General features: G+C 40.4%; 89 protein-coding genes and 2 tRNA genes (1 of these 91 running past the window's edge). 60 read left to right on the top strand and 31 right to left on the bottom strand.

Annotated features, from left to right (window positions below; all coding sequences use genetic code 11):
• Both xseA and xseB read left to right on the top strand, forming a co-directional pair.
• On the top strand, nucleotides 1–287 hold the end of the coding sequence (gene xseA / locus F565_RS0116640; protein WP_020214375.1) for an exodeoxyribonuclease VII large subunit. It extends 1,153 nt beyond the left edge of the window; the window shows 287 of its 1,440 coding nt (coding positions 1,154–1,440); the start codon falls outside the window, past its left edge; it ends in the stop codon at nucleotides 285–287.
• On the top strand, nucleotides 265–477 hold the full coding sequence (gene xseB / locus F565_RS0116635; RefSeq protein ID WP_020214374.1) for an exodeoxyribonuclease VII small subunit: 213 nt from the start codon (nucleotides 265–267) through the stop codon (nucleotides 475–477). The genes xseA and xseB overlap by 23 nt, the downstream gene beginning before the upstream one ends.
• 50 nt (nucleotides 478–527) lie before the next feature.
• Here the strand turns inward: xseB and F565_RS0116630 are convergent, their stop codons facing one another.
• Nucleotides 528–1,286, bottom strand: coding sequence for an XRE family transcriptional regulator (locus F565_RS0116630; protein ID WP_020214373.1), 759 nt, complete (start codon nucleotides 1,284–1,286; stop codon nucleotides 528–530).
• Nucleotides 1,287–1,376: 90 nt separating this feature from the next.
• Here F565_RS0116630 and dinB point away from each other — a divergent pair, with 90 nt between their 5' ends.
• Genes dinB through F565_RS0116610 form a run of 4 tightly spaced genes read left to right on the top strand, consistent with a single transcriptional unit; the run spans nucleotide 1,377 to nucleotide 6,724 of the window.
• Nucleotides 1,377–2,534, top strand: a complete 1,158-nt coding sequence (gene dinB / locus F565_RS0116625; protein WP_035642651.1) for a DNA polymerase IV — start codon at nucleotides 1,377–1,379, stop codon at nucleotides 2,532–2,534.
• Nucleotide 2,535: 1 nt separating this feature from the next.
• Nucleotides 2,536–5,598, top strand: coding sequence for a DNA polymerase III subunit alpha (locus tag F565_RS0116620; RefSeq protein ID WP_020214371.1), 3,063 nt, complete (start codon nucleotides 2,536–2,538; stop codon nucleotides 5,596–5,598).
• A 20-nt stretch (nucleotides 5,599–5,618) separates the two neighbouring features.
• The gene (locus F565_RS0116615; RefSeq protein WP_316931049.1) at nucleotides 5,619–6,233 is read left to right on the top strand and encodes an alpha-ketoglutarate-dependent dioxygenase AlkB family protein; all 615 of its coding nucleotides are present in this window, start codon (nucleotides 5,619–5,621) and stop codon (nucleotides 6,231–6,233) included.
• A 5-nt stretch (nucleotides 6,234–6,238) separates the two neighbouring features.
• The gene (locus F565_RS0116610) at nucleotides 6,239–6,724 is read left to right on the top strand and encodes a DUF1810 domain-containing protein (protein ID WP_020214369.1); all 486 of its coding nucleotides are present in this window, start codon (nucleotides 6,239–6,241) and stop codon (nucleotides 6,722–6,724) included.
• 36 nt (nucleotides 6,725–6,760) lie between these two features.
• Here F565_RS0116610 and F565_RS0116605 read toward each other — a convergent pair whose 3' ends face one another.
• Nucleotides 6,761–6,943 (bottom strand): DUF3606 domain-containing protein, encoded by a 183-nt coding sequence (locus tag F565_RS0116605; RefSeq protein WP_020214368.1) that lies wholly within the window; start codon nucleotides 6,941–6,943, stop codon nucleotides 6,761–6,763.
• A 299-nt stretch (nucleotides 6,944–7,242) separates the two neighbouring features.
• On the opposite strand from F565_RS0116605, the gene F565_RS0116600 reads away from it, so the two are divergent.
• The 4 genes from F565_RS0116600 to F565_RS0116585 all read left to right on the top strand — a co-directional run bounded on the left by F565_RS0116600 (nucleotide 7,243) and on the right by F565_RS0116585 (nucleotide 13,342).
• The gene (locus F565_RS0116600; RefSeq protein WP_020214367.1) at nucleotides 7,243–8,247 is read left to right on the top strand and encodes an SDR family NAD(P)-dependent oxidoreductase; all 1,005 of its coding nucleotides are present in this window, start codon (nucleotides 7,243–7,245) and stop codon (nucleotides 8,245–8,247) included.
• 70 nt (nucleotides 8,248–8,317) lie between these two features.
• Nucleotides 8,318–9,112 carry an alpha/beta fold hydrolase gene (locus F565_RS0116595; RefSeq protein WP_020214366.1) on the top strand — a complete coding sequence of 265 codons (795 nt, stop codon included), beginning with the start codon at nucleotides 8,318–8,320 and terminating at the stop codon, nucleotides 9,110–9,112.
• A gap of 124 nt (nucleotides 9,113–9,236) precedes the next feature.
• Nucleotides 9,237–10,337, top strand: coding sequence for a sensor histidine kinase (locus F565_RS0116590; protein WP_154652646.1), 1,101 nt, complete (start codon nucleotides 9,237–9,239; stop codon nucleotides 10,335–10,337).
• A 155-nt stretch (nucleotides 10,338–10,492) separates the two neighbouring features.
• On the top strand, nucleotides 10,493–13,342 hold the full coding sequence (locus F565_RS0116585) for a PAS domain-containing protein (RefSeq protein ID WP_020214364.1): 2,850 nt from the start codon (nucleotides 10,493–10,495) through the stop codon (nucleotides 13,340–13,342).
• Between the two features lie 186 nt (nucleotides 13,343–13,528).
• Here the strand turns inward: F565_RS0116585 and F565_RS0116580 are convergent, their stop codons facing one another.
• The gene (locus F565_RS0116580) at nucleotides 13,529–14,008 is read right to left on the bottom strand and encodes a DUF4385 domain-containing protein (protein ID WP_020214363.1); all 480 of its coding nucleotides are present in this window, start codon (nucleotides 14,006–14,008) and stop codon (nucleotides 13,529–13,531) included.
• A 119-nt stretch (nucleotides 14,009–14,127) separates the two neighbouring features.
• Here F565_RS0116580 and ligD point away from each other — a divergent pair, with 119 nt between their 5' ends.
• Complete coding sequence (ligD, locus tag F565_RS0116575) at nucleotides 14,128–16,824, top strand: DNA ligase D (protein ID WP_020214362.1); 2,697 nt, start codon at nucleotides 14,128–14,130, stop codon at nucleotides 16,822–16,824.
• 92 nt (nucleotides 16,825–16,916) lie between these two features.
• Here ligD and F565_RS0116570 read toward each other — a convergent pair whose 3' ends face one another.
• Nucleotides 16,917–17,213, bottom strand: coding sequence for a hypothetical protein (locus F565_RS0116570; RefSeq protein WP_020214361.1), 297 nt, complete (start codon nucleotides 17,211–17,213; stop codon nucleotides 16,917–16,919).
• Nucleotides 17,214–17,465: 252 nt separating this feature from the next.
• On the opposite strand from F565_RS0116570, the gene F565_RS0116565 reads away from it, so the two are divergent.
• The 10 genes from F565_RS0116565 (at nucleotide 17,466) to F565_RS0116505 (ending at nucleotide 24,977) form a co-directional block, all read left to right on the top strand.
• Nucleotides 17,466–17,846 (top strand): hypothetical protein, encoded by a 381-nt coding sequence (locus tag F565_RS0116565; protein ID WP_154652645.1) that lies wholly within the window; start codon nucleotides 17,466–17,468, stop codon nucleotides 17,844–17,846.
• A gap of 1,550 nt (nucleotides 17,847–19,396) precedes the next feature.
• Complete coding sequence (locus tag F565_RS0116545; protein WP_020214357.1) at nucleotides 19,397–19,807, top strand: single-stranded DNA-binding protein; 411 nt, start codon at nucleotides 19,397–19,399, stop codon at nucleotides 19,805–19,807.
• Nucleotides 19,808–19,832: 25 nt separating this feature from the next.
• The gene (locus F565_RS0116540; protein ID WP_020214356.1) at nucleotides 19,833–20,873 is read left to right on the top strand and encodes a DUF932 domain-containing protein; all 1,041 of its coding nucleotides are present in this window, start codon (nucleotides 19,833–19,835) and stop codon (nucleotides 20,871–20,873) included.
• Between the two features lie 46 nt (nucleotides 20,874–20,919).
• Nucleotides 20,920–21,297: a hypothetical protein gene (locus F565_RS0116535; RefSeq protein WP_020214355.1), complete on the top strand. Its 378-nt coding sequence runs from the start codon at nucleotides 20,920–20,922 to the stop codon at nucleotides 21,295–21,297.
• 11 nt (nucleotides 21,298–21,308) lie between these two features.
• The gene (locus tag F565_RS21855; protein WP_020214354.1) at nucleotides 21,309–21,545 is read left to right on the top strand and encodes a hypothetical protein; all 237 of its coding nucleotides are present in this window, start codon (nucleotides 21,309–21,311) and stop codon (nucleotides 21,543–21,545) included.
• Nucleotides 21,546–21,562: 17 nt separating this feature from the next.
• Nucleotides 21,563–22,090 carry a hypothetical protein gene (locus F565_RS21850; RefSeq protein WP_020214353.1) on the top strand — a complete coding sequence of 176 codons (528 nt, stop codon included), beginning with the start codon at nucleotides 21,563–21,565 and terminating at the stop codon, nucleotides 22,088–22,090.
• 12 nt (nucleotides 22,091–22,102) lie between these two features.
• Nucleotides 22,103–22,321, top strand: a complete 219-nt coding sequence (locus tag F565_RS0116520; RefSeq protein ID WP_020214352.1) for a PRTRC system protein C — start codon at nucleotides 22,103–22,105, stop codon at nucleotides 22,319–22,321.
• 54 nt (nucleotides 22,322–22,375) lie between these two features.
• On the top strand, nucleotides 22,376–23,464 hold the full coding sequence (locus F565_RS0116515; RefSeq protein ID WP_020214351.1) for a hypothetical protein: 1,089 nt from the start codon (nucleotides 22,376–22,378) through the stop codon (nucleotides 23,462–23,464).
• Nucleotides 23,461–24,177: a hypothetical protein gene (locus tag F565_RS0116510; RefSeq protein WP_020214350.1), complete on the top strand. Its 717-nt coding sequence runs from the start codon at nucleotides 23,461–23,463 to the stop codon at nucleotides 24,175–24,177. Before F565_RS0116515 ends, F565_RS0116510 begins: the two co-directional genes overlap by 4 nt.
• Entirely contained in the window at nucleotides 24,174–24,977 is an 804-nt protein-coding gene (locus F565_RS0116505; RefSeq protein WP_020214349.1) for a PRTRC system ThiF family protein, read from the top strand. The genes F565_RS0116510 and F565_RS0116505 overlap by 4 nt, the downstream gene beginning before the upstream one ends.
• A 349-nt stretch (nucleotides 24,978–25,326) precedes the next feature.
• On the opposite strand, the gene F565_RS21845 is transcribed toward F565_RS0116505, so the two are convergent.
• The 6 genes from F565_RS21845 to F565_RS0116475 all read right to left on the bottom strand — a co-directional run bounded on the left by F565_RS21845 (nucleotide 25,327) and on the right by F565_RS0116475 (nucleotide 40,087).
• Nucleotides 25,327–27,594, bottom strand: coding sequence for a cellulase family glycosylhydrolase (locus F565_RS21845; protein WP_154652644.1), 2,268 nt, complete (start codon nucleotides 27,592–27,594; stop codon nucleotides 25,327–25,329).
• A gap of 60 nt (nucleotides 27,595–27,654) precedes the next feature.
• Nucleotides 27,655–31,662: a glycosyl hydrolase gene (locus F565_RS0116495; protein WP_026300121.1), complete on the bottom strand. Its 4,008-nt coding sequence runs from the start codon at nucleotides 31,660–31,662 to the stop codon at nucleotides 27,655–27,657.
• 98 nt (nucleotides 31,663–31,760) lie between these two features.
• A complete protein-coding gene (locus F565_RS0116490) occupies nucleotides 31,761–33,257 on the bottom strand; it encodes a RagB/SusD family nutrient uptake outer membrane protein (protein ID WP_020214346.1) in 1,497 nt (498 codons plus the stop codon).
• A gap of 11 nt (nucleotides 33,258–33,268) precedes the next feature.
• Nucleotides 33,269–36,310 carry a SusC/RagA family TonB-linked outer membrane protein gene (locus tag F565_RS0116485; RefSeq protein ID WP_154652643.1) on the bottom strand — a complete coding sequence of 1,014 codons (3,042 nt, stop codon included), beginning with the start codon at nucleotides 36,308–36,310 and terminating at the stop codon, nucleotides 33,269–33,271.
• Nucleotides 36,311–36,566: 256 nt separating this feature from the next.
• Nucleotides 36,567–38,903 carry a glycoside hydrolase family 3 N-terminal domain-containing protein gene (locus F565_RS0116480; RefSeq protein WP_020214344.1) on the bottom strand — a complete coding sequence of 779 codons (2,337 nt, stop codon included), beginning with the start codon at nucleotides 38,901–38,903 and terminating at the stop codon, nucleotides 36,567–36,569.
• Between the two features lie 134 nt (nucleotides 38,904–39,037).
• Entirely contained in the window at nucleotides 39,038–40,087 is a 1,050-nt protein-coding gene (locus F565_RS0116475; RefSeq protein WP_020214343.1) for a GntR family transcriptional regulator, read from the bottom strand.
• Nucleotides 40,088–40,707: 620 nt separating this feature from the next.
• Between F565_RS0116475 and F565_RS0116465 the strand changes: the two genes are divergently transcribed.
• The 4 genes from F565_RS0116465 (at nucleotide 40,708) to F565_RS0116450 (ending at nucleotide 46,781) form a co-directional block, all read left to right on the top strand.
• Nucleotides 40,708–42,804 (top strand): bifunctional rhamnulose-1-phosphate aldolase/short-chain dehydrogenase, encoded by a 2,097-nt coding sequence (locus tag F565_RS0116465; protein WP_026300118.1) that lies wholly within the window; start codon nucleotides 40,708–40,710, stop codon nucleotides 42,802–42,804.
• A 95-nt stretch (nucleotides 42,805–42,899) separates the two neighbouring features.
• Entirely contained in the window at nucleotides 42,900–44,180 is a 1,281-nt protein-coding gene (locus F565_RS0116460) for a sugar isomerase (RefSeq protein ID WP_020214340.1), read from the top strand.
• A gap of 11 nt (nucleotides 44,181–44,191) precedes the next feature.
• On the top strand, nucleotides 44,192–45,568 hold the full coding sequence (locus F565_RS0116455; protein ID WP_020214339.1) for an FGGY-family carbohydrate kinase: 1,377 nt from the start codon (nucleotides 44,192–44,194) through the stop codon (nucleotides 45,566–45,568).
• A gap of 64 nt (nucleotides 45,569–45,632) precedes the next feature.
• On the top strand, nucleotides 45,633–46,781 hold the full coding sequence (locus F565_RS0116450; RefSeq protein WP_026300117.1) for an alpha-hydroxy acid oxidase: 1,149 nt from the start codon (nucleotides 45,633–45,635) through the stop codon (nucleotides 46,779–46,781).
• A 167-nt stretch (nucleotides 46,782–46,948) separates the two neighbouring features.
• On the opposite strand, the gene F565_RS0116445 is transcribed toward F565_RS0116450, so the two are convergent.
• Nucleotides 46,949–48,616: an alpha-L-rhamnosidase-related protein gene (locus F565_RS0116445; RefSeq protein ID WP_020214337.1), complete on the bottom strand. Its 1,668-nt coding sequence runs from the start codon at nucleotides 48,614–48,616 to the stop codon at nucleotides 46,949–46,951.
• A 202-nt stretch (nucleotides 48,617–48,818) separates the two neighbouring features.
• Here F565_RS0116445 and F565_RS0116440 point away from each other — a divergent pair, with 202 nt between their 5' ends.
• Nucleotides 48,819–49,571, top strand: coding sequence for an NUDIX hydrolase (locus F565_RS0116440; protein WP_020214336.1), 753 nt, complete (start codon nucleotides 48,819–48,821; stop codon nucleotides 49,569–49,571).
• 44 nt (nucleotides 49,572–49,615) lie between these two features.
• Here the strand turns inward: F565_RS0116440 and rhaT are convergent, their stop codons facing one another.
• The 4 genes from rhaT to F565_RS0116420 form a co-directional block, all read right to left on the bottom strand.
• Nucleotides 49,616–50,653, bottom strand: a complete 1,038-nt coding sequence (gene rhaT, locus F565_RS0116435; RefSeq protein WP_020214335.1) for an L-rhamnose/proton symporter RhaT — start codon at nucleotides 50,651–50,653, stop codon at nucleotides 49,616–49,618.
• A 198-nt stretch (nucleotides 50,654–50,851) separates the two neighbouring features.
• A complete protein-coding gene (locus tag F565_RS0116430; protein WP_020214334.1) occupies nucleotides 50,852–51,037 on the bottom strand; it encodes a hypothetical protein in 186 nt (61 codons plus the stop codon).
• Nucleotides 51,038–51,190: 153 nt separating this feature from the next.
• Nucleotides 51,191–52,492, bottom strand: a complete 1,302-nt coding sequence (locus F565_RS0116425) for a site-specific integrase (RefSeq protein WP_020214333.1) — start codon at nucleotides 52,490–52,492, stop codon at nucleotides 51,191–51,193.
• 291 nt (nucleotides 52,493–52,783) lie between these two features.
• A tRNA-Tyr gene (locus tag F565_RS0116420) sits at nucleotides 52,784–52,864 on the bottom strand.
• Between the two features lie 618 nt (nucleotides 52,865–53,482).
• Between F565_RS0116420 and F565_RS0116410 the strand changes: the two genes are divergently transcribed.
• From F565_RS0116410 to F565_RS0116400, 3 genes are read left to right on the top strand one after another with little or no spacing between them, the layout of a single operon-like run.
• Nucleotides 53,483–53,866 carry an ankyrin repeat domain-containing protein gene (locus F565_RS0116410; protein ID WP_020214331.1) on the top strand — a complete coding sequence of 128 codons (384 nt, stop codon included), beginning with the start codon at nucleotides 53,483–53,485 and terminating at the stop codon, nucleotides 53,864–53,866.
• Nucleotides 53,808–54,410: an ankyrin repeat domain-containing protein gene (locus F565_RS21840; protein WP_231559643.1), complete on the top strand. Its 603-nt coding sequence runs from the start codon at nucleotides 53,808–53,810 to the stop codon at nucleotides 54,408–54,410. Before F565_RS0116410 ends, F565_RS21840 begins: the two co-directional genes overlap by 59 nt.
• A gap of 48 nt (nucleotides 54,411–54,458) precedes the next feature.
• Complete coding sequence (locus F565_RS0116400; protein ID WP_020214329.1) at nucleotides 54,459–54,851, top strand: ankyrin repeat domain-containing protein; 393 nt, start codon at nucleotides 54,459–54,461, stop codon at nucleotides 54,849–54,851.
• A gap of 73 nt (nucleotides 54,852–54,924) precedes the next feature.
• Here the strand turns inward: F565_RS0116400 and F565_RS23045 are convergent, their stop codons facing one another.
• On the bottom strand, nucleotides 54,925–55,092 hold the full coding sequence (locus F565_RS23045) for a hypothetical protein (protein ID WP_020214328.1): 168 nt from the start codon (nucleotides 55,090–55,092) through the stop codon (nucleotides 54,925–54,927).
• A gap of 93 nt (nucleotides 55,093–55,185) precedes the next feature.
• A complete protein-coding gene (locus tag F565_RS0116390) occupies nucleotides 55,186–58,968 on the bottom strand; it encodes a T9SS type B sorting domain-containing protein (protein WP_020214327.1) in 3,783 nt (1,260 codons plus the stop codon).
• Nucleotides 58,969–59,139: 171 nt separating this feature from the next.
• On the opposite strand from F565_RS0116390, the gene pyrR reads away from it, so the two are divergent.
• The 4 genes from pyrR (at nucleotide 59,140) to F565_RS0116370 (ending at nucleotide 62,055) form a co-directional block, all read left to right on the top strand.
• Nucleotides 59,140–59,667, top strand: coding sequence for a bifunctional pyr operon transcriptional regulator/uracil phosphoribosyltransferase PyrR (gene pyrR, locus F565_RS0116385; protein WP_020214326.1), 528 nt, complete (start codon nucleotides 59,140–59,142; stop codon nucleotides 59,665–59,667).
• A gap of 26 nt (nucleotides 59,668–59,693) precedes the next feature.
• Nucleotides 59,694–60,623, top strand: a complete 930-nt coding sequence (locus F565_RS0116380) for an aspartate carbamoyltransferase catalytic subunit (protein WP_020214325.1) — start codon at nucleotides 59,694–59,696, stop codon at nucleotides 60,621–60,623.
• Nucleotides 60,624–60,758: 135 nt separating this feature from the next.
• A complete protein-coding gene (locus F565_RS0116375; protein WP_020214324.1) occupies nucleotides 60,759–61,091 on the top strand; it encodes a hypothetical protein in 333 nt (110 codons plus the stop codon).
• Nucleotides 61,092–61,149: 58 nt separating this feature from the next.
• Complete coding sequence (locus F565_RS0116370; RefSeq protein ID WP_026300116.1) at nucleotides 61,150–62,055, top strand: ribonuclease Z; 906 nt, start codon at nucleotides 61,150–61,152, stop codon at nucleotides 62,053–62,055.
• Between the two features lie 67 nt (nucleotides 62,056–62,122).
• Here the strand turns inward: F565_RS0116370 and F565_RS0116365 are convergent, their stop codons facing one another.
• Nucleotides 62,123–62,761, bottom strand: a complete 639-nt coding sequence (locus F565_RS0116365) for a DUF4159 domain-containing protein (protein ID WP_020214322.1) — start codon at nucleotides 62,759–62,761, stop codon at nucleotides 62,123–62,125.
• A 269-nt stretch (nucleotides 62,762–63,030) separates the two neighbouring features.
• Between F565_RS0116365 and F565_RS22925 the strand changes: the two genes are divergently transcribed.
• The 4 genes from F565_RS22925 to F565_RS0116345 are packed head-to-tail and all read left to right on the top strand — an operon-like array spanning nucleotide 63,031 to nucleotide 67,969.
• The gene (locus F565_RS22925) at nucleotides 63,031–63,183 is read left to right on the top strand and encodes a hypothetical protein (protein ID WP_020214321.1); all 153 of its coding nucleotides are present in this window, start codon (nucleotides 63,031–63,033) and stop codon (nucleotides 63,181–63,183) included.
• A gap of 58 nt (nucleotides 63,184–63,241) precedes the next feature.
• Nucleotides 63,242–64,534, top strand: a complete 1,293-nt coding sequence (locus F565_RS0116355) for an anthranilate synthase component I family protein (RefSeq protein WP_020214320.1) — start codon at nucleotides 63,242–63,244, stop codon at nucleotides 64,532–64,534.
• Nucleotides 64,535–64,569: 35 nt separating this feature from the next.
• A complete protein-coding gene (tilS, locus tag F565_RS0116350; protein WP_020214319.1) occupies nucleotides 64,570–65,880 on the top strand; it encodes a tRNA lysidine(34) synthetase TilS in 1,311 nt (436 codons plus the stop codon).
• Between the two features lies 1 nt (nucleotide 65,881).
• Nucleotides 65,882–67,969 carry a protein-disulfide reductase DsbD family protein gene (locus tag F565_RS0116345; RefSeq protein WP_020214318.1) on the top strand — a complete coding sequence of 696 codons (2,088 nt, stop codon included), beginning with the start codon at nucleotides 65,882–65,884 and terminating at the stop codon, nucleotides 67,967–67,969.
• A gap of 81 nt (nucleotides 67,970–68,050) precedes the next feature.
• Here F565_RS0116345 and F565_RS0116340 read toward each other — a convergent pair whose 3' ends face one another.
• The 4 genes from F565_RS0116340 to F565_RS0116320 all read right to left on the bottom strand — a co-directional run bounded on the left by F565_RS0116340 (nucleotide 68,051) and on the right by F565_RS0116320 (nucleotide 72,736).
• Nucleotides 68,051–69,622 carry an ABC transporter permease/substrate-binding protein gene (locus F565_RS0116340; RefSeq protein ID WP_020214317.1) on the bottom strand — a complete coding sequence of 524 codons (1,572 nt, stop codon included), beginning with the start codon at nucleotides 69,620–69,622 and terminating at the stop codon, nucleotides 68,051–68,053.
• Nucleotides 69,615–70,577, bottom strand: a complete 963-nt coding sequence (locus F565_RS0116335) for an ABC transporter ATP-binding protein (RefSeq protein WP_020214316.1) — start codon at nucleotides 70,575–70,577, stop codon at nucleotides 69,615–69,617. The genes F565_RS0116340 and F565_RS0116335 overlap by 8 nt, the downstream gene beginning before the upstream one ends.
• A gap of 89 nt (nucleotides 70,578–70,666) precedes the next feature.
• Nucleotides 70,667–72,202: a YifB family Mg chelatase-like AAA ATPase gene (locus F565_RS0116330; RefSeq protein ID WP_020214315.1), complete on the bottom strand. Its 1,536-nt coding sequence runs from the start codon at nucleotides 72,200–72,202 to the stop codon at nucleotides 70,667–70,669.
• Nucleotides 72,203–72,355: 153 nt separating this feature from the next.
• A complete protein-coding gene (locus F565_RS0116320) occupies nucleotides 72,356–72,736 on the bottom strand; it encodes a hypothetical protein (RefSeq protein WP_154652642.1) in 381 nt (126 codons plus the stop codon).
• A gap of 185 nt (nucleotides 72,737–72,921) precedes the next feature.
• Between F565_RS0116320 and F565_RS0116315 the strand changes: the two genes are divergently transcribed.
• The 3 genes from F565_RS0116315 (at nucleotide 72,922) to F565_RS0116305 (ending at nucleotide 75,983) form a co-directional block, all read left to right on the top strand.
• Nucleotides 72,922–73,299: a PH domain-containing protein gene (locus F565_RS0116315; protein ID WP_020214313.1), complete on the top strand. Its 378-nt coding sequence runs from the start codon at nucleotides 72,922–72,924 to the stop codon at nucleotides 73,297–73,299.
• Between the two features lie 66 nt (nucleotides 73,300–73,365).
• Nucleotides 73,366–74,619, top strand: coding sequence for a cation:proton antiporter (locus F565_RS0116310; protein WP_020214312.1), 1,254 nt, complete (start codon nucleotides 73,366–73,368; stop codon nucleotides 74,617–74,619).
• 5 nt (nucleotides 74,620–74,624) lie between these two features.
• Entirely contained in the window at nucleotides 74,625–75,983 is a 1,359-nt protein-coding gene (locus F565_RS0116305; protein WP_020214311.1) for an FAD-dependent oxidoreductase, read from the top strand.
• A gap of 189 nt (nucleotides 75,984–76,172) precedes the next feature.
• Here the strand turns inward: F565_RS0116305 and F565_RS0116300 are convergent, their stop codons facing one another.
• Nucleotides 76,173–76,679, bottom strand: a complete 507-nt coding sequence (locus F565_RS0116300) for a hypothetical protein (RefSeq protein WP_154652641.1) — start codon at nucleotides 76,677–76,679, stop codon at nucleotides 76,173–76,175.
• Between the two features lie 100 nt (nucleotides 76,680–76,779).
• Between F565_RS0116300 and F565_RS0116295 the strand changes: the two genes are divergently transcribed.
• The 4 genes from F565_RS0116295 (at nucleotide 76,780) to ettA (ending at nucleotide 80,029) form a co-directional block, all read left to right on the top strand.
• Nucleotides 76,780–77,613 (top strand): CvfB family protein, encoded by an 834-nt coding sequence (locus F565_RS0116295; RefSeq protein ID WP_020214309.1) that lies wholly within the window; start codon nucleotides 76,780–76,782, stop codon nucleotides 77,611–77,613.
• Nucleotides 77,614–77,699: 86 nt separating this feature from the next.
• Nucleotides 77,700–77,876, top strand: a complete 177-nt coding sequence (locus F565_RS22920) for a CAL67264 family membrane protein (protein WP_020214308.1) — start codon at nucleotides 77,700–77,702, stop codon at nucleotides 77,874–77,876.
• 30 nt (nucleotides 77,877–77,906) lie between these two features.
• On the top strand, nucleotides 77,907–78,299 hold the full coding sequence (locus F565_RS0116285; protein WP_020214307.1) for a four helix bundle protein: 393 nt from the start codon (nucleotides 77,907–77,909) through the stop codon (nucleotides 78,297–78,299).
• Nucleotides 78,300–78,334: 35 nt separating this feature from the next.
• On the top strand, nucleotides 78,335–80,029 hold the full coding sequence (gene ettA / locus F565_RS0116280; protein ID WP_026300115.1) for an energy-dependent translational throttle protein EttA: 1,695 nt from the start codon (nucleotides 78,335–78,337) through the stop codon (nucleotides 80,027–80,029).
• An 88-nt stretch (nucleotides 80,030–80,117) separates the two neighbouring features.
• Here the strand turns inward: ettA and F565_RS0116275 are convergent, their stop codons facing one another.
• The 3 genes from F565_RS0116275 to F565_RS0116265 are packed head-to-tail and all read right to left on the bottom strand — an operon-like array spanning nucleotide 80,118 to nucleotide 81,865.
• On the bottom strand, nucleotides 80,118–80,897 hold the full coding sequence (locus F565_RS0116275; RefSeq protein WP_020214305.1) for a TerC family protein: 780 nt from the start codon (nucleotides 80,895–80,897) through the stop codon (nucleotides 80,118–80,120).
• Between the two features lie 9 nt (nucleotides 80,898–80,906).
• Nucleotides 80,907–81,281 (bottom strand): hypothetical protein, encoded by a 375-nt coding sequence (locus tag F565_RS0116270; protein WP_026300114.1) that lies wholly within the window; start codon nucleotides 81,279–81,281, stop codon nucleotides 80,907–80,909.
• A complete protein-coding gene (locus tag F565_RS0116265; RefSeq protein WP_026300113.1) occupies nucleotides 81,281–81,865 on the bottom strand; it encodes a DUF1572 family protein in 585 nt (194 codons plus the stop codon). The genes F565_RS0116270 and F565_RS0116265 overlap by 1 nt, the downstream gene beginning before the upstream one ends.
• Nucleotides 81,866–82,215: 350 nt before the next feature.
• On the opposite strand from F565_RS0116265, the gene F565_RS0116260 reads away from it, so the two are divergent.
• Nucleotides 82,216–82,303, top strand: a tRNA-Ser gene (locus F565_RS0116260).
• 263 nt (nucleotides 82,304–82,566) lie between these two features.
• Nucleotides 82,567–83,151: a hypothetical protein gene (locus F565_RS0116255; protein WP_020214302.1), complete on the top strand. Its 585-nt coding sequence runs from the start codon at nucleotides 82,567–82,569 to the stop codon at nucleotides 83,149–83,151.
• A gap of 3 nt (nucleotides 83,152–83,154) precedes the next feature.
• On the opposite strand, the gene F565_RS0116250 is transcribed toward F565_RS0116255, so the two are convergent.
• On the bottom strand, nucleotides 83,155–84,096 hold the full coding sequence (locus F565_RS0116250) for a mechanosensitive ion channel family protein (RefSeq protein WP_051087101.1): 942 nt from the start codon (nucleotides 84,094–84,096) through the stop codon (nucleotides 83,155–83,157).
• Between the two features lie 590 nt (nucleotides 84,097–84,686).
• Here F565_RS0116250 and F565_RS0116240 point away from each other — a divergent pair.
• The 11 genes from F565_RS0116240 (at nucleotide 84,687) to F565_RS0116190 (ending at nucleotide 109,065) form a co-directional block, all read left to right on the top strand.
• The gene (locus F565_RS0116240; RefSeq protein ID WP_035642856.1) at nucleotides 84,687–86,744 is read left to right on the top strand and encodes an alpha-amylase family protein; all 2,058 of its coding nucleotides are present in this window, start codon (nucleotides 84,687–84,689) and stop codon (nucleotides 86,742–86,744) included.
• 10 nt (nucleotides 86,745–86,754) lie between these two features.
• Complete coding sequence (locus tag F565_RS0116235) at nucleotides 86,755–88,731, top strand: sialate O-acetylesterase (RefSeq protein ID WP_020214299.1); 1,977 nt, start codon at nucleotides 86,755–86,757, stop codon at nucleotides 88,729–88,731.
• 3 nt (nucleotides 88,732–88,734) lie between these two features.
• Complete coding sequence (locus tag F565_RS0116230; protein WP_020214298.1) at nucleotides 88,735–90,936, top strand: alpha-galactosidase; 2,202 nt, start codon at nucleotides 88,735–88,737, stop codon at nucleotides 90,934–90,936.
• A gap of 75 nt (nucleotides 90,937–91,011) precedes the next feature.
• Nucleotides 91,012–92,028 (top strand): GntR family transcriptional regulator, encoded by a 1,017-nt coding sequence (locus F565_RS0116225; RefSeq protein WP_020214297.1) that lies wholly within the window; start codon nucleotides 91,012–91,014, stop codon nucleotides 92,026–92,028.
• Between the two features lie 3 nt (nucleotides 92,029–92,031).
• Nucleotides 92,032–93,624, top strand: coding sequence for a solute:sodium symporter family transporter (locus tag F565_RS0116220; protein WP_026300112.1), 1,593 nt, complete (start codon nucleotides 92,032–92,034; stop codon nucleotides 93,622–93,624).
• Nucleotides 93,625–93,891: 267 nt separating this feature from the next.
• The gene (locus tag F565_RS0116215; RefSeq protein ID WP_035642853.1) at nucleotides 93,892–96,945 is read left to right on the top strand and encodes a SusC/RagA family TonB-linked outer membrane protein; all 3,054 of its coding nucleotides are present in this window, start codon (nucleotides 93,892–93,894) and stop codon (nucleotides 96,943–96,945) included.
• A gap of 26 nt (nucleotides 96,946–96,971) precedes the next feature.
• A complete protein-coding gene (locus tag F565_RS0116210) occupies nucleotides 96,972–98,501 on the top strand; it encodes a RagB/SusD family nutrient uptake outer membrane protein (RefSeq protein WP_020214293.1) in 1,530 nt (509 codons plus the stop codon).
• A gap of 247 nt (nucleotides 98,502–98,748) precedes the next feature.
• The gene (locus tag F565_RS0116205) at nucleotides 98,749–101,685 is read left to right on the top strand and encodes a glycosyl hydrolase 2 galactose-binding domain-containing protein (protein WP_020214292.1); all 2,937 of its coding nucleotides are present in this window, start codon (nucleotides 98,749–98,751) and stop codon (nucleotides 101,683–101,685) included.
• Between the two features lie 109 nt (nucleotides 101,686–101,794).
• Nucleotides 101,795–104,068 carry a GH92 family glycosyl hydrolase gene (locus F565_RS0116200; RefSeq protein WP_020214291.1) on the top strand — a complete coding sequence of 758 codons (2,274 nt, stop codon included), beginning with the start codon at nucleotides 101,795–101,797 and terminating at the stop codon, nucleotides 104,066–104,068.
• Nucleotides 104,069–104,077: 9 nt separating this feature from the next.
• Nucleotides 104,078–106,426: a glycoside hydrolase family 95 protein gene (locus F565_RS0116195; protein ID WP_020214290.1), complete on the top strand. Its 2,349-nt coding sequence runs from the start codon at nucleotides 104,078–104,080 to the stop codon at nucleotides 106,424–106,426.
• Complete coding sequence (locus F565_RS0116190; RefSeq protein WP_020214289.1) at nucleotides 106,426–109,065, top strand: glycoside hydrolase family 2; 2,640 nt, start codon at nucleotides 106,426–106,428, stop codon at nucleotides 109,063–109,065. The genes F565_RS0116195 and F565_RS0116190 overlap by 1 nt, the downstream gene beginning before the upstream one ends.
• 178 nt (nucleotides 109,066–109,243) lie before the next feature.
• Here the strand turns inward: F565_RS0116190 and F565_RS0116185 are convergent, their stop codons facing one another.
• The 3 genes from F565_RS0116185 to F565_RS0116175 form a co-directional block, all read right to left on the bottom strand.
• Nucleotides 109,244–110,206, bottom strand: a complete 963-nt coding sequence (locus tag F565_RS0116185) for a D-2-hydroxyacid dehydrogenase (RefSeq protein ID WP_020214288.1) — start codon at nucleotides 110,204–110,206, stop codon at nucleotides 109,244–109,246.
• Between the two features lie 140 nt (nucleotides 110,207–110,346).
• Entirely contained in the window at nucleotides 110,347–111,417 is a 1,071-nt protein-coding gene (gene serC / locus F565_RS0116180; RefSeq protein WP_020214287.1) for a 3-phosphoserine/phosphohydroxythreonine transaminase, read from the bottom strand.
• An 83-nt stretch (nucleotides 111,418–111,500) separates the two neighbouring features.
• Complete coding sequence (locus F565_RS0116175) at nucleotides 111,501–112,559, bottom strand: acyl-CoA reductase (protein WP_020214286.1); 1,059 nt, start codon at nucleotides 112,557–112,559, stop codon at nucleotides 111,501–111,503.
• Nucleotides 112,560–112,630: 71 nt separating this feature from the next.
• On the opposite strand from F565_RS0116175, the gene F565_RS0116170 reads away from it, so the two are divergent.
• Complete coding sequence (locus F565_RS0116170; protein WP_020214285.1) at nucleotides 112,631–112,984, top strand: 4Fe-4S dicluster domain-containing protein; 354 nt, start codon at nucleotides 112,631–112,633, stop codon at nucleotides 112,982–112,984.
• Between the two features lie 155 nt (nucleotides 112,985–113,139).
• On the opposite strand, the gene F565_RS0116165 is transcribed toward F565_RS0116170, so the two are convergent.
• Nucleotides 113,140–113,676 (bottom strand): hypothetical protein, encoded by a 537-nt coding sequence (locus F565_RS0116165; protein WP_020214284.1) that lies wholly within the window; start codon nucleotides 113,674–113,676, stop codon nucleotides 113,140–113,142.
• A gap of 258 nt (nucleotides 113,677–113,934) precedes the next feature.
• On the opposite strand from F565_RS0116165, the gene ychF reads away from it, so the two are divergent.
• Both ychF and F565_RS23120 read left to right on the top strand, forming a co-directional pair.
• On the top strand, nucleotides 113,935–115,029 hold the full coding sequence (gene ychF / locus F565_RS0116160) for a redox-regulated ATPase YchF (protein WP_020214283.1): 1,095 nt from the start codon (nucleotides 113,935–113,937) through the stop codon (nucleotides 115,027–115,029).
• Nucleotides 115,030–115,153: 124 nt separating this feature from the next.
• Nucleotides 115,154–115,343: transposase (locus F565_RS23120; protein ID WP_020213684.1), on the top strand; the 190-nt coding region annotated here is incomplete at its 3' end.

The following is a 115,343-nucleotide window of genomic DNA, read 5'->3' as shown; positions in this document are numbered from 1 at the left end:
AGAAGAATGAAATTAGGAGCCAACAGGAAAACGTTAGAATGTTTGCGACGGCCTATCTTAAAAAACAGAATGATACCATTACAAATTTTGAAGGAGCAATCCGGATAATGTCCCCGGAAAGCACATTGAAAAGAGGATATGCCATCATCAGGAAAAATGATATAATAGCCTTTAATGGAGCTGGCCTGGAACAAGGTGATGATATAGAAATTATATTTGCAGAGAGCATACTACATGCAACAATAAAAGAAAAAAAAGAACATAATGGAAGAAGGAATGACTTATGAAAAAGCTTATAAGGAGCTGGAGCAAATAACAACGGAAATTGAAAATGAATCCATAACGGTAGACGTGCTCGCAGACAAAGTGAGGCGGGCTTCTGAATTGGTTGAGTTCTGTCGTGAAAAACTTAGGTCCGCTGAGTTGGAAATTAATAAGATTACCTCACAAAGCGATTCTCAGATTTCTGCAAAATAATGCATCACAGGTTTTCGTTGAATAACAAAAATCCAATATAATAAGAGGGATTAATGCTCCCCTTTTGTCAGGAATCCTTTTATTTCCATGAACATCCCCTTCACACTTTCAGCGCTCAGGTCATCGGCTTCAAACTCTTTAGTCTCGATACTGCAGGCATACTCCCAAATCTCAAGCACTTCGGAGACCCGTATTTCATAGGGTGCGTAAAACGTATTATTTGACTGGAGCATCAGCCGGTTGTTGCCATTGCGGTTCAGCCGCTTGTAAACAATGCCCTCACTTTTAGTCAGTAGTACATACGTCCGCCCATCCATTACATCTCCAAGTTGTTCCACATAGCGCCCTACAATAAAAGAACCGTCTTTATGCGGCGGCATTGAATCTCCAGAGACCGGGAACGCACGGTATTTTCCGTTGCGTAAAAAGGGCAGCGAGATCTGCTGCAGCTTTTCAATAAACTCGGGGTCACTATAGCCACTGGTGTAACCCGCCTTCGCCTTATGGGGGACGACCTCAATTACGTTTTCGCCATCTTTATCTACTGTGATTGGCAATAGTATCCTATTACCTGCCAGCTGCAAAAGGTCATCCACGGGGACCTTGCGTACATCCACAGAAAGCAAAAGGTCAATGCTGATATGGTAATAATGGGCAAGGCGTTGCAGCAGCGCATACGGGGCTTCTGAGCGCCCGGACTCATATTTTACATAGGCGCCACGCGAAATTAAGAGCTCGTCAGCAAGTTTTTCCTGAGAAATGTTCTTTTGCGTCCTGAGGTACCTGATGTTGTCGGAAAATAAAGACATAGCGTTAATTGTTACAAATTGGAACAGCAAATATAATTTAATTTGTTACAATCTGGTCTAATTTTGCAAAGTATTATTAATGCAATGGTTATGGAAAGGGCAATCGTACATATGGATTTGGATACATTCTTCGTATCCTGTGTGAGGCTTCAACATCCTGAATTGGAAGGGGTTCCGCTAATTGTTGGGGGTGGCGACCGAGGTGTAGTGGCCTCCTGCTCCTATGAGGCGCGCAGGTTCGGTGTGCATGCTGCCATGGCTACTAAAATGGCATTAAGGCTCTGCCCTGAAGCGAGGATTGTTAAAGGGGATATGGAATTATTTTCCCGCTATTCCAACACCGTGACACAGATTATTGAGGATAAAGCGCCCGTGGTGGAAAAAGCATCTATTGACGAGCACTACCTGGACATCACCGGGATGGACCGGTTCCATGGGGCGTACAAATGGACCAACGAGCTCGCTGCAAAAGTGACCCATGAAACGGGGCTACCGATAAGTTTCGCCTTATCAGTAAATAAAACCGTTTCCAAGATAGCCACCGGCGAGGGCAAGCCCAAAGGCAACCTTGAGATCGCTGCTCCGCAGGTACGACAATTCCTCAACCCGCTTTCCATCCGTAAGATCCCGATGGTGGGCAATGCGACATTTACATTGTTATCCCGTATTGGCATCCGCAACATACAGACCCTTGCGGAAATGCCGGCACCCGTGCTGCAGGAAATGATTGGGGTCAATGGGTTGGAACTATGGAAGAAAGCCAATGGTATCGATAACAGGCCTGTAGAGCCGCACCGCAACCGTAAGTCCCTGTCTACCGAGGACACCTTTCATCAGGATACCACCGATATACAGTTCCTGCGCGCTGTATTATGCGGGATGGTAGAATCCCTGGCCTACCAGCTTCGTCAGGAAAACTGGCTTACATCTACGGTAACCGTTAAGATCCGGTATTCCAATTTTGATACAGAATTCAAGCAATGTACCGTGCCGTATACTTCTGCCGACCATACCCTTACAAATACTGTACTGGAACTTTTTAAAAAGCTCTACCATCGCCGCATGAGCCTTCGTATGGTCGGCGTGAGTTTTAGCGGGCTGGTACGCGGTACCTACCAGATCAATATGTTCGAAGATACGGTAGAAATGATGTCCCTCTACCAGGCGATGGACAAGATTAAGAATCGTTTTGGTGCCAATGCCGTCATGCGCTGCAATGGTGCATTCCTAAAACCCAAAGCCCTTTAATATGTATCTCAACTGCCATTCCTTTCACAGCCTGCGTTACGGCACCATCCCGGTAGCAGAACTTATACCGCTTGCGAAAAGCTGCGGGGTTACGGCTATGGCACTCACCGATATTAATACGGTAACCGGTATTTATGAATTTTATAAGGCGTGCAGCGAAGCAGGGATCAAGGCAATTGTAGGGATGGAATTGCATCAGGAGAACAGGCTGCATTATATCGCACTGGCAAAAAACCGTGCAGGCCTTGGAGAGATTAACCGGCTGCGCACCCAGCACAACCTTGCCGGGACTGTATTGCCGCTTGCCGCCCCGGATTTTATAAACGTTGCTGTAATTTATCCCATTGAGAACATCCCTGAAGTGCTTCGCGATTTTGAATATATTGGCATCCGCCCTGAAGAACTTTCCTTGCTCATACGCCCTGAGTGGCAGTCAAAGCTGGATAAGATGGTCGTCCTGCGTCCTGTTACCTTTCGGGATAGGACGGAATATAACCTGCACCGCATATTGAGGGCTATCGACCTGAATACCCTTGGGAGCAAGCTGGACCCTTCGGATTATTGTGCCCCGGGCGAGGTTATGATTCCGGAAAGTGAACTAATTGCCACTTATGCTATGTACCCTGTTATTATTGAAAACACAAGGAAACTCATGGACGGATGCCATTTTGAATATGAATTTAAAGTGCCGCGCAATAAAAAGCACTATACCGCCGGCAGGGATACTGACCTGCAGCTCCTGAGCCGCCTGGCACAACAAGGTATGGTAAAAAGATACGGCGCAGTCAACAGCGCTGCGCAGCAGCGTGTGGAGAAAGAGCTTAAAGTAATCCACGAATTGGAGTTCAGCGGCTACTTCCTCATTACTTGGGACATTATCCGTTACAGCAACTCCATGGGGTTCCTGCATATTGGGCGCGGCAGCGGTGCCAACAGCATTATTGCCTACTGCCTGGGCATTACCGATATCTGCCCCTTGGAACTTGACCTGTATTTTGAGCGGTTTCTTAACCTTAACCGTAAAAGCCCTCCGGACTTTGATATTGACTGGTCCTGGAAAGAGCGCGATACCATATTGGAATACATCTTCACCCGCTACGGGCGGGAGCATGTTGCCTTCTGCGGTACCAACGTGGAATTCAAATACAAATCCATATTCCGGGAACTCGGCAAGGTCTTCGGCCGCCCCAAGGAAGAGTTGGATAAGTTATCAGGCACTTCAATGGACCAGCACGATAAAAACGAGATCGTCAGGCAGATACATAAATACGGGATGATGATGGAAAAATACCCCAACCAGCGCTCGATGCACTCCTGTGGGATCATCATTTCTGAAGACCCCATTACGGATTTTACGGCGCTTGAAATGCCGCCCAAAGGGTTTCCGATCGTGCAGTTCGATATGCATGTTGCCGAAGAGATAGGCTTCGAGAAATTCGATATCCTCTCCCAAAGAGGGATTGGCCATATCGACGATGCCGCCAAACTGGTTAAAAAGAACCGTGGTATTGACGTAAATATCCGTGATACATCCATTTCAAAAGATGAAGCTACCTGTAATGAATATTTAGGGCGTGGCAACACCATCGGCTGCTTTTATATCGAAAGTCCTGCCATGCGGGGATTACTGCGCCGCCTGAAATGCAACAATTACAAAGTATTGGTAGCTGCCTCTTCCATCATACGCCCCGGTGTAGCCCAGTCAGGGATGATGAAAGAATACATTTTCCGACATAACTACCCGGATAAGTTCGAGTATTTCCACCCGGTATTTGAAGAGCAGCTGGGCGAGACCTATGGCATTATGGTGTATCAGGAAGACGTGATCAAGATCGCACTGCATTATGGGGGCTTGCCTGCAGCGGATGGGGATATACTGCGCCGTGCCATGAGCGGCAAGGGGCGCTCAAAAGAAGCGCTTCAAAGAGTAAAAGATCATTTCTTCGAATGTTGCGCCCTTCAGGGCCATCCCGAACAATTAAGCACTGAGATCTACCGCCAGATCGAATCCTTTGCCGGTTATTCCTTCTGCAAAGCACACTCCGCATCCTACGCCGTGGAAAGCTACCAAAGCCTCTACCTTAAAGTGCATTACCCTATCGAGTTCATGGTCGCAGTCATCAACAACCAGGGCGGGTTCTACCGCACGGAGGTCTATGTACACGAGGCGCGGATGTCCGGGGCAATCATCTACAACCCGTGCATTAATAAAAGCGGTATTGAAACGACCCTGTACGGAAAAGAAGTGTATCTGGGATTTATGCACCTGCAAGGGCTGAATGCTGAGGTTGCCCGTAAAATCGTAGAGGAGCGTGAGGCCATGGGAGACTATACGTCGCTTGAAGATTTCATTAACCGCATCACTATAGGTATAGAGGGGCTGCAACTGCTGATCTACATTGGTGCGCTGCGCTGCACCGGGAAAAACAAAAATGAGCTGCTTGTTACCGCCCGGCGCATCATGCTGCGCTTCCGCCCGGAAAACCGGCACCCTCAATTACTGCCTGAACCTGTCAAGCAGTACCGCCTGCCCGAACTCAGACGCTCGCCTTTTGAAGATGCCTTCGACGAGATCGAATTATTGGGTTTTCCTGTTTCGGTAACGCCTTTTAACCTTTTAAAGACCGCCTACCGCGGGGACGTCATGGCGCGCGACCTGGTACAGCACCATAAAAAGCAGGTCAGGATGCTGGCCTACCTGGTATCGCGCAAGCATGTACCCACCAAAATGGGTGCCATGTACTTTGGTACCTGGATCGATGCCAATGGGGAATTCTTTGACACGGCACATTTTACGGGAAGCCTGAAAGAATACCCTTTTAAAGGCGGGGGCTGTTACCTGCTGCTCGGTACCGTAGAGGTGGACTATCATTTCCCAACCATCACAATATCTAAGATGGAAAAGATGCCCTTCATACCCGACCCGCGGTACAGGGAAGGCGAGGTGGAAAGCGGCAGGACGCAGGAGAAGCTGCGCGAAGATGTATCAATGACCAATCGTGAACCTTATCCGCAGGAACAAGAGATCAACCTGCCCAGGTTTAAGATGGGCACTGCAAAATAATTTATAGGTAGAGAAGCTTTATGATGACACTTTTTAATGACACCGACTTGTTTATAGTTGGCACTACGCCCAAAAAATATATTGACCTTCCGGATATGGAATTAATGCATTATGATGGCTTCATCGATAGGGAGCAGGCTGATGAATACTATATTGCACTGCTAAATAATACGCCATGGTGTGAATACCAGATGCCGATGTATGATAAAATAGTCACGGCACCGCGTATGGTTGCCTGGTACGGTACGCAGGACGAAGCTGGCGAAAAAGCTTTGCCATGGACACCGGAGCTTTCAGAACTGCGGTTAAAGGTTGAAAAAGAAACGGGACTGCTGTTTAATGCCGTACTCCTTAACCTGTACCGAAATGGTAACGATAGCGTTGCGTGGCATTCCGACAAGGAACACCGAATTGGAAGTAACCCTAATATTGCCTCGATAACTTTTGGGCAAACAAGGCCGTTTAAGTTCCGCCATAAGACCAACAAGGAAATTGCTCAGGTTGAAATACCGTTGCATCATGGTTCTTTGCTGCTTATGTCGGGTACTACGAATACCTTCTGGGAGCACCATATACCTAAATCCGCCAAGGAAATGTTGCCAAGGATCAACCTTACCTTCAGGCAGGTAAAATAACGCTGATGAGTTTAACAAATTTTAACAAATTTCTTTATTCAAAAAAATTAATTTCGCAGGCTATTATGGAAGACAACTATAAATTAATACGTTTTTTAGAAGCCCAAAACCAGGTATATCTGAAGGCTTTGTCCGAAATTAAAAAAGGGCAGAAACAAGGCCACTGGATGTGGTACATATTTCCGCAACTTTTGGGTTTGGGTTCCAGCGAAAATGCACGCTACTTCGGTATCACGGGTTTGCCGGAAGCAACAGCGTATCTGCAACATCCTACACTTGGCAAACACCTTATCGAAATCACAAAAGCCGTTTTAGCCATAAATGGCAAATCGGCTTCAGATATTTTCGGGTATCCGGACGACCTAAAATTGCAATCCTCCATGACGCTATTCAGTTTGGCAGAAAATACTGATCCCATATTTAGCGAAGTAATCAACAAATATTTTGGTGGCCTATTGGACAGGCGTACACTTAAATTGTTAGAAAAATAAAGGGGGATTGCCTTGTGAGCAATCCCCCTTTATTTACTATTGTTGCTTAAGATAAGCTTCAACGGTTTCGGGCTTATTGCTTCCCGATGCTTGTACTGCATTGATAAGTTCCTCTTTACTTACCCCAAACTTTTCAGACCAGTAACGCACTTCATAGTCTTCCGATGTGCTGATACGGTCACGGTCCGGGCTTCCTGTTTTTGATGTATTATCGCTCATAGCTAATGTATTTGGTTTATACTAAATTAAAACTAATATTATATGGCGGGACCTTATTTAACCTTTCAATAGGAAAATTGATTTAGCTACCACACCTATAGCTATTGAATTATATGAATAACCCGTTTGTAACAGCCAACTCCTTACGAACTAAAGTTTTCTTAAACACAACCTTGGGCAAGCAAATTCGTGGTAACTTAATCTACAATAAGCCTTGGGGTAATTTACCATAGGCAGTGTATTGGGCATTTTTATAAGAATAATAAAGCATTGATCTTTCTCATAATAAACAGAATGATATGGAAAATTCAAAACAAGTTCAGGGCAGCCTGCAAGGCAGGACAGTTGTAATCACAGGGTCGAGCAGTGGCGTGGGGCGTGCAGCAGCCGAAGCTTTTGCAAAAGAGGGTTCTAATGTGGTGATTGTTGCCAGGGGCCAAAATGGTATTGATGAAGTGGTGGAGATATGCAGAAACTTCGGCGTTAAAGCGATTGGGGTATCTGCAGATATGGCATCGGAGCAGGATGTAGAAAAAGTAGCTGCTGCCGCACTCAAAATAAATGGGCGGATTGACATATGGATAAATAATGCCGGTGTGATGGCAAGTGGTAAGTTCGAAGAGATCCCTATGGAGATCCACGAGCAGGTTATCAAGACCAACTTATTCGGGTATTTGCACGGTGCCTACAACGCCATCAGGATTTTCAAAAAACAAAACGAAGGCATCTTGATAAATAATGTATCCATTGGTGGGTTTATGCCAGCGCCCTATAGTGCAGTATATTCCGCTACAAAATTTGGCATCAGGGGCATGATGGAATGCCTGCAAGGAGAAATATCAAATAGAAGGCATATTCATGTTTGTAACCTCTATCCGCAGCTGCAAAATTCTACCGGCAACCTGCATTCCGCTAAATATTCCGGGTTTGAAATGAAAATCCCACCCATTGCATCGGATCCGCGTGATACTGCTGCTAAAATGGTGCAACTGGCAAAACATCCAAAGAAGGATTTGTTCCCGGATCTTCGGTCGGCTACCATTACCAATCTTTATAAACTATTCCCAAAACTCATAATAAATATGGCTTCCGCGGCTGTGCGCATCAAAATGAAATCGAATGAAAACAAAAAAGGCGACGCAGGCAACATACTAACAAATTCAAAGCAACCATTAAGGGTTTACGGACAGCCTCCGGTTCCTTCATCTGCCAAAAAACTTAGTGTAGCGGTATTAGCCGGGGCAGCCCTGGGAGCTGCTATAGTGCTACTGGCGAAAAATCACAATAAAGCAATTAAACATTAGATTTGCTGCATGCAAAAAAATGATTATTTAAAATCTGATTAACGTTATATTTGTAGTACAAATAAATGCTATGGATGTATTGCAGCGCAATAATGTGAGGTCTTTTGGAAAGGGTAGCCAGACACTTTTATTCGCACACGGTTTCGGGTGCGACCAAAATATGTGGCGTTTTATTACTCCGGCTTTTGAAGCGCAGTTTAAAATTGTGACATTCGATTATGTAGGCTGCGGAAATTCTGATATGGAGGCATATAACCCGAATCGTTATAGCAGCCTTCATGGTTATGCTCAGGATATTATAGAACTATGCGACGCTCTTGAACTTAATCAGATTATATTCATAGGTCATTCTGTAAGTTGTATGATTGGTGCGCTAGCGTCTATTCAAAGAATGTATTTGTTCAAATCCCTGATAATGATCGGGCCTTCAGCAAAATATGTTAATGATGATGAATATTATGGCGGATTTTCTAATGGCGATCTCGAAGGGCTTTTTGAAGTCATGGATTATAATTATATTGGGTGGGCAAGCTTCCTTGCACCCGTTGTTATGAAAAACAGTGACCAGCCTGAACTGGCTCAAGAACTTGAAGAGAGTTTTTGCGCTACGGATCCTGACATCAACCGTAAGTTTGCAAGGGTCACTTTTTTCTCAGATAACAGGGATGATCTCAAAAAGCTAAAGGTACCAAGTCTGATCATGCAGTGTTCTGAAGATGCAATAGCGCCTGATGAAGTAGGCCATTATGTTGCACATAACATTCCGTTTAGCACTTTTGTTAAAATGGAAGCTACAGGCCACTGCCCGCATCTTAGCCACCCGGCCGAAACAATATCAATAATCCATAATTATATCTCAGCATAGTATCGAAGCGAAAAAGAATCATATAGATTTCCCTGATAGCGATTATGACGCTTATCCTTGCTATTTATTCTCCTTTTCCGAGAGTGGGTTCATTACGAAGATAAATTCGGCATTATTAAAAGATTTGGAATACCAACGGGAGGATGTTGTTGCATTAATGAAATTTGAAGACCTGCTCACCGTGGGCAGCCGGATTTTTTTCCAGACGCATTTTTTTCCAATGATAAAGATGCAGGGCTTTGCAGAGGAAGTTTTCCTTTCTTTTAAAACCAGCAATGGGAACGATTTTCCGGTACTCTTAAATGTAAACCTTGCAAATAAAGGAGAATCATTCGAAATGAATTTTGGGGGCATGAAAATATCCAACCGAAATAAATTTGAAAAAGAAATATTAGAGGCAAAAAACGCCGCTGAGAGTGCCTTACTGGAGAATGCTGAACTTAGTGAAATGCGTAATACGTTACTGGATAACCAAAGGCAATTATCGAGACAGGTAGAGGAGCTTGCCGACCGAAATCAGCAGATTACACAGATCAATAAAATATTATCGCACGACCTTCAGGAACCCCTGAGAAAAATTAGTTTTTTCAGCCACAAGATTATGGCAGATTATGAGGATACGATTGATACTGCCGCAAAAAATAATTTAGAAAAAATTACCGGCCTTATTGATAAATCCCGATCATTGCTCGAAGGCTTAGAACGCTATAATAGCCTTGAGACAAAAAAGCTTACTTATTCCGAAATAAACCTATTTGACGTAGTTAAGTCCGCTGAAAAACAAATTGATGTAACTGATCAACAGAGGGGGTATGACATAATAATAAATAAGCACCTGAACTTTAAAGCCGACAGTACACTTATACGGCATCTGTTTTTGGAACTATTATCGAATTCAATAAAATTTGCGAAGCCTAAACAACAACTTCTAATTAAAATTGATGCCGAAATAATCGCTCAAAATACTTTGAAGGCATCTGGACAGTATTTATATGAGGACTTTGCGAGAATCACATTTGAGGATAATGGCTCTGGCTTTCGGCAAGAGGGCACTAAAGTGTTTGAGATTTTCAGGAAAGCACATGTTCAGGAAAAGGCTATCGGTATTGGATTAGCGTATTGCAAAAAGATAATGCAACGCCACAACGGCAGCATTACAGTTGATTCAGAAGAAGGGGTTGGTACAATCTTTACGATCCTGCTACCCGTAATTTCGAAGCAATAGTAAGCAGTATGTAATTTTAGGTTTTAGATAACTTAAGTTACCCTAAAAAAGGTGAAAATCAGTCACATGATATCATTCATTTATAAATATGACATTGCCCAATTGTAAGCTAAAACAAATTATCTTAAATTTGAGGCTTATAATCAGCGCCTATTGTGATCGACGGAAGTAATACAACAGAGGAATACCCTTTTTTTAAAGGTGGGGGAACGATGGGCAAAATTACCCGTGAACATGATTGGTCAAAAACGTTGCTGGGCATCCCTTCTGCCTGGCCGCAAAGCCTGCAAACATCCCTAAGCATTGTCTTAAATTCTATCCAACCTATGGTAGTACTATGGGGAGAAGAAAACACCTGCATATTTAATGATGCCTATAGATCAATATCTTCAATATCAAGTAACGCTGAAGCGGTTATGGGTAAATCCGCCGAGGCACTGTGGGGAAGTGACTGGGACTTGATCAAACCACTAATACAACAGATAAAAACGTACGGCGAAGTAATTGACGAGAATCGTCACTTTCAGGAAATTTATACATTAAATGGCCCGGATGCTGCATGGAGCGCTAATTACAGCCCCATCTACGGAGAAAACCAGGCTATAAGTGGAGTATTGGTAAGTTGGTTTGAAAAATTTTCAAAAAACCATCAGGATAATGAAATAAAAAGCCGGACCCAATATGAACTGGATGAGAGTGAGATGCACCTTCAGCTTTTAAGGGATACAGTTCCTGCCATGATATTTTATATCGATAATGAGCAGCGGTACCTGTCTTATAACCAGGTTTTCCGTTCGTGGTTTGGAGTGGGGCCAACTGATGCCATTGGAAAAACGGTCTGTGAGTTTTTAGGTGAAGCCGCTTATGAAAAAGTGGGGCCGCGCCTGGATGTTGCCTATAGTGGCGTGCAGGAGCGATACGAACTTTTTGCACCCTCACGCATAGGTGTGCCGCGTTGGCTGGATATTGTATATACACCACATAAAAATACCGAAGGTCAGGTGGTGGGTGTTATTGTACATGCGACAGATGTGACAAAAAGTAAACAAACGGAAATTTCACTGCGGCAGAGCGAAGCACGTTTCAGGGCGCTGATAGAAGAGGCTCCGGTGGCAACCTGCCTTTTTACCGGAAGGGAATTAACCATCGAAATCGCTAACGAGCTAATGCTTGGCGTTTGGGGTAAGGATCGCTCGGTAATTGGCCAAACACTTGAGAATGGTGTGCCGGAACTAAGAGGGCAGCCATTTTTAGATATTCTTGACAAGGTCTTTACAACCGGTATTGAATACTCGGATACCGCCGCCCCGGCCGAACTTGAAGTAAATGGAATCCTTAGTACCTATTATTTTAATTTTACATATAAACCGCTGTTTAACGAAAATGGAGAAGTTTATGGTATTATGGATATGGCGGTAGACGTGACAGAACAGGTACTGATACGAAAACGGGTCGAAGAAAATGAGGGGAAACTACGTACCTTAATCCAGTCGGCACCACCCGCGATAGGCATGTTTGTCGGGCGCGAACTGATTATAGAAAGCCCGAACCGGGCCTTTAGAGATACTATAGGCCGTGGAAATGATATCGAGGGTAAATCCCTTAAAGCCCTGATGCCCGAACTGGAGCAGCAACCATTTTTAGATCTGCTTGATAATGTTTTTACAACCGGAGAAATGTTCCAGGCGGACAGCGCAAAATTACAGGTGCTGAAAGATGGAAAACTGGAAGAGAAATATTTCAATGTTACATTTTCGCCTTTATTTAATGAGGAAGGCAATGTCTACGCTATTATTGATGTAAGTGTTGACGTGACGGATTATGTGATTGCAAAAGAGGGCATTGAAGCCAAAGAAAAAGAATTACGCGATTTAATTAATGCCGCGCCGGTAGGTATTTGCGTTGTGAGTAATGCACCGGTTAAAATTGAGGAAGTAAACGACCGTTTTTTACAAATATTAGGGATAAAGGGTGAACAACTTATTGGTAAGCCGGACTGGATGCTATTCGGTGACATGGCGCAAATTTTTGAACGGGAACTCGATATTTTATTGAAATCCGGCGTAAAACATATAACTGAAGAACAGCAAATAAAAATCTTGAGGAATGACGCCGAAGAAAGTATTTTCATAACTTTTGAATATGTACCGCTTCTGGACAGTAACAGTGACATCAGCAAAGTAATGATCATAGCTATTGAGATGACACATCAGGTCCAGATGCGTAAAGAAATAGAAAAGGCGGTTACAGAAAGAACAAAAGAACTTGCCGCTTCCAATATCAGCCTTCAGCGTTCTAATAACGAGCTGGAACAGTTTGCCTACATAGCTTCACACGATCTCCAGGAACCGGTCCGTAAAATCAATACCTTTGTCGGTAAGCTTGAAGATAACCTCAGCACAATTAATGGAAAATCCAGGATATATATTGATAAAATAAAAAGCTCTACGGGGCGGATGGAGATACTTATTCGCGATGTGCTGGCACTGTCCATTGTTTCCAGAAATGCAGGGCTTCTTACCAGCGTAGATTTGCAGGCCGTGCTGCGCGAAGTGGAAAATGAGAACGAATTACAGATCAGTCAAAAGCAAGCGGTAATTGAGTATTCGGACTTACCTGTGATCAAGGCCATACCATCGCAGATGCTACAGCTCTTCAGCAACTTGGTATCGAACGCTCTAAAATATTCCCACAAACACATACGCCCTGTTATAAAGATTTCATCTTCAAAACTAAAAAATGCGGACTTAAATAACTACACACAATTATCACTTCAAAAAAAATATTACAAAATAGAGGTTTCAGATAATGGAATTGGTTTTGACAAACAGCATGCTGAGCGAATCTTTAAAATTTTCCAGCGCCTGCATGCTAAAAATGAATTCGAAGGTACAGGGATAGGATTGTCTATTTGTCAAAAAATAGTACATAACCATGGAGGTGAAATAATGGCGGCTTCAGAACCGGGAGCGGGTGCAGTTTTCATAATAATTTTACCATATTAAATATAGCTATAAATACTTCCACCAACATTTTTACTAATGCTTTAGATCGTTCATATGGGAATAATTTCTAAGTTGAGTTAAGCACTCCAATGCAATAAGATTGTCAATCCATTATAAAAACGCTGAAAGCTTCTGAGTTTGCTTCAGCGTATTTTAAGTTTGCGAAAGCAGCCTTGGGCTATTGTATCAGCCATACTTTTGTTTCCACGCTTGTTTTAAATCGGTATAGGCAACATTTGCCTCAGCATCTTTCCATTTCTTAAAGAATATAGCGGCGGCGAGTGCTTTCTCTTGTCCGCCGGTTCCCTTTTCCAACTGTTCGTAGTTATTTTCTTTATCATATTTTTTGCCACCCTTATAATTGGCATAGCGCCTTGCGCGCGTAAATCCCATCTGTAAATATTTCCTGGCCATATCAGCACCTACAAAATCACCCTGGCTTACATATTCTAAGAAAAGATGATATATCTTTTCACTACTCACCTTTGCAATCTCTTCATTTTTAAAGCGCCAGTACATACCAATCTCCTTTTTGTAAGGCTGGCAGATCAGTACCCCCTGTTCACCCTTACCGACACGGTATAGTTCCGGGTGTTGCCTGTAATCAATATCAGGCTTCCATGCATAGGCATCATTGTCGAAATTGAGGTAAGTAGGCTTATCCATATATAGTAAGTCGCGTTGATTCTATAGCTAAAGTTATGATAATTGGTTCAATACCTAATCGTTAATAACCTAACTTTAAGTACTGTATGTTTTGATATTCTATAAAAATAGTAAAAATCATGGCTTTAGATAAATACAAAGATAAACGTGACGCTTCCAAAACGCCGGAACCCTTCGGTGGCAAGAGTACAGAAAGCAACCTCCGCTTTGTCATCCAAAAACACGCAGCGTCCCACCTGCATTACGATTTCCGCCTGGAGATGGAAGGCGTACTAAAAAGCTGGGCGGTACCCAAAGGACCTTCCTTAGATCCCGATGTTAAACGCCTTGCCATGATGGTAGAAGACCACCCTTATGACTACCGCACCTTCGAAGGTATTATCCCACAAGGAGAATACGGCGGGGGAACCGTGATCGTATGGGATGAGGGTACGTATGAGCCACTGGAATCGGATGCTAAAGATAAACAGGCACAGGAAAAGGCACTACTTCACGGGCTGCACAGCGGCAAGATTAAGTTCACCATGAAAGGTAAAAAGCTGAAAGGGGAATTTGCCCTTATTAAAGCACACGGCCGTGGTGATAATGGCTGGCTGCTCATGAAGCTTGACGACAAGTATGCCACTACCGATGACGTCACTAAAAAGGACAAGTCCGTTATTTCAAATAAAACCCTGGAACAGGTGGCTGCGACAAGCACTACTATATACGGGCAAAAGCTTGTTGAGCCCGAGCAGGAAAAGCTTAAAAAGAAAGTTGTAAAAAAGGAAATGGCTATACAGGAAGATAAAATTGCAGATGCCGATACGCTGTTGAAAAACGCAAAACGCAGCAAGGTACCCGAAAAAATAAAACCCATGCTGGCTACTTTGGTAAACGAACCTTTTGATGACCCGGAATGGACCTTTGAAGTGAAATGGGATGGCTACAGATCGATTGCCTACGTCAATAAAGGAACGGTGGAACTCTCTTCACGAAACAATAAATCATTTACTGAAAAATACTACCCGTTGGTTAATACCATGAGCGACTGGACCATCAATGCAGTACTGGATGGGGAGATCCTGGTGATAGGGAAAGACGGTAAGGCCAACTTCGGCGCTTTACAGAACTGGCGCAGTGAAGCCGATGGTGACCTCGTGTATTATGCATTTGACCTGCTTTGGTATGAAGGGAAAGATACTACTGGGCTGCCGCTGTCGGAAAGACAAGCAATTCTTAAGGAAATACTACCTACCAATGACGACCATGTGCGCCTGAGCCAGGTTTTTACCGCAAGCGGGCTGGAATTCTTTGAAGCAGCAAAGAAAATGCAGCTTGAAGGTATTATGGCTAAAAAATCATCGAGCACCTACCATCCGGATGCGCGTTCCAAAGAATGGCTGAAAGTAAAGGTGAACCAACGGCAGGAAGTGGTTATTGGTGGCTTTACTAAAAATGAAGGCTCTTCGAAGACCTTCAGCTCACTACTCCTTGGCGTGTATGAAAAAGGGAAACTGGAATACGTAGGAAAAGTAGGTACAGGTTTCAATGCAAAAAAGCAGAAGGAAATGATGGAGCAGTTCAAACCACTCATCATAGATACCATTCCCTTTTCATCAGAGCCCGATGTGAATAAGCCTTCCCGATTCCGTCCAAACCCTCCTAAAGCGAAAGCAACGTGGCTAAAGCCGGAACTGGTTTGCGAGGTTAGTTTTGCCGAAGTAACTTCCGATGGTGTCTTCAGGCATCCTTCTTTTGAAGGGATGCGGTCCGACAAAAAAGCCGGCGATGTAGTACGGGAAACTGCAACTGATAGTAAGGAGGTGGCCCAGGCAGCACCAAAGGATGCGGAAGTTGCCAAATCTAAATTAGTTTCCGCACCAAAACGCGCAGGTAATCAAACCCTTTTAAATCCAAGCGAAGAAACCCAGGTTAAGAAAGTTAACGGGCATGAACTAAAGTTCAGTAACCTTAGCAAACTATACTGGCCGGAAGACGGCTATACCAAGCGCGATATGTTTAATTACTACTATCAGGTGGCTGAATTTATATTGCCTTACTTAAAAGACCGCCCGTTGTCATTGAACCGCTTTCCGGGTGGCATCCACGCCAAAAGTTTTTACCAGAAGGATGTAAAAGGCAAGGCCCCTGAATGGACGAAGACTTTTCCCTACCACACCAGTGATGGGGAGGATAAGGAATTTCTGGTAGGTAACGATGAGGCCACGTTACTATGGATGGCATCCTTGGGCTGCATTGAAATGAACCCCTGGTTCAGCCGTACAGAGCATCCTGATAATCCGGATTATTGCGTGCTTGACCTTGACCCGTCAGACACCACTACATTTGAACAGGTAATACAGGCGGCACAGGAGGTAAAGAAGGTGTTGGATGCCATTGACGTTATAAGCTATGTGAAAACATCAGGGTCTACGGGTATACACATTTATATACCCCTTGGGGCTAAGTACAGCTATGACCAGTCGCAAATGTTTGCAAAGCTATTGGTAACTATCGTACATGATACGCTACCGGATTTTACATCGCTGGAGAGAAAAATAAAAGACAGGGATGGGAAAATGTATCTTGACTTTTTACAGAACAGGCCCGGTGCGACTATAGCCTGTGCGTACTCGCTGCGCCCTAAGGTAGGTGCAACCGTTTCGATGCCATTGCATTGGGATGAGGTAAAGAAAGGATTAAAAATGAAGGATTTTACTATTGAAAATGCCATGGCAAGGATTAAAAGTGAGGGCGACCTTTTTAAAGGCACACTTGCAGCAGGTATAGATATGGAAGAGGCACTCACTAAAGCGCAGCGCGTTTTTTATTAAAGGCTATTGATTGATGGCAGTTTCTGTGAACTCTTGTATATATAATTATCATGATAAGCTGGAAATTGTTCTCGTTGCCGGCCCTGCTGCTTCTAATAGTGCAGGGAGCACTGACGCACATTTATTTTATCCACTTCTTTTTTGAGCCCTAATACTTTTACTGAGATCCGGTGATCTATTTTTTTAAGCTCTTTTTTATCAATGTCAGAAAGTTGAGTTGTATCAAAAATTTCGTTTTTTAATACATCGAGATCTTTTCGTAACTGAATTTTCATAGTGTTAAATTCACTTGGATCTGCCTTATCCTTAAATGTTTGATAAAGGGTAATAATTATGTGTCTTTTAATTTTAAAAAGTTCCATCGCAAGCATGGTATAGTCTTTCATCATTTAAGATTTAAATATTCATAGTAATTTACGCAAGTAACAGGAAGCAGGATTTCATAACAAGAGTTAATTTTTTGCTAATAGTTAAGCTATCCAGTGTAGTAAGGTATATACGCGTTCATTAAAATCTATCAGGTCAGACTGTACTGAAAGGCGGATAATGGCTGTCATCAGGACGCAATATTTGTGAAATGATTATGAACTGCTATCCATCTGATGGTATATAAATTACGTAAATTGTTTAAAATAAATGATATGGATGCCTACATGGTGACGTTTGTAGATGAAAAGGAATTAGGTTTAACTCCAGCTCAGATTGATGAAAATAATTGTATTAGAAAAACAGTTGTTGAGAAAATGACAGGACGTGAGTTTATTCTTGCCGATTTTAATTGGGAGGGCAACTATAAGCCGCTCAATAGTTTGTCGTACCTCAAAGGGCCTTACCATTGCAGTTCCGTTGTGGAAATACGGCTTAACCTGGATATCTTGGCATTCGCAGACCGCGATGCCATTTATGAGCGTTGCCTGGCTGCAGTAACATTGGGAGAAGTAGTACTAAAGCGATTGGAACAGCACCTGGATGCTACGTCAAATACATATCAAAACATTATCAGTTTCGATATGGTGGCATAGAGAGATTTCGTTGGTAGATTAAGACCCGGAAATTGCATTGAAATAAAAAAAAGTTATGTTTAAATATAATCCATCTGATATCCATTCCAAAGTCAAAAGAAATCAAGAGATTAAAAACGTGTTTTATGCTATCGCCGCTGCGTGTCTGTTAGCTTTTATTTGCTTAATTATCAGATATAGCGATGCGCTTTGATAAGGATTTTAAGTGGCTGCATTTTTTAATACGCTATAATGAAGCTATCTATTAAGGAAAAAAAAATCACCGGTTTTCAAAAATACCATATCTATGGTATGGCTTTCGATTCATTTAGGGGATACAGTGCTCCGGACGCGGCAGATCCCCACAAGCATCCTTTTGATTCATAACCCATTTCTAAATAGGGGATTGGTTGTAAGAACCTACTTCATAAATGACAGGGGCTAAGTGGCTATCACTAATTGTGAACGAAGACCTGGGACATTCATTACGTCAAAGCTACTGATATCCACCAAATTATTCTACTACCGACAGTTCATTCTCTAATGGTAACGACTCCACAGTCCGGGCCTATAATAGCGACGTACTCCTACCGTTTTAGCTAAGGAAAAGCGTATCACAGGTTATGCAAGAGTCGCAAGATCATGCCGGCGGGATGTGATTCCCTTACACACTAACGTCACTTCGTTGATTAACTATTTGAGAATCGGTCGTGATTGGGTGAAACACATTAATTTCGTTATACAATCTTTAGCATTTACCAAACAGATTTTATGCAGGGCGCATAGCGCTTTCTGGTCGTCATTTAATCCGAATTTCAATATAAATTCTTCCTTAAAGGCCTGAAATTCTTCTTCAATCCGACGAAGGCCCACATCTAATTTATACAGTTGATATTCTTTTATACGCGTCCTCTCCTGTAAAATCCGTGTTACTTTTAAGCTACATTCATACTGAGCAATATTTAGCAATTCCCGATCCAACGTAGTACTTTTTTAAGCCTAAAAATTCTAAAAAAAGTTGAAATGATAAAATATTTTGACATTTTTTTAAGAAATATAATAGCGATCGTAATTGGGTGTACAGGTGCCGGTCTTAAAAATATTTAAGATAACGGCAGTAGTATAGCAGAAAGAGATCATCATGATCTTAGAAGGTGTAAATGGGGCGACTTTCCGGAGCAGCGGCCGGGCTTTCCACGCCAATCTTTTCTTTTGGAAAAGGATTTCATTTGCAATCCCTGATGCGTTAATGCCTTTCCTGAACGACACGTAATAGTGTTGAGTGTGAAGTTTTGCTATGAATTTTTTTCAAGGCGAAACGATCAAAAAGGCAGCTAAGTTATGGCAAGGGCACCCTCGGTTGAATCCAAAAGACTACGGCATAAACGGCTGCCTCCCCAAAGGGTCCCCTCCAATTATTCCGTTTCCTTTTGGCTTCCGGCTGCCCCCGCCGTTTTAGCTGGCTTTCTTTTTTTTCGTTTTTTCTTTTGAAAAACTTTTGTGTTTTTTAAGGGTGTCAGACGATGATAAAGAAAATTTAAAAGGTAATAACACTTAAAATTTTTTTAGTCATGGAAATCACAGGACGTGTAACAGAAGATGCAGCAGTTAATGTACTTAACTCAGGCAGCGAGGTGGTCAATTTCAGCATTGCCATAAACGACAGCTACAAGCCAAAAGGCAGCAGCGAAGTAAAACAGCTAACAACCTATATCAATTGTGCCTACTGGCTCAATACCAACACGGCAAAGGTGCTGCGTAAAGGGGCAGTGGTGCAGGTATCGGGGCGTATCGGGGTCAATGTGTACAATAATGCACAGGGTGAGGCTAAAGGCAGCCTCACATTCCACACCAACAACCTTAACGTGATTGCGTATGCCAAAAGCGGGGAGCAGCACAGCGAGGCGCAACAGGCGCAAAGCCCTGAAAGGGGACAGGAGGAGGGGAATAACAACGGGGAGCACGACGACCTGCCATTTTAATTAACAATCATAAAATATAGAAATCATGGCACACAATATCAATTATAACGAGCAGACAGGCCTCCACAGTTTTTTCAGCGTAAAGGAAAAACCGTGGCACAACTTAGGGCAAATAATACAGGAGTACCCGACAAGCAACGAGGCTATTAAATTCGCAGGGCTTGACTTTACCGTCGATAAACGCCCTAACATACATAACCTGCCAAGCGGGTTGAGCATTACCTCAAAAAGCAGCTTCTACACCTACCGCACCGATAACGAGGCCATATTAGGCGATAAGGTGGGCAGCGACTACCACATTGTACAGAACAGGGATGCGTTTTCCTTTTTCGATAGTATCGTAGGTGGTGGCGAGGGCATCCTATACGAAACCGCAGGGGCATTGGGTAAAGGGGAGCGCCTATTCATAACCGCCAAACTGCCCGACTACATCCGTGTGGGCAAAGAGGACATGGTTGAGAAATACCTGTTCCTGACCACCGCACACGATGGTACGGGAAGCATAACCGCAGCCTTTACGCCTATACGGATTGTCTGCACCAACACCCTTAATGCTGCCCTGAACAATAAAACGGGTACGGTGCGCATACGCCATACCGCGAACGCCAAAGAACGTTTGGAACTGGCGCATAAGGTAATGGGGATAACCGACACCTTATCGGTACAGATGGAAGCCATCTTTAACGGGTGGGCGAAAACGCGGATTTCGGACAAAGAGGTTAGAAGGCTCATTGAACTTGCCCTTGCACCTAATGCTACAGCATTGAAAAACCTGCAACAGGGTAATGACGGGGAACTTTCCACCTGCTTTACCAATATGGTGGATAGTGCCTTTGAATATGCGATGGCTGACCCCACCCAACAAATGGAAACCACAAAAGGGACGTTGTTCGGGGCATACAACAGCGTGACAGGCTACTTTCAAAATGTACGCAGCTACAAAGACGATGAGGCAAAACTTACCTCCCTGCTTTTAGGGGGCACAGGGCAACAGCGTGCGCAAACTGCCTTTAACCTTTGCAGCGGCTTTGCGAAGAATGGGGCGGACATACTTTGGCACAATTAAATAACAGGGGTGGGTACAACCTCCCCATCCCTAAATACTACACGTTATGGCAGCTTTAGAATATACAAGCCTTATCGGCAAAGCAAGGATACTGCACAGGTGGTTTCCCGAGGAGATACCCGCCCTCCTGGATACGATGGACGGCATGCTAACCGCAATACAGCAGGAAGTCCCGCAACGGCTGAAAGGTTGGGAATTTAATATCATCAACGATGCCTTGCAGGAAATGCTGCTTAAAGAGGCGCAACAGCTAATCAGGGAGCACGGCGCTGCAATGCATAACAGTGACAAACTCTTTGCCGAGCAGCTATTCACAGGGCTGAAAAGGGTGTACACAGGGTACTGCCTTATAACCTATGCCCCCACAAGGAAACTTCAAAACCGAAAATTTGCACTCGCCGTAGAACTGCTCTTCGGCATCTAAAACCTGAAATCATGGAAACGTTAAGCATTAAAATACCACCCTTTTTTTGGGGTTACCTGTTCCTCTTTTTAGGGATAGCTATTCAATATTGCATCGGCAAAAGGCGGTTCAACCGCAGGGGTATCGGTGGGTTGCCGCAATTCAGCAGCTACGCAAAAGCAGTGGTTGTACTTTTTATGGAATGGCTTTTTAAAGGAATAGGGTTCGCCCTTATAGGCATAGGCCTGTTCCTGCTCATCAATTTGTAATACTAAAACATACGATTATGGAAACTAATTTTTTTAAATACCTGACCGCTATCAATCTTGCCCCCGATGTGGAGTGGGTACTGGCGGTAAAACAAACAGCATCGGGAAGCATTGTGGTTTCTGTGCTGTATAAAGACGCGGCATGCGGGGATAAGGCAGCCAAAGTGATTCCGCCACTGGTATTTACTGCGCCCCCTGAAAAAATAGATGCCTGCTTTTTTGCAGATATTACTACCGCAATGGGAACCACTGTTGATATAATAAACAGCATGGGGCAGTACCAAAAACAGCAGGAAAAAGCCAAACAGGTAGCGCAGGGCGAGAAAAGCAAAAGCAGTAAGGCCGATAAGCCCAAAGCGGAGGTACTGGATAAATATGCAGCAGCCATGCAGAAAGCCGATGAACTGGAAGCACAGGGGAAATTCAGGGACGCATGGATGAAAGTACCCTCCGCACAGGAATTCCCTGAACATGCCGAGGACATCCGCGCCCGCAAGGCAGCACTATCCGCGCAATTTGATAACGGCCTGTTTAGTACCATTTAAAACCGTATAACAATGTTAGTAGCCACACAACTCCAAAGAGTCTTTTCCTTTAAGGAAAAAGAGCACGTAATACAGCTTGCCGACCCATCGCCATCGTTCAGCCCCGAGGCGGTGCTGAACTTTTACGCACAGACTTACCCCATCCTGACCACCGCCAACATACAGGGGCCAGTGATTAGCAATGATGCCGTGCAGTACACCTTTGTTACCCAAATCGGTACAAAAGGATAACACCATGAAAACAAAAGAGAACCGCAGTACATTACTGCCAAATGATAAAAAGCTATGCAGACTATACCAAAAAATAGGGGACTTCGCAAAGGGGATGGACAGGCTGCCCGATGCGCAGGAAGTGAAAAAGCAGCGGGCAACATCGGTGCCGGTGCAACTCCTGCCGATGGTTTTTTAAGGCAGCAATTCCTGCCTCTATATGAAAGCGTGGGCAAAGTGCCCAAAAGGGGACAAGCAGAAACAGCGTTCTTTGAGTCCCTTGAACTCCTGACAGGGCTGTACGGTTTTGAGGTTACAGGGATTAAAGATAAGCCATACCCTGCAAATATCCTGTATGCGCACCATCAGGTGGAGAAACAGCTTACCGCATCAGGTCAGGAAACCGAAGTGTCCATTGTAAAAGACAGTGGTAAAGTGAAACTTATGACCTCTGGCCAGTACCCCACAGGGACAACCCTGTACTATATTCCCATGTTGCCGCTTTATGAATTGGTACAGGAAAGGAAACACAGGCAGGCCGCAGATTTATTACTGTCGGTTTGCTGCTACCTGTACCGTAGCGTTGGTGTACCCTTTTACAGGGATGAATATTGCTTTATCTATTACAATTATGAATGTATGGAGGGTTGGTTTGATGAAGATATGGAAGGATATGAAGATAGGCACACCGATACCGTATTTAAGGAACTACGGGAGGCAAAACATTATGGGGACATCATGCACCGCAAAATATACAACCCTTACCATCTCACGGATTTTCAAAGGCGCATAGCAGCCTATACCCCCGCAACGGCTACGGAATACGAATGCCTCAGCCTTGCGAAAAGAACCTTTGCCCTGATGGAGGAATACCCTGAGCGCAGTATTTTTAAAAATATAGGAAATCAGGAATTTGAAGAAGGCGAGGACAGTATTGCAGCAGAACAGTACATCTCCTTTGTGGCGCGTACGAACGGCGTCCTTTACGACCAGATTGCACAGATGGTCAATGACGAGTTTAACGAATGCGGGGAAATGCAAATCCCGACCCTTACCCAACTATTTGACAAAGAAAGCGCACCCGACCCGCAAGGCTTGGATTTTGAATACAGGCTGTTTCCCCTGATAAATGATTTATGTACCATCTTAAATAATCTGCCATGAAAAATATAACCCAAAACTTTGGTTCTATATACACCCCTGTAAAAGCACTTGTTGTATTCCAAAAAAATGACCCGCAGGGGAGTACCTATGTAGAAAGCTATGATATGGACGCTAACGGCTATGCTGTTAATGCCCACCCGCTAAGCCTGTCAGAAAGTTCAGCCCTGGCAAATGCACTGGATACCTCCGATGAACTCAGGCGCAATTTCCTCAAATCCTCAGGGTTGCTCCCTAAAAATATGTTGTATATCAACCCTGACCATGACGGTTATGCAATCTGGTATACCCCTGCCATGGAAGTTCCATTGTTTTTTATAGACAAACTGGGCATACCCAATGGTAAGGCCGCAATACCGCCATTGCTGTGGAAAGGCTCAAAGAAAGACCTGTATATTTTTGCTTTGCAGAGCGTGGAAGCCATAGAGGAGCAAACACCACTATACCGTGCGCCTTTTTTCAATATATACGATGATGGCAGGGTATGCATGGGGACGGTATCCGTTGATATACAGCCCGACTGCCTCTTACAGGAGTTCATGCAGCTTTGGGAAAGCTACTTTTTTAACAGCTATTTCAGCCACCTGCTCGGTGGGAAAAGCCCTGTGCAGGGGAATGTTATACAGTTATGGCAAAGCCTTGTCGGGTTAGGAGAAGAATTTCCTATTTCCGCTCTTGTAAAAAATGGAATAACCCTAAAAAAACTTTTATCATGAAACCGCAAACCGCTATGCATTACGCAGACAACTACCTGATAAACCCCACCAACCCGATAACAGTTAACCTTATCGGTGCAGGGGGTACAGGCAGCCATGTGCTGACCGCACTTTCTAAAATGAACTACAGCCTTGTTTCCTTAGGGCATGCAGGCTTGCAGGTTACCCTATATGATGCCGACACCGTGACCCCCGCCAATAAAGGGAGGCAGCTTTTTGCCGACAGCGAGGTGGGCTTGCATAAGTCGGTGGCACTGGTTAACCGTGTCAACCGTTTTTTTGGCACAAACTGGAAAGCGGTTGCAAAGCCATTCAACAGGGAATTGCTCAGGCAATTTCCTAACAGGGGCAGGGCAAATATCTATATTACCTGTGTTGACACGGTTGCCGCGCGGCTCGATATTGCCGCAGCATTGCACGACAATAGCGGAAGTTTTTTTGCAGAGCGTGACAGGGGAATGTATTGGATGGATATGGGGAATGCCAAAAAAACAGGGCAGGTCATCCTATCTACCATCGCGGCAATACAGCAGCCAGAATCGAAAATCTACAGGACAGTAAACTACCTGCCTGCCGTTACGGAGGAATTCAGGGAGCAACTGGAGATGCAGTTCGATAGTAACGAGCCGAGCTGCTCATTGGCGGAGGCACTGGAAAAGCAGGATTTATTCATCAATCCTGCCTTAGCTGATTTAGGCGGTTCCCTGCTGTGGAACCTGTTCCGTAATGGCATGACCTCCTATAGGGGGTTCTTCCTGAACCTTGCGGACTTCAGGTCAATGCCTATAACGGTCGGCTAAACGCCCGCCGCCCCGCAACAAGCTTCCTGCGTCAGGATTTGCGGGGCGTTCTAAGCGGTACCGCCTCTACGCTGCACATAGCTGTCACCGTAGGGGCGGCCTTTTTTGTCTTTACCTTACAGGCAAAGCCTATTTTTTAGGACACACAATCTTTGCAGAATATCAAGTGACAGCCGGATTCGGTAAGCTTTGTAAAGGACAACAGGGAGCAGCGCTATTTATAGAGGCAAATTGCCTCAGGCATAATCTCAAAAAGCGGCTCTGTAAAAACATCGCCGCTTTTTTCATCTAAACAAATTAGACTCAACCCAATTTAACTAACTAATCTTTTGTACTACTAATGGACATGTCAATTTACAATCAGTTTTTTGTGAACTTCTTTACCTGATCCCGTAACTTTCATAAAGTAGGTGCCTTTTTGGAGGTCTTTTATATTGAATGCGGTGCCGTCTTGTGCGTTTTCTATTGTTGCAACTTGCCGGCCTCTGGAATCGTAAATTTCTACACGGAAATTATTCAATCCGGTTTTAAGGGTAATACTATCCGAGGAGGGATTAGGAAAGATTACAATTTCAGCATCAGCTTGATTAGTAAATGGATTTGCTTTCCTGGCCCCCATGCCGGGACCATCTCCCCATGCAAACGATTCCCATACAGCTATTTCATCCTTGTTGCACATCATAGGATTGCTTCCATTCTCCGAACTCACATATTTTCCATTATAACCCCGCAATGCGACTTTCCAATCGCCAATATTTATAAATGAGAACTTTTCATAATTCCCAATTGTGGCTTTGTTGCACATCATGGGACTTGTACCATTTTCCGAACTTACAAAAAGGTTATTAGATCCTCTAAGCGCGATTTTGCCATCGCCCGCATCGACAATTAAAAAAAGTTCCCATCCTCCATATGAAGTTCGGGTGCATGTCATAGGGTTGTTGTTTCCTTCTGAACTTACATAGCGGTCGTTGTTACCTTTAAGCCAGATGATCCTGCCCACAGGTGGCTGTGAAGTTGCAACTGTAGTGAACGCCGAAACCAGGTTAATCAGTGTTGTATTTGCCTGAAAATTTGATGTGGTGAACAAATTCCACTTTGATTGCATTGCAGCCTGCGAATCATAATGAATGTCCGGAGCGGGGTTGGCATTGTTTTGGTAATAGCCCCAATTCTCTACAGGGCTGTCTGCACGTTTTGTTTTGTATGCCCAGTTTGACCAGGATGCATTCAGTGCATTTAAACCCCTTAGGTATTTTTGCCAAAGGTCAGGGAAATTCCAAAAGTTGAACTCTCCGGCTAATACGGGAACGTTCCAATTGTGCTGATGATTGGCCACATCCAACAATACAGCATCAATAAAACCATTTTGAGAAGCGTAGTTCAATTTATCTTCATTATAATTATGTATTTGGTATAGCACATTGGTCCATCCATAAGTAGTTGGGGGTACAACAAAAGAGAAAGCTGGAAAAGCACCGATAGATATGGTGTGATCCGGATCAATGGCACGTACTTCCTGATAAAGGGAGTTATAAAACTGGTGTATAGGATATAGTGACTGGTTGCTGCTAAGGGGCTCGTTAAGTAAATCGTAGGCCGCCACGGCAGGGTTAGTTTTGTATCTGTTGGCAACTGCCTTCCAAAGAGTGACGGTGCGCTGTTGTGATGTACTGTCCGTCCAGTAATTATTTACCACTGCCTGTCCACTGGTTATAAAACCATTTATACCCCCGGGTGCCCCATGCAGGTCTAATATTACATACATCCCCCGTGATGCGCATTGTGCTACAACCCAGTCCAGTTGTGTAAATCCATTACTCTTTATGGTACCGTCGTTGTTCATTATTTCCATCCAATAGAATGGGACACGAACCATGTTCATTCCCATATTTTTTATATTGTCAAGGTCAGTAGTTGTAATCCATTTATTCTGGTAATAATCCAATACGGTATCCGCACCGGCAACCCCGAAACGGTCAATCAGCGAATTCCTGACCGAAAAGTCATCTTCCATGTAAAGATTAAATTCTGCGATTGACCAATAGTTAGATGGTGTACTACCCGTTTGCGTTATCTTTATATATCGCTTGAAATAGATATTTGGCAACTGTATATAGATATTACCCGTTGTGCCTGTTCCCGTTGCAGCGGTCTCCCATGTCGTACCGTTCTCAGACACTTCAACAGTATATCCCCTGGGATAGTCGCCGGTAAAGCTGCCCGCTTCAAACGATATGCGATTGAAGATGACATTCTTAGATAAATCAACTTTGAAATACTGTGATCCATTATTAACCTGAGCTGAACCATTACTCCAACGCGTTGTAAGGTCACGGTCAAATACTGCCTGTACATTCGTGCCGGAATAAGTCGACGATGCAGTAGCTACCCACTGGCTCCTGTTTAACGAACCCGTACCCATAGGGCTCATCCAATATTCCATACTTAACCATGACCCAAGGTTCGTGCCCCGTAGATTGACAATAGCACCGGTTCCGGAATTTTTTCGAAGTACGGTCCCGTTAGCTTTTAAGAAATCAGCGGAGGTAATTGCCTGCGCATTCAGTCCATTGCAGTATGCAAGGAAAGTAAGGACTAATAAAATAAATTTCATCTTCATAATTGTTTAAGTTTCTAATAATTAAAAATTAGGGCCTGTACTATGATAAATGGCTTATAGGGTTATGGTATGTAGAAAAACAGAACGTAATGTAACCGGACCAATGAGCCCCGACTCAAGTAATGGTGAATCATGATCGTAATGCTTCCACGTTGTAAAGGCAACACGCCCGCCTTTAGGTTTAGGCTTACCTTCAACGTACCATTTTGGTAAGGCAGTAATTGCCCCGTCACCCAGCACTTTAAATTTGCCCGGCCACGCCGACAGCTCATACTCATTTTCAGGTGGTAGCTGCTCATCACCAATGAGCCGGTTCGGCCAAAGGTTTGTTACACTAATGGAGAGCTTGTTTTTTCCTTCCAACAGATAATCGGTGATATCAAGGCTGTAGGGTGGTTTCCATAAGACACCCAGATCCTTGTTGTTTAGCGTTACTCTGGCTATGACTTCTACTTTTCCCAGGTCAAGAATAATGCGATTTGATGCCCTACCACCTTCAAATGTATTCGTGAATTGTCTGGTATATGTAGCAGTACCTGAAAAGTATTTAATACCATCTAATCCATTATGGTGGAGCGATTCCAATTTTTCTAACCTAATGCTATCTGGTGCTCCAAGCCCCGGTGGAAAGCTGACAACCCAATGGTTTGTCAAATCAAGTGTATTTCCCGTGCCTGTAACTTTCAGCAGGTTTTTATACCCTTTTATATTTTCGATACTGTAATTGCCATCGCTGTTGAATTGCAGGGTATTATTTTTTGGATAGAAATTGCATTGCATGGGTACAATTGCAGTGCTATCCTTTTTTGACTTTAAAATTTTTTCATCACTTAGACTAAAAGGAAAATCCAGAAGTTGGGGCGTAGCCATGTCACCATTGTAATAGCTGGCTCCATCATCCTGAAAAGCTTCGCCAAATCCCGGGTGTACAATCCTGCCAGAGGCAGGAGCCTTCATAACCAGTTTGCCATTTACATATAACGAAGGGCTCCCATCCTGATAATTAATCCCAATATGTGCCCAACCAGCTATGGCAATCTTAGCCGAGAGTACATCAATTAACTCTTCATCTTCCCTTTCATATAGCACTATCCCGTTTCTCCCTACGGTGAGGCCTGAAGCCGCATGGCCTGGCCCGTATATCGTTTTGCCTGAAGGTGGGTAAATTGCATAGTGGTCTGTCTTCTTAGCACCAAAATACTGTTCTTTGTCCAGGGGAATGTCCGTTTCCGGTTTTAACCAAACTCCTACACAAAAGTTATTGCTTACATCGCCAAACTTTCCAACGGCTATCATTGGGAACTGCTTTGCAGCCCATATTTCTTTGCCAAGTAGCGACACGGCAGAAACAGGGCTGCCGCTGTATGCTTTCCTGAAGATAATAAAAGCAGAACCTGATGGGGGTAGGGTAAGGGGCATTACAATGTTTTTACCCTGGACAGTAAATGACGGCAGGGTATAATGCTTACCTGTGTCAGGATCCCAGAGTTCGGGCTGCATATTTTGCACGCGGAAGTTACAAACAAGTTTTTCCGTCGTCCTCCTGCGGTTAGCAATAAAGTAAATCTCATTTTTTCCATCAAACCGGTGTATATAATTAATTGGGGCATCACCAGATTCAGAAGAGAATGAAAAATCCTCGGTCAACCCAATTTCTCGGAGAACATTTTTCAGTATTTTACCTTTGTCGGTGCTGTTGCTGACAGGGTCTTTGATTTTTGAGTGTTCCGTTGCACTCCACAAGTCAGCAACTGTTGACTCAAATAATTCGTGCTCTGATTTGTCTACTGCCAGCCCCGGAATTTGTATTGGCCTGTTGCCAACCACTGTCAATCCTTTTTGAACAAATGACGAAATAATTGATAGCGTCCTTACGCTCATACTTTTTTCCTTTGGAAGTATTAAAACCCTATATTTCATCCCTCCCGGAGTACTTAAAATGCCATTCTCTACAACACTTTTTTCCAGTGTTTCCGCAGCGACAAGGTCATAGCCATAGCCATACGGCGGGTAATAGCTTAATTGACCGGGTAATGTAGGAATGCTATAGCCGGGTGCCTCTGATGTAAGGTATGCAAGGTCTGCAACAAAATTCCCCTGTTGTAGCAGGAACTGGGAGCGGGCTGTATAGTCCAGCCAGGCCTTTGCCATGTTCCACCACGTGTTGGTCCTGTCAAAATGGATGCCCCATGGTCCCATAGTCATACCTGGGGCAGCTGTAGGGTGTGGCTGATGTGCAAAACGGTGAAATATAAAGCGTGTCAGTCCCTGGGTGTACATCCAATCTCCTAAAGCTTTCATGGAATATGGATGTTGCTGCCATTTGCCGGATCCGGGTTCTGCCGTAAATGCTTCGGCACCGATAACAGGCTGGCCGGTTGCATGGGCAATAGACGACGCCAGTTTAAGAGTCCTTACCATCCCGCTATTTTCCCATAAAACGGTATGGCCTGCCCAAAATTCGCCCATATTATAATTTACACGCAGGCCGGTCTGCATTTCTTCGAATGGCCCCCCTCCGTAAGGTTCAGTATAGGATTGAAAATCGTTGTCTTTACAGAGTTTAGCAAATTCTCCGTGGTAATTATCTGCCATCATATCTGCGCAGGTGCGCCTAAAATCGTATAGGAATTTATCTGTATTTTCGGTGCTGCCAACGATCCGGCCTGTTAGCGCCGGGAGGTACGCCGTAATATCATACCTGCGGCGCATTTTAAATTCTTCAGGCATGCGTGCTGTCCAGTTCTGCTGGCCCATTTCATAACTATCGATCAGTAAACCAACTTTTCCATTAGCGGCCATCTTTTTAAGCGATGGCAACAATCCTTCAAACATCTGGTTAAAATGAAAGTTGTAGGCCTCTTTACTGTATTTGTCACATTCCAGTCCTGTACCTGTAGTTGGAGCGGAGTGATTTAATTTTCCTATTGAGGTATGACCGATCCTTAAAATAGTCCATTTCCCCTTAGGAGCGTCCCAAAGTAAGTTTCCTTCGGCATCTGCAAATGCTGTAATATCTATTACGGTATCTGGATTTATGGAATCTACATTGGGCCTTACTAAAGTACTTGTCCGTTTCCACCCTGCATTCCTGTAATTTCCTTTATAAAGCCAGTCAGGATTCCTGTCTGCGCCGGTTAGGGTTATGGAGGTAATCACTCGTTTTGCGGAAGAATTTAAGCGAATGTAGCGCGCTTTGGAGGCGACAAAGTTTGCAGTAGCAGGCATATTCCCCTCTATTTCATGGTTAGAGCTCCCGCCAGTAAAATTAGAAGTATTGGTAAAGTTTATTCCATCATTAGACAACTCTGCGGTAAAATTTCCATTACCGTTAAGGATGCCGGTAAAGAGGGTTACATTAGTTACCGGGATAGTTTTCTTGAGCTCCAATACGATGGATCCCATTGCCTCTCCGGTTCCCGGTTCAAGAATAAAAGGCCCATTATCAAGTGCAATTTTTCCTGAAGCACTGTGGGTTGATTTTAAAATGTCGGCAAAATCTGTTTCTTCGTTTTTAAGTGAAGGGAACGCTATGATTTTAGCATCACGGTAATACCCCAGGTTATTTGTCGGCTCGACCAGTTTAATCTTGATCTTTTTATCCCCATTGATTATTTTTTCTGTCCATGTAAGTTGTTGCATGGACATTTCGGGCGTAATCCAGGGACCTCCGCTGGAAGACCATCCGGGACAATTATGCATGGCAAATTCAAGTTCCAATCGCTGTGCTTCTGAAATAGCATGCTGCGTGAGGTCCAGCCACTCCTGGCTTAAGTATTCCACCGGTCCTTTGGTTATCCCTGTACCGGCATTAAAAAGTTGGAATCCGCCAAGCCCCACCGCTTTCATGGCTTCCAGATCTAACGTTATTCCTGCTTTTGTAATGTTTCCGTTCATCCAGTGCCACCATGTCTGTGATCGGGCTGATGATGGGGGATTAAAAAAGTGCGATTCAAGGCTGGAATCTATATGTAGGGGAAGTGCATGTAATACAGACCGTGGGGTTATTAGGGTCAATAAACCTGCTGAGGCCGTTGCTTTAATAAAAGATCTGCGTTTCATACGATAGTTAATTAAATAGTTGCCTAAAAGAATAGCCATTACAGCCAAATTGCCTTCGCAGTCCAGCCATAATGGCTAATATTTATTTACATTATAGTTTAGTAGCCCGTATTTTGTACTAATAACGGGTTGATACGTATTTCTCTTTGCGGTATAGGAAATAAAAGATGTTTGGCAGTTACGACATAACCGGGAGGTGTTACACCTGCAGGATAATAATATGCTTGTGGATTTGCCCTGATACTGTTACCCTGCGCGTTCATCACTTCGATAGCCTTACCGGTACGGACAAGGTCCAGCCATCGCTTATTTTCGAAAGCCAGCTCTATCTGACGCTCTTTTTGTATTAAGACCCTTAGTTCAGCCTGCCCTGCAGCAGGCAGTGGAAGTAGACCTGTGCGAGGGTTAGCGTGTACCATATTCAGATAGGTTAAAGCTTCCGATTTGCCCTGCTCATTGGCAGCTTCCGCCAGAAACAGCAATACTTCCGCATATCGGTATACAGGCCAGTCATCATTTGTATTAGGGGCAATTTCAGCTCCATGTACATATTTTTTAATGTAGGGTATGTTAGTATAACCTTCACCGGTATAAAATCCTACCGATGCGTCTTTTCTAAGATCGCCAGGCTCATACACTGCCAGAAAATCCGGAGTAGGTATGTTCCAACCGGCATAAGCATTACTATTACCGTCTGGAAATCCAGCAATTACCCCAGGGTTTTGTAGTATGGGAAGAAAGTTATACGCAAAGTTACTGGCAGAATTAGCAGTTGCAAGATCGTAGTACTGCACTTCAAAAATTGACTCTGCATGATTTTTATTGGCTGGGTTATAAATTGCTGCGTAATTACCTAACAGCGAATATCCCTGTACGTTTAGAAGAGCTTCCTCTGCGTCTGCCCATCGTTCTAAAACTATATTTACATTACCTAATAAGGTATAAGCAGCACCATTAGCAACAAAGCCAACATCCTGTGTAGCCTTATTGGGAAGCAAGACCGCTGCCGCAGCGGCATCTGCGAGAATTTGCTCGTATACCTGCGCCTTAGGCGTTTGGCCTACATTGGTCTCTGCATAAGTGGTTGGAGGGGTTAGTACTAACGGTACATCACCAAAGTACTGCACCAGGTCGAAGTATGCAAATGCCCTTAAAAATAATGCCTGCCCCTTATAATTGTCTTTCTTTACCTGGTCAAAATCTGCAGCGTCAATCGTTTTAAGTATTTGGTTAGCCCTGCCAATTATAATATAGTCGTTCTGATATTTATTACTTACACCCCCACCATTAGCATCGTCTATAAACTGGTCAATATATTCCCTGTCTGCATAGCCCCGGTTTGCAGCGTTATAAATAAATGCAGTATTATCGGCTCTCATTTCGCCCATTGCCCAGGCTCCGTAGTCGGCAAGGCCCGTCCCATATATGTTGCGTAAAGGTACATACGCACCAATCACTGCCTGTTTAAAGTCGGCCTCAGTTTTGTAAAATGTTTCTGCTGATACAACCGTTTCCGGATATTTGGTTAAAAAATCTTCTGAGCACGAACTTAGTATAAGGGCTGCTATAAATGCACTGATTATCTTTGTTTTCATAGTAGTAATTTTTAAAAATTATAGTTTAATCCAAACGTCCAGGTCCTTGGAACCGGGTATGTGGTATTATCCACACCCGAAAATAGACCTGCACCTGCAGATACTTCAGGATTTCCACCCGGATATTTTGTGAACACAGCTGCTTGCTGTACACTTGCATATATACGCAGGCCTTTAAGGTAGGCTACATTTATAGAAGAGAAGCTGTAACCCAGTGTAATGTTCTTTATGGTTAAATAACTGCCATCATACATCCATTTAGAACTTGCCCAGTCACGCTCCGGTCCGGTATTGCCGGAAGCTTTACCCCATTTACCATTGCCTGGATTTTCTTCAGAGCGCCATCTGTTAGCCAGATCTTTCTGAACGTTAAAAGTTCCGTCAAGGTTACCCGTAAAGCGGTCTGCCGAATTTATTATTTTATTTCCGTATGCTCCCTGACAGACAATCGCTAAGTCAAAGTTTTTGTAGCTGATGGTATTGGTAAAACCGAAATTGTATTTCGGTGCCGTATTGCCTAAAACTGCCTGGTCGCGAGTATCATTTGTAACCACACCATCACCATTAATATCCTTATATTTAACACTCCCTACTTCTGCACCCTGGTGCTTTGGTGAGGCATCAAATTCTGCCTGCGTTTCGTAGATGCCATCCCAAACAAGCCCATAAAGTTGGCCTAATGGCTGGCCCACCTGTGTAATTGTCATATCGCCATAAATTGCAGAATTTGCAGTGCCTAACTGTAAGGCCTTATTTCTGTTAAAAGAAATATTAAAATCAGTACTCCATTTAAATTCGCCGGTTAGATTAAGCGTACTAACCTGGAATTCATGTCCCCAAAATTCAATTTTCCCGATGTTTGTGGTGTAATTAAAGAAACCGGAGGAGATCGGTATATCTACTGAATATAGCAGGTTATCAGTTGTTTTTTTATAATATCCATAACTGAATTTTATCCTGTCATTAAAGAAATTAATGTCGGCACCGGCATCAAACAGATCCGACGTTTCCCAGCCTAATTCAGTATTGTTAAGCCCGGCTATGCTGCTTCCGTTAAGAAGTACATTGTTAAATGGATTATTGGTAGGTACTACATTTGCATATTGAAGATAGTTTCCGATATTATTGTTGCCCGTTGTACCAAAGCTGGTACGGAACTTCAGGAACGAAAGAACCTTATTTTCAGGTATAAAAGACTCGTCCGTTACTACCCAACCGGCTGATACCGACGGGAAATTACCCCATTTATTATCCGAACCGAAACGCGATGATCCATCCCTTCTAATGGATGCGGAGAATAAATATTTGTTTTTATAATTATAGTTGACCCTGGCTACCAGGGATGCAAGGCTCCAGTCCTGAACATCTGTAGAACCCGTAATAATAGTCGCTGCGTTTAAAGTTTGTACCCTGTTGTCAGGAAATCCCCTTCCGCTAAGTGACCCGCTTTCAGAATGTGCCGCCTGGGTGGTGTAGCCACCCAATATATCAAAATTATGGTCTCCAATCGATTTTGCATACGTTAAAGTATTTTCAAATAGCCATGTATAGGCGTACTGGTTACTGTGTGATGCATTGATGCGCGAAGGATCATTTTCATTTGGCGGGTTAAAAATATTTCCTGCTGTTGATGGGTAAAAATAATCGGACACAGCGTTTCCTGCATCTATTCCTATCATAGACTTAAAGGTTAAGTCTTTTATGGGCTTAATCTCAACAAAGCCATTCGATAACAAACCTATATTTTTAGAAGTGTTTTTAACGATCTTGACCTGGTTGTACCAGTTTGGAGCGTCAGGTGTACCATATTGCCCACTAACACTTAAAGGTATTGAGCCGTCGGGATTAATATAGGGCGCCAAAGGCGAGGTAAGCATGGCCGATTGTACAATACTTGGAGAGTTGTACCATATACCATCACTCTGAGGTGTTTTGCTTGAAGAATACGTGGGAGCCAGATTGAAGCCAAATTTAATATTATCATTTAGTTTGTAATCAGTATTTATTCGTAATGATATCCTGTCATACGAAGAGTTTAGTAACACACCTTCATTTTTCAGGTAACCTGCTACCACAGAAGTGCTAAATTTTTCACCGGATGCAGAATAGGTCAGCGAGTAGTTTTTAATGATCGCATCGCGGGTAACAGCGTCAAACCAGTTGGTGCCTTCGCCATATTGTTCAGGATTTGCAAACTGCTCGGGAACGGTTTGACCGCGCTCAATAGCAATTTCTTTTTTAAACTGTGCAAATTCTCTGGCGTTCATCATGTCAGGCCTTCCTTTTTCCGGGATAGCCTGTAAACCTGAGAAGTAGTTGAAGGAAAAGCGACTGTTGCCTGCTTTCGCTCTCTTTGTCGTAATAAGTACAACCCCATTTGCCGCACGTGATCCGTACAATGCTGTTGAAGAGGCGTCTTTTAGAACCGTAATTGTTTCAATTTCATCGGGATTGATGTTTGATATACTTCCCTGTAACGGAAAACCATCAACAACATACAGCGGGTCACTACCGGCGGATATCGAGGCCGATCCTCTAACGCGAACAGACATTCCCTGTCCGGGTATCCCCGTATTCTGGGTAATTTGTACACCTGCCAGTTTTCCCTGAAGTTTTTGGGTTATCTGGCCTACGGGCTGGTCTTTAAGTTCTGAACTGTTTATAGTCTGTACAGCACCTGTTACATTGCGTTTGCTTTGTGTTCCATACGCCACGATAACTACTTCGTCCAGGGACTTTACATCGGTGCCCATAACTACATTTATTAACTTTTGTGTGCCCACGGTAACTTCCTGTGATTTGTAACCGACCGAGGAGAAGATTAGTACAGCATCACTACCCGGAACAGTAATTGTAAACGTACCGGACACATCGGTTGCGGTGCCGTTGGTGGTTCCTTTAACAACCACATTGACCCCGGGAATACTTTCTCCGGTATTGTCTTTTATTGTACCGTTGATGGTAATATTTTGTGCAATTGCACCAGAAATTGCGCAGAAGAACAGGAGTACAATCAGTATGTACTTCTTTGGCAAGGGTAAAATTTTCATCATAAATAAATGGGTTAGTTATTATTTTAACTATATCGAAATAGTTTTCAATATTAAGGTATATATAAAATATATTCGTCCTGTACCGTTATGCTTTTATTGAAAAAAATATAAAAAAATAATATAAAAAAAATCTAATTCGTTTTTATTACGGCACTATTCTGAATAATCAAAAAATAAGCTGTTAATGTCAGTTTTAAGGTAGTTTAAGATATAAGCATGAAGGGCAGCTAAGTGCCGCCCTTCAGCCTACAGATACTTAATTGGAGCGTAATACTTTTAAATCAGTATCTGCTTTAAAGGTGTTTTGCACTTTTTCTATGATCCTTTCAGATGTTAATTCAAAGGTTTCAGTTGCCCTAACATCCAATGAAGATGATCCGATCTTAATGGTATAGGTTCCTGCTTCAGCAACCCAGGCATCCTGGCCCTCCACAAATGAGCTTAAATCTTTTGGCAGCAGTGTTACATTTAGAACCTGTGACTCGCCAGGTTGAAGCAATTTTGTCTTTGCAAAGCCTTTCAATTCAGATTCCGGCTTGTCTGTTTTTACTGCAGGGGCTCCAAGGTAGAGTTGCACAACTTCCTTACCGGCAACTTTTCCAGTGTTTGTTATAGTAACATTCACGGTTATCTCTTTATCAAAAGTTTTACTGCTTAAAGAAACCTTTAAAAATTTAAAATCCGTATACGATTTTCCGTATCCAAATTCATAGGAAGGCTTTATCCCGAATGTATTAAAATAGCGATACCCTACATAAATGCCTTCTTCGTAAGAAACATCTTTTGGATTTTCTACAGGTGTACCCAGCCAATTAGCGGCTGACGGATGGTTATTGTAGTCTATTGGAAAGGTCATGGTAAGTTTACCTGATGGATTGACACTACCCGAAAAAACATCTGCAACGGAATTGCCACCTTCCTGGCCCGGCTGCCATGCCAATAATATCCCATCAACTTTATCTTTCCAGCTGTTTGTCTCAATTGCCCCGCCAATATTCAATATGACCACCACTTTCTTGCCCTCTTTATGAAACGCTTTAGCTACATCATGAATTAATTTGACTTCATCCTGGGCAAGGTAAAAGTCGTCATAGATTTTTCTATCCGTGTTTTCCCCTGAATTTCTGCCTATGGTTATAATAGCAAGGCTATTTGATTTCGCAGCCTTATTTAAAAGGTCTTTGTTAAATTCCAGCTCAACCATTCTTTTTGGAAACGCGAGTATACCACCTTCCTTTTCCCTGCGTGCAATTTCTTTCCTGGCTGCATCATCAACATAGGGTACATATATGTTTTTAAGGTCAACATCAATTTGGTATCCTGCATTTTTTAGCCCATCCATTAAGGAGACAGTATATGCTTCATTTACATCACCGCTACCTGTACCGCCTGAAATAAAATTGTATGAGGTGGTGCCGAAAACGGCAATAGGCGATGTTTTTTTTGTATACGGCAATATGCTACCTTCATTCTTTAATAATATCATTCCTTCTGTGGCTGCCTGTCTGGTTATTTCAGCATGTTTTTTTAGGTCAGGGTTGTTGGAAAATTTATATTTTTTAAAGGCAGGTGATTTCACTACCATTTCCAATATAAATCTGATATTCCGATCTACAATTTCTTTAGGTAACGCACCACTTTTAATGGCTGCCACAATTTTTTCATACTGTAATTTGGTGCCTGGCATAAGTAAATCATTGCCCGCTGTTAATTGTTTTACAACATCACTTGAAGTGGTTCCCAAACTTTCAAAGCTTTCATAACCTCCGAACCAGTCGCTCATCACAAATCCTTTAAAGCCCCATTCGTCCCTTAAGATTGTTGTCAGTAAATCGGTACTTGCAGAAGTATAAACACCATTTATTTTATTATATGATGACATTACAGTCCAGGGTTGGGATTTTTTTACAACAATTTCAAACGCACGCAGGTAAATCTCCCGCATTGCTCTTTCACTTATGTGCTCGTTTATGGATAGGCGGTTGGTCTCCTGGCTATTTGCGGCAAAGTGTTTAATAGATGTCCCCACTCCATTAGATTGCACTCCATTTATGTATGCTGCTGCGATTTCTCCTGATATTACGGGGTCTTCAGAGTAATACTCAAAATTTCTCCCATTTAACGGATTACGGTGAATATTGATAGCCGGGGCCAGCAGCACATCTGCACCATATTCCTTAACCTCGTTACCAATTGCTTTACCAACTTCTTCAATGAGTACTGTATTCCATGTTGAGGCCAGTGCGGTACCGACAGGGAATGCGGTTGCATAATAGGTCTTCTTGTCATTTTCACGGGTTGGCTGAATGCGAAGACCTGCAGGTCCATCGGCCAATACTGTTGGAGGAATTCCCAAGCGTTTAATTGGAAATGTTGCTCCTGCAGCTCCGGGTACACTTAGTCGTGGATTACCTTCCAAAGTCGGCCCGAACATTTCTGAGCCTATTAGCATACTTGCCTTTTCTTCAACAGTCATTGCATTAATAATATCCTGCATAGGGCTTTTTCCTAATTGCGGTAGTTTTTGAGCGTTTGCTCCTACACAGCTGAGGGCGGTCAGTAAAATAACTGCTTTAATCTTTTTGTTTGTCATACTTTCTATTTAAATGGTTTTGCGTTTAGGTTACTATCATTTTTTATCACTACACTTAATAACAATAGTTGCGACTATTATAGAATGCCTGTTTGGCCACGTTTATGTTGTGTAGGTGTAACCAAAGACAGGTATTACAATGAGTTTCGTTCTATATATCGGAAAGGATTTTTTACATGTTCCTTTTTTTTGTTGATAAACATATCTGCTGCTGCCTCGCCCATAGCTTTGAAGTCCGTGCTGATTACAGTTATTCCCAAAAGCTCTTTTAGAGGTGTTTCATTGTAGGATATTATTCCAATGTCTTTCCCTAAGCGTAGGTTTTCTTTATTAACCTGCCTAACTAAATTTACAAGGTCCCGCTCCTGTATTGTTACATATACATCTTTTTGATTCTGTAATTCCATGTCATCATAAATCTCATCTAAAATCTCATAGTCCAGATTATGGTCCGTACAAAATTCTTTGAAACCCTGAAGGATACCAGCAGGGTAGGGGTTGATGATTTTTCTGGGATAGACTAGTATTATTTTATCATATTGTTTTATTTTTTCTAAACCTTTTACTAATGAATTGTATAGGTCGTTTTTAAAGTCCTGTGATATAGCGCCATATTTCCCCCGGATTCCGGGATTTACATTGTCGAGAAGGATAAGTTTGTCCCGAGGGATGGAATCTAACATCCGGACGACCTTATCAGTAAAGGAGGTATGGTTCATTTGCTTATTCCTAAAATGTGACTGAATCACAAAGTAGTCATACGTGTGCAAGCCCTGCTCTAAGGTGTTCAGGAACAAGGTTTCATCATTATGGTATACAGACATCGTTACATTAGCTTCCAATCCAACTAAGTTTGCGAAGGAATTATACACCATCATTTTATAAGAACTTGGCTTGTTTACCATTAGCAATATATTGGTCCTGATAATATTTTCGGACTGGGCGATATAGAATCCCTTTCCTGGCGATGAAACGATTATTTTTCGCTCTTTAAGTAATTTATATGCTTTTTCAACCGTATCGCGGGAAAAATAGCAAAGTTCACTTAACTCATTTATCGAAGGTATTTTCTCACCAATTGCCAGAATACCGTTAGAGATATCCTGCACTATAGAATCTACTATTTGCTTGTACTTTGGCACTCGGGACTTATCGTTAATTCTTATATGAAATTTTTTAATCATTGTTTAAATTGTATTACAGTGTTTCCTATGAAAGCAGTGAAATTTTGAAAATAGTTTACCTAGTGTTTCTTCTAAAAGCAGTGAAATTTAAAAATTAGTTTACTTAGTGTTTCTTTTGAAAGCAGTAAAAAAAATAGATAATAATAGTTGTTGTTATTTAAGGCATGGTCTAGGGGTCAATAATGTTTTATTTAAAAATGGAAGTTACTATCTAAAGCGAATTCTCTTATAATATTGAAGTGTACTTAATATTTGCTTTAGGCTTATAAGGTTCAATAATTCATGCAACCTAAGTAGAACGTAAATTATTTGGCGAATAGATATATCGATATAGTTGGCAGCAATATTAGAAAAAAAATATAGATTACGTATCCTGTGCTATCATGTTATTTTTTAAAGTTTTGTTGTGCTTTTTCAGTTTATTATATCATGCATGCAGTGAAAATATTACTGCTAATTATGGTTTGGCGCTTTCAAAAGGCTATACAGTGTGTAATGGATGGTAAAGCAGGCAATGCAATTTTTTGGGTATTTCCCATAACGCTACAGGATGCTTGAACAATTCAATACTATTACTTTTGAGATCTAAATTAGGTGTGTAATTGAAATCAAAAATAAAAATGGAAAAAACATTTCAATATGTAAATTATTTATGGGATGAGCAAAAAGCAGCAGAGCTTGGCGATGACCAGGTAGCTTTATTCCTGTACCGCTCTAATATATTAGGGGCCGATTTAAGGATAACCAACTACGGCGGCGGTAATACCAGCTGCAAAACCATCGAGAAAGATCCGCTTACCAATGAAGAAGTAGAGGTAATGTGGGTAAAAGGATCGGGTGGCGATATAGGTACCCTTACACGCAGCGGTATAGCCGGTTTGTATACCAAAAGGCTTCGCGACCTTAAAAACGTTTACGGCGGCCTTGCAGATGAAGACCGTATGGTTGGGCTTTTTAACCATTGTATTTACGACCTTGACAGTAAAGCACCATCAATAGATACACCGTTACACGGATTGCTTCCGTTTAAGCATATAGACCACCTTCACCCCGATGCGCTTATTGCAGTTGCGGCGGCGGCGGACAGTGAGCAGGTAACCAAAGACATTTGGGGAGATACTATGGGCTGGGTGCCTTGGCAGCGTCCGGGGTTTGACTTGGGCCTTCAGCTTGAAAAATGCCTTGCCGATAACCCGGGCATCAGGGGTATCATCCTTGGCAGCCACGGCTTGTTTACATGGGGCGATACATCTTACGAGTGTTACATTAACAGCCTTGAAGTAATTGAAGCTGCAAGTGCTTACATAGAGAAAAAAGTAAAAGAAAAAGGCAGCGTTTTTGGTGGGCAAAAAGTAGAAAGCCTTCCAAAAGAAGAGCGCCTTGATAAAGCGGCAACACTTATGCCATTGCTTCGCGGGCTTGCTTCATCTGAAAAGAAAATGGTAGGCCATTTTACCGATAGCGATACGGTACTGGAATATATAAACAGTAACGACCTGGAGCGCCTTGCGCCAATGGGTACCAGCTGTCCTGACCACTTTTTACGTACAAAGATCCAGCCGTTAGTACTTACATTGAGTGCTGATGAAGATTTATACAATAGCGAAGAAGTGCTTAAAAAACTGGAGCCTGCTTTTGAGCAGTACCGCCAGGAGTACAAAGACTATTACGAAACATGCAAACATGATAACAGCCCGGCAATGCGTGACCCTAACCCGGTTATCATTATTTATCCTGGGGTGGGTATGTTCAGTTTCTCTAAAGACAAGCAGACTACACGTGTAGCCAGCGAGTTCTATGTGAATGCAATTAACGTAATGCGCGGTGCAGAAGCTATCACATCATACACTTCGTTGCCAAGGCAGGAAGCTTTTGATATTGAGTACTGGCTGCTTGAAGAAGCAAAGCTTAGCCGCATGCCTGCCGAAAAACCATTAAGCCGCAGGGTTGCTATTGTAACCGGTGCAGCAGGTGGTATTGGTAAGGCTATTGCTGATAAACTAATAAAAGAAGGCGCTAACGTAGTGCTTACCGACCTGAGTTCTGAAAACCTTCAGATAGCTTTGGCTACCTATAAAAGGGATTTAGCCGATGGCGCAGTATGCGACGTTACCGATGAAGATTCTATTGCAAAAGCCTACAAAGAGGCATGCCTTGCCTTTGGCGGGGTAGATATCGTGGTGCATTCAGCCGGCCTAGCTATTTCTAAACCATTGGAAGATACTACGCTGAAAGACTGGAACATCCTTCAGGATGTATTGGTAAAAGGCCAGTTCCTTATGGCTAAAGAAGGTGTGTCGATTATGAGGAAACAGGGCTTTGGCGGCGATATTGTGAACATTGCCAGTAAGAACGGCCTTGTTGCAGGCCCTAACAATGTGGCGTACGGTACTGCAAAAGCAGGCCAGCAACACATGACGAGGCTACTTGCCGCAGAGGTTGCCGCAGATAAAATTCGTGTAAACACAGTAAACCCTGACGGTGTTATTGTGGGCAGTAAAATATGGGAAGGCGCATGGGCCGAAGGCCGTGCCAAAGCATACGGAATTACTGTAGAAGAACTGCCTGCTCACTACGCAAAACGTAGCCTGCTTAACGAGATCATCCTTCCGGAAGATATTGCAAACGGCGTTTTTGCCTGCGTAGGTATCCTTGATAAGAGTACCGGCGGAATTATAAATGTAGATGGCGGAATGGCCAATGCCTTTGTTCGCTAATAATAAAATAAGCCATGAACTACACTAATTATCACGAATAATGAGATTTAAAATTCGTCTAATTAGTGTAATTCGTGGCTAAAAAATAAATACAAATGAAGATTACAGCACAGCATATAGCTGATTTAAATAAAATACAGGATACTGTTTTTAATGCCGAACTTGATATTATTAAAAACAAATTCGCTAAAAAAGGAGTGTCGGTAGATGAAGTAGTACAAAAAGTTGCCGATTTCCAAATAGCCATACCAAGCTGGGCGTTAGGCGCAGGGGGAACCCGTTTTGGGCGTTTTTCGTATGGTGGCGAACCATCATCGTTAGAGCAAAAACTTGACGATATTGGCTTACTTCATGCCTTAACCAAGTCGGCCGGAGCGGTATCGCTGCACATTCCGTGGGATGTGCCGGAAGATTACAAAGCTATAAAAGAAGTGGCTTCGGGGCATGGGATCATTTTCGATGCCATGAACTCTAACACGTTCCAGGACCAGGCAGGCGCTAAAGAAAGCTACAAGCATGGTTCATTAAGCAGCACTGTAGATGCATCGCGCGATTATGCTATACAGCATAACCTTGATGTTATTAAAATAGGGGAGCAGCTGGGTTCTAAAAGCCTTACCGTATGGCTTGCCGACGGTTCAAACTTTCCGGGCCAGCGCAATTTCCAGACGGTTTTAAAACATGCAGAAGACAGCCTTAAAGCCATCTACGCGGGCCTTCCGGAAGAATGGAAGCTGTTTATAGAATACAAACCTTACGAGCCTGCTTTTTACAGCACCGTTATACAGGACTGGGGTACATCGTTTATGCTGGCTAATGCCTGCGGCGATAAAGCATATACGCTTGTAGACCTTGGCCACCACCTGCCTAATACAAACATCGAACAAATTGTGGCTACCCTAATGCTGAAAGGTAAACTGGGCGGTTTCCACTTTAACGATAGCAAATATGGCGATGATGATGTTACCGTAGGTTCAATAAAACCTTACCCGTTATTCCTTATCTTTAATGAGCTGGTTTACGGTATGGAAAACAACCCGCAAAACCCGGACCTTGCCTGGATGATCGATGCCAGCCACAATACTAAAGACCCTCTTGAAGATTTAATACAGTCGCTTGAAGCTATTAAGATCGCTTACACACAGGCACTGCTTGTAAACCAGGACGAGCTTAGGGCAGCACAACAGGAAAACGACGTGGTAAAATGCCAGGAAATTTTACAGGATGCCTACCGTACCGATGTTAGGCCAATACTAAAAGCAGCACGCCAGAAATCAGGCGGGGCTATAGACCCGTTAGCGGCTTACCGCAGCCTGTCTGTACGTGGCGAACTTATTAAAGAAAGGGGTACTAACTCTAAAGGTACAGGTTTATAAAAAAGTGAATGATGGTAAAAGTTAACGCGGTATTTGATATAGGTAAAACCAACAAAAAATTCTTCCTCTTTGATGATGATTACAATGAGGTACACAGGCAGTATGTAAACCTTCCCTTAACCGTTGATGAAGACGGCTACGAAACTGAAGACCTCGAAGCGCTTAAGAAATGGATGAAGGATACGTTTGATACAGTGCTTGAAAACCCTGGATTTGATGTTAAGACATTAAATTTCTCATCATACGGGGCAAGCCTCGTGCATCTGGATTATAAAGGTAAGGCGCTAACACCGCTGTACAATTATACTAAAGATATGCCGGAAGATGTTATGGAAGGGTTCTATAAAAAATACGGTGAAGCACTTACCATAGCAGCCAAAACAGCATCGCCTCCCGCAGGCATGCTTAATTCGGGATTGCAACTGTACTGGATAAAACAGACAAAGCCTGAGATATTCAGCCAAATAAAATACAGCCTGCACCTGCCGCAGTACCTTTCGTATTTGTTTACGGGCATACCAGTAAGCGAGTACACCAGTATTGGTTGCCATACATCCCTTTGGGATTATGATGCAGAAGATTACCACGAGTGGGTGCATGCCGAAGGTATCGATAAAATATTGCCGCCTATAGTGCCTACATCGGCCAGTATAAATACTACCTATAAAGACAAGAAGATAAAAATAGGGGTAGGTATACACGACAGCTCGTCGGCATTGCTGCCGTATATTTTAAGCAAGAAAAAACCGTTCCTGTTACTCTCTACCGGAACGTGGAGTATTGCCCTTAACCCCTATAATTCTGAAAGCCTTACCGAAGCAGATATAGAGAACAACAGCCTTAACTACCTTCGTATAGATGGCAAGCGAGTAAAAGCATCCCGTTTTTTTATGGGTAACGAATACCGCCTGCAGGTAGAAAAGCTTACCGAATACTACAAAAAAGAATACGGCTACCACCGCGAAGTACAGTTTGACCAGGATATGTACCTGAAGCTGATGGAAAAACCGGCTATGTACTTTAAGTTTGAAGGCATTGCCCTGCAAAGGCTGCCTCAGGAAACCGAACTGGAGCCTTTTGATACGTTTGAAGAAGCCTACCACCAGCTGATGATAGAGCTTATGGAACTACAGATAGACACCATAAACAATGCCATAGGCAACAGCGAAATAAAAACCATTTATATAGATGGCGGCTTTACCGATAATGATGTGTTCATGAAACTTATGTCGCACCATTTTAGCAGTTTTAAGGTACTTTCTACGCAGTCGCCATTAGGTTCGGCTTTAGGGGCTGCCATGGTGATATCAGACAAGCAGGTAACCTCAAAATTCCTAAAGGAAAATTACCGCATGAAAAAACTTGTGCCGCTGTTTTTTGATGTATAACTATAGTTAAAAACAGTGCTGGACATTGAGCCGAAAGGCTTAATAAATGACTAAAAAAATTACAATGCAGTTAAAATATAACAGTGCCTATCCGTCGGTAGACGACCTTATAAAAAAAGCCAAGAGCAAGATACCGCGCTTTGCTTTTGAATACCTGGATGGTGGGTGTAATGAAGATGTAAACCTTATTAAAAATACTGCCGAAATTCGTGATATCGAACTAAAGCCGTATTACCTGACCAAGCATACCAGGTCGGAAATGAAGACGGAGCTGTTTGGCCATACCTATGATGCGCCTTTTGGTATATCGCCGGTAGGGTTGCAGGGGCTTATGTGGCCAAACGCGCCCGAGATCCTTGCAAAAGCAGCGTATGAGCATAACATACCGTTCATATTGAGCACCGTTACTACGGCGAGTATAGAGCGTATTGCCGAAATTACCCACGGGCGTGCCTGGTACCAGTTGTACCATCCGGCAGAGGCACAGGTAAGGGACAGTATTATACAACGTGCAGCCGATGCCGAATATCCTGTACTGGTTGCGCTTAGCGACGTGCCTACGTTTGGCTTCCGCCCGCGCGATGTGCGTAATGGCCTTGCTATGCCGCCAAGTATGTCGGTACGAAACATACTCCAGATACTGGGCAGGCCCGAGTGGGCGCTAAAAACACTTATACACGGGCAGCCTGCGTTTGAAACCCTTAAGCCTTACATGGAAAAGGGGATGAACATGAAGCAGCTGGGGCAGTTTATGAACCGTACATTTTCGGGCAGGCTTAACGAAGAGCGCATAGCACCTATACGCGATAAGTGGAAAGGCAAACTGGTACTTAAAGGCGTAGCAAGCGAGGAAGATGTAGAAATGGCAATACGCCTTGGTTTTGATGGTGTTATAGTTTCTAACCATGGTGGCCGCCAGCTCGATGCCGGCCAAAGTGCTATTGCATCGCTTCACCCTATAGTTGAAAAATACAAAGGCCAGATACAAGTAATGATGGACAGCGGTATACGTTCCGGGGTTGATGTAGCCCGTACCCTTGCCAGTGGTGCCGACTTTACCTTCCTGGGGCGTACCTTTATGTACAGCGTTGCGGCGTTGGGTAATGAGGGGGGCAACCATGCTATTTCGTTACTAAAGATACAGCTACAGCAGGTTATGGAACAGGTGTGCTGCGAGAGGGTAGAGGATATGCCTAACCACCTTATAAAATAATAGGAGCAGGTTTATAATAGCCAGTGTACTAAAGATATTGGGCTTTTACTTTGTCTTTGCCAAATTCAAATTAATTGTTTTTTTTAAAAAGAAGAGGCTGCCTAAAACGGGCAGCCTTTCTTAATTGTATTTTTTGATAAGTTAAACCGCTAGGAATTCGGATATCCTTATTTACTATTTGCCTGAAAAATTTCCGGGTACTTCCGTATGAAATATATCGGAGTACAACTCCAGGCATGGCAATAGCTGTTAACAGGATAAAAATTATAAGGTGATAATTGCTCATTTGAGGGGTCATAAACCTCCCAAAAAGTGTCCGCACCTTTATTGACCATCCCTCCCCAATACTCTGCTACGATCTTTTTTGCATCTTCTTTCAAACCGCTGTCAATTAAGGCCTGAACATAATAGTGATAAAGGTAAGGCCCACCTGGTTTTATTGCATTTTTGCTGGCTTGTAAAGATTTAAGAATTGTTTGTGCCTCTTTTTTCTTAACTACACAAGCAATAATCAGCCATGATTGTGAAGCGTAAGAGACTTGTTTAGTTGGACCACTTACAAATAGTTTTTGATCTTTACTATATAATGTATTAAGCGCTGCTGAACTCATTTTGTCAATTAGCCCCGGTAGTTGGCTAACCTCCTTTTCTTTATTCAATCTTTTAGCAAGAGCTAATGTTTGTTTCATGCTAAAAATCATAATTCCTTGTAAAGCGGCTTGGCGATCCAGTTTATCATTCCAGTCCACAAATAACCACCACCCGTTCTTAGCAGCTTTTTCAGCATCAAATATGTTATTACTATTCAGATACGTAGTTATATTATCCATCTGCCTTTTTGCAACGGGCCAAAGATCAATTGCGGTTTGTTTGTCACCTGTTGCTTCCAGATAGTCTTTTAATAGAACATTATATAATAATGCATAGTCAAATAGAAAGGGTGACCCAATCTGGGCGTGAGGTTGGGGCGACTCAAATACATTACAATATAGAAAGCCATCTTTCTGTGCCAATCCAGCTAATAAATAAAGGCATCGCTTAGTAAGATCATGTTGTTTGTAAGAATATGTATTTGCTTGTGCCTGAAGGTACAAGTCGCCTATCCAAAGTCTTCGATCGCGCTTGGGTCCATCTTCAAATACAGTCTGCATACATTCTTTTAACGTTGTTAATCCTACTGCATCAATTTGTGCCATTAATGCAGAAGTCGAACTTGCCAACGCATCCGGAGTATTCACCGCAGACGTAGTTCCTACACATGTAAGGTCGTTGATAGTAAAATCAAAATAGGGTGAGCTGCCTAAGACATCAATTTTCACATATCTGAAAGCCAGCCTCCGTGGAATTGTAATTGTAGCCGGTAGTTCCATTACTGTTATTATCTCGTCCTGTAGCCAGGCCCTGCTTAAACCACCTGTATATGGATCAAAGGGAACAGCAACTTCTGCAGGTACTTCACCAAAAGTAAGTTTAAATCTTAATGGTGCATCTTGTACACTGTTTAATGTATTTATTGTAATTGTAACGTGCCCTGTAAGGTGTTGACCAAAATCAAGAACAGTTCCGGATTGCTGTTTGAACGATTTTTTATATACCTCAGATACACTCTGTGAGGAAATTGCTTTGTAACCCTGAAATGCATTTGCATCTGCTATAATTTTTACAGCACCAACTGGTTTTTTTATAGTTTCAACTAAGGCTGGCGTATTATCTTTAGCAATTTTTAACCACTTTTCTCTTTGAGTATTATCGTAAAAGTCCTGAGAATAAATTGCGGATGGTAATACGAATAGTAATAGTAAAATAAAGTTTGTCAATGGTCTTGTAGATATCATGATTAAAATGGTAATTAAGTGTTTCAAATGTAATAACAGTTCATCTAAAATCCATCCTGTAGCGTACTGTTATTTCATCGATCTTTATTGCGTAATTGTAAATCAGCGAGAGATTTAATAGTGATGTTGCAGAATTATGATACAGGAATAGCTTTATATGCAATTGCTTTGAAATTTATTGCTAGGCACTTATCTTTGAAGTATGAAAGAAGAATTGAAAAAGAAATTATTGGCTTCCTCGAAAGAATATGTGGATTTGTATTTGCCCCATATATCGATAGACTGTGTCATATTTGGTTTTCATAACGATTGCCTGAAAGTATTACTGGTACGTCTTGACGGCGAAAAAAATTGGCTACTGCCTGGAGGGTTTGTAGAAAAAGGCGAGGATATTTTTAACGCAGCACATCGAATATTGATGCACAGGACTGGTGCGAGTAATATATTTCTTACTCAATTCAAAACATACGGCGCAATCCGGAGGTCCGAAGATTTCTTTTCCGAGATGCCAGATGATCTCTTTCATAAAAAACGTTTCGTAACCATTGGTTACTACGCCCTTATTGATTTTACTTCTCTAGACCCAACAATTGATACATTTTCAGATGCATGTTTGTGGCATAATATTGAGAAATTTCCAAAACTCGGAATGGATCATCAAGACATCTATAAAGGTGCCATAATGCAATTAAGACGTGACCTTAATTATGTACCTATAGGATATAATCTTTTGCCGGAAAAATTCACAATGCCTCAGCTCCAACGGCTCTACGAGGTTATTTTAGATAAAAAATTAAACAGGGGAAATTTTTACAGAAGGATGATGCGATATAATATATTAATTAAACTCAACGAAAAGGTAACAGGTTTTGCCCATACGTCGCCAAACCTGTACAAATTTGATCCACAACAATATCAAAAAGCTCTAGAGAATGGCTTTCAGGATAGTTGGTAAATGTCGCGCATGCCTGAGTACGGATAATTTTATATTACAGTACATCAAATGGCACTTCCATAGCCAACTATTATAACTGATAAAAGTAAAATGAACACACCCCCTGCCATAGTGTATTTGGCTTTAACACTCGATCCTTTCCATTCATTCAGGTATAAGCCCCAAAGATTACCAACGACAATAATGGTTGACATGTGCAAAATCCAGCTGCCTGCACCATTACCCAGCCGGCTTTCCCCCATACCATAGAAAAAAAATTGTAAAAACCAGGTTGCCCCAGCAATTGCCGAGAAAACGTAATTCTTGACTAAGGGGCGGTTCGTATCCGAATACTCCCCAAATGATTTATTCCGCATAAAGAGATAGATGCAATATAAGGCATTGGTAATAAAACCTCCCCATAGCACAACTAAGAAAGTTATGTTGTTTTGAAAAAGCTCTAAACTTCCATTTTTAAAGGCCAATGCTGCTAAAGGCCTTCCTGCCTCAATACCGTAATTAAAGCAGGAGCTCAATGTACCTGACAGGATGGCTAACAGCAGCCCTTTTTTAAGCTGAAATTCTTCAGAACCTTTAACCGTTTTTATCGCCCGCTCTTTAAGCACTCCGGCACGGCCTGAAACTGCAATTCCCAAAACACAAACGCCAATACCTAACAGTATCATCTTGCCTCCAGGGGTCGCAAGCATGTGACTAAATGAATGCGTATGGTCTCCCTTAAAATCGTAATAAATTGCCGGTAGCAGCGCACCTAATACTGAACTAAACCCTAATATTACAGAATTCCCTAAAGAGATCCCCAAATAGCGCATTGCCAAACCATATGTTAAACCGCCAATCCCCCACAATAACCCAAATATGATAGGCCAAATGAGGTAATTAGGATTGTCGTAAATAATCTCTAAGAAATTGGGGATAGTAATTGCCGCCGCCAAAAACGGAATAATTATCCAAGAGAATAAACCTCCTGCCATCCAGTAATTTTCCCAACTCCACTCTTTGACTTTCTTGTAAGGGAGATAAAAGCTTCCAGCAGCCACTCCACCAACCATATGAAATAAAACGCCCAAAAAATAAAACATACCTTAAGTTTTAGCAAGATTGAGATAAACGCAATCGATTTTTAAGTCACAATATTAATTATATTTTAAGATTAATTTATCCTGTACCGTCATGCGAAAGTTGGTGAAAAAATTTAATTAATCATTGCTTTTGACTTGGAATTTGAGTCGCCTGTTGCCCTAGTCAGGCAATCGTCTTTTGCCTGTGTGTTAAAATGCCTATTTCTCATTTTCTATAGCCTCGTGGAACATAACAAGGTCAAGAAGGCTGTCAATCATCTTTTCATACCTGCCAGAGCCTAATATTTTTTTATACTGTTGCGCAAGTTCGGCTCCATCTATTTTAATAGCATCAAACAAAAGCTTACCATTTTCAGTAAGGTATACCATCCAGTTACGAGCCATATTTTTAAGTGCGATAATTTTTAATATAGCGGTAATACAGAAAAGTAGCAGACCAGTTAAGGGATTTATTTTCCATTACTAATGACATTTCAAAATCAGTTTCAGTCACAAGATGGATAAACCGAACTTGAAAGATTACCGTTATTATATTACCTAGATATTATATTTTTCTTTTATCGCTTTTATTTCCCTTTCCAGCCTGCAAAGCACTGCAATATCTCCCGGTGACATTTCAGGTTTATCCTCATTTATCCTTTTGTTTAACAATGACATTTCGCGGCCAATAGTCATCTGTTCGGTAATTGCATAGGCTTCGGTCTGCTTTACCGATTGGTGGCCCAGCATTTCTTTTACAATATGGATGGGCACATTATTTTTAAGGGTTACTGTGCTGCCGAAAGTCCGGCGGGCCATATGTGTATTGAGTGTAAAGGGAAACCCGCACAGATTGGCTATTTCTTTTAGGTACTCATTCATCTTTTGGTTGGATGTGACAGGCAATACTGTTCCACGTTCCATGCATAATGAGTGGTCTTTATACTTTTCGATAATGGCGAGCGCCTGCGGGAGTAGGGGTATATTAGTCGTAGAGCCTGTTTTCTGCCTTGCGGACATAATCCAGAATTCGTCATCAATACCTTTTTTGATATCGGTCTTTTTAAGCTGGTAGGCGTCAATATAAGCGAGGCCGGTATAACATTGGAATACGAACACATCCCTTACTACATTAAGCCTGTCAGTGGTGAAATAATGCCTTTCCAGCTCGTAGAGCTCCTGAGAGGTAAGAGGCTTTTTAATTACTTTGGTTTTCCTGCTTTTAAAATTTTTAAAAGGGTCTTTGATGATAATTTCTTTGTCTATGGCCCTTAGGACAATTTTCTTAAAATTGGCAATGTATTTTAAGGTGGTATTATTGCTACAGTTCCTAACGGTCCTTAAGAAAAACTCGAAGTCTTTTATGAATTCAAAATTCAGGTCTGAAAATTCCAAGTCGTCACAATTGTATTTCATCCGGATAAAAGCGCCCACATGGTTGATAGTGATGGAAAAACGATCCAGGGTACCTTTGGCATATCCTTTTCCGATTAAGGCTTCCATCTCCTGGTTATGACGCTTGAACTCTTCCAGTACTTTAACCCTGGGGGCTATCCTTCCCAAAACATAGTCCATGATTTTCTGTGCAGTCACAAATTTACCGCTGTACAGAAGTTCGGTTTTGCATTCGTTTATTTTCATCAACAGCGAATCCAGAAAGAAATTCAGGGCCTTTGCATCTTCTTTACTGCCAATTGCCCGTTCGGTCTTCTGGTCCCAGCGTGAAGGATCCCATCTACGTTTGGTAGAGGTTTCTTTAGCTAACCCATCTACTATTACCCTGAGATAAATGAATCTCAATTTTGTTGATTTCTGCGGAGCCTTCAAAAAGAAGGAGAGTCCAAAACTGCTTTCTAACATAACTCAATATTTTAAATTAATAAATATAGAATTATACCGTTCTAAAATCAAGATGTAAAGCTGTTTTACATGTTAATTATCAGCTAATTAAACTAAAATTTATGGCAGTTTTTTTCGGGCTTAAAACTGCCACGAATCTGCCACAAAACTTTTGGCCTTCTTTATAAACTTTGATTGCAGGGGTAAAAATAAAAAAACCTGCAAATCCTTGAATTTGCAGGTTTTACACGATTTTTGTGGGTTTTTGAAAAATTTGGAAAAGTATTAATTTCCCTTATTTTACCCATTTCGTGGGGAGAGAAGGATTCGAACCTTCGAAGATTTCTCAACGGATTTACAGTCCGTCCTCGTTGGCCGCTTGAGTATCTCCCCATGGCCATGCAGTAAAGTATTACCCTCATTGCGGTTGCAAATATAAGCCTGTTTTTTAAATATACAAATATATTTGCGAGTGTTTTTTAATCTATTTTTTAAGTTGCTGAAAGTAAGGTTTGTGTAAATTGATTTTTTTTAAAAAAAATAATTACTAAGCTCTCTTATTGGTTTTTTCTGCCACTAATCATTAAGTATAAATAATTATAGCAATTAAGATTATGAACAATTATTGCTCAATGCATAAGTTTTTGAATATGTATATATGAATCTATTTTGTATACTCACTACTAATTATTAAGCATTGTTATCATTTTTTTAAAATAATTGAGCACAATATATACGATATCTTTTTTACTTCATTTGTATTGTTAACAGTACGTTTAAGTGTTTATAGTATGCGGGCATAACAAGATAAATATTGTTAAATAAATGTTAAAACTAAATTTTACTGTAACCATTTCGTGGTCATCGTCGTCTATTACTTTAAACGGATCAATCATCAATAACAATCAAATCATCAATCAATAAGCTTTGTAACAAAGCACCCAATCAATCGTCAATCAAAAAACTATTATTTCAAATTGCTTAATCAGCAAATATCATCAATCAATCATCATGAAAAAATCAATCATCTTTTTAGGCCTTGCAGTAACTTTATTCAGTAACGTAGCAATGGCATCTGTATCGGCAGCGTCATCAACTGTCCCTGTTAAAAAAGAATACACTAACGCAACACCCCTTGCAATTGCAATTGCTAAAGGCGACGTAACATCTGTAAAAGCCTTTATAAGTTATGGAGCGGACATTAATGAGAAATCTAACGACATGACACCTTTAATGCTCGCCGCCCGTTACAACCAGGTAGAAATAATCAATCTGCTGCTTCAAAATGGGGCAAGTGTAAAAGTAACTAACAGTAAAGGTTTTAATGCGCTAAAATATGCAAAGCTTAGCAATGCTGCCCAGGCAGCAGATGCTCTTACTAAAGCAAAAGCATAACTATAATTTCTATTTAAATTTTATAATTTTTCCAGCCCATCCGGCAGGTGGGGCCGTGCATTCCAACACCAATCAATCATTAATTATCAAACAATCATCAAATCAATCAGTTATCATGAAAAAATCAATCATCTTTTTAGGTCTTGCATTAATGTTATTTAGTAATGTGGCGATAGCATCATCAGTATCAGCACCTTTAGCCGTTAGTACTTCACCGCAAGAAATTACCGCAACACCGCTTGCAGCTGCTATTGCTAAAGGCGACATAAAATCTGTAAAAGCATTTATTGCTTATGGTACAGATATTAACGAACGATCTAACGATATGACACCGCTAATGCTTGCTGCTCGTTATAACCAGGTAGAAATAATGAATTTGCTGATAGCAAATGGTGCAAGCTTAAAAGAAACAAATGCAAAAGGTTTTAATGCCTTAAAATATGCGCAGCTCAGCAACGCCCACGATGCTGTTGCCGTGATAGCAAAAGAAAATACCGCAATCGCGTTAAACAAAAAACAATCAACAAAACGCTCTGCTATATAACCAGGACTGTATAATATCATCAACAAATCAATCATCAAAATAATCATCATGAAAAAGTCAATCATTTATTTAAGCTTTGCTCTAATAGCATTATTCAGTAATGTAGCCACAGCCACAGCAAGCGGGAGCCATGTTTCAAAATTTGGGTTAGTCACTAAATACAAAAACACTACACCGCTTGCCGCTGCGGTTGCAAAAGGAGATCTTGACGCTGTTAAGAAATTTATAAAATATGGTGCAGACGTTAACGAAAAATCTAACGGTATGACCCCTCTTATGGTAGCTGCACGTTATAACCAGGTAGAGATTATAAGCCTATTACTGGAAAATGGCGCTAACGCTAAAACTATTAACGAGAGCGGGCTTACGGCTCTTAAGTATGCAAAACTTTCTAATGCTCAGGAAGCTGCTATAGTTATAGAGAAAGCACTTAATGCGTAAATATTGTGTAGTAGATTAACAAAGCACCTTTAAAAGGTGCTTTTTTTATACGTATAAGTTGGTCATGACTTATTTACTTTCTGAATTTACTTAACAGCCAAATAATTAGTACCACAACGGCTATTACTATAAAAATACCAAAGCCCATACCGGCTTTAAATATGTCGCCTATTGCTTCGCATCCTGTTAATAAGGTTAGCAACATGGCAAACGCTCCTAATTTTATGATCCTGTTTTGCATAGTGTTTTGTTTTTAGGTTAATTATACATTAAAGGTAAAACTATGCCGTGAGGATTTTCTTAAAAATAAATTAATTGGGTTAATATTAAGTAATTATCGTATCAAACTAAAATGCGATTTATATTCTTTGCCCACGCCATATTCTGTATAAAACACACTAAACCAGTAATCTGTTGCAGGAAGCATGCTCCCGTTTGATGTTCCGTCCCAGCCCTTGCCCGGAGCAGTAAGCTGTGCTATAAATTTACCATAACGGTCGTAAATAAACACAGTAGCCGTTATGTTAAATGGTGGTGTGTAAATATTCCATGTTTCATTTATGCCATCGCCGTTAGGTGAAAAATATAGCGGATAAGCAATGGTAATGTAATTTGGTATAATGGTAACAACAATTTTTACAGGCTTTCCCTCACAATCATCAATAGTCTGTTTAACGTAATATACTTTAGAACCAATATTTTCAGATGAAGGCGTAGGTGCAGTATAAAGTTCTTCCATGCTGCTGTTGTACCAGGTTAACTTATCACCCCGAGCTGTTAGCTGCACTGTTGGGTTATGGTGTTTGTAAACAACATTTGTCTCTGTTTCGGGCCCTTCAGGTGTAGGTTTTATAATGACTGTAATTTTAGCCCTGTTGCTTTCGCACCGTTCGCCGGACTGGCTTACAAAATAATTAAATGTACCCGCAACATTGCTGGCAGGTAAAGGAGCAACCGGGTTGCCCGTACCACCATCTTCTGTTGTATACCATAGCAGGTTTATACCTTCGGCATACAGGCTAACTGTAGGTTCATCCTGGCAATACATAAATGTATCCGGTACAACGGGTGGCGGTAAGTTATCTAAAACCGTAACAGACATTGCTGCACGTTCGCTCTCGCAGCCATTAATTGTCTGGGTTAAATACCATATAGTTATACCCGTAGCAGCCGTAGATGGTGTAGGGGCAATGCTGATGCCAGTGCCGCCTACATCTGTACTGTACCATAATAAATCAGTCCCTGTAGCGGTAAGTGGTACTGCCCTGAGGTCTTTACAATAAGTAAGGTTGCGCACGCGCGGTAATGGTACAATATCCGGCGTGATAACGATCCTTACACTATCAGATTCGCATCCTGTCGCATTTTTAATTTTTATAAAATATACTCCGGGCAGTAATGGCGACGATATGTTTGATATTCCCCATGTAGCACCGTTATCAAAGCTGTAAGCTTCTGCAATTGTAGTTGTTGTAATTGTGCCGCCAATAGAAAAACAATTAGGCTGCACTACAGAATAATTGGGCAGGCCTGGTGCTCCTGTGTCCTGTATTGTGGCTGTTGTGGCGGGCGATTCACATCCTGCTGCGTTTTTTGTTTTTACCAGGTAAGTTCCCGGCAGTAAAGATGCACTGTTGTTTGTTTCCCAGTTACGGCCATTATCATAACTATAAAAAGGGGTAACATCTGTAATAGAGATAGTACCGGTCGCAACTGTACACGTAGGATTTACAATAACTGTTGCAGGCGCCACAGGCGGTGCAAGCGGAATGTTAATTGTAACGAGCGTTACAGGCGATTCGCAATCTGAAAAACCTTTTGCCTTAAGTTTATACTCTCCCGGTGCCAGTTGTGTAGCTATATTATTGCTTGTCCAGGTTACCCCGTTATCAAAACTATACAAAGAGGCAGATGAAGTTATTGTTATTGTGCCCAGGGGTGCCGTACACGACCCCGGCTGTATAACATCTGCATAAGGTGCCTGCGGAGTATCATAAGATGGATAAATGCCTGCATAATTGCCATACGACAGGCATCCATTGTTATTTTTTATTTTTACCTCATAGTACTGGTAGTCATTTAAATTGCTTAATACAGCATTTGTTGTCCAGGTATAGCCGCCATCAAAACTATACTCTGCAGCCGGTGTAGTTACAGTTATGCTGCCGGCAGTACCACATGAGGGTTGTACGGTTGTTATTTCGGGTGCGGCAACAAGATCTTCATATATATAAAACCCGTATGGGTAAGACCTGCACCCCACAGAATTTTTTATAATAACCTCATAATACCCCTCTGTAGTAATACTTTTTACAGGATTAGTACCCCAGGTAATGCCGCCATCAAAACTATATTCTGCAGCTGGGGTAGTTATACTAATACTTCCGGGTGTGGCACAGGTTATCTGGGCTATATCTACCTGTGGGCCATCTATATATTGCTCATACAGATATTCATAATAAGATGAGGATGTGCAGCCTTGTGCATTTTTTATTTTAATAAGGTAAACACCAGGGGTTAAATTATTTAAGGTTGGCGTGTTTACCCATGTAGCACCATCGTCAAAACTATAGCTTTCTGCAGGGGTATTTACGGTAATACTGCCTGGTGTAGCGCAGGTGGGCTGCACAGATGTTACTGATGGATAATCAAGGTAAAATTCCTGCAGGTAGGCATAATTTTCACCAGTTACACATCCCGTAGCATCTTTTAATTTAATGTTGTAGTTACCAAAAGGCAAACTGGCAGTATTGTTTGAACTCCAGGTTAAACCACCATCAAAACTAAATTGCGAACCGAGACTGGTAATAGTTATGCTGCCATTTGTGGCACATCCGGGATTATCGTAAGTATAATCTATATAGTTAACTATGCTCGAATCGGTAAGATTTACAGCATTGGCAATAGATACACAACCCGTTGTTGTTTTTGTTTTTATGTAGTAACGTCCCGGTACCAGTGGCTCAGATACAGGATTTGTGCCCCAGGTAACGCCATTATCAAAACTATAAAAATCAGATAGCGTTGTAACTGTTATAGTTCCTGTTTGTGTAAAACAATTAGGCTGCAGTGCTGTAAGCTGTGGTGCAGGGGTAGATGCATTTATAGTATATCTTGGAGCTACAAAGCAATTTTCGCCATCTATTATTTTTACTGAAAATTGTGCGAGGTTGCCCGGGGTAGAAGCCACAGGATAAGTAGATAATGTAGCGCCGGGAATTGCAATACCTCCTTTATACCATTGATAGGTAGCTGCCGAGCTAACAGGTATAGATGGATTAGCCCTTAAAATAAGGTCATTACCACAAAAAGTACCTGTCTGGCTAATGTTTAAACCAAAAAGTGATGACTCGTTTAAAACAAGATCATCAAATAAAAAGTAAGGGAGGCAATCACTGCCGTAGTATAATGGGGGTAAATTTTCGGGAGCACCCATCATAATGGCATTTATGTTTGTAGCAGGAGTAAAAGATATGGTAAGCTGCCCCCAGTTAGACTGCGGTGTATATAATGCACTGCCCAGTACCACCCACTCGTTACTTACTAAAGTAGGAGCAATTGTTGTAGCCAAAGGGAGGTTAACACAATCTTGGGTGCCATAAATAGTTATATTTACGGGCTCGTAATATATATTACCGCCATTGCAGCTCCCCCCATAATCTTCTATGGGCAGCGATGCTATAGAAAATGTAAGCTGGTAATTGGTATTTGCCAGCATGGGCGATGTAAGGCAGCTGCCCAGGTATTCATTCCAATTGGGCGAAAAGATGGCACCTACAATACCGTTTCCTGATGGGAAGGGCATTAATATATTACTCATGTCGTTTACTCCATTAAGTATAAGGCCGCAGGTATTCAAATAATCTGTAGTTGCCTCTGTAGCCTGTACCCAGTTAGTAGCATAATTTAACTGCGAAAATTGCGACGGGCATTCTGTATAATTTTCAAAAGACGCATTGGGTATTATAGAAGGAACAGGTGTACTGTTGCAAAGGCAGTCAGGGTCATTTAGGTCTATTTTGCCGTCCCCGTCATCATCAATGCCATTATTGCAAATTTCCTGGCTAAAACAGGCCGAACTTAAAAGTAGCAATAAGAGGAGTAATCTTATTTTCATGCTGGTATGGTGTAATATAGGTTGGTGGTGGTGTATTATAGCACAAATATAGCAATCTTAATATCCTGTTAAAATTTATAAGCTATATTGTTATAGTAATTTTCAAAAAAACAATATTTTTAATTTTAAATATTATGCCTTACTTTTACAAACCAAACACAACACCGCATTATGAGCCATAAAATATTGCTTACATCTCGCGAAGTCAATATCATTCTTCATCGTTTGGCCTGCCAGTTAATAGAAAAACACCTCGATTTTTCCGATACCGTGCTTATTGGCGTTCAGCCGCGCGGGGGCTTTGTAGCCAAACGTATTAAAGATATACTCGAAAAAGAATATAATGTACCCGCTATAAAGCTTGGTTTTTTAGACATTGCTTTTTTTAGGGACGATTTTAGGCGTACTGATATACAGGCAAACATTACCGAAATTGACTTTGTAGTAGAAAATAAAAAGGTAGTTTTTGTAGATGATGTATTGTATACCGGCCGTAGTATTCGAGCCGCACTTACTGCCATACAATCGTTTGGGCGTCCGGCAGAGATTGAGCTTATGGTGCTCATAGACCGCCGCTTTAGCCGCCATTTACCCATTCAGCCGGATTATAGGGGCAGGCAGGTAGATGCTATAAACGGCGAAAAGGTAAAGGTATCGTGGGTAGAGAATGATGGAGAAGATACCGTATATTTAATTTAAGGCTTAACTGCAACAACACGACAACAATGAAAGATTTAAGCGTTAATCATTTATTAGGCATAAAATATATCAATAAAAATGATATCGACCTTATTTTTGAAACGGCAGACCAGTTTAAGGAAGTTATAAACCGGCCTATTAAAAAAGTCCCATCGCTTAGGGATATTACCATAGCCAACATTTTTTTTGAAAATAGTACGCGTACAAGGCTATCGTTCGAGCTGGCACAAAAAAGGCTTAGTGCAGATGTTATCAGTTTCTCGGCAGCGCAGTCATCCGTTAAAAAAGGGGAAACCCTAATAGATACTGTAAATAACATACTTGCGATGAAGGTAGATATGGTTGTTATGAGGCACGAAAGGCCTGGTGCAGCCCACTTTTTATCTAAAAATGTTAAAGCAAGTATTGTTAATGCCGGCGATGGCGCGCACGAACACCCTACACAGGGTTTACTGGATTCCTTCACTATCCGCGAAAAGCTGGGTGAGGTAGGCGGTAAAAAAGTGGTTATTGTGGGCGATATTTTACATTCCCGCGTAGCACTATCTAATATTTTTGCTTTACAAATGCAGGGTGCAGAAGTAAGGGTATGCGGGCCAAAAACACTTATACCAAGATATATAGATTCGCTTGGTGTAAAGGTAGAACCTAACCTTCGTAAAGCCTTAGAGTGGGCAGATGTTGCCAATATGCTAAGGGTACAAAACGAAAGGCTGGATGTTAATTATTTTCCTTCTACCCGTGAGTATGCACAGCAGTACGGCCTTGATAAAGAATTACTTGACTCGCTTAATAAAGAAATTATTGTAATGCACCCGGGGCCTATAAACCGCGGGGTAGAAATAAGCAGCGATGTAGCCGACTCCCAGCAATCGGTTATTTTAGACCAGGTAGAGAATGGCGTGGCAATACGAATGGCAGTTATTTACCTGCTTGCAAGTAAGATTAAGCAATAATTTAATTAAGGTAGATTTCAATCATAAATAATTGTAAACTGACAGTTTACGCAATACATAACTTTGTAACTTAGCTACTTTACAGCTTTAATTTCTAAGTACCTAAGACACTCAGAACCTCAGTACCTCAAAAAAATGAAAGTAGAAGAAAAAGGACATACTATTACCATAAAAGATACTCAGGGAAGCAGTAGTGCCTTTCTTGAAAAGGTTACAGAGCAGTACAACAGCTACAAAGGTAAAAACCTTATTTTAGACCTCAGCCTGGATGGTGAATTATCGCTTAATGGCATGCTTGCTTTTTTACCGCTGAGTAACAAACACCGTAAAGGTAAAAAATCGCTGGTGCTTGTGGCTCCTAATTTTGATTATGATGAAGCCCCCGATGAAATGGTAATTGTACCTACACTCCTTGAAGCCCATGATATTATAGAAATGGAAGAAATTGAGCGCGATTTAGGTTTTTAAGTTAAGTCTTTTGTTTACCATCTATTATCTGATATCTTCCATCTAACATCTTCTCAAAATGACTTTAACCATACTTGGTTGCTATGCTGCCACGCCCAGAACAATGACTAACCCTACAGCGCAATTGCTGGAAATGAAGGGCAGAATGTTTTTAATAGATTGTGGCGAGGGTACACAGGTGCAGTTAAGAAAGCATAAACTTAAATTTAGCCGTATAAACCACATTTTTATATCGCACCTGCATGGCGACCATTTTTATGGGCTTATAGGTTTAATATCCACGTTTGCCCTTCTTGGCCGTAAAACCGATTTGCATGTATATGGCCCTAAAGGAATTAAGGAAATTACGTTACTGCAATTAAAACTTTCCAACTCATGGACGAGCTATAACCTTTATTTTCATGAGTTAGAATCGGAAGAATCTGTAGTTGTTTTTGAAGATGATAAGGTTAGGGTAACAACAATTCCGCTACGGCACAGGGTATATACTAACGGTTATTTATTTGAAGAAAAAGCCGGTGAGCGCAAGCTAAATATTGAGGCTGTCGAGAATTATGAAATCGACCTATGCTACTACCGTAAAATTAAGTGGGGAGGCGACATTACGCTTGATGATGGCCGGACAATACCGAACGAAGAATTAACTTTTGACCCGCTTCCTGCTAAAAGCTATGCTTTTTGCAGCGATACTGTTTATACCGAAGCTATAGTGCCAATTATCAAGAATGTAGATGTCTTATACCACGAAAGTACATTTTTGGAAAGCGAAGTACAGTACTGCGAAAAAACAATGCACTGTACCGCTATGCAGGCAGCTACTATTGCTAAAAAAGCTAATGCCGGGCAGCTTATATTAGGCCATTTTTCAACCCGATATGATTCTATAGAACGCTTTAAAACTGAAGCCAGGACTATTTTTGAAAATTCAGAAATAGCAGATGATGGTAAGGTTTTTGAGTTTTAGTTTACACGAATTTTCACAAATAAGCGTGAAGATTTAGTGTAAATTCATGAAATTCGTGTTTGTTTTTTTAATTTTTAAAGGCGTAGTTTAAAATATTAGCACCCATTTTAAGTGCTTTTGTGCGCACATCAACAGGGTCGTTATGCACTTCCATATCTTCCCAGCCATCACCAAGGTCGGTTTCTAAAGTGTAGAGCAATACCAGCCTGCCATCGCTAAATATACCCCATGCCTGGGGTGCTTTATTATCATGCTCATGTATTTTAGGTAATCCTTGTGCAAATGGGAATGGCCCTTTAAAAATTTCATGGCTCGATGGTACTAAGGCAAGCTCTTTATCTGGGAACAGGCGTTTTATTTCACGGCGAACATACTTATCCATACCATAGTTGTCATCTATATGCAAAAAACCGCCCGATGTTAAGTAGTTGCGCAGGTTAATAATATCATTATCGCTAAATACCACATTGCCATGCCCTGTCATGTGTACAAAAGGGTAGGAGAATAAATCGGCACTGCCAACCTCTACAGTAGCTGTTTTAGGGTTTATTTTAGTACTTATATTTTGATTACAAAATTTAGCCAGGTTAGGCAATGATGTAGGGTTACCATACCAGTCACCTCCGCCGGAATATTTAAGTACCGCAATTTCCTGACCCATTAGCAATGCAGGAAAAAATAAAAATATATAAAGAAGCTTTTTCATTATTGATGGACATATATAATTGCTGGAAGTGATAAATTAATTTTAACTTTAAAAACAATTACTATGAAAGCAAATATAATTAAACCCTTTGTAAAAATCGGTTATTTTGCACAACAGTTATAGCAACTTTCAATACGTATACTTTTGATAATAGTGTAAAATAAACTATTCCAAATTTATACTCTAAACATTATTATTGCAAAAAATATTATAAACATACTATTATTAAATTTAAGATATATAAGTTTACAAAATAAAATGAATTAAATATGAGTATTTTAGAATTTGATGATAAAGATGACAAAGAAACAGGTAAAGGATTTTATGATACTTTAAAAAATTATGTAAATGAATCGGCAAACGATAAACTTGCCAAAGAAAAAGAAGAGAGAGCAAAAGATGCTAAGAAAGAAGTAAAATAGAGTGATAAGGAATTAAAGTTTAAAAAGTAGTATTTTTGGTACTCCAAATTACGATTGATTGAGAACTTCTGTTATACTTATAATTCAAGATACAAACCACTTTAAACAACAGTTGTTGCAATGGTCACAGCAGTTTCGCGAAGTGGTTTTTTTAGATAGTAATAATTATGAGCAGCGTTACACCAGTTATGATGCTGTTCTTGCAGTAGACGCATTAACCTCTGTTCAAACAGATTACTTAAATGCGTTTGAAGATTTAAATACCTATCAGCAAACTACTAAAGACTGGTTGTTTGGCTACCTTTCTTATGACCTTAAAAATGATACTGAGGTTTTATATTCTGCTAACCATGATGGCCTGGGTTTTCCGGATCTGTTTTTCTTTCAGCCTAAAAAGCTTTTTTTACTAAAAGGCAGTCAGCTCGAAATATGTTATTTAAACATGTGCGATTATGAGATAGATGCGGATTTTCAGGAAATCTCAAATCTCAAATCTGAAATCTCAAATCTGAAATCTGAAATTAAGATTAATCAAAGGATTTCTAAAGAAAGCTATCTTGATAAAGCGGGGCAAATGCTTGACCACATATATCGTGGCGATATTTATGAGGCTAATTTCTGTATGGAATTTTATGCAGAGGATGTCGTTATAAATCCACTCGAAACCTATACCAGGCTAAATGCTATTTCCGAACCTCCGTTTGCAGCGTTTTTTAAAAATCATAAAAATTATTTGTTGTGCGCTTCACCCGAAAGGTACATAAGGAAAGACGGAACTAAAATTATATCTCAGCCTATAAAAGGTACCGCTAAAAGAAGTACTGATAGCATTGATGACGATGCTATAAAACACGAACTGTCAGTAAATGAAAAAGAACGGTCTGAAAATATTATGATCGTCGATTTAGTGCGTAACGATTTGTCGCACACCGCCGAAAAGGCATCTGTAAACGTAGAAGAACTTTGCGGTGCCTACACTTTTAAGCAGGTACACCATTTAGTATCAACTGTTGTTTCGCATGTTGCAGACGGATATTCTCCTGTTGATGTTATAAAATCAACGTTTCCTATGGGCAGTATGACGGGGGCTCCAAAAATATCTGCGATGAAAATCATTGAGGAACTTGAAGAAACCAGACGTGGGCTTTACAGCGGTGCAATCGGCTACTTTACACCCTATGGCGACTTTGATTTTAATGTGGTTATTCGTAGCATTCTTTATAATGAATCAAATAAATATGTGTCATTCTCTGTAGGGAGTGCCATCACGGCAGAGGCAATGCCGGAAAGTGAGTATGAAGAATGTTTGCTTAAAGCGGGGGCGATGAGGAGTGTTTTAGAGAAGGCATAAGAGAAGGGTTACATCAAAAATTATTACCTTTGTAAATGCTTTCTAAACTTAAAGACCATTTAATACATAACCTACCTTTTCTTAAAGAAAAAAAACTCCTGCTTGCCGTAAGCGGCGGAATAGACAGTATGGTTTTGGCACACCTTTTTCAGCAACTTGGTTATGAAATTGCTATAGCTCATTGCAACTTTAACCTTAGGGGGGAAGATAGTAATGGCGATGAACAATTTATTAGAGATTATGCTAATAAAAATAATATAAAAATATTTGTAATTAATTTTGATACAAAGCGTTTTGCCGAAGATGCTAAACTATCCATTCAAATAGCAGCAAGGCAATTACGTTACTCATGGTTTGCCGAATTATTGCAGGAAAATGGTTTAGTTTACTTACTCACAGCCCATCATCTCGATGATTCTGTTGAAACTTTTTTAATCAATTTTACGCGTGGTACCGGCCTTGAGGGTTTAACGGGCATCCCTCAAATTAACGATACAACAGTGCGCCCCTTACTGCCCTTTACCCGCATAGAAATTGAGGCATACGCCAAAGAAAACAATATAACCTGGCGTGAAGACAGCAGTAACGCATCTAATAAATACCTGCGCAATAAGCTAAGGCATAATGTGGTTCCGGTTTTAAAAGAGCTAAACCCCTCGTTTGCTGCGTCGTTTTTGCAAACATTGCAAAACCTGCAGCAGGCGCAGTCGCTTGTTCAGGATGCAGCTATCCTTATTTACAAACAGGTGGTTACAGACAGAGACAATCAAAAGCATATTGATATACTTCAGTTGAAAAGACTGCCAAATTATAAAGCTTATCTCTACCAATGGCTTATACCATTTGGTTTTACGGCATGGGAGGATATTTACAATCTTACCGAAGCCCAACCGGGTAAGGTAATACTGTCGCAATCATTCAGGCTTTTAAAAGACAGGGATGTTTTAATTCTGGAGCCGTTACAACAAAATGACGTTACAATTTATGTTATACAAGAAGGGGAGGAACAAATTGACATACCTGTTCGCCTAAAATTAAATCAGTTAAATAAAATTTTAGATAATTCAACAAAAAATATGCTTTTTGTTAATAATCAGTTAATAAAATTTCCTTTATTTGTTCGTAAATGGCAGGAAGGTGACTATTTTTACCCTCTTGGCATGAAAGGGCAAAAAAAGAAAGTCTCCAAATATTTTAAAGATGAGAAATTGTCTTTGACTGAGAAAGAGAATACATGGCTCTTGTGCTCTGAAAATGAGATAATATGGATCATTGGCATGCGTGCCGATGACCGTTTTAAAGTAACCGAAAACACAACACAAATTTTAAAAATAGAAGTTTTATAAAATGAAAAAACTTGCAACGCTTTTCTTTTTGCTTTTCGCAATGTTCATATCTCAGGCACAGGTTAAAGAGCCTGTAAAATGGACTTCTAAAATAGAAAAGAAATCAGCTACAGAATACATACTGGTTTTTAGTGCAACAATAGAGAATGACTGGCACATGTATTCGCAATTTAGCGATGAAAACGGAGCTATACCGCTCGAAGTTGTTTTTAACAATGCAAAAGGCAACTATACTGCTGTAGGCAAAGCTGCCGAAAGTAAAACCGAAAAGGCATTTAATGATGTTTTTGGCGTTACAGAAACATTCTGGAGCCACAATGCACAGCTTAAGCAAACTGTAAAAATCACGAACCCGGCTAACGAAGTTATTCAGGTTGAATTAGATTATCAGGTTTGTAAAGAGGTTTGTATACAGGGCAGTAACCTGTTCGAATTCAATACAAAAAGCCTTGCAGCAAAAGAGGTAAAGAATTTTTCTGCAGTATCGGTTACAACTACAAAAAAAGACGAATTAACTGCTGTAAAGGCGGATACCGCTATACAGTCATCGACTACACAGGTTACGGAGCAGCCTTCAACAGCGCAGGACACTGCTAAAACAGCAACCGCTTCTGCAACTTCTAAAACTGAAAAAAGTAAGCCAGCAGATGAGGAGAGTACAAGCCCGTTAAAGATATTTTTACTAACACTATTAGCCGGTATAGGGGTTACGTTTACACCATGTGTATTCCCTATGATACCCATGACGGTTAGCTTCTTTATCAAGCAAAATGCAAGTAAATCTAAAGGGAAGTTTAATGCGCTTTTTTATGGTATATGCATAATAGCCATTTATGTATTGCTATCTGTGCCTTTCCACGTTTTTGAAGGCCTCGATAAAAATATCTTTGCCGATATATCTACCAATGTATACCTTAATATATTCTTCTTTCTAATATTTGTAACCTTTGCAATTTCATTTTTTGGTGCTTTTGAAATTACAATTCCAAGCAGTATAGCTAATAAAGCCGACAGTGCATCGAATCTTGGTGGCCTCATCGGGGTGTTTTTTATGGCACTTACACTTATAATAGTTTCATTTTCATGCACGGGGCCTGTATTAAGTTTTGTTTTTGGTACTGTATTATCTTCAGATGGGGGAGCAGTATTACTTACACTGGGAATGTTTGGTTTTGGCCTTGGCCTTGCACTGCCATTTATGGTATTTGCTTTATTCCCAAGCCTTATGAGTGGCCTTCCAAAATCTGGTGGCTGGCTTAATACCGTTAAGGTAGTATTTGGCTTTATAGAGCTTGCACTTGCGTTTAAATTCCTTTCTAATGCAGATCTTGTACTTCAGTTACATTATCTTGAAAGAGAAGTGTTTATTGCAATATGGGTTGCTATATTTACTGCTCTTGCACTATATTTATTTGGTAAATTTTTAATGCCGCATGATTCTCCTGTTCCTTTTCTTTCTGTAGGCAGGATGCTACTGGGCGTAATAGCTTTTGCTTTTACAGTGTATCTTGTACCCGGATTATGGGGAGCTCCTTTAAAGTTATTAAGTGGTATTACACCACCACTTAATTACAGCGAATCTCCGCTTGGTTTTGGAGGATCGGCTAACATTGCTGGTGCTACAAGCAATAAGCTTCCTGACGGGGCTAAGGTTGCTGTACACGGTATTATAGCTTTTGAAGATTATGATAAAGGGCTTGCTTATGCAAAACAGGTTAATAAACCCATACTTCTTGATTTTACCGGCCGTGCCTGTGTTAACTGCCGCAAGATGGAAGAAGGCGTGTGGGTAGATCCTGAAGTTTTAGCAATCCTGAAAAATGATGTTGTGCTTATATCGCTATACGGAGATGAGCAAATTGAATTACCCGAAAATGAGCAATTCATCTCTAAATTCTCTGGCAGAAAGATAACAACAGTAGGAAAAAAATGGAGCGATTTCCAGTTAGGCCGTTACAACTCTAATGCGAGGCCATTTTATGTTTTGATGGGGCTTGATGAGAAAAATCTTAATGAACCTGTTGCATACACACCCGATATTAAAGAATATCTTGCCTGGTTGCAGCAAGGTGTAGAGAATTTTAAATAAGCTTTTTGGTATTATATATTTTAGAACCGTCTGTATGTTTAACTTACAGATGGTTTTTTGTTCAATAATATTCATGTCACCTTAATCCTTATCTATATAATTTTTAAGGTCGGTTATGGTAACAATATTAAGTTCGTGCATTTGTTTGCGCCGCATCATTAGCGCATAAGAATTATTAAATCCAATAGGCTTAAGCCATTTGATACCAAATTGTAACTGAAACTGATTGTTTACATAAGTATATGTTTTATCCTTATCCTGAGTAACCTGATTTATAATATCCTTGTTTGGCTGTAACAATACCAAGAGACCGGTACCTGTATATTCCGGATAAAGATCTATCTGGTTATTAGTAAGTGCATCAAAACAAATCTTAGTCCCGCCAAGTCCAGTTTTTGTTTCCACGCCATAATCGGTATTGCCCTTTATTAAAATGCTGTACATCTCTGCAAGTATATACTGTTCACCAAAAATCTTCGAGCCTATTTTTACTACCCCTGCATTTCCGTTGCGGGAAGCTTTATACAGCCCTGTTTTTAATAAAAAATCTTTCGCTACTTTTTCGGGGGTCTGGTGCAGGTAATCTGTTTTATAATTTAAGTCGGTCATTACAGAATCATTGATTTTTCCTGCGAGAAGATTTAGGGCATACTCCAGTCCGGGAAATTTTTTAAGGGACGACTGCCGTACTATTGGTGCGGCATAGTATGGCGGAAATATTTTTTTGTCATCTTCGACTATCTTTAAGTCAAAAGCTTTCAGCCTTCCATCAGTAGAATAACCGCTTATAACATCAAGTTCTTTCGCGTAAGCAGCTTTATACATTACGGCATCACTAATTACCGTAGTGTGTATTTTTAACCCGTATACCGACCGTAATCCTAAATCGCCATCCTGCCGTCCCATAAATTCCGGAGTAAATCCCGCAGTAAGCTTAGAAGTATTTGTTTTAGGAATAATATAAAAGCATCCCAGAACAATGATAATTATGGGAAATGCATATAGTACAACCCGCAATTTTTTAAAACTAATCTTTTGTATAACTGCCAGCAAAGCATCTAAAATAATGGCCAGTAATGCGGCAGGAATAGCACCTGCGAGTATCATATTGCTGTTGTTTAAAGAAATACCACCAAATATAAATTCGCCAAGCCCGCCTGCAGCAATATAAGATGCCAGTGTTGCCACACCCACATTTATAACTGTAGCCGTGCGTATGCCTGCTAATATAACCGGCATTGCCAACGGAAGTTCTACATGTAGCAAAACATGCCATTTGCTCATACCAAGGGCTTTTGCTGCTTCCGTAACATGGTTGTCAACTCCTGTTATGCCCGTAAAAGTATTGCGTATTATAGGTAGCAAAGCATAGATAAGCAATGCTACAATGGCGGGCTTTGCACCAATACCTAATAGCGGAATCATAAAACCCAGCAATGCTATGCTCGGGATGGTTTGCAGCACACCTGCTATTGCTAAAACGCTACCCGAAAAGCTGCGTTTGCGCGCAATAAATATCCCTAATGGCAGGCCAATGGCTATTGCAATCAATAACGAAATAAAAGTGAGGCCTACGTGCTGCAGCGTTTGGGTAAGTAACTTATCCTGCTGCTCTGCCATAAACTGCCATAAGGTTTGCTGTTGCTCATTCATGGCTATTGTTATTTTGGTAATTACTAAAGGCACTTGTTATGGCTGTAAAATCAACTGTTTTACATTCACCATGTATGCTTTCAACTCTCAGAGTTTTATTTTTTGTAGATTTAAGCAATTCCAATGTGCTCCAGATGCTGTACTCATCGTTGATTTTTTCCTGATCAGATGCCGCATTTCCATTTGGGAGATAGGACCAGACATCCTTAATAGTAGTTACCTTAAATTCGAGTGCCAGGCGTTGCCCATCGAGAAATTCTTTTACAAAATCGTTAGCCGGATTATAAAGAAGTTCTTTTGGTGTACCTGTCTGCACAATTATTCCCTTGTCCATTAAGCTAATCCTGTCACCCAGTTCAAAAGCTTCCTGAACATAGTGCGTTACCATAACAATGGTTTTTCGCTTCAGCTCTTCAAGTGCTTTAAACTCTGCCTGTATGCTCGCTCGGGTAACGTTATCGAGTGCACCAAAAGGTTCATCCATTAATAATACGGGAGGGTCTGTAACTAAGGCACGTGCCAGGCCAACGCGCTGTTGCTGACCGCCGCTTAGCTGGTGCGGAAATTGCTTAAGGCATATTTGCGGCAAACTAAGCTTTTCTATAAGTTCCTCTATGCGGCTGTTAGTTTTTTTGCTATCCCATTTAAGCAATTTAGGTACCACAGCAATATTTTGCTCAATAGTGTAATGAGGAAATAATCCGGTATTTTGCATTACATAACCAATACTGCGTCTTAACAATTCCGAATTTTGTTCAGCAATGTTTTTACCACTGATAGATATAGTACCGCTATCAGGCTCAATTAAACGGTTGATCATTTTAAGGGTAGTAGTTTTCCCGCAGCCACTGGTGCCTAACAATATCAGGTTTTCCCTTTCGGCAATGTTCAGGCTTATATCCTGCACAGCCGTATTGTTGCCAAAATATTTAGTTACACCTTTAATTTCTATCATTACGTTTTTGTATTTTAATTCAGTATCATAATGATGGCCTCAATTCAAACCAAACAGGATTCAGATTCTTATAAAGAACTCTTCAATTATTATCCAAGCCATCCTTCCCTGTCAAGGCTTCGGTATTGTATTGCTTCAGATATATGATGAGGGCAAACACTTTCAGAATTATCAAGGTCGGCAATAGTGCGTGATACTTTCAGTATCCTGTCATAAGCACGGGCTGAAAGGTTCAGCCTTTCCATAGCCGTTTTAAGCAGCAATAAAGAAGCCTCATCAAGCTGGCAGTATTCCCTTATTTGCTTGGTACTCATTTGTGCGTTGTAGTGTACATTTTCAAATTGTTCAAAACGAGCAGTTTGTATTTCGCGTGCGCGGGTTACACGAGCCCGAATATCTACACTGCTTTCTGCCTTTTTATTATCCGATAATTTTTCAAAAGGTACAGGAGTAACCTCAATATGTATATCAATACGGTCTAATAAAGGGCCGGAAATTTTGCTTAAATAGCGTTGCATTTCATGCGGGGAAGAACTTACGGGAGCATCGGGGTCGTTAAAGTATCCTCCGGGGCTGGGGTTCATACTGGCAACAAGCATAAAACTCGAGGGATATGTAATGGTAAACTTAGCTCGGCTTATGGTTACCTCGCGGTCTTCGAGTGGCTGGCGCATAACTTCGAGTACATCGCGTTTAAATTCAGGAAGTTCATCAAGAAATAGTACGCCATTATGTGCCATTGAAATTTCTCCCGGCTGTGGGTAGCTGCCGCCGCCAACAAGTGCCACATTTGAGATTGTATGATGCGGACTCCTAAAAGGCCTTTGGTTCATTAGCCCTACATTTTTTAGCTTTCCTGCAACACTATGTATCTTAGTGGTCTCAAGAGCCTCGCGCAATGTCATGGGTGGTAATATACTTGGTAAGCGTTTAGCAAGCATCGTTTTACCTGCACCGGGCGGACCTATTAAAATTACATTGTGCCCGCCGGATGCTGCAATTTCCATACATCGTTTAATTGATTCCTGTCCTTTAACATCGCTAAAATCAAATTCAGGAAAATCGAGTGTTTTATAAAACTCCTCACGTACATTTATAGTAGTAGGCTCTATAGTGCCACGTCCTTCAAAAAAATCGATAATCTCTGTAACATTTTCAAGGCCATAACAGTCAAGGCCGGCTACGATAGCAGCTTCTTTTACGTTTTGTTTTGGCAGAAAAAAGCCTTTAAAACCTTCTTCCTTAGCTTTTATGGCAATGGGCAAAACTCCTTTAATAGGCTGAAGGCTACCATCGAGCGACATTTCGCCCATTATAATATATTTATCTACTTCATCAGATTTTATTTGTCCCGAAGCTGCCAGGATACCTATAGCAAGTGTAAGATCGTAAGCAGATCCTTCCTTACGCAAATCGGCAGGAGCCATGTTTATGGTTATTTTTTTAACAGGCAGGCTATAGCCATTATTTTTTAACGCAGCAGCAATACGGTAACTGCTTTCTTTAACCGCATTATCCGGCAGTCCTACAAGGTGGTAGCCTACACCTTTATCAATATTAACTTCTACGGTTATGGTAGTGGCCTCTACCCCAAACACGGCGCTCCCAAAAACTTTTATCAGCATATAGTAAGATTATGACGTCGAAAATACGGAAAATTATCGCATTTGTTAAAATTATTTTATACTCATAATCTTCTCTATTTCATTGTAGGCAGCATAACCTGCATATATTACCTTGTCATTTTTATCAAGATACATTGTTAGAAATTCTGATTCTTAGATGTTCAATAAGGCACACATTTTTTTACAGAAGCTGGCCATTCTTTCATATAAGTCAGGGTTCACAGCTGCGTCGGCTACATAAAGTTTGTAAGGATAATTATTGTCCTTAATAGCATTCGTAATGAGTGTATCCTTACTTGTAATAGCGATAAAATAGAAGTCGGTATCGTTATGCATTGCTTCGGCAGCTTTATACTGTTTCAGTATATCCTTTACTTCTTTACAGTTAGGGTTCCAGAATTGTAATACTGTTTTTTTGTTTTTGGTGGTTGTCATATGCTCTGAAATTTGGGCCGGGGTAATGTGCAATACCTGCTGTTGTGGATACAGGCTCATTGAAAACAGAAATAATAAAATAGAGATGATAGATTTCATTCTAAATTGAGATTTAGCATAAATATAATGTGATTTTTTGACTTATTAAAGAAGGCACACACAGTTAAGAAAGTTTTTTTAACAGATTTTAAAATCATAAAAAACACATAAAAATAAAGCGTAAATTTCCGCACCAAAAAATAACGCTTTACTTTTAATAACCTTTATAATACGAATTACAAATTATGGGACTATTTAACGCCATTATGGGCAACGCTTCGGCAGTAGATATTGTAAAACTAAGGGAAGAATACACCCCAATATTAGTGCCGGGAGAAAACATAGAAAAAGCTTTTAAAGTAATACGCGATATGTTTGTATTTACTAATAAACGTTTTATTTTAGTTGATAAACAAGGTATTACCGGGAGTAAAGTAGAGTATTTATCGATACCATACAGCAGCGTAATTAAATTCAGTAAAGAAAGCGCAGGCCTTATGGATCTTGATGCCGACCTTAAAATTTGGGTGCGTGGCGAAGTACAGCCAATTGTAAAAAAGTTTGGCAAAGACAATAACATTAACGAGGTGTACCAAATACTTGGACAGCATATTTTGGGCTAAAACCAACATACCTTTATATTACTTAGCCAAAACCACAAGTTTTGGCTATTTTTTTACCTATTGCTTATGAATGAACATGGATATTTTGAAACAGAACACTATAATTATCTTTTATTAATTGCAGGATTGGTTGCTTTACTCGCTGCTATAATTCCGGAAGTATTACGGAAAAAATATACGTCGGCACCCATTATATACCTTATAATTGGGGCAGCTGTATATGCATTTGCACACCGCTATGAAGTAAAACCGCTTGAAAACCTTGAAGAAATTAAGCATATTACAGAATTTGTAATTCTCGTGGCACTTGCTAATGCAGGGCTTCGCATAAAAGAACCCTTTAAATGGAAAACATGGCGAAATGCATTCAGGCTTTTAATAATTGCCATGCCGGTAACCATTGTAGCAGCAGCATATTTAGGCTGGTGGATTATTGGCCTTGCGCCTGCAACAGCCATACTGTTTGGAGCATTAATATCTCCAACAGATCCTGTATTGGCATCTGAACTGCAAACATCTGAACCGGGAGAAGAAGATACATCGCAAAGTAAACTGGGCTTAACTGCAGAAGCCGGGGTAAACGATGGGCTTGCTTTCCCGTTTACGTATCTTGCTATTTTTGCTGTAACAAAAGGGCTTGATTATGAGAACTGGATAGGAGAGTGGCTATTGCACGAATTTCTTATAAAAATTTTGCTTGGGGTTATAATAGGCTTAGTGTGTGGCTGGGGGCTTTGTAAAATTGTATTTTCTATTAGTACTAATCACGATACTTTAGGAAGGATAAGCCGCGGTATACTTTCGCTGGCACTACTATCGTTGCCATTTGCTATTACAGAGTTTATAGGGGGTTATGGTTTTCTTGCGGTATTTTGTGCGGCCTGTATGTTTAGTAACTATGATAAGCATTCTAAGCACATGAACAGCCTGCATAATTTTAATGAAGAACTGGAAAGTTTTGTGGTAGCTGTAATATTTATAACCATAGGTTTTTTCATTGCATTTCACTATAAAATTTTTTATGATATTCAAATTATGAGTACAGCCTTAATTATGGTGCTCGTTGTAAGGCCTATAGCAGGTTATTTATCTCTTATAAAAACAGGGTTAAATCCATTCCAAAAATTTGTACTTTCGTTTTATGGCATACGCGGCATAGGTTCATTATATTATCTGGCCTATGCTCTTGCCGCAGCACCGTTTACCAACCCTGAAAAACTGATTGCAGTTACAACAGCAACCATCTTTTTTTCTGTAGTAATACACGGTATTTCGGCGCGCTATGTACAAAAACGAATTAAGCATTATGACTTTAATTAACCACTATGCCAAATAGCAAACTTGTAATTATTGGTGGAGATGCCGCGGGAATGTCTGCCGCATCAAAAGTACGCCGTGACCATCCGGATAAAGAGATCATCGTATTCGAAAAATCACATTATACATCGTACTCTGCATGCGGAATACCTTACTTTATATCGGGAGAGGTAGCTACATCTGAAGAGTTAGTGCGCCGCAGCCCGGAGGAATTTCGCAATAAATATAAAATTGATGTGCGAACTATGCATCGGGTACTTGAGGTTGACACCGATAATAAACGGATTAAGGTATTGAATAAAGAACAGGATACCGAATTTTGGCAGGAATATGACCAATTACTTATTGCAACGGGAGGCAAACCATATTGTCCTGAACATATAACAGGCTACGATGCAGAGAATGTTTTTGGAGTATCTACCTTAAAAAGCGGTATTAAGATAGAGCAGTATATCAGGGATTTTAAACCTAAAAAAGCTGTAATAGTAGGTGGTGGGTATATTGGGCTTGAAATGGCCGAAGCCATGCTTATACGTGGTATGGAGGTTTCTCTTATAAACCGTCAGGAGCAGGTAATGCCCACATTAGACCCTGATATGGGTGTGGTAGTATCAAATGCTATTCGTGATTTAGGTGTAACATTATACTTAAATGAAGAACTCACAGGATTTAAAATTGAAGGAAACAAAGCTACAGGAGTTATTACTAATAACAGAACAATTGATGCCGATATTGTTATACTGGGCATAGGATCTGCACCTAATACCGCATTTCTTAAAGGCAGTAAAATAGCACTGGGTGTTAAAGATGCTATTAAGGTTAATGCACAAATGCTGACAAATGTACCCGATGTTTGGGCAGCAGGCGATTGTACAGAAACTTTAAACTTGGTAAGCAAGCAGCATTTTTATGTAGCACTGGGTACGGTTGCAAATAAAACAGGCCTTGTTGCAGGAACTAATATATCTGGGCAAAACGCTATATTTCCGGGAGCAGTGGGTACGGCAGTATGCAAAATATGCAAGTATGAAGTAGCCCGTACCGGCTTACAGGAAAGAGAACTTAAAGCTCTAAATATAGAGTATGTAACTACCACAATTACAAGTAAAACAAGAGCTGATTATTATCCGGGAGCAAAAGATATTTGTGTTAAGCTATTAGCCGAAAAAAATAGTGGCAGGCTTTTAGGAGGCCAGATACTTGGTGAAGAAGGAGCTGCCAAACGTATTGATGTTTTAGCTACGGCAGTGACACATAACTTAACGCTGCAAAACATTATAGACCTCGATCTATCTTATGCGCCACCATTTTCGCCAGTATGGGATCCTGTTCAAACTGCAGCAAGGAGCCTTATTAAAAAGATATAGAATAAAAGCCGGCTCTATAAAAAAATATAAGGCCGGCAGTAGCTGTTTTTAAAAATTAATGTTGAGCGGTTACAGCAACATCTTCCTATGATTTACACATGGCAAGTTTTCGTCATATACACGTTTTGTTTTTGTATAACCTAATTTTTCAAATAAGATATAATCCTGACTTCTATTACAATCAGGGTATTATTTGTTTTCGTCCAGCCATAACAAGCGCATCGATTCAAAATAATCACTGCCAAAAGTAATGGCACGAACCTCATCTAAATCAAACTCATAATCGTAATTGGGTTCTACCTTACCGTCGGCAAAAATGCTGTCTATAACAAGAATGTTTTTTTCTATGCGGTTCAGTTTTCCGTAAAAAGCGGCATATTCATCTTCTGTCTGGAAGGCGAACAGGCCAAATTGTTCCTCGCTCCATTGCAGCAACCCCGGGGTATCGGCAAAATCAAACCCGTCGGGCTTTTCTATAGTAATGCCTTTCAGTTTAGTAACGCGTTCAATTTGTTTTTCGTCTTTACCACTATGGCGTTTTAATATATGTTTTTTATTAAATATATTATAACCATCAATTGCATAGTCTACAGGTATGTATTTTACCAGAATCCATTGCTCATTTTCGGCTAAAACTATACCTGTTTGTACCTCATCCCAATCTTTTATCTTAAACGACTCAACTTTAATTTGCATAACTATTAAATTAAACATCAAAAGTAATTTTTATTCCTAAACCTAACTAATAAATTCCTGTTTCTATTCTTCGTACCTTTGCAGCTTCAATAATGCAATAATGATCGAATTAGGAAAATACAATACCCTTAGTATAGTTAGGGATACCAGTGTAGGATTATATTTAAGCGATGGTAAAGATGACATTCTTTTACCCAATAAATACGTACCGGAAGAGTTTGAGATAGGGCAGGAACTTACTGTTTTTGTATACCTTGACCAGGAGGAACGTATGGTAGCTACCACACTGGAACCCTATATTTATCTTAACGAGTTTGCGCTGCTTCGCGTAAGCTATACTAATAAATTTGGCGCGTTCATGAACTGGGGCCTTGAGAAAGACCTTTTTGTGCCTTTTCGCGAGCAGGCACGCCCTATGGAAGGAGGTAAACGCTACCTGATACACATGTTTCTCGACGAAAAATCGAACCGCCTTGTAGGGTCGAGTAAGCTAAACCAGTTTCTTAAAAATGAAGATTTAACGGTTGAAGAAGGTGAGGAGGTAGACCTTATAGTATCGCACATAACCGACTTAGGCATTAATGTAATTATTAATGAACAATTTAAAGGCCTACTGTACAAAAATGAGGTATATGACGACCTGCGTACAGGCGACCGCATAAAAGGCTTTGTAAAGACCATACGCGCTGATAATAAAATAGACGTTTCTATACAAAAACCGGGCTTTGAAAGCATAGAGCCTAATGCCGAAAAGATATTAGACGAGCTTAGAGCCAGCCGCGGGTTTCTTAGGCTAAACGATGACAGCCATCCCGAAGATATTAAAACAGTACTGAAGATGAGCAAGAAAACCTTTAAAAAAGCTATTGGCACTTTGTACAAGCAAAAGCTTATAGAAATTAAAGAAGACGGTATATACCTTATTAAAGAGTAATTATTTACCGTTAATTTCAATAAATGTAGTTTTACAAATACGTAAAAGTTACCGATATTTGCTTTTTAAATAATTTAAAAAACATGATGAACAAGAATACGGTGCTGGGCTGGGCCACTTTAATAATGGTCCTTATGGGGTTATTACTTATAGGCTTAGGCGCATTTAAATATAACGAGGTTGCAGGCTATGGCTTTGCTGCTGTAGGAATAGGCTTTTTTGCCATTGCATGGGTTTTTAACGCGCTGAAAGGAAGAGTGTAAAAGTTTATTGTTTGTTGTTTATAGTTTTGTATGGCGAAAATAAACCGTTTTGAAGATTTACAGATTTGGCAACTTGCGAGAGAGATTTGTCAATATGTTGATTATTTAATTCAAACAACAAACTTAAAAACAAATTATTCCCTTAAAGATCAGATAGACCGTTCCTCAGGAAGCATTATGGATAATATTGCCGAAGGCTTTGAACGAAATGGCAATAAGGAATTTATATATTTTCTTAGTATTGCAAAAGGTTCTTGTGGAGAGGTCAAGTCTCAATCATATCGAGCTTTTGACAAAAAGTTGATAACCATTGAACAGCATTTTAAGTTAAATGAGATGGCTGAACTTGAGAAAAACAAAATTGGTTCAATGATGAACTATCTCATAAATACAGAAATTAAAGGTTTAAAATTTAAACAGTAGGATAACTATAAACTACAAACAATAAACAAAAAAACATGTCAGACGATAAGAAAGTAATTTTTTCGATGTCGAAGTTAGGCAAGACCTATCCCGGCGCAAACAAACCTGTACTTAAAGATATTTACCTGAGTTTTTTCTATGGTGCTAAAATTGGTATCCTTGGTTTAAACGGTTCGGGTAAATCGTCATTATTAAAAATTATTGCCGGCCAGGATAAAAACTATCAGGGCGATGTTGTTTTTGCTCCCGGCTACACTGTGGGTTACCTTGAACAGGAACCTATACTTGACGAGAATAAAACTGTTATAGAAATTGTGCGCGAGGGTGTGGCCGAAACGGTTGCGCTTCTTGACGAATTTAATAAAATAAACGACAGCTTTGGCGATCCTGAGGTTTATGAAAATCCTGATAAAATGGATAAGCTTATGGAGCGCCAGGCAGTGCTACAGGATCAGATAGATGCATCTGGCGCATGGGAGTTGGACACTAAGCTGGAAATAGCTATGGATGCCCTGCGTACTGCCGAGCCGGATACCCCTATAAAAGTACTTTCGGGTGGAGAGAGAAGACGTGTAGCACTTTGCAGATTGCTTCTACAACAACCGGATGTATTACTGCTTGATGAGCCTACTAACCACCTTGATGCCGAAAGTGTATTGTGGTTAGAGCAGCATTTACAGCACTATGCAGGTACTGTTATTGCCGTAACCCACGACCGCTATTTTCTTGATAACGTTGCCGGATGGATACTGGAGCTTGACAGGGGAGAAGGGATTCCGTGGAAAGGCAATTACTCTTCATGGCTCGACCAGAAGTCTAAGCGTATGGAGATGGAAGAGAAAACTGCGTCTAAACGCCGTAAGACCCTTGAGCGCGAGCTTGACTGGGTTCGCCAGGGTGCTAAAGGCCGCCAGACTAAACAAAAGGCACGTTTACAAAACTATGACAAGCTACTTAACGAAGACCAGAAAGAGCTTGACGAAAAATTGGAAATTTATATACCTAACGGCCCAAGGCTGGGTACTAATGTTATAGATGCTAAGGCTGTAGCTAAAGCCTTTGGCGATAAAGTACTATATGATAATTTAAACTTTACGTTGCCGCAGGCAGGTATAGTAGGCATTATAGGCCCCAATGGTGCCGGTAAAACCACTATATTTAAAATGATAATGGATGAGCTACAGCCGGATAAAGGCGAGTTTGCCGTAGGCGATACCGTTAAGATAGCCTATGTAGACCAAAGCCACTCTAATATTAATCCTGAAAAATCTATCTGGGAAAACTTTTGCGATGGGCAGGAGCTTATTATGATGGGGGGCAGGCAGGTTAACAGCCGTGCTTACCTTAGCCGTTTTAACTTTGGTGGCAGTGAGCAAAATAAAAAAGTTTCTACACTATCGGGGGGTGAGCGTAACAGGCTGCACCTTGCCATGACACTTAAAGAGGAAGGTAATGTATTGCTACTGGATGAGCCTACCAATGACCTTGATATTAATACGCTTCGTGCGCTCGAAGAGGGACTTGAAAATTTTGCCGGCTGTGCAGTAGTTATTAGCCACGACAGGTGGTTCCTGGACAGGGTGTGTACACACATCCTTGCTTTTGAAGGCGACTCTGAAGTTTACTTTTTTGAGGGAAGTTTCTCTGAATATGAGGAGAACCGCAAAAAACGCCTTGGTGGCGATTTAACACCTAAGCGTATTAAATATAAAAAACTAATACGTAACTAACAATTAGTTACGTTTAGGCAAAAAAAATGCGCTGCTCAAAACATTTTGAGCAGCGCATTTTTTTTTTACCTGAAATTCCTGGTATATTTTAAACTCCTTTTTTTACTTTTCTCATTTTCATGTTTAGCATTTCTACCCCAAGAGAAAATGCTATTGCAAAATACAAATAGCCCTTAGGCACTTCTCCTACATGCTGGCCGCCCAGCTGTGCGCCAGAAAGGTGCATACTCTCTGTAATAAGCATAAAACCTATTAATATAAGAAATGCAAGGCCAAGTATTTGTATTGATGGATTTTTGTTTACAAAATTGCCTACAGGAACGGCAAACAGCATCATGATACCTACAGATATTACCACGGCAGTAATCATAACATACAGTGCCCCTTCGAGCCCATTAGTCATACCTACAGCAGTAAGAATAGAGTCTATAGAGAAAATAAGGTCTATCATTAATATCTGGGCAATAGTAGCCATAAAAGATTTGCTTGAACCTTGGCCAAGATTGGTTTCATGTTCGCCTTTTACATCTACTTTTTCGTGTATCTCTTTAGTGCTTTTATATATCAAAAATAATCCACCTGTAAATAATATGATGGCCTGCCCTGTAAAGCCCGCGCTAAACCAGCCCCAGTCTATAGTTAAGAAAGGCTTTTTCATTCTTGTAAGCAAAGTAATGCCAAACAAAAGGCCTATTCGTAAAAACATCGCAAGGAACAAGCCAATCCGCGTGGCTCTTTTCCTATCAGCTTCAGGTAGTTTACCGGTTACAATAGATATAAATATAATATTATCCACTCCCAGTACGATTTCTAAAAACGTAAGGGTAAGCAGTGCTATCCAGGCATCGGGGTTACTTAAAAATTCCATGCTATGTATTTAGTCAATTTTAGTTACAGTCCCTTTTTGCTTTTGGGTATCGCCCACGATAGAAAACTCAAAAGTATAGCTATTGTCGTGGGTTGTTAATATCTTTATATTTACAGCCTTTTTATCCTGCATGCTTTTAGGATTTACTTTAGTACCTATGTATTCGCAATCATTAATCCATCGTATTGCTGTGGTATCAATCTTACCATTTACATTTGCAATCTCTAAACTTTTAGTTCTATTAAATGTAGAGGTATATGTTTTCCCTCCGGCAGTATATTCCGATTTAAATTTCCCGATCTTAAAGTCGGCACAGTTGCGTTCCTGGTCATAGCATGAAGCTAATAAAAGCATTAGAGGAAGTATAAATAGTAATCGTTTCATTATTTTAAATCGTTAAGCCTGTTAAGTTCAGAGTCGGTAAAATTGATGGTTTGCTTTTCCTGCGCGAATTTATTGTTATTGTATTGTGCCGAATTATTTTTTGGGATTGATAAGCTTTGCCACTCGGTTTGTTTAAGAAATTTGGCATAAAACACTATTTGGCCTATGTGGTATGGATAGTGTGCCAGTTGCCTGTTTATAGCCTCAATAACCGTATGACCCTCGTTACGAATATAAATTATAGCGTCGAGATTTTGTGGTGTAATGGTATCAAGTGCAGTAAATAGTACTGCCCAGGCTTCTTCCCATTTTTGCATCATAATTTCTGCATCTTCATACGGATCCTGAAATTCGTCATCGCGGTTACGCCACTCTTTTTCGCCATCGCTGGTTAAAAAATCGGTCCATCGCGATAGCATATTGCCTACCATGTGCTTTACAATTAGGGCAATACTATTAGTATCGTCGTTAGCTGCATAAAACAATTGTTGCGGTTCTAATTGTGCCATAGCCTTTTCGGCAAGTGTCTTATAATAAAAAAATTGTTTTTTAGAACTTTCTATGTAAGGTTGTTGTGGCAACATTGCTGTATTATTTGCAAACAAAAATACGGCTTTTAAGTATATAATGTTTTGTGTCATTTATTTTGAAACTGTATATTTTTCATATCATAAATTAAATGGATTTTTACCTGATGATATGAATCTTAAAGTAGCCTTTAATTTTAGTAGAACACCATGAATGTTTGCATCTGGTACGTGTATTATAAAATAGGTCATATTTTTTCAATAATTTTTTTAATGCTAAACTTAACGTTATGAAAAGGTTATAAAGAGAAAAGTAATTTATTAAAAAATTAGCCAAAAATGTATTTGCATAATCAGAAAAGCTTACTATATTTGCACCCGCAATCAGGTACTGATTATAGTTTATTGGAGAAATGGCAGAGTGGTCGATTGCGGCAGTCTTGAAAACTGTTGACTGTAACAGGTCCGGGGGTTCGAATCCCTCTTTCTCCGCCACCTGAAGTTTACGACTAAACTTCTAAAGAACAGAAACCTTTGAATACTCCGGTATTTGAAGGTTTTTTTGTTATATGATATAATATTTTTATAAACCCTTTATTATATAGTAGCTGCTTAATAGACATAGGGGTCTCTTTTTATCCGTAAGGTCAATTTAAATCATCATACATTAATAGTTGCAATGATTTTCTATTTATAATGTGGGTAAAGTTGTCATATAAAACAATAATTTTATCTTTGTGTAAATCAAAAAACCTTCGATGAAAAATATATCTTTAATTCTAATTGCCTGCCTTATAAGTTTTACAACATTTGCCCAGAAAAAAACAACTGCTGCTAAGCCGAAAACTACTATCGCCAAATCTAAAACAGCTGTTGTGCAAAAGAAAGAAGTTCCTAACCAAAAGAAAATTGACGAAGCCACAGCTGCTTTTGATAAAGAATTGCAGGGAACCTGGAAAATGAATGAAATGACCACTGGGGACACCTATATAAATGCTACAAAAAAAATAATAAAATTTTCGGGTGATCTTGAAAAAGAGATGACGCCCGAAAATCGTGCTAAAATTGAAGCCAACAAGAGCTCGTATATCACTAAAGTATCATCCAGCAGTGCAATTTTTAATGGTAAAGATGTAACTTACTATATAGCCGGTGTTACAAAAAGAGGAACTTATACACTTAGTCCACAGGGCTCTGCCTATACGGCGAATATTGTTTTGGCAGATGGTTCTAAAGATATTATGGCAGGACTCACTATTAAAGATAATACATTATACGTAACACAAACTATTAAGACTTATAAAACCGAAATGGTTTTTGTGAAAATAGTACCAAGAAAATAACTGTTACGAATTAGACTGGTAGTTGCTTTCGCCATCCTGGTCTTTACCCGCAAGGGTAACAGCCATGTCGCTTAGAGTTTGTCCGCCTTTCATACCAAAATCAAGCGTACGTATAGGGTATGGTATCATGATATCATTTTCTTCGTACGCTTTTTTAATGCGCATAATAGCCTCGCTGCCCACTTTTTTGTAAATCTTTAATTCGGCACTGTCTATCCACATACGTATGGCAAGGTTAATAGAGCTGTCGCCAAAAGAGGTAAAGAACAGCGTGGTCTCCTGTGTTTTAGAAATATCCTCTATATCTTTAACGGCATCCAGCGTTACCTGTTTTACCTTGTCAAGGTCATCGCCGTAAGATACACCAATCTGCAAATCAAAACGGCGTTTGCTAAGCGTTGTAAAGTTTTCAATAGGGTTCTGGAAAACATCTTTATTAGGTATAATAACGACCGGGCCGGTAAAAGTGTTTATAACAGTATCACGAAGGTTAACCTCGGCAACCTTGCCCATAAACCCTTTTATGAGCACTATGTCGCCTACCTTTATGGGCTTGCGGAACGAGATAAATATCCCCGACATAAAGTTGGCTGCAATATCCTGAAATGCAAATGCCAATGCCAAACCTAATATACCGGCACCTGCAAGAATAGATGTTACTGCTTTATCCAGGTTAAGTATACTTAAAACCGTGAACAGGGTTATACCTATAAATACAAAATATATAACAGATGCAAACAGGTTGTTAAGCGTTGCGTTATGCGATACCTTGCCAATAAGTTTAAGAGCAAGCCTTCTTACAAACTTTGCTATGTAAAAGCCTATAACAAGTATTACGGCAGCTATAACAATGTTGGGCAGGAGCCTTATCAGGTCTTTACCCCAGGTAGTAAGTTTCTCTGTAAGTATGCGGGTTACGGTGTTTATATCTATCTGCTCTGCCATAGCTTTACTATTTAAATTAGTTATTTTTATAATGCGTTTCATGTTAAAATGCCGCAGTATTGCTAATTTACTTACTACTTATGAAAGTGGGGGTAGGGTTAAGTTTAATTTAAGATTTATGTAAATTAACTTCTGCTGATTATTTGAACGTACTTCTAATACCAATTATTAATATAATCCATTCTAAATAATTTGTCACGCAAAGTCGCCAAGACGCAAAGCTGGGTTACGCAGACCTACCTGCCAAGCGACTGGTAAGTCGCAAAGCTTTGCGACTTACCAGTCGCTGTATCGAAACCTAATTTAGTATACAGCTTTGCGTCTTGGCGACTTTGCGTGAAATAAAATGGGAGAAAAAATCAGGCTAATATGTATTCATAAATGGTATAATAAATCTTATACAGATTAAAATTTGTTATCTCAACCTTTCGCTCATTTATGCTTTATCCTTAGTAATCAGTAATTATTAACGATGTAGGAATAATGATAATAAAAAAAACACAACTTTTTTTTACGAAATTGTTGTTCAATTAATTTTTAGTTGTATTATTGTAGAATAGAATAGTATAATAAAAAAGCTGTTTTACTCCATGCAAAAATCACCTTTACGTTATTCAAAAATTCTCCTTACAAGCCTAAGCATCGTTTGCTTTTGCAGTATATCTGCCTTTGCCCAAAAAGACCTTACAATGGCTTTTGGTAAAAAAGGCGTTATAACGTACAACTCAAAAAAGCATACCATAAGCGTAACCGATTGCGGAAAGGCATTATTTTCAGATGCGGTGGGGGTCGTTATCTCAAATGGAACAACACTTTCGGTTTCCGATTATCCTGCGCCGGCATTTGCAAAAACTGATTTTAATGATGCTATAGGTAAAGGAACAAAGTATACCTTAACATATACTGCTGCCGCAAAACCACAACTAACACATACATTTTATACTTACAAAGACAAACAATATTTTATTACCCAGTTAGAAATAGATGGTAAAGGGCAGGAGGTTGTTACAAACTATATAGCTCCGCTTACAACAGGCAAAGTTGGGTTTGATATTGCTAAAAACCTGCATACCGTTTTCATGCCTTATGATAATGATGCATTTGTAAGTTACGAATCTAAACCTTTAGAAAGTATAACAACAAACACAAGTGCTGAGGCTGGTGTGCTGTTTAATAATACATCAAGAAATGGTATTATAATAGGGTCATTAGAACATACCGTTTGGAAGAGTGCTGTAAAAACCACCAACACTAATAATGATGTGGCTTTAACTGCCTGGGCGGGTTACAGTGAGCAGGCAGTAACACGAGATGCTATTCCGCATGGTATGGTAAAAGGGAACAAAGTTACATCGCCTAAATTTTTTGTGGGTTATTATGCCGACTGGCGTACCGGACTTGAAGAATATGCAAAAGCCAACCGCTTAACAGAGAAACCCTTTGTGTTTAACTGGGATAAGCCAACACCTGTGGGCTGGAACAGTTGGGGTGTGCTTATGGATAAAATAAATTATGAAAACACTACTAGAGTAGCTGATTTTTTTGCCGACTCTATTCCGCAATTCAGGGTAGGGAACACAGCTTACATAGACCTTGATTCTTTTTGGGATAATATGGTAAAGGGCGGATTCTCGGGAGATTTTGCAAAGGTTAAAGAATTTGCAGATTACTGCAAAAAGAAAGGCCTTGAGCCGGGAGTGTATTGGGCGCCGTTTACCGACTGGGGGCATAAAGATGGACCAGACCGTAAAGCCGAAGGTGGTAATTTTACCTTTGGTGAAATGTGGACAAAGACCGGCAACAATACTTACTTTGATTTTGATGGTGCAAGGGCGATTGATCCCACGCATCCCGGAACGCTACAGCGCGTTGATTATGTAATTAATAAACTGAAAGCCTGTGGCTTTAAAATGATAAAGATCGATTTTTTGGGGCATGCTGCCGCAGAGTCAACTTCGTTTTACGATAAAAATGTTACTACCGGCATGCAGGCCTATAAAGTAGGTATGGAAAGGTTAGTGAAAGCTCTTGACGGGCAAATGCTTATTTATGCGGCTATTTCGCCTAACCTTGCTACATCGAGTTATGCACACACACGCCGTATTGCCTGCGATGCGTGGAAAACAATGGAACAAACACAATATACTTTAAACAGTGTAAATTATGGGTGGTGGCAAACGTATACCTATAATTATATAGATGCAGACCATGTAGTATTTGCCGATGAAAGTGAGGGTGAAAACCGTGCCCGACTGATATCGTCAGTAATTACAGGTACACTTATTACAGGCGATGATTATAGTAAGCATGGCAATTGGTCGGTGCGGGCTAAAGAGTGGCTTAGCAATAAAGAGATGCTTAAAATCGTGGCAAACGGCAGGGCTTTTCAGCCGGTGGAAGGCAATATGGGCAATAAGACATCAGAAACATTTGTGCAAAAAATTGGTGATGATTATTATCTCGCAGTTTTTAATTATGGTAAAGAAAAAAAGGATTATAAATTACCGTTAGAACGCCTTGGCATAAAACAAGGAACTTATAGGCTAACCGACATTTTTTCGGCTGAAAATAAATTAATTAAGGGAAATACTATAGATTTAACACTTGGTGCCGAAGACGGGCATCTGTATAAAATCGTAAAACCTTAAATTTTTAGCCATGAAAGTGTATCAAAAACATATTGTTTTAGTTGTATTGTTTATTGTTGGTCTTGTAAATAATGCAATGGCAACTGTAACCTTACCCTCGTTCTTTACAAGTAATATGGTATTGCAGCAAAAAGCAAACCTCCCTATATGGGGTAAAAGTACAGAGACAACAGTAAAAGTAACTACCTCATGGGATAAAAAAAATCAAATTGCAAAAGTTGTTAATGGCAGCTGGGAGGTTAATGTAAAGACACCTGTTTACGGCGGGCCCTACAGCATTACAATTAATGATGGTACAGAGCTGGAGCTTACTAATATATTAATAGGCGAGGTATGGCTGTGTTCTGGCCAAAGCAATATGGAAATGCCACTGGCAGGATGGGGTAAGATAGATAATTTTAAAGAAGAGATTGCTGCGGCAAATTATCCTGAAATAAGGATCATTCAGGCAGACCATGTAGAAAGTGCACAACCGCTAACCGACCTTAAAGTACAAAATGGCGGCTGGCAGTTGTGCAGCCCGGAAACTATTGGAGAGTTTTCCGCCACGGCCTATTTCTTTGCAAGAAAAATTTATAAGGAAAAACACATTCCTATAGGGTTAATACACAGTTCCTGGGGAGGAACACTGGTTGAAGCATGGACAAGTGCCGGTGCCCTTAAGACCATACACGATTTTGATGCGGAATTAAAGGCAATGCAGTCGGCAGAGGATAAGGCAGCCCTTGAAAAAAAATATAATGCTGATATGCAGGTATGGACTGCCCAGCTTGAAAAAGCAGATAAGGGCATGCAGGGTACTACGGCTATGTGGGCAATGCCTGATCTAAAAGACGAGTCATGGAAAACAATGGAACTCCCTGCATTTTGGGAAAATAAAGGGCTCACTGATTTTGATGGTGTAGTATGGTTTAGAAAAACAATTACATTATCGGATAATTTTGACGGTAAAGAAGCGGCGCTTTCTTTTTTTGCCGATGATGATGATAAAGTGTGGATAAACGGAACATATATAGGAACAACAGCCGGATATACCGTAAACCGTAATTATACCATCCCTGCAAATATTTTAAAAAAAGGTAAGAACACAATTGTTATACGTATTTATGACGGTGCAGGCGGCGGCGGAATTTATGGTACCCCGGATGAATTAACTATTAAATCGGGAAGTGAAACAGTATCGCTTGAAGGAGCATGGAAGTATACTATTGGTGCAAACCTTAAAGATTTAGCTGCAAAACCTTATATGCCTCAGGGGCAGAACAGGCCATCGGCAATATATAATGCTATGATTAATCCGTTGCTTAAAGTGCGCCTTGCAGGTGTTATATGGTATCAGGGCGAAAGCAACGAAAAAAGGGCAGAGCAATACCAAACATTGTTTCCACTGCTTATAAATGACTGGCGTGCTAAATTTAATAATGAAAAACTGCCGTTTTATTTTGTGCAATTAGCCAATTACAAAGCTAAAAAAAGCGAACCATCACAATCTGAATGGGCAGAGATAAGGGAGGCGCAATTTAAAGCGCTTGCATTAACAAATACAGGAATGGCAGTAGCTACAGATATAGGTAATGGAGAAGATATACATCCTAAAAATAAACAGGATATAGGTGGTCGCCTTGCCCTTATAGCGCTTGATAAACAGTATGGTGTAAAAACAAATTACTCCGGTCCTTTGTACAAATCGTATGCAGTAAATGGTAAAAATGTAACTGTAGATTTTACTTTTAACGAAGGCATCAAAGCAAAATCGGGCATATTAAAAGGTTTTGCAATAGCAGGAGCCGATAAAGTATTCTATTGGGCAGAAGCTAAAATAGAAGGGAATAAAATAATCGTATCATCGGATAAAGTTTCTGTTCCTGTAGCAATTCGCTATAACTGGGCAGATAACCCCGATGGAAACCTTACAAATGCATCGGGATTACCTGCATCGTCTTTCAGGACAGATGCGTGGCCGGGCATCACACACGGAAAAAAATAAAAAATGACTATACACATTACAACTTTCAGGCAGTCTGTTTCGGCATTCTTTCTTTTGGCGGCATTTAGTACGCCGCTTGTTGCACAACAAACTATTCCGGTAAAAACTAAAAGCAATGCACTTGTACTTCAGGTTAATGCTGCAAAAGAAGTTAATACCATTTATCTTGGCGAAAAACTGGCTAACGATGCCGATTATGCAAAAATTGCAGGCCAGTACAAACAAGGTACAGATTATACAGGTATTTACAATGCTGCTTATACGCCATCGGGTTCTAAAAACCTGCTTGAGCCTGCGTTAACAGTTACGCATGCTGATGGTAACACCTCGTTAGACCTGCATTATGTAAGCCATAAAACAACCGAGGCAGGCAAAGGAATATCGCAAACAGAAGTTATCCTTAAAGACCCTGTGTATGCCATAGAAGTGCATTTATTTATAGCCTCCTATTACGAAAATGATGTTATAGAGCAGTGGACTACAATTACCAATAATGAAAAAGGTGCCGTTATATTAAATAAGTATGCATCGGCAAACTTATATATAAAGGGTAATGACGATTTTTGGCTAAGCCAGTTTCAGGGAGACTGGGCGAAGGAAATGCGTCCCGAAGAATCTAAAATTACACATGGTATAAAAGTAATTGACAGTAAGCTTGGTACCCGTGCAAATTTATTTGAGCCATCGGTATTTATGGTATCGCTGGAAAAACCTGCTACCGAAGATGAAGGTAAAGTATTATTTGCAGGCCTTGAATGGTCGGGCAATTTTAAGAATGAATTTGAGCTCGATCCACTTAATAATCTCCGTATAATATCGGGGATTAATAATGCGGGGGCAGCTTACACATTAGCTAAAAGCCAGTCGCTTACCACACCTAAGTTTTGGTATACCTTATCATCTAAAGGAAAAGGTACAGCAAGCAGAAACCTGCACAACTGGGCGCGTGATTATAAAATATTAGACGGTCATGGTAAAAGGCTAACAGTACTTAACAACTGGGAAGCCACGTATTTTGATTTTGACGAAACCAAGCTTAAAGCCCTTATTGCAGATAGTAAGACGTTGGGTGTAGATCTGTTTTTGCTTGATGACGGATGGTTTGGTAATAATTACCCACGTAATAATGACGATGCTGGCCTGGGCGACTGGCAGGAAAATAAAAAGAAGCTGCCTAATGGCATTGCAACCCTTGTAGAAACGGCTAAAAATAACCAGGTAAAATTTGGTATATGGATAGAACCTGAAATGGTAAACCCTGCAAGCGAATTGTACAAACAACATCCTGACTGGGTTGTAAAACAACCGGAAAGGGCAGAACATTACTTTCGTAACCAGTTGGTTTTAGACCTTTCTAACCCTAAGGTACAGGATTTTGTTTTTGGCGTGGTAGATAATTTATTTACTAAAAACCGTGAATTGGCTTATATAAAGTGGGACTGTAATGCAGTTATTTACAATGCTTATTCTAAACAGTTAAAAGACAAACAGTCTAACTTTTATACAGATTATGTGAATGGTTTGTATAAAGTTCTGGAGCGTATTCGTGCAAAATATCCTAAAACGCCAATGATGTTATGTAGTGGCGGCGGTGGCAGGGTAGATTATGCTGCGCTAAAATATTTTACGGAGTTTTGGCCAAGCGATAATACAGATCCTTTAGAGCGTATATACATGCAGTGGGAATATTCTTATTTTTACCCTTCATTATCTATTGCTGCACACGTTACAGACTGGGGTAAGCAACCTATTAAATATAAAACGGATGTTGCTATGATGGGCAAGCTTGGTTTTGATATTGTGGTAAAACACCTGAGTGAGAACGATCTTGCCTTTTGCCAGCAGGCACTTAAAAATTATGGTGCTTTAAGCAATACCATTTGGCAGGGTGACCAGTACCGCCTGCAAAGCCCATGGAAAAATGATGCCGCAGCGGTAAGTTTTGTAAATAAAAATGGTAATGAGGCAGTACTTTTTAGCTACCTTGTTAACAGCAGGTATGAGGCTGGTTCGCACACACCCATAAAGTTAAAAGGCTTACAGGCAGGGCAAAACTATAAAATAGAAGAGATAAATATATATCCAGGCAAAAAACCTGCCGTAGAAACAGCCACATATTCCGGCGACTTTTTAATGCAAATAGGCATCAATCCTAATGTAAATTTAAATAATACAAGTGTTGTTTTAAAAATTACAAAGGCGTAATACCCAATTATTAGTAATATATTTGTTTTTTTGTGATAATAAACAGTATTAATTATACTGATATAATAACGATTTATGAAGCAGATCATTCAGCAGATTAAAAATCTTGAATCTATAAATTCCCTGTCTAAGCATGAGCAGCTTGTACAGGGAATTATCAATGCGATAGACGAAAAAATGGTAAGCAAAGGCGATATATTGCCTTCTGTAAACACTATTATAAATGAGCTCGGTTTTGCCCGCGAAACTATTGCAAAAGCTTATAAAGAACTTGTACACAGGGGGATTATAGAGTCTAAAAACCGTTTAGGGTATTTTGTAGCTACAGATGATGTAATGCAGGAACTTAAAGTAGCATTGTTAATTTTTGCTTTCGACATTTTCCAGGAAACGTTCTATGAAAACTTCCGTAAAGGGTTGGGTAAAAATGTACATCTCGACATCTTTTTTCATCACAATAATTTTGACACTTTCGAGAATGTACTCCAATCTATTAAAGGGAAGTACGGAATGTATGTTATAGCACCAATACCAAACCCAAAAACGCCCAATTTACTTAAATTATTGCCGTCTAACAGGGTGTTGCTTGTAGACAGGCACATTGATACCGGCGAAGATTATAATTATGTGGTGCAGGAGTTTGGCGATTCGTCTTACAACGCCTTTGTACAATTAAAAGACAAGATAAAAAAATACGACGAAATAATATTTTTCTTTAAACCATCATCTGCAGAACCTAACGAGATTTTAAACTCTTTTAAAAGGTTCATGAAAGAGTATGATATTAAGGGCGTTATAAAAGAAGAATATGAATCAGGTTCATTAGAGAAAGGCAAAGTATATTTTACCATTCATAACCTTGAGCTTTGGGAAATGCTTAAAGATTCTAAGGTTAAGGGGCTTAAATTAGGTAAAGATATTGGCTTTATAAGCCATAATGATGATATTGTAAAAGAAATTATTTTTGACGGTGTAACCACTTTCTCTACAGATTTCTCTGAAATGGGCAGGAAGGCAGCTAACTTTGTATTGCATCGCAAAAAAATACAGGAAATTATCCCAACAGTATTAATTAATAGAAACTCGCTCTAAAAAATGAGTTTTGCTGCCATAGCAAGCTTTTTGCTTATCACGGGCTTTATAGCGGTTTTTTCGTGGTTAAAAACGCGTAAAAACATGGCGCAGACTACTGCCGGGCTTTTTTTTGCCGACCGCAAAAATAATTATCTTGTAGTAGGGGGGGCATTGCTTTTAAGCAATATAAGTGCTAACCAATTTATAGGAGAGAACGAATCTATTTATATAAATAATATGAGCGTGATAGCATGGGGCATTAGCTCTGTGCTTGCCATGTTGTTAGTAGCCGAATATTTCTTGCCCATTTATTTTCGCACCGGTGCCATGACCATCCCTGATTTTTTGGGCAAACGTTATGACGATTCTACCCGAAAATTAATATCGATAGTATTTTTATGCAGTTATATAGTAAATCTCCTCCCTGCCGTATTATATGGTGGGGCAGTGGCATTTACAGGCATGTTCAATTTCTTTGAACCCCTGCATTTAAGCTACTGGCAAAACATCTGGATAATGGTTTGGGTTATAGGGCTGGTAGGTACGGTATATTCTGTACTTGGCGGCTTGCGTGCCATTACCATATCAGACACTATATTAAGCCTTGGCATGCTGACTATTGGTATTGCATTTCCATACTTTGGGTTTAAATACCTGGGTGATGGGAGCTGGACGCAGGGCCTGCACCGCATGGTTACAGATCATAAGGAGCATTTAAATGCTATAGGCGGCCCAAAAGATGAAGTGCCGTTTAACACCATATTTACGGGTATGTTTATAATGAACCTGTATTATTGGGGTATGGAGCAGTTTATAGTACAGCAGGCACTATCTGCAAAAAGCCTTTCGCATAGCCAGAAAGGTATGGCGCTGGCCTGTGCCGGTAAATTGCTGTGCCCATTTATTATTAATATTCCGGGGTTAATAGGAGTACATTTATATAGTAATTTACATAATACGGCAGAGGTTTTTCCGCTTGTGGTAAAAGATACATTACCACACATTATGATAGGCTTATCTGCCGCTGTGGTGCTTGGGGCAGCAATAAGTACTTTTAATGCAGGCTTAAACAGTAGTAGTACATTATTTGTGCTAAACTTATATAAACCGTGGCTGGAAAAACGAAAGGGCGAAGTAGCAGAGAAACATCTTGTACGCACAGGGCGAAAATTCGAGATTGGTGTTGCAGTTTTAGCAATGCTTACGGCTCCATTTATAATGTTTGCCAAAACAGGATTTTACACCTACCTGCAACAACTGGGCGGCATGTTTTGTGTACCCGTTTTTACTATAGTATTTATAGGTTTTATAAGTAAAAAAGTACCTCCGCAGGCAGCTAAAGCCGGTATATTGTTTTTTATTATAAGCTATATATTATTTAATTATGTATTGACTATAAATATTCATTACCTGCACATGCTGGCATTATTATTTTTACTCACTACAGTATTTATGTTTGTTGTTGCTAAATTTTATCCTGAATATTTATATTCTGAAATTAAGTATGAAACGTTGAATCTTGCTCCATGGCATAATCGCTACTATTACTATTGCATATTACTCGCAGGAATGGTTGCTTTATTTTTACTCTTCTCTAAGTACGGAGTTGCATAAATGTAACTTACTATAATTAAGTGTTTTTACCACACTTTTATGTAATATGCGTAAAAGAGCATTATTTATGTCAATCCCTAAAAAAAGGTTAAAAAAATTTAATAAATTCTTAAATTAAATATTTGGATATAATCTAAATATTTGTATGTTTGTATCTGAATAGAATAGTATAGTACAATATGCGCAAAGCTATATTATAACTAACAGCTAAACCCAACAAAAGTTTTTAATTAACCCTTTAACATTTATTAACAAAAAAAATCAATTATGAGAAATGTAATACGATACTTGTGCTTGTTAATTGTAATGATGTGTGCGGGATCACTCTATTCCCAAACCGTTACCGGCAAAATTACCGATAACGAAAACCTGCCTTTACCCGGCGCGAGTGTTATGGTAAAAGGTACTCAAAATGTAGTTTCTACTGATATGGATGGTAATTATTCCATCCCGAATGTAGCTCCCGGATCTGTTTTGCAGATCAGTTTTATCGGCTTCGTTTCGCAATCGATTGAGGTAAACAATTCAACCGTAATTAATGCTACTCTTAAAGCAAGCCCTAATGAGCTTGACGAAATTGTAGTTGTGGGAGCCTCTGTAAAAAGGAGCGACCTAACAGGTGCGGTAGGTAACCTTAGTGGCGAGAAGCTTAAAGAAACACCTACTCCAAATTTATTACAGGGTATGCAGGGACGCATAGCGGGTGTTTATATCCAGCAAAACCCTACACCGGGTAATGGTGCTTCTATTAAGATAAGGGGTAGCAACTCTATATCAGCCGGGTCTACCCCAATTTTTGTAGTGGATGGACTTATTATGGAGGGTAATTTTGAAAATATTAACCCCAACGATGTTGCCAGTATTGATGTACTTAAAGATGCCTCTGCCACAGCAATATATGGTTCGCGTGGTGCTAATGGTGTAGTTGTAATCACAACAAAAAGAGGATCGCGCAGTGGTGAAGGTACTGTCCAGTTTGATACATGGGTAGGTGTATCTGAATTTAGCAAGCAGATCCCGCTAATGAACGGTAGCCAGTTGTTTGACTTAAGAGTTGACGCGGCGGCTAATACTTACTTAGATGGACAGCTTCCTTTCGACACATCCGGTGTGCCACTTGGGTTAAGCCGTCAGGAATTTATAAATCAAATTACTTCAGATGGATCCCGTGTATTCGCTCCTTATGAGTTGGAATCTTATAGAACAGGTAAAAGTTATAACTGGCTCGATGAAATAACGCGTTCTGGTGTACAAAGTAACCACAATCTAAGCTTTAGCGGGGGCAGTGAAAAAGGTACTTATTTTGTAAGTATGAGTTTTGCTGACCAGGATGGAATTCTAAAAAATTCAGGATTCAAAAGGTATAATGGCAAAATTAACCTTACACAGGATGTTAAGTCTTGGTTGCAAATAGGAACAAGTACAACATTTTCTAGAAGTGAAGCATCTTATATAGATGGTGGAGCTTTCGGGACAGCTTTAGGGGCCAACCCTCTTTTACCAATAGACCGTACAGCGACATATCTTAGTTATGGCGAAGGTATAGATAATAATCAAAGAAATCCTATATTAAGCCTTGATATAGCAAGTGTTAGCAAAAGAAATATGCTAACTACAAGTAATTACATAAGTATTAAGCCTGTTAAAGGGCTTGAGATTAGAAGCACATTTGGTGCCAATATCATAGACCAAGGTAATTTTGAATATTTTCCTTCTTATACCGGGCAATCTATAGGTAATAGTGCTGATGGTGAAGCACATCATTACAGATATTCTGAACTAAACTATCAATGGGATAATACAGTGACTTATAGTAAAGTTTTTGCGGATAAGCATGACATAAATGCTCTCTTTGGATATTCTGCTCAAAAAAATGACAATAACACAACTGATTTAAGGGCTCGAGGTTTTGCAACAGATGATTTATCTTATAAATATCTTGCAGGTGCTTCGCAGAGAGCAAATTCTCAATTAAGTTCTGACTTTAATACATATACAATTCTCTCATATTTTGGACGTGTAAATTACACTTTCGATAAAAAATATATGATTACCGGTACCATCCGTCGTGACGGATCTTCAAAATTTGGACCAAATAACAAATGGGGTACTTTCCCGTCAGCAGCTGTTAGCTGGGATATTGCGAAAGAGGATTTTTTAAAGGATTCTAAAAAAATTAACCAACTAAAGTTACGAACAAGTTACGGTATTTCGGGTAATCAAAATATTGGTCTGTACAGTTATGTAACATTATACCGTCCAAGTTTTTCAGGAACTTCAACAAGTTTTTCACAATATGGTTTTGAAGGAAATCCGGACATTAAATGGGAAAAACAGAAGCAGTTAAATATAGGTTTTGATGCTGCCGGTTTCGATAACAGGCTATCAGTAAGTGCAAATTATTTTTATACAGATAATACAGACCTCTTACTGGTGCGCAAAGCTATTCCTTCATTGGGATATAAGGATAAATTAGAAAATATAGGAGCCTTAAATAATAAAGGTATAGAGTTAACAATTTCAGGTGCCATAGTACAAACGAAGGATTTTAGGTGGGACGTATCAGCTAATATATCTTCGGCTAAAAATAAGATAACAAAACTATCTGGAGATAATTCGCCTATATATAATTTTGGAGGTTTTACAGGAAGTGAAATTCAACGTGATAACAACCGTATTGTTGGTAAATCTATTAATTCTATTTATGTATTTCAATATGATGGTATTGCGCAACAAGGGGAAGATCTTTCATCCATTAATTACGGTGGCCGTGTTGTAATGCCTGGGGATATCAAGATAAAAGACCGTAATGGAGATGGTATTATTAGTGATAGTGACCGATACGTAGTGGGCAACGTAGACCCTAATTATTATGGAGGATTTAGCAGCGATCTTAATTATAAAGGAATTGGCCTTAACATGATATTTGCATACTCCATAGGAGGCAGAAGGACAAGTGGTGTATATGAAGGTTATATGTATGGTACTGGCAGAACCGCTGCACATACTGATCTACTTGACCGCTGGACACCAACAAATACCGATACCGATATTCCAAGAGCTTATTATAATGGTGGGAGATTTAATTTAGGTGATACTGATAAAGGAATACAAAACGCATCTTTCTTGAGGCTTAATGCATTGACTGTTTCATATACGCTGCCTTCAGACCTTTTATCAAGAATTCATTTAAAAGGACTTAAACTTTATGTAACAGGTTCTAACTTATTTACAATTACAAAGTACAAAGGGTACGATCCTGAAAGCGGAGACACTCCTAACTTAAGAATGATTGTAACAGGATTAAATGTTTCTTTATAATAGTATTAAACATAAAAAAAAATAGTATGAAAACAAGAGTTTTAGCCGCAATGGCACTAACAATACTTTTCTCGTCCTGCTCTGATTTTTTAGAAGAGGAACCACAAACGGGTTTGACAGAGGCACAGGTGTACTCTAAAATGGATAACATAGAGCCGGCACTATTAGGTAGTTTTACATCTTGGAGAAATTTAAGAAAAGACCGGCCTGGACTTTATTTTGACCTCGGTACAGATGAATCTCAACAAGGTATTTATCAAGTAATAAACGATGCTAACCAAGCCGGGCTTGACTTATATAATAACTTTTTAAGCCAGGAAAATAATGCATTGGGAGGCCAGTGGAATGATCGTTGGCCAATAGTTAACATAACAGCCTTGTCAATATTTTATTTAAACTCTAACACAGAGCCAGATACTGCACGCCGTGACCTTCTTTTAGGAGAGGCCAGTTTTTTAAGGGCAGCGGTTATGTTTGAATTAGGAACTTATTGGGGATCAGTTCCGATAAATGATAAAGGCCGTTCGGCAGAATTTGGGGGTAGACGTCAGCCAGTAGATCAGGTTTTTAACTACATTGTAAACGATCTTTTAGTTGCTATAGAAAAGCTCCCTGTTACACAGGAAAACCCTCAGTATCCAACTAAAGGAGTTGCGCAGGCATTGCTTGGTAAAGTATATATGACAGCTCCAGAAGCCTCCGGGTTGAGGGATTATACTTTAGCAAAAAATGCTTTTGAAGCTGTTATTAATTCGGGACGTTATAGTTTAATGGATAATTATTCGAAATTATTCAATCCTAACTTTCAAAATAACCAGGAATCTCTATATGAGTTTCAGTTTAATAATACCTATCCTGATAACAACCAAATACAGTGGCAAACAGGCTCAAGGGCTGTTGCTAACTTAAACCAGTATGCATACTTTGGAGGTTATGATCTTATTTTACCTACAGAATATTGTCTTAATGATACCTCGGCAGGCGGGATATGGGAAACAGGAGATCAAAGAAAAAACCTTAGTATCCGCTACGACTTTACATATCGTGGGCAGAGGCCGACATTGCCAGCAGGTTTTGGAGGTGATGAACTTGATCCACATATTAAAAAATATGAAGATATCCGTACAGATGCCACACAATCATTCTGGCAGTGTGGAAAGAACAAACCATACATTCGTTACGCCGATGTATTGTTAATGTATGCTGAAGCACTTAATGAACTTGGACAAACAGGTAATGCTGAAGGTTATGTTAATCAGGTACGTACTCGTGCTTTTGGTGGAACTTTACCTGCAGGCATGGCATGGAGTGGAAACTCTCAGAATGAGTTTAGGGAAAAAATTCTTGATGAGCGCATGCGTGAGCTTGCCTTTGAAGGCTGGAGAAGGATGGATCTTCTTCGTACTGGTAAATTAGTACAGCTTGTAAGAGCCCGCAACAAATGGGCCAACCAGAATGGTACTATTGCAGAGTTCCATAATCTGTATCCTATTCCGTTGAGCGAAATTAGTCAAAATCCGGAAATTAACCCCGGCGATCAAAATCCGGGTTATTAATAAGTTTAATAGATGGTTTCATAAGCTCTTTTGAGAGCAAAAGGTTAAATATATATTTGGGTTTATATGTTTAATAATTTTTAGAGTTAGTTAGGATAAATTTGGTAGTGAATGTCGTTTTGGATGAAGGTAGTAACAGAGATGTGTGAGATTTTCTGCTAACTGCTTTCATTCAAAATGGCATTCATAATTTATATGCTAACTATTAACCAGTTTAACCAATACCAAAACACTATACACAAACATTATGATAAAAAATATCTCACATAAAATACTATTCTTTTTAGCATTAAGCGCCCTGCCATGGAGCGCTTTTTCGCAAAATATAAAGTCCAGCCTTAATGCTCCGGCGGTAACCTGGAAAGTAAAGCCACAGGCCGAAATAGGCAAGGACAGTATGGCTATCCTTAATGCAGGCTATGGAACTACAAGCTGGGTAAATGCCGTTGTGCCGGGAACGGTATTTAACTCGTATGTTACCGCAGGGCTTGAAAAAGATCCTAATTATGGCGATAACATTCATAAAGTGGATCGTGCAAAATACGATCGCAGCTATTGGTATCGTACAGAGTTTAAAGTACCTGCTAATTTTACTAAAGACATTATTTGGCTAAATTTTGAAGGGATAAACCGCCTTGGCGATATTTACCTGAATGGTAAAAAGATAGCTACTCTTAGCGGAATGATGCAGCGGGGCAAGTTTGATATTACAAAACTTGCTAACAGGAGTGGCACAAATGTTTTGGCAATATTGGTTTCTATACCACAATTACCGCTTAACAATTATGGCAGCCCTACTTATGTGGCAAGTGCCAGTTGGGACTGGATACCTTATGTGCCTGGATTAAATTCTGGTATTACAGATGATGTTTATCTTACCAATACCGGTGAAATTGTTATGGAAGACCCGTGGATTCGCACTAACCTTCCCAGCAACGCCCGTGCGGACCTTGATATAAAAGTAGATGTAAAAAATGTTTCGTCACAAAACCTGCAGGGAGAACTTGCGGGTATTATTATGCCCGGCAACATTGCTTTTAATAAAAAGTTTGACGTAGAGGCGGGGAGGACAACAACCGTGTCGCTTACTAAAGAACAGTTTACAGGGCTAAGTATTGCTAACCCTACGCTATGGTGGCCTAATGGCTATGGCGACCCTAACCTGTATACATGCGAATTTAAACTTAAACTAGGTAATGAGGTTACGGATAGCAAGAAAGTAACTTTTGGTATCCGTAAATACAGTTATGATAAAGAGGGCGGTGTGCTGCACGTTTCGATTAATGGTAAACGTGTATTTTTAAAAGGAGGTAACTGGGGTATGAGCGAGTATATGTTGCGTGCCCGTGGCGAAGAGTACGATCTTAAGCTGCGCCTGCATAAAGAAATGAACTATAATATTATTCGTAACTGGCTTGGCTCTACTACCGATGAGGAGTTTTACCAGGCATGCGATAAATATGGTATAATGGTGTGGGACGATTTCTGGCTGAATTCTAACCCTACTTTACCGCAAGATATTTATGCCTTTAACGAAAATGCGGTAGAGAAAGTAAAGCGCTACCGCAACTATGCCTGCATAGCAGTATGGTGTGGTAATAACGAGGGTGTACCACAACCGCCATTAAGCGGCTGGCTTGCCGAAGATATTAAAACTTTTGATGGCAACGACAGGCTATACCAGGCATGTTCTAATGCCGGGGGGCTTTCGGGTAGCGGCCTTTGGGGAAATAAAGATCCAAGATGGTATTTTACTAAATATCCCGAAGCTTATTTTGGTACCGGCGATGGCCCCGGCTGGGGATTGCGCAGCGAAATTGGTACTGCTGTTTTTCCTAATGTAGAGAGTTTAAGAAAATTTATTCCGGAAAAAGACCTTTGGCCAAGAAATGAAATGTGGAACAAGCATTATTTTGGTACTAATGCAGGAAATGCATCTCCTGATAATTATGATAAAAGCATAACTGAACGCTACGGTGCGCCAAAAGGTATTGAAGATTATACTAAGAAAGCGCAGCTGCTTAATATAGAAACCAACAAAGCAATGTATGAGGGTTGGTTAGACCACATGTGGGAAGATGCATCGGGTATTATGGTGTGGATGAGCCAAAGTGCATACCCTTCTATGGTATGGCAAACGTATGATTATTACTATGATCTTACGGGAGCTTACTGGGGTACTAAATCGGCCTGCGAGCCATTACATGTTTCATGGAACCCCACTAATAACTCAGTTAAAGTTATTAATACAACAGGTACTGATTATAAAGACCTTCAGGCAGAAGCCGCAATTTACAATATGGATGGTAAAGAAGTTGCTAAATTCAGGCAATCTGCTAAAGTAAATTCGTTTTCGGATACTGCGACTGAGAGTTTTGTAATTCCATTTTATGCAAACCAACAGGATCTTGCCTTCCAAAAACCGGTTATGGCATCTTCGGGAGAGAAGCCTGCAGACGTAAATGATGGTAATGACAGTAGCCGCTGGTCGGCAGACAATAAAGATGAAGAGTGGATATATGTAGACCTGCAAGGCGAACACATGGTAAACCGTGTAGTGCTAAATTGGGAAAATGCCTATGCCAAAGAATATAAAATACAGTTAAGCACCGATGCAAAAACATGGACAGATGTTATAATGGTAAGGGATGGAAAACCTGGCCCCGAGGCACTTTCATTTGATGAAACACCTGCCAGATACGTGCGCATGCAGGGGGTAAAACGTGGTTCAGGTTGGGGCTATTCATTGTTTGATTTCAAAGTATACGCAGCCTCTGCCGATATTGCTGGGCTTACCAAAGTGCATTTTATTAAACTAAAACTTAAGGAAGCATCTGGTAAGCTTATTAGCGAAAATTTTTACTGGAGGGGTATTAACATGAAAGATTTTAAGGCTCTTAGTGAGCTCCCAAAAGTTAAGCTTAACGTAACTTCTAAAATTGTAAAACGCAATGGTAAACAATATATCACGGCTAAAGTTTCGAGTCCTGACGGCGTGGCTTTTGGTTTACGTGTACAGGCGCTGAACAGTAAAACTAATGACCAGATACTACCTGCAATAATGAGCAATAACTATTTTACATTATTTAAAGGTGAGAGTCGCGAAGTACTGATAGAATTTGAAGAAGCATTGGTTAAAACCGGAGAAAAACCTATAATTATGGCTGCTCCTTACAATAATTAATTTAAATATTTTGATACTCATAAGGTCTTAAAAACTTAGAGAATCTATAATTATAATTTTCCCGCCTGCAAGGTCTTTAAGGCCTTGTAGGTTTTAATATAGGTTATGAATGAAAATAAATATAATATACATTTTTGCTACAATACTTTTAGCAATCACCCTTAAAGCACAAACAGAAAAGCTAACCAGCCATGTAAACCCTTTTATAGGCACAGGAGCAATTGTGGGTTCGCCACTTTCAGGCAATAACTATCCTGGTGCAACGGTACCCTTTGGTATGGTGCAATTAAGTCCGGATACCCGTAATATACCCGACTGGGGTGTGGCATCTGGCTATAATTATAACGACACTACCATTGCAGGTTTTAGCCATACCCACCTGAGCGGTACCGGTGTTGCCGAGTTTTTTGATGTATTGGTCATGCCCTTCACCGGAGATATTATAAAGGAAGATGCAGGTACAAACCCTTACCAATCTGCATTTTTGCATAAAGATGAGATTGCAAAACCCGGATATTACAAAGTTGACCTTAAAGACTATGATGTTACTGCTGAACTTACTGCAACCACCCATGCCGGATTTCATAAATACAACTTTCCTAAAAATAAATCGGCTCACATAATCATCGACCTTGACCACTCGATGAAAAAATCAGATTGGAATACACGTATTATTGCCTCGCAATTATCATTTCCTAATAACCATACTGTAGAAGGGTATCGTATTATAACAGGTTGGGCACCTATGCGAAAGGTGTTTTTTCATGCTGAGTTTTCGCAACCCATCATCAAAAATCAGGTGACTGATAACGGCAACCTTTACCAAAATGTTACTATTATAAACGGTACTGCCCTAAAGGCAATTTTAGATTTTGATACGGCAAATGCTGATGTACTTGTAAAAGTGGGGATATCAGCTACAAGTGTTGAGAATGCACGGTTTAATGTACAGGCAGAAATTCCTGCATGGGATTTTAATGCAACCGTGAATGCTGCCGATACTGCATGGGAAAAAGAACTGAGCAAGATTAAGATTGAAGGAACTCCCGACCAAAAAACAATATTTTATACAGCATTATACCACACTTTTATTCAGCCCAATCAAATATCTGATGTAAACGGTGATTATCCCTCGGCCGATTTTACGACTAAAAATTCAGCTAAACCGTATTACTCAACATTTTCTTTATGGGATACCTATCGTGCTGCACATCCGCTGTATACATTGCTTCAGCCCGAACGTTCTGCTGATTTTATAAACAGTATGTTATTACACTACAAAGCTTTCGGTTATTTACCCATCTGGCAATTATGGGGTCAGGAAAATTATTGTATGATAGGCAATCATTCTATTTCCGTTATTACCGATGCTGTTCTTAAAGGGCTGCCAGGCATAGATGCTCATGCAGCTTATGAGGCTGTAAAGAATTCATCTCTTTTAGAACATCCCGGTTCGCCATTCGGTATCTGGGAACAATACGGTTATATACCCGAAAATTTAAAATCGCAGTCGGTTTCCCTCACGCTCGAAATGGCTTATGACGACTGGTGTGTGGCACAAATGGCTAAAAAACTTGATAAGGCCGAAGATTATAACCGTTTTCTAAAACGCTCTCAGTTTTACAAAAACCTGTACGATAAACAAATTGGCTTTTTTAGGGCCAAAGATGATAAAAAACAATGGATAGACCCGTTTGACCCGTTAAAATACGGAGCAAATGGAGGTTACCCGTTTACAGAGGGAAATGGCTGGCAGTATTTTTGGTATGTACCCCAGGATGTAAAGGGCTTGATAGGATTAGTGGGAGGTAATAAAGCATTTACACAAAAGCTGGATACCTTTTTTACCTTAGAAGATAAGCCACAAGAAGTGAATGATAACGCATCTGGTTTCATTGGGCAATATGCGCATGGTAATGAGCCAAGCCATCATATTGCATACCTATATAATTATGCAGGACAGCCGTGGAAAACCCAGCAATATGTCTCAGAAATATTGAACAAAATGTATAACACTACATCATCCGGCTATGCCGGTAATGATGATTGCGGTGAACTATCTTCGTGGTATATTTTTAGCGCTATGGGGTTTTATCCTGTTAACCCGGCAAGCAGTATCTATGTAATAGGAACTCCGGCACTTAAAAAAGCTACGATACAAATTAGTGAGTTAAAATCGTTTACTGTTATTGCAAAAAATGCTTCAGCTAAAAATGTTTATATACAAAGCGCCAAACTTAATGGTAAAGCCTATACCAAAACTTATATTACGCAACAGGACATTGTAAAAGGCGGTGTGCTCGAATTTACAATGGGCGGTGCCCCAAATAAAAAATGGGGTACTGGAGCTGATGACAGGCCTGAAAATATTATTTATAATTAAACTTCGACTATGAATACCATTAAGCATATATTAAAACTCCTGCTATTGCTGCCTGTATTGGGCTTTAGCCAGACTAACCCACTTGAATTATGGTACACCAAACCTGCAGCAGTTTGGGAAGAAACATTGCCGCTTGGCAACGGCCGGCTTGGACTTATGCCCGATGGAGGTGTAACAACCGAAAAATTGGTTCTTAACGATATTACCTTATGGAGCGGTTCTCCGCAGGATGCTAATAATTATAATGCATATACCTCTCTGCCAAAAATAAAAGAACTGCTTCTTGCCGGTAAAAATGTAGAAGCCGAAAAACTGGTTAACAAAAATTTTATATGTACAGGCCCGGGCTCTGGTAGTGGAAATGGTGCCAATGTACAATTTGGATGCTATCAGGTTCTGGGTAACCTTAACCTTAATTTTGATTATGGTAAACTGGCTAAAGAGATAAAGTATAGTAATTATAAAAGACACCTTAACCTGCAAACTGCTGTTGCAGCAACACAATTTACGGTAAATGGTGTAACGTATACCCGTGAATATTTTGCAGGATTTAGCGATGATGTATTAGCTGTAAAACTAACCTCTAATAAAAAAGGTGCACTTAATTTTACAATGCAGCTCGACAGGCCGGAACGTTTTGAAACGGTTATAAGCAAAGATAATTCACTTGTTATGAGCGGTGCCCTTAACGATGGCAAAGGCGGCAACGGCATGAAATATAAAACAGTGGTTAAAACGCAGCTAAAAGATGGTAAGCTATCTTCAGGTAACAAAACATTAACTGTAAGCAATGCTACAGAGGTTATTATTTACGTAGCATCGGGCACTGATTTTAAAGATAAAAATTTTGAAAGAACTGTTGATAACACGTTGGCTACAGCCTTGTCTAAAAAATATGACAGCCTGAAGAATAGTCATATTATAAATTACCAGAAACTATTTAACCGTGTAAGTGTATCGCTTGGAGAAAGCACAAAAAACACACTGCCCACTAATGAACGCCTTGATGCTTTTACCAAAAAGCCGGACGAAGACAATACGCTTTCGGTACTGTTCTTTCAGTTTGGCAGGTATCTGGCAATAAGCAGCACCCGCGCGGGATTACTACCTCCAAATTTACAGGGGCTTTGGGCTAATCAGGTGCAAACCCCATGGAATGGCGATTACCATCTTGACGTAAACATACAAATGAACCTGTGGCCGCTTGAAGTTGCCAATCTGGGCGAACTTAACCTGCCTCTTAAAGACCTTATGAAAAATATGGTGCCTTATGGCGAAAAAACGGCAAAGGCATATTACAATGCCGAGGGTTGGATAGCACACGTAATTACTAATGTTTGGGGTTATACAGAACCGGGCGAGAGCGCTTCGTGGGGATCGGCTAAGGCAGGTTCAGGGTGGATGTGTAACAACCTGTGGCAACACTATTTGTTTAGCAATGATAATAAATATTTAGCCGAAATATATCCTATAATAAAAGGATCAGCACAATTCTACAACAGCATGCTTACCATAGAGCCTGAAACAGGGTGGCTGGTAACATCGCCATCGGTGTCGCCCGAAAATTCATTTTATTTACCCGACGGGCAGGTGTCGCATGTATGCATGGGGCCAACTATTGACAACCAGATCGTGAGGGAATTATTTAACAATGTAATTACAGCTTCGCAAACACTTGGCCTCGATGCCGATTTGCGAAACCAGTTGCAGCATAAGCTGGCACAACTGCCACCTCCGGGAGTAGTAAGCCCCGATGGAAGGGTTCAGGAATGGCTAAAACCATACAAAGAGCCCGAGCCTACGCACCGCCATGTATCGCATTTATATGGGTTGTACCCCGCATCACTAATTACACCAGAAGCTACGCCACAACTGGCTGAAGCCGCTAAAAAAACACTTGAGGTTAGGGGAGACGACGGCCCAAGCTGGTCTATTGCTTACAAGCAATTGTTCTGGGCACGGCTTAAGGACGGCGAAAGAGCTAACAAGTTGCTAAAAACTATTTTGCGCCCCACGCTTGCAACAGATATAAATTATGGTGCAGGTGGTGGTGTATACCCTAACTTGCTATCAGCAGGGCCACCATTCCAGATAGATGGCAATTTTGGCGCTACCGCAGGTTTTGGCGAGATGCTTGTGCAGAGCCATGCCGGTTTTATAGAGCTGCTGCCTGCTATTCCTGCTGCCTGGGCAAAATATGGTAGTGTAAAAGGGCTAAAAGCGCAAGGTGGTTTTACATTAAATTTTGACTGGAAAGAAGGAAAGATAACTAAATTTGAAGTACTGTCAGTTTCTTCTGAAAAAGTGAAGGTAAAAATAAACGGAGAATTAAAAGAGGTTACTTCTAAAAAAATATAATGAAAATTAAAAACATAGTTGCTTTCATAGCTATTTTGTTAACGCCAGTTATTGCTAATGCCCAGCGTATTAAGCAGAGTATTAATACGTCATGGCAATTTCATAAAGGTAGTGATGAAAACGAAACTGCCCCAGATTACTGGCAAACCATAAATATACCCCATACCTGGAATGCCGATGATGTTATGGATGATACACCGGGATATTTTCGTGGTATAGGCTGGTATCAAAAAGAAATTTTTTTACCCAAAGGCTGGACGGGCAAAACTATCTATGTATATTTTGAAGGTGCATCGCAACTGGCAGAAGTATTTATTAATGGTAAAAGCGTAGGTACACATGCGGGTTCGTATCTTGCTTTTAGCTTTGATATCACTAAGCAGGTTCATGAGGGCAAAAACATTTTAAGGGTAAAACTTGACAACAGCCATGATCCTGATATTGCCCCTTTAGGTGGCGACTTTAGCGTGTATGGTGGCCTTTACCGCGATGTGTATCTACTTGTTGCAGATGCCAATCATTTTGATATGGATAATTACGCAACCAACGGTGTATTTATCAGTACGCCACAAGTGTCTGAAGACAATGCAACTGTAAATGTAAAAGGTAAAGTTAACGCTTTTCAGAAAGTAAAAATAATTACAACAGTATATGACAGGAAAGGCATTCAGGTAGCTAAAACAGATAGTAGACCTAATAAAGATGGTAGCTTTGTTGCCAATATAAAAGGCATAAAATCGCCACAACTATGGAGTCCTGAACATCCTAACCTGTACAAAGTTGTAAATACTTTGACCGATGCTAAAACCGGTAAAGTACTGGATGAAGTTACTAATCCTTTAGGCTTTAGGTGGTTTAGCTTTAATGCCGATAAAGGTTTTTCCCTTAACGGAGAGCCCTATAAAATTATGGGGGCAAGCCGCCATCAGGATTATAAAGAAATTGGATCGGCGCTACCGGATGCACTGCATATAAATGATGTACAATGGCTTAAAGATATGGGAGGTAGCTTTCTCAGAGTATCGCATTACCCGCAGGATCCTGCCATTATGGAAGCCTGCGACCGCCTTGGTATTCTTACCGCAGTAGAGACTCCCGGCAACAACCAGGTTACCGAAAGTGAGGGCTATACGCGCACAATGCTTAACATGCAGTGCGAAATGATTCGACAGAATTATAACCACCCAAGCGTTATCATATGGAGTTACATGAACGAGGTGCTTATTCAGCCCTTGCACAAAGAAAAAACTCTTGAACGCGAACAGTACTGGAAAAACCTGCACAACCTCGCCCAAAAACTGGAGAACCTTTGCAGGGAAGAAGATCCTGCCCGTTTTACCATGGTTGCTTTCCACGGCGATTTTGATTTATATAAACGTATAGGCCTGATAGATATACCTATGATAGCGGGTTGGAACCTATACCAGGGATGGTATAGTGGCAAGTTTGAAGATTTTGAAACTTTTGTGCTGCGCCATCATAATGAATTTCCTGAAAAGCCGCTCATTATATCAGAATATGGTGCCGATGCAGATTATCGCCTGCATAATTTTAAACCTACACGGTTTGATAAAACGCAGGAGTATACCAACATGTACCATGATGCTTACCTTAAAACCATAATGAAATACACCTTTATAAGCGGGGCAATAATGTGGAATTTAGTTGAATTTGTAAATGAAGGCAGGCAGGAGGCAGTGCCACACGTTAATAATAAGGGATTGCTTACAACCGAAAGGAAACCTAAAGACATTTATTATATTTATAAGGCATTGCTGTCTAAAGTCCCTTTTATAAAAATTGGTGGCAGTAACTGGAACAGCCGCGCACAGGTAGCTGATGCTGGTAAAGAGGCTACGGCAACACAGCCTGTAACTGTATATAGCAATCAGGCAGAGGTTACATTATTTGCAAATTATATGAAAGTAGGTACACAAAAGGTTGTTAACGGTAAAGCAGTTTTTGATGTTATTTTTGGCAATGGAGACAATCATTTAAAGGCTGTGGCATCTAATAATGAAGAAGACTTTGCAACAATTAATTTTCATGTAATTGCGAACAATCTTAAAGTAAAAAATAATCCGTTCACGACACTAAATGTAAGCCTTGGTGATTATCGTATGTTTATGGACGATATTACCCACGAAGCCTGGGTACCGGAGCAGGAATATACACCCGGAAGCTGGGGTTACATAGGGGGTAAGGTATATAAGGAAGACGAAAAGGGCGACCGTTATGGGTCATCACGTAATATACTGGGTACGCCTTATGATGCAATGTACGAAACCCAACGCACAGGGCTTAACTCCTTTAAGGCTGATGTTCCCGATGGCGTTTATGAAGTTACCCTGCATTTTGCTGAATTGCTGACCAAAGAACAACAAGAAAAGCTGGTGTACAACCTTGATAAAAGTGCCGTAGCACAGAAAAATAGTTTTACAGGCCGTAGCTTTGATGTTATTATTAATGGATTTACAATACTTGAAAATTTATCTAACGAAAATTATCTGGTACCAATACAAGCTTATAATACTAAAATTACGGTTACTGTAAAAGATGTTAAAGGTATTACTATTGATTTTAAAACAAACCGGGGCGAAGCAATACTTAATGGATTACAGCTTCGGAAAATATATTAATAAGGATTGCAAAACTGTAAATAATAAAACGAGGCTGCCTTTTTTTAGACAGCCTCATTTATATTTAACTTATGTTGACTTTTTTCAATTGGCTGCAAAAATGATCTTTTAGCTTCAATCAAAAAAGTCAGGACGAATTCATTGTGAAGAAAATCTTATATGTTGCAATGCAACATCTCTACTTCTCTGTTTTTAAAAGGCTTGATATCTGATCGGCCAGCTCGGTTCCTATACGGTCCTGCGCTTCAAGCGTTGCAGCCCCTATATGTGGTGTAAGCGAAATTTTTGGGTGCATAAGTATTTGTACTGCCGGAGTAGGTTCTGTTTCAAAAACATCTAATCCTGCAAAGGCAACCTTACCACTGTCTAACGCATCAATAAGTTCTACTTCGTTAATTACACCACCACGCGAAGCATTTACAATACCCACGCCGTCTTTAAGAGCATCAAACTGTTCTTTACCTAATACGTAACCACCATCCTGTGCAGGAACGTGAAGCGTTATAAAGTCGGCATGCTTAAACAGGTCTTCAAGAGGTTCTGTAACAATATCTACGTTAATAAACTGGCCGTTATAAAAATCAACTTTAATTTCTGCACTGCCTACAAATTTATCTGCAGCAATAACTTTCATTCCTAACCCTAACGCTACACGTGCTACAGAACGCCCTATACGGCCAAAGCCTATAATACCTAAAGTTTTACCACGAAGCTCTATACCATTTGCATAGGCTTTCTTAAGGCCCTCAAAATTGGTATCCCCTTCAAGGGGCATATTGCGGTTAGAATCATAAAGAAAACGCACGCCTGTAAAAAGGTGTGCAAAAACCAGCTCAGCAACAGAATCTGATGACGAAGCAGGGGTATTTATAACGTGGATACTTTTTTCGCGGGCATATTCTACATCTATGTTATCCATACCTACACCGCCACGGCCTATAATTTTAAGCCCCGGGCAGGCATCTATAATATCTTTACACACTTTAGTGGCGCTTCGCACAAGGATAACCTTTACATCGTTAGCATTAATATAATTTGCTACCTGTTCCTGTGCTACTTTTGTAGTTATAACTTCAAAACCGGCATCTTCCAGGGCTATAATGCCACTTTTAGAGATACCATCATTTGCTAATATTTTCATCTTTTAATTTATGATTTTAGATTTCAGAATTAAGATTGAGCTCACTCATAATCTAAAAACTGAAACTTTAGGGATTATATTATTTTTGAGTTCAGCTTGGCAGTATGAGTGGCAACCTGAAACTTTAAACTTTAAACAAATTAAATGCTACGCTCCAGTTCCTGCATTACATTTACAAGTACCTGTACGCTTTCTATAGGCATAGCATTGTATATAGAGGCTCGATAACCACCTACAGAGCGGTGTCCCGGTAAGCCGCTTATTCCGGCAGCTTTCCAAAGTTTATCAAATTCCTCTGCATGTGCTTCGTCCTTAAGCAGGAAGCAAACGTTCATTTTAGAACGGTCATCTGTTTTGGCAGTACCCACAAATAAAGGGTTACGGTCTATTTCATTATAAAGCAGTTCTGCCTTCGCATTATTTTTCTTTTCGGCACCTTCTATGCCGCCGTTGGCTTTAAGCCATTGTAACGTAAGGTAAGAGGTATACACAGCAAACACAGGAGGCGTGTTGTACATGCTCTCTTTATCTACATGCTGTTTGTAATCCAGCATAGCCGGTATAGCCCTGCCTGTTTTGCCAAGCAGCTCTTCTTTAATTACAATAAGGGTAGCACCTGCAGGACCCATATTTTTTTGTGCACCGGCATAAATAATCCCGAATTTTGAAAAATCAAGCTGGCGCGAAAATATATCTGAGCTCATATCGCAAACCAATGGGACATTTACATCCGGGAATTGTTGCATTTGTGTACCAAAGATGGTGTTGTTGCTCGTGCAGTGAAAATAATCTGCATCGGCAGGAACGGTATAGCCCGTAGGTATATTGTTATAGTTATCTGATTTAGAGGATGCCACTACAACTGTTTCGCCAAAAAGCTTCGCTTCTTTAATAGCCGCTGCAGCCCATGTACCGGTATCAAGATAAGCCGCTTTGCCGCCTTCTTTTAGTAAGTTGTAAGGTATGCGTGCAAACTCAAGGCTTGCGCCACCGCCAAGAAATATAGCCTGGTAACCTTTTCCGGTTAATCCCATAAGCTCTAATACAAGGGCACGGGCATCGTCCATTACGGCTACAAAATCTTTACTGCGGTGCGATATTTCCAGTAATGATAGTCCGGAATCATTAAAGTTTAATACAGCTTGTGCAGCTTTTTCAAATACTTCCTGCGGCAGGATAGATGGTCCTGCACTAAAATTGTGTTTTTTCATGGTTGTTGTGTTGCTTTAAAAAACTCATGCAAATTTGATAATTAAAGACAGAATATCCACTAAAATTTTTATAAAAAATATCGCTATATTTTTGACAGAAATAAAATTGTATCTACATTATCGGCATAATCTAACAATCCGGGTTGCTGTGTTTGCCCAAAAGCAATGCTGTTTTTTATACCACTGTTACCTACAACGCACTGAATTTGTTCATGTTCGGCGTCCAGGCGCTCTTCAATTTCAGCAATATCATCATAAAATTCATAAAACACGCTCGAAATAGGCGATGCATAACTTTTATCTTCTTTTATGGTAAGGAATTCGTTGTCCAGCAATTTAAAATTACTCATTAAAAAAACAGCCTTATTATAGTCGTAATTATTGGCATATTTATCATAAAAAATAACATCCTTATAAGCATACATGGCTTCAAAAAAGTTTTTAAAGTCATAATCCCTCGGTACAAACAGTTTAGATACGTTACGGCATCCAAGCCCAAAATACCTAAATATATCTTCACCTAACGCTGTTAAATCTTCTGTAGTTTCTTTGCCGGTAAGCACAGCCAGAGAGTTTCTGCTTTTGCGGATGATGCTTGGCTTGTTCCTGAAGTAATATTCAAAATAACGTGCTGTGTTGTTACTGCCTGTAGCTATCACAGCATCAAAGCCTTCCATTTTTTCTTCGGTAAAAGTTATCCTGTCGGCCATTGCGGGCTCTACAGCAATAAGGTAGTTGGCAAGAAAGGGCAAGAGGTGCTTATCGTTAGATGATAATTTTACCAATGCTTTGTGTCCTGTTACCAACACTGATAAAAAATCGTGAAACCCTACCAACGGAATGTTTCCGGCAAGTATTAGCCCAACGGTTTTAGGTTCGTTGGTATTAAGGTCGTACCGTTTAAGCCATTCGTCAAGGTTATGTGGGGTAAGGGCTGCGGCCCATTGCTGTATGGCAAAATAAACCTGCTTCTGTGTAAACCAGCCGTTATGCGACTGCGATAACTCTATTAAAGTAATAAAATCGTTATAAAATATTGCGTTATGCAATACAGCCTCATTGGGCTCATTAGTGCTTAGAGAGAACTGTGAAAGAAATTTGCCAAGCTCTATAAACGCTTTTTTTGATTCTGTTAACGTCATTATGTTTGCTTATGAATGGATTTGGACGTAATTTTGCTGCAAATTTACGTTATTAAATACTAAAATAAGCCATGGCAATCATTATAACAGACGAATGTATAAACTGCGGTGCCTGCGAACCGGAGTGCCCCAACACCGCCATATATGAAGGTGCGGATGACTGGAGGTATAAAGACGGTACTAAACTGCGTGGTAAAATAGTTTTACCAAGCGGGGAGGAAGTAGATGCCGATGCGCCTTTTACACCTATAAGCGACGACGTGTACTACATAGTACCCGGTAAATGTACTGAGTGTAAGGGTTTTCATGACGAGCCACAGTGTGCTGCCGTTTGCCCGGTAGACTGCTGCGTACCCGATGATAATTATGTTGAGAGCGAAGAAACATTGCTTAACCGCCAGGCATTTTTGCACGGCGATGAGTGATAATTGAGATTTTTGATTTGACTTCAGATTGAATTGCAGTAAGGCATAATTCTGTATCAAATTTAAATCTACTAAATAATTAAAATAAAAAAATCCTGAAGCATAACTTCAGGATTTTCCTTTTTCATAGTAATTTACCTAACCAATAGTTTAAATTATTTTATAACCTTGGTGTACGTTTCTACCATTACACCATCGGTTTTGTCATCATACGTTTCTACCACAAAATTTCCTTCAGGATTAAAGTATCCTATAGATGTTGCTGTTGGTGTTTTATATATATATTGCCCGTTAGATGTTCTCCTTACTTTAGCATAATCCTTATTATCTGGCGTTGCAATGCGGTAACCTGCTTTTTCTGATACAAAAATGTAGTCTTTACCTGCCATTTGATAGTTGCTTATCTGGCCTACACGTGCGTTAAAGCCATTATCTCTTTCTACAGATGTTGTAGATACAACTTGTGGCGTAGTCTCTACCGATTCTTTATTAAGTTTCTTTGAGTTAGCATCTTTAATCTCTATGGCGTTAACCGATTCTGTGTTTTGAGTTTTAACCAATTTTTTGGGTGTACCTGTACCATCGTTTACTTTTACAGTAGTGGTTGTGCTTTCTTTAGTAACATTTTGGTTTACCTGCGCAGTTGCCGAAAGGCCCAAAGCAAGTAGTATTGCTATTGCGAAATTTTTCATGATTTGTTTATTTAAGTTGTTAACTTTCACAAAGGTAGAAGCACAATGTTAAATAAGTTCTTACAAAAACATAATGTATTGGTAAAGTTAAGCAAATGAGGGTGTAAGGTTCTTAGGTTCTGAGCTTCTTAGTATTAAAGAGGCTTAGTTTTTTACAGTTTTAGAAAATTCTAAGTATCTAAGAAACTCAGTACCTCAGTCACTATTATATTAATTTCAAAACTCCTATATTTGCACCCTCAAAAAACAAGTATATACATGAAAGCAGGGATAGTAGGATTGCCAAACGTGGGTAAATCAACACTTTTTAATTGTTTGTCTAACGCTAAGGCGCAGAGTGCCAACTTTCCGTTTTGTACCATAGAGCCTAATATAGGAGTGGTAAACGTGCCCGACCCAAGGCTTGAAAAACTGGAGCAACTGGTAAACCCGGAGCGTGTACAGCCTGCAACGGTAGATATTGTAGATATTGCCGGCCTTGTAAAAGGCGCCAGCCGTGGCGAGGGTTTAGGTAACCAGTTTCTTGGTAATATAAGGGAGTGTAATGCCATCATTCACGTATTGCGCTGTTTTGATAACGATAATATTATTCACGTAGATGGTAGTGTAAACCCTATTCGTGATAAAGAAACTATAGATATAGAGCTACAACTTAAAGACCTTGAAACGGTAGAAAAACGCCTTGAAAAAGTGCGCCGTGCTGCCAAGACAGGTAATAAGGAAGCCCAGACCGAAGAGGCTTTGCTGGACAGGATTAGGGAAACATTGCTACAAGCAAAATCTGCACGTACAGTTATTCCTCAAAATGCCGATGAAGTAGAACTTTTAGAAAGCTTTCAGCTTATTACAACTAAGCCGGTATTATATGTTTGTAATGTAGACGAAAATGCTGCTGCAACAGGTAACGCTTATGTAGAGCAGGTGCGCGAGCTTGTTAAAGACGAAAATGCACAGGTTATGTTTCTTGCTGTAGGCACCGAGGCTGATATTACAGAACTTGAAACCTATGAAGAGCGCCAGATGTTCCTTGAAGATCTTGGTCTTAAAGAACCGGGATCATCGGCACTTATACGTTCGGCTTACAAACTACTTAACCTGCAAACCTATTTTACAGCAGGTGTTAAAGAGGTAAGGGCATGGACTATTAACGTGGGCGATACAGGGCCGCAGGCTGCGGGTGTTATCCATACCGATTTTGAAAAAGGTTTTATCCGTGCAGAGGTTATTGCTTATGAAGACTACGTTACTTATGGTACCGAAGCTAAAGTTAAAGAAGCAGGAAAACTACGTGTAGAGGGTAAAGAATATATTGTAAAAGACGGAGACGTTATGCACTTTAGGTTTAATGTGTAGTTGATTATAATATTATAAATTGCAAAGAAGCCGTCTCAAAACTGAGGCGGTTTTTTTATGCATTTTTTTGGCAGAAAGTTTATTTTTTATTATATTCAAGTATTGATTATCAATATTTTAAGCGATGAAATTTAAGCCCTACAACCAGAACCAGTCGACTCTTTTCCCTCATTCGTTTGATGAATTAATACCTGCGCATCATCCGGTCCGGGTTATTAACTCCGTTGTAGAGAAAATAAATATCCAGCCGTTACTTGAAGCCTATAGTAAAGAAGGAAATCCTGGGTACCATCCCAAAATGCTTTTGAAGGTGA

The organism is Flavobacterium rivuli WB 3.3-2 = DSM 21788 (assembly GCF_000378485.1).
GTDB lineage: Bacteria > Bacteroidota > Bacteroidia > Flavobacteriales > Flavobacteriaceae > Flavobacterium > Flavobacterium rivuli.
This window is presented reverse-complemented; position numbering and strand designations above follow the sequence as displayed.

Excerpts from the sequence above, each read along its gene's own strand:
- xseB (WP_020214374.1), top strand. The coding sequence starts at position 265 with ATGGAAGAAGGAATGACTTATGAAAAAGCTTATAAGGAGCTGGAGCAA.
- F565_RS0116630 (WP_020214373.1), bottom strand. The coding sequence starts at position 1,286 with ATGTCTTTATTTTCCGACAACATCAGGTACCTCAGGACGCAAAAGAAC.
- dinB (WP_035642651.1), top strand. The coding sequence starts at position 1,377 with ATGGAAAGGGCAATCGTACATATGGATTTGGATACATTCTTCGTATCC.
- F565_RS0116620 (WP_020214371.1), top strand. The coding sequence starts at position 2,536 with ATGTATCTCAACTGCCATTCCTTTCACAGCCTGCGTTACGGCACCATC.
- F565_RS0116615 (WP_316931049.1), top strand. The coding sequence starts at position 5,619 with ATGATGACACTTTTTAATGACACCGACTTGTTTATAGTTGGCACTACG.
- F565_RS0116610 (WP_020214369.1), top strand. The coding sequence starts at position 6,239 with ATGAGTTTAACAAATTTTAACAAATTTCTTTATTCAAAAAAATTAATT.
- F565_RS0116605 (WP_020214368.1), bottom strand. The coding sequence starts at position 6,943 with ATGAGCGATAATACATCAAAAACAGGAAGCCCGGACCGTGACCGTATC.
- F565_RS0116600 (WP_020214367.1), top strand. The coding sequence starts at position 7,243 with ATGGAAAATTCAAAACAAGTTCAGGGCAGCCTGCAAGGCAGGACAGTT.
- F565_RS0116595 (WP_020214366.1), top strand. The coding sequence starts at position 8,318 with ATGGATGTATTGCAGCGCAATAATGTGAGGTCTTTTGGAAAGGGTAGC.
- F565_RS0116580 (WP_020214363.1), bottom strand. The coding sequence starts at position 14,008 with ATGGATAAGCCTACTTACCTCAATTTCGACAATGATGCCTATGCATGG.
- ligD (WP_020214362.1), top strand. The coding sequence starts at position 14,128 with ATGGCTTTAGATAAATACAAAGATAAACGTGACGCTTCCAAAACGCCG.
- F565_RS0116570 (WP_020214361.1), bottom strand. The coding sequence starts at position 17,213 with ATGATGAAAGACTATACCATGCTTGCGATGGAACTTTTTAAAATTAAA.
- F565_RS0116565 (WP_154652645.1), top strand. The coding sequence starts at position 17,466 with ATGGATGCCTACATGGTGACGTTTGTAGATGAAAAGGAATTAGGTTTA.
- F565_RS0116545 (WP_020214357.1), top strand. The coding sequence starts at position 19,397 with ATGGAAATCACAGGACGTGTAACAGAAGATGCAGCAGTTAATGTACTT.
- F565_RS0116540 (WP_020214356.1), top strand. The coding sequence starts at position 19,833 with ATGGCACACAATATCAATTATAACGAGCAGACAGGCCTCCACAGTTTT.
- F565_RS0116535 (WP_020214355.1), top strand. The coding sequence starts at position 20,920 with ATGGCAGCTTTAGAATATACAAGCCTTATCGGCAAAGCAAGGATACTG.
- F565_RS21855 (WP_020214354.1), top strand. The coding sequence starts at position 21,309 with ATGGAAACGTTAAGCATTAAAATACCACCCTTTTTTTGGGGTTACCTG.
- F565_RS21850 (WP_020214353.1), top strand. The coding sequence starts at position 21,563 with ATGGAAACTAATTTTTTTAAATACCTGACCGCTATCAATCTTGCCCCC.
- F565_RS0116520 (WP_020214352.1), top strand. The coding sequence starts at position 22,103 with ATGTTAGTAGCCACACAACTCCAAAGAGTCTTTTCCTTTAAGGAAAAA.
- F565_RS0116515 (WP_020214351.1), top strand. The coding sequence starts at position 22,376 with ATGCAGACTATACCAAAAAATAGGGGACTTCGCAAAGGGGATGGACAG.
- F565_RS0116510 (WP_020214350.1), top strand. The coding sequence starts at position 23,461 with ATGAAAAATATAACCCAAAACTTTGGTTCTATATACACCCCTGTAAAA.
- F565_RS0116505 (WP_020214349.1), top strand. The coding sequence starts at position 24,174 with ATGAAACCGCAAACCGCTATGCATTACGCAGACAACTACCTGATAAAC.
- F565_RS21845 (WP_154652644.1), bottom strand. The coding sequence starts at position 27,594 with ATGAAATTTATTTTATTAGTCCTTACTTTCCTTGCATACTGCAATGGA.
- F565_RS0116495 (WP_026300121.1), bottom strand. The coding sequence starts at position 31,662 with ATGAAACGCAGATCTTTTATTAAAGCAACGGCCTCAGCAGGTTTATTG.
- F565_RS0116490 (WP_020214346.1), bottom strand. The coding sequence starts at position 33,257 with ATGAAAACAAAGATAATCAGTGCATTTATAGCAGCCCTTATACTAAGT.
- F565_RS0116485 (WP_154652643.1), bottom strand. The coding sequence starts at position 36,310 with ATGATGAAAATTTTACCCTTGCCAAAGAAGTACATACTGATTGTACTC.
- F565_RS0116480 (WP_020214344.1), bottom strand. The coding sequence starts at position 38,903 with ATGACAAACAAAAAGATTAAAGCAGTTATTTTACTGACCGCCCTCAGC.
- F565_RS0116475 (WP_020214343.1), bottom strand. The coding sequence starts at position 40,087 with ATGATTAAAAAATTTCATATAAGAATTAACGATAAGTCCCGAGTGCCA.
- F565_RS0116465 (WP_026300118.1), top strand. The coding sequence starts at position 40,708 with ATGGAAAAAACATTTCAATATGTAAATTATTTATGGGATGAGCAAAAA.
- F565_RS0116460 (WP_020214340.1), top strand. The coding sequence starts at position 42,900 with ATGAAGATTACAGCACAGCATATAGCTGATTTAAATAAAATACAGGAT.
- F565_RS0116455 (WP_020214339.1), top strand. The coding sequence starts at position 44,192 with ATGGTAAAAGTTAACGCGGTATTTGATATAGGTAAAACCAACAAAAAA.
- F565_RS0116450 (WP_026300117.1), top strand. The coding sequence starts at position 45,633 with ATGCAGTTAAAATATAACAGTGCCTATCCGTCGGTAGACGACCTTATA.
- F565_RS0116445 (WP_020214337.1), bottom strand. The coding sequence starts at position 48,616 with ATGATATCTACAAGACCATTGACAAACTTTATTTTACTATTACTATTC.
- F565_RS0116440 (WP_020214336.1), top strand. The coding sequence starts at position 48,819 with ATGAAAGAAGAATTGAAAAAGAAATTATTGGCTTCCTCGAAAGAATAT.
- rhaT (WP_020214335.1), bottom strand. The coding sequence starts at position 50,653 with ATGTTTTATTTTTTGGGCGTTTTATTTCATATGGTTGGTGGAGTGGCT.
- F565_RS0116430 (WP_020214334.1), bottom strand. The coding sequence starts at position 51,037 with ATGGCTCGTAACTGGATGGTATACCTTACTGAAAATGGTAAGCTTTTG.
- F565_RS0116425 (WP_020214333.1), bottom strand. The coding sequence starts at position 52,492 with ATGTTAGAAAGCAGTTTTGGACTCTCCTTCTTTTTGAAGGCTCCGCAG.
- F565_RS0116410 (WP_020214331.1), top strand. The coding sequence starts at position 53,483 with ATGAAAAAATCAATCATCTTTTTAGGCCTTGCAGTAACTTTATTCAGT.
- F565_RS21840 (WP_231559643.1), top strand. The coding sequence starts at position 53,808 with ATGCAAAGCTTAGCAATGCTGCCCAGGCAGCAGATGCTCTTACTAAAG.
- F565_RS0116400 (WP_020214329.1), top strand. The coding sequence starts at position 54,459 with ATGAAAAAGTCAATCATTTATTTAAGCTTTGCTCTAATAGCATTATTC.
- F565_RS23045 (WP_020214328.1), bottom strand. The coding sequence starts at position 55,092 with ATGCAAAACAGGATCATAAAATTAGGAGCGTTTGCCATGTTGCTAACC.
- F565_RS0116390 (WP_020214327.1), bottom strand. The coding sequence starts at position 58,968 with ATGAAAATAAGATTACTCCTCTTATTGCTACTTTTAAGTTCGGCCTGT.
- pyrR (WP_020214326.1), top strand. The coding sequence starts at position 59,140 with ATGAGCCATAAAATATTGCTTACATCTCGCGAAGTCAATATCATTCTT.
- F565_RS0116380 (WP_020214325.1), top strand. The coding sequence starts at position 59,694 with ATGAAAGATTTAAGCGTTAATCATTTATTAGGCATAAAATATATCAAT.
- F565_RS0116375 (WP_020214324.1), top strand. The coding sequence starts at position 60,759 with ATGAAAGTAGAAGAAAAAGGACATACTATTACCATAAAAGATACTCAG.
- F565_RS0116370 (WP_026300116.1), top strand. The coding sequence starts at position 61,150 with ATGACTTTAACCATACTTGGTTGCTATGCTGCCACGCCCAGAACAATG.
- F565_RS0116365 (WP_020214322.1), bottom strand. The coding sequence starts at position 62,761 with ATGAAAAAGCTTCTTTATATATTTTTATTTTTTCCTGCATTGCTAATG.
- F565_RS22925 (WP_020214321.1), top strand. The coding sequence starts at position 63,031 with ATGAGTATTTTAGAATTTGATGATAAAGATGACAAAGAAACAGGTAAA.
- tilS (WP_020214319.1), top strand. The coding sequence starts at position 64,570 with ATGCTTTCTAAACTTAAAGACCATTTAATACATAACCTACCTTTTCTT.
- F565_RS0116345 (WP_020214318.1), top strand. The coding sequence starts at position 65,882 with ATGAAAAAACTTGCAACGCTTTTCTTTTTGCTTTTCGCAATGTTCATA.
- F565_RS0116340 (WP_020214317.1), bottom strand. The coding sequence starts at position 69,622 with ATGAATGAGCAACAGCAAACCTTATGGCAGTTTATGGCAGAGCAGCAG.
- F565_RS0116335 (WP_020214316.1), bottom strand. The coding sequence starts at position 70,577 with ATGATAGAAATTAAAGGTGTAACTAAATATTTTGGCAACAATACGGCT.
- F565_RS0116330 (WP_020214315.1), bottom strand. The coding sequence starts at position 72,202 with ATGCTGATAAAAGTTTTTGGGAGCGCCGTGTTTGGGGTAGAGGCCACT.
- F565_RS0116320 (WP_154652642.1), bottom strand. The coding sequence starts at position 72,736 with ATGAAATCTATCATCTCTATTTTATTATTTCTGTTTTCAATGAGCCTG.
- F565_RS0116315 (WP_020214313.1), top strand. The coding sequence starts at position 72,922 with ATGGGACTATTTAACGCCATTATGGGCAACGCTTCGGCAGTAGATATT.
- F565_RS0116310 (WP_020214312.1), top strand. The coding sequence starts at position 73,366 with ATGAATGAACATGGATATTTTGAAACAGAACACTATAATTATCTTTTA.
- F565_RS0116305 (WP_020214311.1), top strand. The coding sequence starts at position 74,625 with ATGCCAAATAGCAAACTTGTAATTATTGGTGGAGATGCCGCGGGAATG.
- F565_RS0116300 (WP_154652641.1), bottom strand. The coding sequence starts at position 76,679 with ATGCAAATTAAAGTTGAGTCGTTTAAGATAAAAGATTGGGATGAGGTA.
- F565_RS0116295 (WP_020214309.1), top strand. The coding sequence starts at position 76,780 with ATGATCGAATTAGGAAAATACAATACCCTTAGTATAGTTAGGGATACC.
- F565_RS22920 (WP_020214308.1), top strand. The coding sequence starts at position 77,700 with ATGAACAAGAATACGGTGCTGGGCTGGGCCACTTTAATAATGGTCCTT.
- F565_RS0116285 (WP_020214307.1), top strand. The coding sequence starts at position 77,907 with ATGGCGAAAATAAACCGTTTTGAAGATTTACAGATTTGGCAACTTGCG.
- ettA (WP_026300115.1), top strand. The coding sequence starts at position 78,335 with ATGTCAGACGATAAGAAAGTAATTTTTTCGATGTCGAAGTTAGGCAAG.
- F565_RS0116275 (WP_020214305.1), bottom strand. The coding sequence starts at position 80,897 with ATGGAATTTTTAAGTAACCCCGATGCCTGGATAGCACTGCTTACCCTT.
- F565_RS0116270 (WP_026300114.1), bottom strand. The coding sequence starts at position 81,281 with ATGAAACGATTACTATTTATACTTCCTCTAATGCTTTTATTAGCTTCA.
- F565_RS0116265 (WP_026300113.1), bottom strand. The coding sequence starts at position 81,865 with ATGTTGCCACAACAACCTTACATAGAAAGTTCTAAAAAACAATTTTTT.
- F565_RS0116255 (WP_020214302.1), top strand. The coding sequence starts at position 82,567 with ATGAAAAATATATCTTTAATTCTAATTGCCTGCCTTATAAGTTTTACA.
- F565_RS0116250 (WP_051087101.1), bottom strand. The coding sequence starts at position 84,096 with ATGGCAGAGCAGATAGATATAAACACCGTAACCCGCATACTTACAGAG.
- F565_RS0116240 (WP_035642856.1), top strand. The coding sequence starts at position 84,687 with ATGCAAAAATCACCTTTACGTTATTCAAAAATTCTCCTTACAAGCCTA.
- F565_RS0116235 (WP_020214299.1), top strand. The coding sequence starts at position 86,755 with ATGAAAGTGTATCAAAAACATATTGTTTTAGTTGTATTGTTTATTGTT.
- F565_RS0116230 (WP_020214298.1), top strand. The coding sequence starts at position 88,735 with ATGACTATACACATTACAACTTTCAGGCAGTCTGTTTCGGCATTCTTT.
- F565_RS0116225 (WP_020214297.1), top strand. The coding sequence starts at position 91,012 with ATGAAGCAGATCATTCAGCAGATTAAAAATCTTGAATCTATAAATTCC.
- F565_RS0116220 (WP_026300112.1), top strand. The coding sequence starts at position 92,032 with ATGAGTTTTGCTGCCATAGCAAGCTTTTTGCTTATCACGGGCTTTATA.
- F565_RS0116215 (WP_035642853.1), top strand. The coding sequence starts at position 93,892 with ATGAGAAATGTAATACGATACTTGTGCTTGTTAATTGTAATGATGTGT.
- F565_RS0116210 (WP_020214293.1), top strand. The coding sequence starts at position 96,972 with ATGAAAACAAGAGTTTTAGCCGCAATGGCACTAACAATACTTTTCTCG.
- F565_RS0116205 (WP_020214292.1), top strand. The coding sequence starts at position 98,749 with ATGATAAAAAATATCTCACATAAAATACTATTCTTTTTAGCATTAAGC.
- F565_RS0116200 (WP_020214291.1), top strand. The coding sequence starts at position 101,795 with ATGAAAATAAATATAATATACATTTTTGCTACAATACTTTTAGCAATC.
- F565_RS0116195 (WP_020214290.1), top strand. The coding sequence starts at position 104,078 with ATGAATACCATTAAGCATATATTAAAACTCCTGCTATTGCTGCCTGTA.
- F565_RS0116190 (WP_020214289.1), top strand. The coding sequence starts at position 106,426 with ATGAAAATTAAAAACATAGTTGCTTTCATAGCTATTTTGTTAACGCCA.
- F565_RS0116185 (WP_020214288.1), bottom strand. The coding sequence starts at position 110,206 with ATGAAAATATTAGCAAATGATGGTATCTCTAAAAGTGGCATTATAGCC.
- serC (WP_020214287.1), bottom strand. The coding sequence starts at position 111,417 with ATGAAAAAACACAATTTTAGTGCAGGACCATCTATCCTGCCGCAGGAA.
- F565_RS0116175 (WP_020214286.1), bottom strand. The coding sequence starts at position 112,559 with ATGACGTTAACAGAATCAAAAAAAGCGTTTATAGAGCTTGGCAAATTT.
- F565_RS0116170 (WP_020214285.1), top strand. The coding sequence starts at position 112,631 with ATGGCAATCATTATAACAGACGAATGTATAAACTGCGGTGCCTGCGAA.
- F565_RS0116165 (WP_020214284.1), bottom strand. The coding sequence starts at position 113,676 with ATGAAAAATTTCGCAATAGCAATACTACTTGCTTTGGGCCTTTCGGCA.
- ychF (WP_020214283.1), top strand. The coding sequence starts at position 113,935 with ATGAAAGCAGGGATAGTAGGATTGCCAAACGTGGGTAAATCAACACTT.